General features: G+C 32.2%; 107 protein-coding genes and 1 tRNA gene (2 of these 108 cut by a window edge). 25 read left to right on the top strand and 83 right to left on the bottom strand.

Annotation, left to right across the window (positions count from 1 at the left end; genetic code table 11):
• The 7 genes from VP395_RS09050 to trhO form a co-directional block, all read right to left on the bottom strand.
• Window positions 1-403, bottom strand: partial view of a 3-oxoacid CoA-transferase subunit B gene (locus VP395_RS09050; RefSeq protein WP_346241664.1) — the 5' portion only. It extends 251 nt beyond the left edge of the window; 403 of the gene's 654 nt are visible here — the first part of the coding sequence; the start codon lies at window positions 401-403; its stop codon lies beyond the left edge, outside the window.
• Between the two features lie 3 nt (window positions 404-406).
• Window positions 407-1,108, bottom strand: coding sequence for a CoA transferase subunit A (locus VP395_RS09045; RefSeq protein WP_346241663.1), 702 nt, complete (start codon window positions 1,106-1,108; stop codon window positions 407-409).
• A gap of 85 nt (window positions 1,109-1,193) precedes the next feature.
• Window positions 1,194-3,521, bottom strand: a complete 2,328-nt coding sequence (locus VP395_RS09040; RefSeq protein WP_346241662.1) for a penicillin-binding protein 1A — start codon at window positions 3,519-3,521, stop codon at window positions 1,194-1,196.
• Window positions 3,522-3,570: 49 nt separating this feature from the next.
• Window positions 3,571-4,065 (bottom strand): gliding motility lipoprotein GldH, encoded by a 495-nt coding sequence (locus VP395_RS09035; RefSeq protein ID WP_346241661.1) that lies wholly within the window; start codon window positions 4,063-4,065, stop codon window positions 3,571-3,573.
• Window positions 4,052-5,317 (bottom strand): PSP1 domain-containing protein, encoded by a 1,266-nt coding sequence (locus VP395_RS09030; RefSeq protein WP_346241660.1) that lies wholly within the window; start codon window positions 5,315-5,317, stop codon window positions 4,052-4,054. The genes VP395_RS09035 and VP395_RS09030 overlap by 14 nt, the downstream gene beginning before the upstream one ends.
• Before the next feature lie 137 nt (window positions 5,318-5,454).
• Window positions 5,455-5,775: a DUF6984 family protein gene (locus VP395_RS09025; protein ID WP_346241659.1), complete on the bottom strand. Its 321-nt coding sequence runs from the start codon at window positions 5,773-5,775 to the stop codon at window positions 5,455-5,457.
• A 17-nt stretch (window positions 5,776-5,792) separates the two neighbouring features.
• Window positions 5,793-6,863 (bottom strand): oxygen-dependent tRNA uridine(34) hydroxylase TrhO, encoded by a 1,071-nt coding sequence (trhO, locus tag VP395_RS09020; protein ID WP_346241658.1) that lies wholly within the window; start codon window positions 6,861-6,863, stop codon window positions 5,793-5,795.
• Window positions 6,864-7,153: 290 nt separating this feature from the next.
• On the opposite strand from trhO, the gene recA reads away from it, so the two are divergent.
• The 4 genes from recA to VP395_RS09000 all read left to right on the top strand — a co-directional run bounded on the left by recA (window position 7,154) and on the right by VP395_RS09000 (window position 10,721).
• Window positions 7,154-8,167 carry a recombinase RecA gene (gene recA, locus VP395_RS09015; RefSeq protein WP_346241657.1) on the top strand — a complete coding sequence of 338 codons (1,014 nt, stop codon included), beginning with the start codon at window positions 7,154-7,156 and terminating at the stop codon, window positions 8,165-8,167.
• Between the two features lie 89 nt (window positions 8,168-8,256).
• Window positions 8,257-8,670, top strand: a complete 414-nt coding sequence (locus tag VP395_RS09010) for a hypothetical protein (RefSeq protein ID WP_346241655.1) — start codon at window positions 8,257-8,259, stop codon at window positions 8,668-8,670.
• A 29-nt stretch (window positions 8,671-8,699) separates the two neighbouring features.
• Window positions 8,700-9,242: an RNA polymerase sigma factor gene (locus tag VP395_RS09005; RefSeq protein ID WP_346241653.1), complete on the top strand. Its 543-nt coding sequence runs from the start codon at window positions 8,700-8,702 to the stop codon at window positions 9,240-9,242.
• Window positions 9,243-10,721: a hypothetical protein gene (locus VP395_RS09000; RefSeq protein ID WP_346241651.1), complete on the top strand. Its 1,479-nt coding sequence runs from the start codon at window positions 9,243-9,245 to the stop codon at window positions 10,719-10,721. It abuts the gene before it with no gap.
• Between the two features lie 85 nt (window positions 10,722-10,806).
• Here the strand turns inward: VP395_RS09000 and VP395_RS08995 are convergent, their stop codons facing one another.
• Window positions 10,807-11,544, bottom strand: a complete 738-nt coding sequence (locus tag VP395_RS08995; protein WP_346241649.1) for a lysophospholipid acyltransferase family protein — start codon at window positions 11,542-11,544, stop codon at window positions 10,807-10,809.
• A 119-nt stretch (window positions 11,545-11,663) separates the two neighbouring features.
• Here VP395_RS08995 and trpS point away from each other — a divergent pair, with 119 nt between their 5' ends.
• Window positions 11,664-12,632, top strand: a complete 969-nt coding sequence (gene trpS, locus VP395_RS08990) for a tryptophan--tRNA ligase (RefSeq protein ID WP_346241647.1) — start codon at window positions 11,664-11,666, stop codon at window positions 12,630-12,632.
• A gap of 2 nt (window positions 12,633-12,634) precedes the next feature.
• Window positions 12,635-13,258 (top strand): hypothetical protein, encoded by a 624-nt coding sequence (locus tag VP395_RS08985; RefSeq protein ID WP_346241645.1) that lies wholly within the window; start codon window positions 12,635-12,637, stop codon window positions 13,256-13,258.
• 47 nt (window positions 13,259-13,305) lie between these two features.
• Here the strand turns inward: VP395_RS08985 and dprA are convergent, their stop codons facing one another.
• Window positions 13,306-14,409 (bottom strand): DNA-processing protein DprA, encoded by a 1,104-nt coding sequence (gene dprA, locus VP395_RS08980; protein ID WP_346241643.1) that lies wholly within the window; start codon window positions 14,407-14,409, stop codon window positions 13,306-13,308.
• Between the two features lie 104 nt (window positions 14,410-14,513).
• Between dprA and VP395_RS08975 the strand changes: the two genes are divergently transcribed.
• The gene (locus VP395_RS08975) at window positions 14,514-15,461 is read left to right on the top strand and encodes an HU domain-containing protein (protein WP_346241641.1); all 948 of its coding nucleotides are present in this window, start codon (window positions 14,514-14,516) and stop codon (window positions 15,459-15,461) included.
• A gap of 69 nt (window positions 15,462-15,530) precedes the next feature.
• Entirely contained in the window at window positions 15,531-16,040 is a 510-nt protein-coding gene (locus tag VP395_RS08970; RefSeq protein WP_346241639.1) for an acyl-CoA thioesterase, read from the top strand.
• 93 nt (window positions 16,041-16,133) lie between these two features.
• Here VP395_RS08970 and VP395_RS08965 read toward each other — a convergent pair whose 3' ends face one another.
• From VP395_RS08965 to VP395_RS08875, 19 genes are all read right to left on the bottom strand, one after another.
• Window positions 16,134-17,372 (bottom strand): murein hydrolase activator EnvC family protein, encoded by a 1,239-nt coding sequence (locus tag VP395_RS08965; RefSeq protein WP_346241637.1) that lies wholly within the window; start codon window positions 17,370-17,372, stop codon window positions 16,134-16,136.
• Window positions 17,372-18,139, bottom strand: a complete 768-nt coding sequence (gene lolB1, locus VP395_RS08960; protein ID WP_346241635.1) for a lipoprotein insertase outer membrane protein LolB1 — start codon at window positions 18,137-18,139, stop codon at window positions 17,372-17,374. The genes VP395_RS08965 and lolB1 overlap by 1 nt, the downstream gene beginning before the upstream one ends.
• Window positions 18,139-19,500, bottom strand: coding sequence for a tetratricopeptide repeat protein (locus tag VP395_RS08955; RefSeq protein ID WP_346241633.1), 1,362 nt, complete (start codon window positions 19,498-19,500; stop codon window positions 18,139-18,141). Before VP395_RS08955 ends, lolB1 begins: the two co-directional genes overlap by 1 nt.
• Window positions 19,501-19,694: 194 nt before the next feature.
• Entirely contained in the window at window positions 19,695-20,714 is a 1,020-nt protein-coding gene (locus VP395_RS08950) for a sugar phosphate nucleotidyltransferase (RefSeq protein WP_346241631.1), read from the bottom strand.
• 96 nt (window positions 20,715-20,810) lie between these two features.
• On the bottom strand, window positions 20,811-21,245 hold the full coding sequence (dut, locus tag VP395_RS08945; protein ID WP_346241629.1) for a dUTP diphosphatase: 435 nt from the start codon (window positions 21,243-21,245) through the stop codon (window positions 20,811-20,813).
• The gene (locus tag VP395_RS08940; protein ID WP_346241793.1) at window positions 21,245-22,705 is read right to left on the bottom strand and encodes an oligosaccharide flippase family protein; all 1,461 of its coding nucleotides are present in this window, start codon (window positions 22,703-22,705) and stop codon (window positions 21,245-21,247) included. Before VP395_RS08940 ends, dut begins: the two co-directional genes overlap by 1 nt.
• Before the next feature lie 134 nt (window positions 22,706-22,839).
• On the bottom strand, window positions 22,840-23,700 hold the full coding sequence (atpG, locus tag VP395_RS08935; RefSeq protein WP_346241627.1) for an ATP synthase F1 subunit gamma: 861 nt from the start codon (window positions 23,698-23,700) through the stop codon (window positions 22,840-22,842).
• A 69-nt stretch (window positions 23,701-23,769) separates the two neighbouring features.
• Complete coding sequence (atpA, locus tag VP395_RS08930; protein WP_346241625.1) at window positions 23,770-25,350, bottom strand: F0F1 ATP synthase subunit alpha; 1,581 nt, start codon at window positions 25,348-25,350, stop codon at window positions 23,770-23,772.
• 27 nt (window positions 25,351-25,377) lie between these two features.
• On the bottom strand, window positions 25,378-25,914 hold the full coding sequence (atpH, locus tag VP395_RS08925; RefSeq protein WP_346241623.1) for an ATP synthase F1 subunit delta: 537 nt from the start codon (window positions 25,912-25,914) through the stop codon (window positions 25,378-25,380).
• A gap of 4 nt (window positions 25,915-25,918) precedes the next feature.
• Window positions 25,919-26,419 (bottom strand): F0F1 ATP synthase subunit B, encoded by a 501-nt coding sequence (locus VP395_RS08920; RefSeq protein WP_346241621.1) that lies wholly within the window; start codon window positions 26,417-26,419, stop codon window positions 25,919-25,921.
• Between the two features lie 79 nt (window positions 26,420-26,498).
• Window positions 26,499-26,690 (bottom strand): ATP synthase F0 subunit C, encoded by a 192-nt coding sequence (gene atpE / locus VP395_RS08915; RefSeq protein ID WP_162880152.1) that lies wholly within the window; start codon window positions 26,688-26,690, stop codon window positions 26,499-26,501.
• 33 nt (window positions 26,691-26,723) lie between these two features.
• On the bottom strand, window positions 26,724-27,836 hold the full coding sequence (atpB, locus tag VP395_RS08910) for a F0F1 ATP synthase subunit A (RefSeq protein ID WP_379884284.1): 1,113 nt from the start codon (window positions 27,834-27,836) through the stop codon (window positions 26,724-26,726).
• Between the two features lie 103 nt (window positions 27,837-27,939).
• Complete coding sequence (locus tag VP395_RS08905) at window positions 27,940-28,332, bottom strand: hypothetical protein (RefSeq protein ID WP_346241618.1); 393 nt, start codon at window positions 28,330-28,332, stop codon at window positions 27,940-27,942.
• Window positions 28,332-28,562, bottom strand: coding sequence for an AtpZ/AtpI family protein (locus VP395_RS08900; protein ID WP_346241616.1), 231 nt, complete (start codon window positions 28,560-28,562; stop codon window positions 28,332-28,334). Before VP395_RS08900 ends, VP395_RS08905 begins: the two co-directional genes overlap by 1 nt.
• Entirely contained in the window at window positions 28,522-28,941 is a 420-nt protein-coding gene (locus VP395_RS08895) for a bactofilin family protein (RefSeq protein WP_346241614.1), read from the bottom strand. The genes VP395_RS08900 and VP395_RS08895 overlap by 41 nt, the downstream gene beginning before the upstream one ends.
• An 8-nt stretch (window positions 28,942-28,949) precedes the next feature.
• Entirely contained in the window at window positions 28,950-31,517 is a 2,568-nt protein-coding gene (gene porW / locus VP395_RS08890) for a type IX secretion system periplasmic lipoprotein PorW/SprE (protein ID WP_346241612.1), read from the bottom strand.
• Window positions 31,518-31,699: 182 nt separating this feature from the next.
• Window positions 31,700-32,407 carry an ABC transporter ATP-binding protein gene (locus VP395_RS08885; protein ID WP_346241610.1) on the bottom strand — a complete coding sequence of 236 codons (708 nt, stop codon included), beginning with the start codon at window positions 32,405-32,407 and terminating at the stop codon, window positions 31,700-31,702.
• Window positions 32,408-32,418: 11 nt separating this feature from the next.
• Complete coding sequence (locus VP395_RS08880; RefSeq protein ID WP_346241608.1) at window positions 32,419-33,897, bottom strand: DUF5687 family protein; 1,479 nt, start codon at window positions 33,895-33,897, stop codon at window positions 32,419-32,421.
• 3 nt (window positions 33,898-33,900) lie between these two features.
• A complete protein-coding gene (locus tag VP395_RS08875; RefSeq protein WP_346241606.1) occupies window positions 33,901-34,305 on the bottom strand; it encodes a DUF2059 domain-containing protein in 405 nt (134 codons plus the stop codon).
• A gap of 118 nt (window positions 34,306-34,423) precedes the next feature.
• Here VP395_RS08875 and VP395_RS08870 point away from each other — a divergent pair, with 118 nt between their 5' ends.
• On the top strand, window positions 34,424-35,479 hold the full coding sequence (locus VP395_RS08870) for a 2Fe-2S iron-sulfur cluster-binding protein (RefSeq protein ID WP_346241604.1): 1,056 nt from the start codon (window positions 34,424-34,426) through the stop codon (window positions 35,477-35,479).
• A 16-nt stretch (window positions 35,480-35,495) separates the two neighbouring features.
• Here VP395_RS08870 and VP395_RS08865 read toward each other — a convergent pair whose 3' ends face one another.
• Together VP395_RS08865 and VP395_RS08860 are read right to left on the bottom strand one after the other, a co-directional pair.
• Window positions 35,496-36,515, bottom strand: coding sequence for a glycosyltransferase family 9 protein (locus VP395_RS08865; RefSeq protein ID WP_346241602.1), 1,020 nt, complete (start codon window positions 36,513-36,515; stop codon window positions 35,496-35,498).
• A 29-nt stretch (window positions 36,516-36,544) separates the two neighbouring features.
• Entirely contained in the window at window positions 36,545-37,150 is a 606-nt protein-coding gene (locus VP395_RS08860; protein ID WP_346241600.1) for a DUF4254 domain-containing protein, read from the bottom strand.
• 75 nt (window positions 37,151-37,225) lie between these two features.
• Between VP395_RS08860 and upp the strand changes: the two genes are divergently transcribed.
• On the top strand, window positions 37,226-37,885 hold the full coding sequence (gene upp / locus VP395_RS08855) for a uracil phosphoribosyltransferase (protein ID WP_346241791.1): 660 nt from the start codon (window positions 37,226-37,228) through the stop codon (window positions 37,883-37,885).
• Here the strand turns inward: upp and VP395_RS08850 are convergent.
• Window positions 37,874-38,797: a DUF6427 family protein gene (locus tag VP395_RS08850; RefSeq protein WP_346241598.1), complete on the bottom strand. Its 924-nt coding sequence runs from the start codon at window positions 38,795-38,797 to the stop codon at window positions 37,874-37,876. The two genes, upp and VP395_RS08850, sit on opposite strands and share 12 nt — an antisense overlap.
• A gap of 71 nt (window positions 38,798-38,868) precedes the next feature.
• Here VP395_RS08850 and VP395_RS08845 point away from each other — a divergent pair, with 71 nt between their 5' ends.
• A complete protein-coding gene (locus tag VP395_RS08845) occupies window positions 38,869-39,096 on the top strand; it encodes a DUF6341 family protein (protein ID WP_346241596.1) in 228 nt (75 codons plus the stop codon).
• Here VP395_RS08845 and purD read toward each other — a convergent pair.
• Window positions 39,091-40,362 (bottom strand): phosphoribosylamine--glycine ligase, encoded by a 1,272-nt coding sequence (gene purD / locus VP395_RS08840; RefSeq protein ID WP_346241594.1) that lies wholly within the window; start codon window positions 40,360-40,362, stop codon window positions 39,091-39,093. The two genes, VP395_RS08845 and purD, sit on opposite strands and share 6 nt — an antisense overlap.
• Before the next feature lie 92 nt (window positions 40,363-40,454).
• Between purD and VP395_RS08835 the strand changes: the two genes are divergently transcribed.
• Complete coding sequence (locus VP395_RS08835) at window positions 40,455-41,762, top strand: phenylacetate--CoA ligase family protein (RefSeq protein ID WP_346241790.1); 1,308 nt, start codon at window positions 40,455-40,457, stop codon at window positions 41,760-41,762.
• Between the two features lie 81 nt (window positions 41,763-41,843).
• On the opposite strand, the gene VP395_RS08830 is transcribed toward VP395_RS08835, so the two are convergent.
• The 7 genes from VP395_RS08830 to VP395_RS08800 form a co-directional block, all read right to left on the bottom strand.
• Complete coding sequence (locus VP395_RS08830) at window positions 41,844-42,614, bottom strand: glycosyltransferase family 2 protein (RefSeq protein WP_346241592.1); 771 nt, start codon at window positions 42,612-42,614, stop codon at window positions 41,844-41,846.
• 6 nt (window positions 42,615-42,620) lie between these two features.
• Window positions 42,621-44,030 (bottom strand): exopolysaccharide biosynthesis polyprenyl glycosylphosphotransferase, encoded by a 1,410-nt coding sequence (locus VP395_RS08825; protein WP_346241590.1) that lies wholly within the window; start codon window positions 44,028-44,030, stop codon window positions 42,621-42,623.
• 7 nt (window positions 44,031-44,037) lie between these two features.
• On the bottom strand, window positions 44,038-45,024 hold the full coding sequence (locus VP395_RS08820) for a UDP-glucuronic acid decarboxylase family protein (RefSeq protein WP_346241588.1): 987 nt from the start codon (window positions 45,022-45,024) through the stop codon (window positions 44,038-44,040).
• Complete coding sequence (locus tag VP395_RS08815; protein ID WP_346241586.1) at window positions 45,021-46,334, bottom strand: UDP-glucose dehydrogenase family protein; 1,314 nt, start codon at window positions 46,332-46,334, stop codon at window positions 45,021-45,023. The genes VP395_RS08820 and VP395_RS08815 overlap by 4 nt, the downstream gene beginning before the upstream one ends.
• A gap of 15 nt (window positions 46,335-46,349) precedes the next feature.
• Complete coding sequence (locus tag VP395_RS08810; protein ID WP_346241584.1) at window positions 46,350-47,705, bottom strand: undecaprenyl-phosphate glucose phosphotransferase; 1,356 nt, start codon at window positions 47,703-47,705, stop codon at window positions 46,350-46,352.
• A 268-nt stretch (window positions 47,706-47,973) separates the two neighbouring features.
• Window positions 47,974-49,203: an O-antigen ligase family protein gene (locus tag VP395_RS08805; protein ID WP_346241582.1), complete on the bottom strand. Its 1,230-nt coding sequence runs from the start codon at window positions 49,201-49,203 to the stop codon at window positions 47,974-47,976.
• Window positions 49,184-50,278, bottom strand: coding sequence for a DUF1972 domain-containing protein (locus tag VP395_RS08800; protein WP_346241580.1), 1,095 nt, complete (start codon window positions 50,276-50,278; stop codon window positions 49,184-49,186). Before VP395_RS08800 ends, VP395_RS08805 begins: the two co-directional genes overlap by 20 nt.
• A 126-nt stretch (window positions 50,279-50,404) precedes the next feature.
• On the opposite strand from VP395_RS08800, the gene VP395_RS08795 reads away from it, so the two are divergent.
• A complete protein-coding gene (locus VP395_RS08795) occupies window positions 50,405-51,181 on the top strand; it encodes a 2OG-Fe(II) oxygenase (protein WP_346241578.1) in 777 nt (258 codons plus the stop codon).
• A gap of 89 nt (window positions 51,182-51,270) precedes the next feature.
• On the opposite strand, the gene VP395_RS08790 is transcribed toward VP395_RS08795, so the two are convergent.
• The 16 genes from VP395_RS08790 to VP395_RS08715 all read right to left on the bottom strand — a co-directional run bounded on the left by VP395_RS08790 (window position 51,271) and on the right by VP395_RS08715 (window position 68,975).
• The gene (locus VP395_RS08790; RefSeq protein WP_346241576.1) at window positions 51,271-52,161 is read right to left on the bottom strand and encodes a GDP-mannose 4,6-dehydratase; all 891 of its coding nucleotides are present in this window, start codon (window positions 52,159-52,161) and stop codon (window positions 51,271-51,273) included.
• The gene (gene gmd / locus VP395_RS08785; protein WP_346241574.1) at window positions 52,145-53,179 is read right to left on the bottom strand and encodes a GDP-mannose 4,6-dehydratase; all 1,035 of its coding nucleotides are present in this window, start codon (window positions 53,177-53,179) and stop codon (window positions 52,145-52,147) included. The genes VP395_RS08790 and gmd overlap by 17 nt, the downstream gene beginning before the upstream one ends.
• On the bottom strand, window positions 53,176-54,294 hold the full coding sequence (locus VP395_RS08780) for a glycosyltransferase family 4 protein (RefSeq protein ID WP_346241572.1): 1,119 nt from the start codon (window positions 54,292-54,294) through the stop codon (window positions 53,176-53,178). Before VP395_RS08780 ends, gmd begins: the two co-directional genes overlap by 4 nt.
• 5 nt (window positions 54,295-54,299) lie before the next feature.
• On the bottom strand, window positions 54,300-54,938 hold the full coding sequence (locus tag VP395_RS08775) for a hypothetical protein (RefSeq protein WP_346241570.1): 639 nt from the start codon (window positions 54,936-54,938) through the stop codon (window positions 54,300-54,302).
• Window positions 54,939-55,548: 610 nt separating this feature from the next.
• On the bottom strand, window positions 55,549-56,466 hold the full coding sequence (locus VP395_RS08770) for a hypothetical protein (RefSeq protein WP_346241568.1): 918 nt from the start codon (window positions 56,464-56,466) through the stop codon (window positions 55,549-55,551).
• A 12-nt stretch (window positions 56,467-56,478) separates the two neighbouring features.
• Window positions 56,479-57,741 (bottom strand): oligosaccharide flippase family protein, encoded by a 1,263-nt coding sequence (locus tag VP395_RS08765; RefSeq protein ID WP_346241566.1) that lies wholly within the window; start codon window positions 57,739-57,741, stop codon window positions 56,479-56,481.
• A complete protein-coding gene (locus tag VP395_RS08760) occupies window positions 57,741-59,603 on the bottom strand; it encodes a glycosyltransferase family 39 protein (RefSeq protein ID WP_346241564.1) in 1,863 nt (620 codons plus the stop codon). The genes VP395_RS08765 and VP395_RS08760 overlap by 1 nt, the downstream gene beginning before the upstream one ends.
• 4 nt (window positions 59,604-59,607) lie before the next feature.
• Window positions 59,608-60,561, bottom strand: coding sequence for a glycosyltransferase (locus VP395_RS08755; protein ID WP_346241562.1), 954 nt, complete (start codon window positions 60,559-60,561; stop codon window positions 59,608-59,610).
• Window positions 60,562-61,434 carry a dTDP-4-dehydrorhamnose reductase gene (gene rfbD, locus VP395_RS08750; RefSeq protein ID WP_346241560.1) on the bottom strand — a complete coding sequence of 291 codons (873 nt, stop codon included), beginning with the start codon at window positions 61,432-61,434 and terminating at the stop codon, window positions 60,562-60,564.
• On the bottom strand, window positions 61,431-61,976 hold the full coding sequence (rfbC, locus tag VP395_RS08745; protein WP_346241558.1) for a dTDP-4-dehydrorhamnose 3,5-epimerase: 546 nt from the start codon (window positions 61,974-61,976) through the stop codon (window positions 61,431-61,433). The genes rfbD and rfbC overlap by 4 nt, the downstream gene beginning before the upstream one ends.
• Entirely contained in the window at window positions 61,973-62,842 is an 870-nt protein-coding gene (gene rfbA, locus VP395_RS08740; protein WP_346241556.1) for a glucose-1-phosphate thymidylyltransferase RfbA, read from the bottom strand. Before rfbA ends, rfbC begins: the two co-directional genes overlap by 4 nt.
• On the bottom strand, window positions 62,843-63,889 hold the full coding sequence (gene rfbB, locus VP395_RS08735; RefSeq protein WP_346241554.1) for a dTDP-glucose 4,6-dehydratase: 1,047 nt from the start codon (window positions 63,887-63,889) through the stop codon (window positions 62,843-62,845).
• A gap of 3 nt (window positions 63,890-63,892) precedes the next feature.
• Window positions 63,893-64,876, bottom strand: a complete 984-nt coding sequence (locus tag VP395_RS08730; protein WP_346241552.1) for a hypothetical protein — start codon at window positions 64,874-64,876, stop codon at window positions 63,893-63,895.
• Between the two features lie 6 nt (window positions 64,877-64,882).
• Window positions 64,883-66,574, bottom strand: coding sequence for a DUF6909 family protein (locus VP395_RS08725; protein ID WP_346241550.1), 1,692 nt, complete (start codon window positions 66,572-66,574; stop codon window positions 64,883-64,885).
• Between the two features lie 37 nt (window positions 66,575-66,611).
• Window positions 66,612-68,105, bottom strand: a complete 1,494-nt coding sequence (locus tag VP395_RS08720) for a GH3 auxin-responsive promoter family protein (protein ID WP_346241548.1) — start codon at window positions 68,103-68,105, stop codon at window positions 66,612-66,614.
• A complete protein-coding gene (locus tag VP395_RS08715; RefSeq protein ID WP_346241546.1) occupies window positions 68,106-68,975 on the bottom strand; it encodes a M23 family metallopeptidase in 870 nt (289 codons plus the stop codon). It abuts the gene before it with no gap.
• 115 nt (window positions 68,976-69,090) lie between these two features.
• Here VP395_RS08715 and VP395_RS08710 point away from each other — a divergent pair, with 115 nt between their 5' ends.
• Complete coding sequence (locus tag VP395_RS08710) at window positions 69,091-69,270, top strand: Sec-independent protein translocase subunit TatA/TatB (protein WP_346241544.1); 180 nt, start codon at window positions 69,091-69,093, stop codon at window positions 69,268-69,270.
• Between the two features lie 70 nt (window positions 69,271-69,340).
• Here the strand turns inward: VP395_RS08710 and VP395_RS08705 are convergent, their stop codons facing one another.
• The 3 genes from VP395_RS08705 to VP395_RS08695 all read right to left on the bottom strand — a co-directional run bounded on the left by VP395_RS08705 (window position 69,341) and on the right by VP395_RS08695 (window position 73,315).
• On the bottom strand, window positions 69,341-70,348 hold the full coding sequence (locus VP395_RS08705; protein WP_346241542.1) for a DUF4837 family protein: 1,008 nt from the start codon (window positions 70,346-70,348) through the stop codon (window positions 69,341-69,343).
• Window positions 70,349-70,372: 24 nt separating this feature from the next.
• Window positions 70,373-71,896: a lytic transglycosylase domain-containing protein gene (locus tag VP395_RS08700; protein WP_346241540.1), complete on the bottom strand. Its 1,524-nt coding sequence runs from the start codon at window positions 71,894-71,896 to the stop codon at window positions 70,373-70,375.
• 231 nt (window positions 71,897-72,127) lie between these two features.
• Window positions 72,128-73,315, bottom strand: coding sequence for a phosphoglycerate kinase (locus VP395_RS08695; protein ID WP_346241538.1), 1,188 nt, complete (start codon window positions 73,313-73,315; stop codon window positions 72,128-72,130).
• A gap of 264 nt (window positions 73,316-73,579) precedes the next feature.
• On the opposite strand from VP395_RS08695, the gene VP395_RS08690 reads away from it, so the two are divergent.
• Complete coding sequence (locus tag VP395_RS08690; protein WP_346241536.1) at window positions 73,580-74,734, top strand: DNA polymerase III subunit; 1,155 nt, start codon at window positions 73,580-73,582, stop codon at window positions 74,732-74,734.
• A 65-nt stretch (window positions 74,735-74,799) separates the two neighbouring features.
• Here the strand turns inward: VP395_RS08690 and VP395_RS08685 are convergent, their stop codons facing one another.
• From VP395_RS08685 to VP395_RS08665, 5 genes are all read right to left on the bottom strand, one after another.
• On the bottom strand, window positions 74,800-75,315 hold the full coding sequence (locus VP395_RS08685) for an OmpH/Skp family outer membrane protein (protein WP_346241534.1): 516 nt from the start codon (window positions 75,313-75,315) through the stop codon (window positions 74,800-74,802).
• A 228-nt stretch (window positions 75,316-75,543) separates the two neighbouring features.
• The gene (locus VP395_RS08680) at window positions 75,544-76,404 is read right to left on the bottom strand and encodes a class I SAM-dependent methyltransferase (RefSeq protein WP_346241532.1); all 861 of its coding nucleotides are present in this window, start codon (window positions 76,402-76,404) and stop codon (window positions 75,544-75,546) included.
• A gap of 77 nt (window positions 76,405-76,481) precedes the next feature.
• Complete coding sequence (gene mnmG / locus VP395_RS08675; protein WP_346241530.1) at window positions 76,482-78,353, bottom strand: tRNA uridine-5-carboxymethylaminomethyl(34) synthesis enzyme MnmG; 1,872 nt, start codon at window positions 78,351-78,353, stop codon at window positions 76,482-76,484.
• Window positions 78,354-78,437: 84 nt separating this feature from the next.
• Window positions 78,438-78,848 (bottom strand): rRNA maturation RNase YbeY, encoded by a 411-nt coding sequence (gene ybeY, locus VP395_RS08670; protein WP_346241528.1) that lies wholly within the window; start codon window positions 78,846-78,848, stop codon window positions 78,438-78,440.
• Window positions 78,841-82,224, bottom strand: coding sequence for a coiled-coil domain-containing protein (locus VP395_RS08665; RefSeq protein ID WP_346241526.1), 3,384 nt, complete (start codon window positions 82,222-82,224; stop codon window positions 78,841-78,843). Before VP395_RS08665 ends, ybeY begins: the two co-directional genes overlap by 8 nt.
• Window positions 82,225-82,315: 91 nt before the next feature.
• Here VP395_RS08665 and gltX point away from each other — a divergent pair, with 91 nt between their 5' ends.
• Entirely contained in the window at window positions 82,316-83,848 is a 1,533-nt protein-coding gene (gene gltX, locus VP395_RS08660; RefSeq protein ID WP_346241524.1) for a glutamate--tRNA ligase, read from the top strand.
• Between the two features lie 74 nt (window positions 83,849-83,922).
• Here gltX and VP395_RS08655 read toward each other — a convergent pair whose 3' ends face one another.
• A complete protein-coding gene (locus VP395_RS08655) occupies window positions 83,923-84,606 on the bottom strand; it encodes a hypothetical protein (protein WP_346241522.1) in 684 nt (227 codons plus the stop codon).
• Window positions 84,607-84,686: 80 nt separating this feature from the next.
• Here VP395_RS08655 and VP395_RS08650 point away from each other — a divergent pair, with 80 nt between their 5' ends.
• A complete protein-coding gene (locus VP395_RS08650) occupies window positions 84,687-85,613 on the top strand; it encodes an SPFH domain-containing protein (RefSeq protein WP_346241520.1) in 927 nt (308 codons plus the stop codon).
• A 54-nt stretch (window positions 85,614-85,667) separates the two neighbouring features.
• On the opposite strand, the gene VP395_RS08645 is transcribed toward VP395_RS08650, so the two are convergent.
• From VP395_RS08645 to VP395_RS08630, 4 genes are all read right to left on the bottom strand, one after another.
• A complete protein-coding gene (locus tag VP395_RS08645) occupies window positions 85,668-85,868 on the bottom strand; it encodes a hypothetical protein (RefSeq protein WP_346241518.1) in 201 nt (66 codons plus the stop codon).
• Window positions 85,869-85,950: 82 nt separating this feature from the next.
• Complete coding sequence (locus tag VP395_RS08640; RefSeq protein ID WP_346241516.1) at window positions 85,951-87,108, bottom strand: GNAT family N-acetyltransferase; 1,158 nt, start codon at window positions 87,106-87,108, stop codon at window positions 85,951-85,953.
• Between the two features lie 67 nt (window positions 87,109-87,175).
• Window positions 87,176-87,661: a DUF1761 domain-containing protein gene (locus VP395_RS08635; RefSeq protein ID WP_346241514.1), complete on the bottom strand. Its 486-nt coding sequence runs from the start codon at window positions 87,659-87,661 to the stop codon at window positions 87,176-87,178.
• A gap of 70 nt (window positions 87,662-87,731) precedes the next feature.
• Window positions 87,732-89,738, bottom strand: coding sequence for a glutamine--tRNA ligase/YqeY domain fusion protein (locus tag VP395_RS08630; protein WP_346241512.1), 2,007 nt, complete (start codon window positions 89,736-89,738; stop codon window positions 87,732-87,734).
• Between the two features lie 102 nt (window positions 89,739-89,840).
• Between VP395_RS08630 and folB the strand changes: the two genes are divergently transcribed.
• Together folB and VP395_RS08620 are read left to right on the top strand one after the other, a co-directional pair.
• Complete coding sequence (gene folB / locus VP395_RS08625; protein ID WP_346241510.1) at window positions 89,841-90,203, top strand: dihydroneopterin aldolase; 363 nt, start codon at window positions 89,841-89,843, stop codon at window positions 90,201-90,203.
• 51 nt (window positions 90,204-90,254) lie between these two features.
• A tRNA-Cys gene (locus tag VP395_RS08620) sits at window positions 90,255-90,325 on the top strand.
• A 35-nt stretch (window positions 90,326-90,360) separates the two neighbouring features.
• On the opposite strand, the gene VP395_RS08615 is transcribed toward VP395_RS08620, so the two are convergent.
• The 3 genes from VP395_RS08615 to VP395_RS08605 all read right to left on the bottom strand — a co-directional run bounded on the left by VP395_RS08615 (window position 90,361) and on the right by VP395_RS08605 (window position 94,188).
• Window positions 90,361-91,041 carry a LysE family translocator gene (locus VP395_RS08615; RefSeq protein WP_346241508.1) on the bottom strand — a complete coding sequence of 227 codons (681 nt, stop codon included), beginning with the start codon at window positions 91,039-91,041 and terminating at the stop codon, window positions 90,361-90,363.
• 126 nt (window positions 91,042-91,167) lie between these two features.
• Window positions 91,168-91,842, bottom strand: a complete 675-nt coding sequence (locus VP395_RS08610) for a head GIN domain-containing protein (protein WP_346241506.1) — start codon at window positions 91,840-91,842, stop codon at window positions 91,168-91,170.
• 120 nt (window positions 91,843-91,962) lie between these two features.
• Entirely contained in the window at window positions 91,963-94,188 is a 2,226-nt protein-coding gene (locus VP395_RS08605) for a ribonuclease R family protein (protein ID WP_346241504.1), read from the bottom strand.
• Between the two features lie 624 nt (window positions 94,189-94,812).
• On the opposite strand from VP395_RS08605, the gene rpiB reads away from it, so the two are divergent.
• Genes rpiB through VP395_RS08590 form a run of 3 tightly spaced genes read left to right on the top strand, consistent with a single transcriptional unit; the run spans window position 94,813 to window position 96,619 of the window.
• On the top strand, window positions 94,813-95,247 hold the full coding sequence (gene rpiB / locus VP395_RS08600) for a ribose 5-phosphate isomerase B (protein WP_346241502.1): 435 nt from the start codon (window positions 94,813-94,815) through the stop codon (window positions 95,245-95,247).
• Complete coding sequence (locus VP395_RS08595) at window positions 95,248-96,159, top strand: cation diffusion facilitator family transporter (protein ID WP_346241500.1); 912 nt, start codon at window positions 95,248-95,250, stop codon at window positions 96,157-96,159.
• Window positions 96,160-96,175: 16 nt separating this feature from the next.
• Window positions 96,176-96,619, top strand: coding sequence for a GNAT family N-acetyltransferase (locus tag VP395_RS08590; protein ID WP_346241498.1), 444 nt, complete (start codon window positions 96,176-96,178; stop codon window positions 96,617-96,619).
• A 43-nt stretch (window positions 96,620-96,662) separates the two neighbouring features.
• Here the strand turns inward: VP395_RS08590 and VP395_RS08585 are convergent, their stop codons facing one another.
• The 10 genes from VP395_RS08585 to VP395_RS08540 all read right to left on the bottom strand — a co-directional run bounded on the left by VP395_RS08585 (window position 96,663) and on the right by VP395_RS08540 (window position 108,001).
• Window positions 96,663-98,033: a T9SS type B sorting domain-containing protein gene (locus tag VP395_RS08585; protein WP_346241496.1), complete on the bottom strand. Its 1,371-nt coding sequence runs from the start codon at window positions 98,031-98,033 to the stop codon at window positions 96,663-96,665.
• A gap of 25 nt (window positions 98,034-98,058) precedes the next feature.
• Complete coding sequence (locus VP395_RS08580) at window positions 98,059-98,910, bottom strand: OmpA family protein (RefSeq protein ID WP_346241494.1); 852 nt, start codon at window positions 98,908-98,910, stop codon at window positions 98,059-98,061.
• 111 nt (window positions 98,911-99,021) lie between these two features.
• Window positions 99,022-100,656 carry a S41 family peptidase gene (locus tag VP395_RS08575; protein WP_346241492.1) on the bottom strand — a complete coding sequence of 545 codons (1,635 nt, stop codon included), beginning with the start codon at window positions 100,654-100,656 and terminating at the stop codon, window positions 99,022-99,024.
• A gap of 42 nt (window positions 100,657-100,698) precedes the next feature.
• Window positions 100,699-101,103, bottom strand: coding sequence for a ribonuclease P protein component (rnpA, locus tag VP395_RS08570; RefSeq protein WP_346241490.1), 405 nt, complete (start codon window positions 101,101-101,103; stop codon window positions 100,699-100,701).
• Between the two features lie 43 nt (window positions 101,104-101,146).
• A complete protein-coding gene (locus tag VP395_RS08565) occupies window positions 101,147-101,947 on the bottom strand; it encodes a 3-keto-disaccharide hydrolase (protein WP_346241488.1) in 801 nt (266 codons plus the stop codon).
• 338 nt (window positions 101,948-102,285) lie between these two features.
• Window positions 102,286-102,783: a DUF922 domain-containing protein gene (locus tag VP395_RS08560; RefSeq protein ID WP_346241486.1), complete on the bottom strand. Its 498-nt coding sequence runs from the start codon at window positions 102,781-102,783 to the stop codon at window positions 102,286-102,288.
• A 99-nt stretch (window positions 102,784-102,882) separates the two neighbouring features.
• Window positions 102,883-103,533 carry a DUF3826 domain-containing protein gene (locus VP395_RS08555; RefSeq protein WP_346241484.1) on the bottom strand — a complete coding sequence of 217 codons (651 nt, stop codon included), beginning with the start codon at window positions 103,531-103,533 and terminating at the stop codon, window positions 102,883-102,885.
• A gap of 18 nt (window positions 103,534-103,551) precedes the next feature.
• Complete coding sequence (locus VP395_RS08550) at window positions 103,552-105,384, bottom strand: M1 family metallopeptidase (RefSeq protein ID WP_346241482.1); 1,833 nt, start codon at window positions 105,382-105,384, stop codon at window positions 103,552-103,554.
• A 120-nt stretch (window positions 105,385-105,504) separates the two neighbouring features.
• Window positions 105,505-107,112 carry a S8 family peptidase gene (locus tag VP395_RS08545; RefSeq protein ID WP_346241480.1) on the bottom strand — a complete coding sequence of 536 codons (1,608 nt, stop codon included), beginning with the start codon at window positions 107,110-107,112 and terminating at the stop codon, window positions 105,505-105,507.
• 28 nt (window positions 107,113-107,140) lie between these two features.
• Window positions 107,141-108,001, bottom strand: a complete 861-nt coding sequence (locus VP395_RS08540) for an MBL fold metallo-hydrolase (RefSeq protein ID WP_346241478.1) — start codon at window positions 107,999-108,001, stop codon at window positions 107,141-107,143.
• Between the two features lie 171 nt (window positions 108,002-108,172).
• Between VP395_RS08540 and VP395_RS08535 the strand changes: the two genes are divergently transcribed.
• Entirely contained in the window at window positions 108,173-108,532 is a 360-nt protein-coding gene (locus VP395_RS08535) for a DUF202 domain-containing protein (RefSeq protein ID WP_346241476.1), read from the top strand.
• A gap of 18 nt (window positions 108,533-108,550) precedes the next feature.
• The gene (locus VP395_RS08530) at window positions 108,551-110,326 is read left to right on the top strand and encodes an SLC13 family permease (RefSeq protein ID WP_346241474.1); all 1,776 of its coding nucleotides are present in this window, start codon (window positions 108,551-108,553) and stop codon (window positions 110,324-110,326) included.
• Window positions 110,327-110,362: 36 nt separating this feature from the next.
• Here the strand turns inward: VP395_RS08530 and VP395_RS08525 are convergent, their stop codons facing one another.
• Window positions 110,363-112,567 carry a SulP family inorganic anion transporter gene (locus VP395_RS08525; protein ID WP_346241472.1) on the bottom strand — a complete coding sequence of 735 codons (2,205 nt, stop codon included), beginning with the start codon at window positions 112,565-112,567 and terminating at the stop codon, window positions 110,363-110,365.
• Window positions 112,564-113,412, bottom strand: a complete 849-nt coding sequence (locus tag VP395_RS08520) for a universal stress protein (RefSeq protein WP_346241470.1) — start codon at window positions 113,410-113,412, stop codon at window positions 112,564-112,566. Before VP395_RS08520 ends, VP395_RS08525 begins: the two co-directional genes overlap by 4 nt.
• A gap of 195 nt (window positions 113,413-113,607) precedes the next feature.
• Between VP395_RS08520 and VP395_RS08515 the strand changes: the two genes are divergently transcribed.
• Window positions 113,608-115,343: the 5' portion of a cation:proton antiporter gene (locus VP395_RS08515; protein ID WP_346241468.1), read on the top strand. 106 nt of this gene lie beyond the right edge of the window; only the first 1,736 of its 1,842 coding nucleotides appear in the window; its start codon is at window positions 113,608-113,610; its stop codon lies off the right edge, out of view.

The raw sequence follows: 115,343 nt of genomic DNA, 5'->3' as shown, positions 1-115,343 counted from the left end.
CACTGGCTACTAAATCCATAGCACCACCCATGCCTTTAACCATGCGTCCCGGTATCTTCCAATTGGCTATATCACCATTTTGGGCAACCTCCATCGCGCCTAAAATGGTTAAATCTACATGCTTGCCTCGAATCATAGAAAAACTCAGGGCGGAGTCGAAAAAACTGGCACCGGGTAATGTTGTAATGGTTTGCTTACCTGCATTAATAATATCGGCATCTTCTTCTCCTTCAAAAGGAAATGGTCCCATTCCTAAAACGCCATTTTCACTTTGGAACTCAACTTCAATATCATTGCGCACATAATTAGCTACTAAAGTTGGGATTCCTATGCCTAAATTTACATAATAACCGTTTTTTACCTCTTTGGCTATTCGCTTTGCTATACCTGTTTTATCTAACATGCTTCAATCTTTTTTTCTAACAGTTCGTTGCTCAATACGCTTTTCATAATTCTCACCTTGGAAAATACGTTGTACAAAAATACCTGGAATATGAATTTGGTTGGGGTCTAAATTTCCTAGAGGCACCAATTCTTCAACTTCAGCAACCGTAATTTTAGCAGCGCCACACATAACGGGGTTGAAATTTCTAGCAGTTCCTTTAAATATTAAATTGCCTGCCGCATCCCCTTTCCATGCTTTAACAAAAGAGAAATCGGCTTTAAAAGCAAGCTCCAATACGTACATTTTACCATCAAACTCGCGAGTTTCTTTACCTTCTGCAACTTCAGTTCCATATCCCGCAGGCGTATAAATGGCTGGAAAACCTGCTTGAGCTGCTCGACAACGTTCGGCTAAAGTACCTTGTGGGATGAGTTCAACATCTAATTCCCCAGAAAGCATTTGGCGCTCAAATTCATCATTTTCGCCTACATATGACGATATCATTTTTTTTATTTGATGCTTTTGAAGCAGTAAACCCAAACCAAAGTCATCTACACCAGCATTGTTAGAAATACATGTTAACCCTTTTACACCTAGTTTTACTAATTGAGCAATGGCATTTTCTGGAATACCACTAAGCCCAAAACCACCTAGCATAAAGGTCATATTATCTAATACTCCCTGAAGAGCTTCTTCAACATTGGCAACTTTTTTATTAATCATTCTTAAATCATTTTTTGCTTTTTAAAAATACGAAATAAAAAAGCCATTCTAAAAAGAATGGCTTTTCATTTTTATTAAGAAAAATTTAAAAATTTAAATCGTCTGGTGTACCGCCAGAGCCGGCACCATTTGGGGTTTCAGACACTCTTGAACAATCTACATTAATGGACAGATTTGAAGGCACTTCAAAATTACCTGTAGAAACATCTAATGTCTTATCGTCATAACAATTTTTCATAAATAGTCCCCAAATTGGTAATGCCATAGAAGCTCCCTGTCCGTATAAAATAGACCTAAAATGAGCGGCTCTATCTTCGGCACCTACCCAAACACCTGTAACTAAATTTGGTACCATACCCATAAACCATCCATCACTCTGGTTTTGTGTGGTTCCAGTTTTTCCTGCAATAGGATTAGTAAATCCATACGGATACCCTGTAATAACTTCTTTGTAAAATTGGTCGGGCGCACCTGTTCTTCTCAATCTGGCACCAGAACCAAATTGGGTAACACCCTCTAAAAGTTTAACGGTTACATACGCCTCTTCATCCCCTAAAACATCGCGCGTTTCTGGTTTAAATTGATACAGAATAGTTCCGTTTTTATCTTCAATAGTGGTAACCATTACCGGTTTTGTGTAAACACCTTTGTTCGCAAATGATGCATAAGCACCTACCATTTCGTAAATACTTAAATCTGCCGTTCCTAAAGCGATAGATGGTACCGCAGGAATATTAGATTCTATACCTAATTTCTTAACTAAATCTATTACTGGTCGTGGTCCAACTTTATCCATTAATCTGGCCGTAATAGTGTTTACAGAGTTTGCCAACGCATCTTTTAAAGTTCTTGAGCCACCATAATCGCCGCCAGAATTTTTAGGGCACCAATCTTCTATATTTCCATATTTTCCCTTTTCTATGCAGAAAGGCGTGTCTGGAAATACATCGCAAGGGGAATAATGCAATTGGTCTATAGCTGTGGCATAAACAAATGGTTTGAAGGTAGAACCTACTTGTCTCTTTCCTTGTTTAACCATATCGTATTGAAAATGTCTGTAATTAATCCCGCCAACCCAAGCTTTTACATACCCAGTTTGTGGATCCATAGCCATCATACCTGTTCTTAAAAACGATTTATAGTAACGTATAGAATCGATGGGTTTCATAAGTGTATCTATCTCTGTAGCTTTTCCCTTTCTCCAAGCAAAAACAGCCATTTCGGTAGGTTTGTAAAACGATGCTTCAATTTCTTTATCAGATTTACCTAAATCATATTTCATTTTTCTCCAACGCTCTGATTGCTTCATAGCATTTCTTAACAATACATCTATTTCATCTTTTGATAAATCTATAAATGGTGCTGTGGGATTTCTTTGAGGTGTGTTTTGGCTAAAAAATGCAGCTTGCAACCTAGACATGTGCTGTACTACTGCATCTTCAGCATATGTTTGCATACGAGAATCAATAGTAGTATAAACTTTTAATCCGTCGTTGTATAAATTATATTTAGTCCCATCTGGTTTTGGATTGTTTTTTATCCAATCTTTCATAAAGCCATCTAAATAAGTTCTAAAATAAGTGGCAATACCTTCGCGATGCGATTCTGGAGAATAGTTTAAATCTAAATCTGTTTTTTGAAGGGAGTCTTTAACTTTGTTATCTATAAAATCATATTTTTCCATTTGCGCCAACACCACATTTCTTCTTTCTCTTGTTAGCTCTGGACGCTTTCTAGGGTTGAATAATGATGAATTCTTAAACATCCCTACCAACATGGCTGATTCTTTTAAATCTAAATCTTTGGGTTCTTTACCAAAATAAATTCTGGCGGCACTTCTAATACCATCGGCGTTATTTAAAAAATCATAAATATTAAAATACTGGGCAATAATTTCTTCTTTGGTGTATTGACGTTCTAAACGAGTGGCAATAATCCACTCTTTAATTTTTTGGGTCATCCTGCCCAACTTGTTTTTAGAACCTTCACCATGAAACAACTGTTTAGCCAATTGCTGTGATATGGTACTGGCTCCACCACCACTACCCAGTTTGACAATAGCCCTTAACGTACCAAAGGCATCAATACCAGAATGCTCGTGAAAACGCGCATCTTCAGTAGCTAATAAAGCTTCTACTAAATGCTGTGGTAACTCTTCATACTCAACGGGTGTTCTATTATCGTTTAAATAAAACTTGCCTAAAGTTTTTCCGTCAGAAGAAATAATTTCAGTTGCTAAATTTGTTTTCGGATTTTCTAAAACCGTATGGTCTGGCATTTCGCCAAAAAGACCCCAAGAAGCAAATAAAAACATGAGTATTGCAAATAGAATCCCTCCTGCAAATAGCATCCAAAACCAACGGATATATTTTGAAAAGTCTTGATTTTTTGGGGTTTGCTTTTTTGTTGCCATAGTTTAAGTGTCTTAAGTTGTAAGCGTCTTAAGTATTTAAAATTGGGTGTTATTTTTTAATAGGTTTTTCAATTCTAAAACCCACATCGGTAATCCCTTCAAGCTCAACAACACCATTTACTTTTCCGTTTTCTCTCATGGCCTGTTGAATATTAACTACATACTCTCCTTTTTCTTTAAAAACCACCTGCTCTTTATACCAAAGTTTATTCTCTTTAATATCGGTTAGCCCAATGCCTAAAAGTTTGCCAGATGGGTCGGCCATTTTATATTCTAAGGTGTCTTTTACTGTTTTCCCATGTGGAAAAACCATTTCAACAATTAGAAATATATTATTGTACTTATAGACATTTGTATTTCTTAAATTAATGAACAAATTGTAAGCGTTTGTAGAGTCTGGCACTTTAATATTAAAAGTAACAACAGAGTCTTTATGCCATTTGTTTGGTATGGGCTGATACACATCGAAAACTCGATTAGGGTCACAAGATGTAAACACAAAAGAAATTATTAATAAAAATAATAGCAAACTATTTCTCAACATTTTTGGTGTTTTGAGGTTTTTTTCGATTGTTTTTGCTTCTATTATTACTCTTTTTAGCACCTTTACCTTGGTTTGTATTGTTTTCTGGTATAGTTGTAGTGCTTTTATTATTTCCTTGATTAGCTTTTCGCTTATTGTTTCTACGTTTTTTATTAGGTTTTGGACTATCAAAACGTGTTAAACTATCTTGACCTACAACGTTTTCAAATTCGGTTTTAGTATCTTCGGTTACTTCTAAAGCATACTCCTCTAAACTTACAACCTTTTGGTTTTTCTTGTTTAACGCAATAATTTCGTTTGCTTGTACTGTAGTTATTTTATGCCAATTTGCCCATTCGCCTTCATATGCATACCACATATGACCTTTGAAAATATCTGTTTTTTGGCACACGGCTGCACCTTTTTCGGTTTGAAGTTTTATTTCCGTTTTAGGAAATCCTTTTAACGCATCTAAATAGCTATCCAATTCATAATTTAAACAACATTTTAGCTTACCACATTGTCCTGCTAATTTTAACGGATTTAATGATAGTTGCTGATAACGGGCAGCCGATGTGCTTACAGAACGGAAATCTGTTAACCATGTAGAGCAACATAACTCGCGCCCACATGAGCCAATACCACCAAGTCTTGAAGCTTCTTGACGAAACCCAACTTGTTTCATCTCAATACGGGTTCTAAACTCACGTGCAAACACCTTGATAAGTTCTCTAAAATCGACACGTTCTTCGGCTGTATAATAAAAAGTGGCTTTACTGGCATCGCCTTGAAATTCGATGTCGGAAATTTTCATTTGCAACTTTAAGTCAATCGCAAATTGACGTGCACGCACCTTCATGGGTTCTTCTTTTTCGCGGGCGTCTTTCCAAATATCAATGTCTTTTTGACTTGCTTTTCGGTAAATTTTTAAAATTTCTTCGGGAGTTTCTGAAATGTTTTTGCGCTTCATTTGAACGCGCACCAATTCCCCCGCAAGGGTAACCATACCTATATCATGACCAGATTGTGCTTGTGTAGCTACTACATCACCAATACTTAATGTTAAATTTTCGGTATTGTGATAGTATTCTTTTCTACCATTTTTAAAACGGACTTCAACCCAATTAAACGGCTTTTCTCCGTTAGGAAGCGACATATTGGCAAGCCAATCGAACACGGTTAGCTTATTACAACTATCCGTTCCGCAAGTGCCATTATTTTTGCATCCTTTAGGTTGACCGTCTTTACCAGTTGAACAACTGTTACAAGCCATAAGTTTTTATATATTGATTCCGATTAAAGCCAAAGCTTTAACGGAAGAAGGTTCATAATTCTTTTAAAATGTAAAGATAAGATTATTCTAAAGACTTGTAGCAAAGAATTTTTAAGATAAAAGAAAGAAAAGAATCATTATTTAGTGGTTTGTATTTTCCTTTTTACTTTTTCAATATTTGGAAAAGAAACCAGAGAACTAAAATCTACTTTCCAAAAATCCAATTCAAATAAACCCCCATTTATATTGCTTGTTAATTCAACATCAACCAATATTCCATCTTCATCTATAAATTGAGCTGCAGCAATTTGATCACACCTAGACCACTTATCTTCAATATCAAAAGAAATAGAACCCATTTTTCCATCATTCAAATCACGAACGATATGAGGTATTTCGAATTTACTATCAGTTAAAAATTCGATTAATTCTATTTCTTTATCTTTTAAAATTCTCATTTAATCTCTTTAAGATATCATTTAGACTTCTGAAAATGGTCGAAAATATTTCTTAAATCCTTTTTATGCGGCAGATGATCTGCGCGTCCTTTTTTAAAGATATCGTTGCTATTGCCCTGTCCTTTACGCAGTTCCTTCTGCTCTTCGTATGGTAATCGGTTTATTTCCATACACGTTGTAGAACAGCAATTTTCCATTTCTTCTTTGCATTTTGGGCATTGAATAAATAATAAATGGCAAGCTTCGTTGGCGCAATTGGTATGCACATCAAAAGGTTCTCCGCATTGGTGGCAACTAGCAATAATATCATCACTAATTTTTTCAGCGCGTCTATCATCAAACACAAAGTTTTTTCCTAAAAACTTATTTTCTATATTTTGTTCGTTTACTTGTCTTGTATATTCAATAATGCCGCCTTCAAGTTGATAGACATTTTTAAAACCTTTGTGCTTAAAGTAGGCACTGGCTTTTTCACAACGTATTCCACCTGTGCAGTACATTACCAAATTTTTATCTTCTTTATGGTCTTTTAAATCTTCTTCAATAATATCTAAAGAATCTCTAAACGTATCAACATCGGGTGTAATGGCGTTTTTAAAATGGCCTATTTCACTTTCGTAATGGTTCCGCATGTCAACCAAAACCGTGTTTTCATCTTCAATAAATTTGTTGAAATCTTCCGCTGCCAAATGAATGCCTTTGTTGGTAACATCAAACGTATCATCATCTAATCCATCGGATACAATTTTATTTCGCACTTTTACCTTCAACTTTAAAAACGATTTATTGTATTGCTCTACGGCAATATTTAATCGGATATCTTTTAAAAAATCAATCGTATCTAAATGCGCTTTAAACTCGTTAAAGCGGTCCGCTGGTAATGAAAGTTGCCCGTTAATGCCTTCTGTGGCTACGTAAATTCTACCCAATACCTCTAAGGCATCCCAAGTTAAAAATAAATGGTCTCTAAAAATTTGTGGATTTTCAATTTTAGCGTACTGGTAAAAAGAAAGCGTCAAGCGTTTTTTTCCTGCTTGGTCGATTAATTCGGCTCTTTCTTTTGCGCTTAATTTATTGTACAGTTGCATGCTATACTAATGTTTTAAGGTTAAAGATTATTTTATTGGGCAAAAGTACAATTTTTAAAAAAACTAGCACAATAATCACAAAAAAAGCACCCATTTATTAAACAGGTGCTTCCTAAGAATAGTTTGAGTTAGTCTGCGTTTATAGCATTCTTAATATTCGTTTCATAGCAATATCTTTCCAACTATTTATTTGTAGATGCAAAATGTTCATAAAGGTTGCGTTATAAAATTGTATGATGACGAAACTTATACTATTTTAGCATCCATTACTTCAGAAAATAAAAATAAAAATGAGCAGCGAAAAAGAAGCTAAATTAAAAGCACTAAAACTTACGTTAGATAAATTAGACAAGGCCTATGGAAAAGGTACTGTAATGAAAATGAGCGACCAAGCGGTTGTGGATGTTGATGCTATTTCATCGGGGTCTCTTGGTTTGGATATTGCCTTGGGCGTTGGTGGTTACCCACGCGGACGTGTTATTGAAATTTACGGACCGGAATCTTCTGGAAAAACAACTCTTACTTTACACGCTATTGCCGAAGCACAAAAAGCTGGAGGTATTGCCGCTTTTATTGATGCTGAACATGCTTTTGACAGATTTTATGCTGAAAAATTAGGTGTAGATTTAGAAAATTTAATCATCTCGCAACCAGATAACGGTGAACAAGCTTTAGAAATTGCCGATAATTTAATTCGCTCGGGTGCTATTGATATTGTAGTTATAGATTCGGTTGCTGCATTAACACCAAAAAGTGAAATTGAAGGCGAAATGGGCGATTCTAAAATGGGCTTACATGCACGTTTAATGTCGCAAGCCTTAAGAAAGTTAACAGCTTCTATTAGCAAAACAAATTGTACCGTAATTTTCATTAACCAATTACGTGAAAAAATTGGGGTAATGTTCGGTAACCCAGAAACTACGACGGGTGGTAATGCTTTAAAGTTTTACGCTTCTGTGCGTTTAGACATCCGTCGATCTACGCAAATAAAAGAAACCGATGGCAATGTTACCGGTAATAAAACCCGTGTAAAAGTGGTTAAAAACAAAGTAGCACCACCATTTAAAACGGCTGAATTCGATATTATGTACGGAGAAGGCATTAGTAAAGTGGGCGAAGTTTTAGACATTGCTGTTGAAAATGAAATCATTAAAAAAAGCGGCTCTTGGTTTAGTTATGATGAAACAAAACTAGGGCAAGGTAGAGATGCCGTTAAAGCACTTATAAAAGACAATCCAGAACTCATGGACGAACTCGAAGGCAAGGTTAGAAAAATAGCCAAAGCAGCTTCAGAAGCAGAATAGTTTAAAAATCCCGAATTATCGGGATTTTTTTGTTTTAATACGCAACCTTTTTGGTATCAATGCATCTATGTATAAAAAGAAAATAATCAATGAAAAAGTTAATCGCCCTAAGTTTAGCTTTAGTTTTACTTGTTTCTTGTAGTATAGATAATGATAACAGAAGTAACTATAGCTTTGAAATTTTACCGGTAGAGAGTGTTGATATTCCTAGTGAATTTGTATTGGGAGAAACATACCCTATAACGGTTACGTTTTTAAAACCCACAGCGTGTCATGTTTTTAAAGAGTTTTATTACTCTAAAAACCTAAATGAGCGTACTGTAGCACCCATAACATTGGTTTATGGAAATGATACTTGCGAAACTTTGGATAATGTTTCAGAAGAAGCTACTTTTAACTTTATAGTTACAAGTAACGGTTCTTACATTTTTAAGTTTTGGCAAGGTGAAGACGATAATGGAGAAGATCAATACTTAACTATTGAAGTACCAGTAACAGAATAAGTTTAAGTATTAACCAATCCTTGTTTAATTTGAGTTTAGATCAACTCATAGAAAGTTGTAAAATTAATGATACTAAAGCACAGAGTGAATTGTATAAACTCTTTTCGAGTAAACTTTTCTCTGTGTGCTTAAAGTATTCACGTAATTATGCCGAAGCGGAAGATAATCTGCAAGACGCTTTTTTAACAATTTTCAAAAAAATTGAACAGTATAAGAACAAAGGCTCGTTTGAAGGTTGGCTTAAACGAGTTACTATAAATACCGTTTTACAACAGTACAGAAAGGAAAAGGTTTTTGATATTATAAATGAAAATGTAATTGATGATGTTGAAATAGAAGTTGATGAAGATGTGATATCTATCGACTATCTTTTACGAATCATTCAAGAATTGCCAGACAGGTACCGATTGGTTTTTAACCTCTATGTGCTGGATGGTTATTCACATAAAGACATAGCAAGTATGCTAGACATTAACATAGGCACTTCAAAATCTAATTTAGCACGCGCTAGACAAATTTTGAAGCAAACTATTGAAGATCACAAAACAACACAAAGTTTACAATCATTATAAATGAGTGATAAAAAACATATAGATAGGTTATTTCAAGAGCATTTCAAGGATTTTGAAGCGACTCCTAGCGATGCTGTTTGGAAAAACATTGAAACAGAGCTTATCCAAGATAAGAAAAAGCGTCGCATTATTCCAATTTGGTGGCGCTATGCAGGTGTTGCTGCATTACTAGCATTACTATTAACCATTGGTGGCACTTATTTTTTTAATGAAGAAAACACAACCCCAACAAAAGTTGTAGATACTGAAGACTCCCAAACTCGAAGTTCAAACCCTTCTAACGATACTAAAGTTGCTGTTGAAAATGATAATGCTGCACAAAAAAGTTTAGAAGCTGATTTTCAAAACACCACCAAAGTTACATCAAACACAACTGAAGCGTATCAAGAATCATCAAAAGCAAACGCTTCATATTCATCCAATAAAAATGAAAGTAACCAGCAAACAGTTTTAGCTACAAATAAAAAATCGAGTTTAAAAAACAGTTTAACATCTTCCAAAAATGATGCTGTTGCTTCAAATTCCGAAGAAAAAAACAATACAAATAACATTGCTAAAATTTTGAATAATTCTCAAAACAAAGAAGATGTTATTCAAAATAATAAACCTTTAATTACTACAGAAAAAGCCAAAAAATTAATCAGCAACACTTCAAAAGAAAAGAGCACTATTGCTAAAGCTGAAAACAAAGAAAAAAATTCATTGACTATAGAAGAAGCCTTAGACAGCAATAAAGACGTAATTGAAAATAAGAACAACTCAAACAAATGGCGCATTACCCCAAATGCAGCACCTGTTTATTTTAATAGTTTAGGCGAAGGCTCATCTATAGACCCCCAATTTAACAGCAACTCTAAAACGGGTGAAGTTAACATGAGTTATGGTATTAGTGCTAGTTATGTTATAAACGACAAAATAAAAGTGCGTTCGGGCGTTAACAAGGTAAATTTAGGCTATAACACCAACAATGTGATTATTTATCAATCTGTTGGAATAAGTTCAAGCTCACGCGCATTAGAAAATATTAATGCCAGTGCAAATAGTACTGCAACGGATAATATTTCGATTATTAGTGGTGAAAATTTAAGTGCTGCGCCAGGTGGCTTTGAAACAACAAATACTTCAATCAATCAAGCCTTAGGCTATATTGAAGTGCCTTTAGAAATTCAATACGCTCTTGTTAACAGTAAATTAGGCATTAACGTTATTGGCGGTTTCAGTTCGTTCTTTTTGAGTAATAATAAAATATATTCTGAAGCCGAAACTGGCACAAGAACCTTTCTGGGTGAAGCAAACAATATAAATAAAGTAAGCTATAGTGCTAATTTCGGTGTAGGCTTTAATTACCAAGTCTCTAAAAAAATAGATTTTAATTTAGAACCTATGTTTAAATATCAAATTAACACGTTTAATAATACTTCTGGTAATTTTACACCGTTTTTTATAGGTGTTTATACTGGATTTGCCATTAAATTCTAGGTTTTTGGTTAGATCTAGATATTGATTTTCATTAAACTATAAAATCAATATCAGAAAAAGACTGCTCTCCCCAGAGTAGTCTTTTTTATGGATTAAAAGCTTGTAATTGTTTTAAAATAACGTTCCTCGCATTTTCATTTAAAGCTTTTGTATCTTGAACCGTTAAGTTTTTAGTTGTTAAAAATTGATGGATTTTTACACGCATTTTTCCCGGTCCTCCACTAAAAAACGTATATGATAACCGTTTTTTGTTATCTCCAAAAGTTATTGGCACAACAGGAATATGATGATTGATAGCCAACCTAAAAGCACCATCTTTAAATTCGTCTAAGATAATATGTTCTTCTGGCACACCTCCTTCGGGAAAAATACAAATACTCACACCTGTTTTCAAACGTTTTTGAGCTCTTAAAAAAACGGCTTTCCTACTTTTTTCAGAACTTCTATCAACCAAAATACAAGTGCGTTTATAGAAAAAACCAAATAAGGGGATTTTTGTCAACTCTTTTTTTCCAACAAAAACAAACGGATTTTTAAGTGAGACCAACATCAGCATAACATCAGCCATAGATGTGTGGTTGGCAATAAACAAATAACTTTTGCTTTTATCGGGTGTTTGTTCGTTTTCAATTGCCCAGCGAAAACCCATACCTATTAAAATTATTTTAGCCCAAAAACGAGCCAATTTAAAAAAATACGGATACCACGATTCCTTTAAAATAGAAATTAAAAGTATGGGAAACATGATAAGTATAGGCAGTGCTACAAGTACATAGAACCAAATGCGGTACAAAATCCAGAATAGATATTTAAATAACTTCATCGAACCCAAAAATACATAATTGTATTGAGCAATTCTATTAAAAAAATTACCTTTGTGACTGTTGAAATTTTACCGATTATTAATTAAAAAAAGATTCCCGTTTTCATGGGAATGAAAAAATGGCAAGAATACTTACAGGCATACAAAGTACAGGAACACCACATTTAGGAAACATTCTAGGGGCATTGATGCCAGCAATAAAAATGGCTAACAGTCCTGAAAACGAATCGTTTTTATTTATTGCCAATTTACATACGTTAACCCAAATTAAAGATGCCGAAACGTTAAGACAAAACACCTATTCGGTAGCTGCTACTTGGTTGGCATTTGGCTTGGATATTGAAAAAACGGTGTTTTACAGACAGAGTGATATTGCGCAAGTAACAGAGTTGTCCTGGTATTTAAGTTGCTTTTTTCCTTACCAACGGTTAACATTGGCACATAGTTTTAAAGACAAAGCTGATAGATTGGAAGATGTAAATGCAGGTTTATTTTTCTACCCCATGCTTATGGCTGCCGATATTTTGTTGTATGATGCCGAAATAATTCCCGTAGGGAAAGACCAATTACAACATATAGAAATGACACGTGATGTGGCGGCTCGCTTTCATGCGAAAATGGGCGACGTTTTTGTATTGCCTGAAGGGAAAGTTGAAGAAAACATCATGCTTATTCCAGGTACCGATGGTGAAAAGATGAGTAAAAGTAGAGACAACACCATCAATATTTTTTTAGATGATAAAAAACTGCGCAAGCAAATCATGACCATCCAAACCGATAGCACCCCGCTTGAAGAACCTAAAGATTGGAGTACTTGTAACTGTTTTGCTATTTATAATTTGTTGGCAAGTGACGAGCAAATAAAAACTATGAAAGCCAACTATGAAAACGGTAATTATGGTTACGGGCACGCTAAACAGGCCTTGTTTGAATTAATAGTTGAAACCTTTTCCACTCAACGCGAGCGTTATAATTATTACATGGATAACCTAAACGAAATTGATAAAGCATTGGCTTTAGGTGCTGAAAAAGCTAGATTGGTTGCAAATGATGTTTTGAAACGTGTTCGTGAAAAGGTTGGGTATTAATTATGGCGGATAAAGAAAAAGATTTAATTGGGACAATTCTAAATAAAGTTAAAAACCACCGTCTAATATGGCCAATAATTGTATTTGGATTAATAATTATAGGGGTTTCTAAATTTACTAATGCTTTACAAGATATAAATAGCTTTATATTTCCTTCAAATAAAACAAAGCCTGAAATCCAAAATCAAGTAAAAAAACAAACAGAAAAAAAACTAATAGAAATAATAAATCAAAGTGAATCTTATCAAATTTTTGAAAAATCAAATCCTTATCCCATAAAATATAATAAAGTTAAAATTGGCACTAAATTATCAATGATAAAAAATTATTATTCGGATACAGAAGGAAGTTTAAGTGAAGATGGAAACCGTTATTTTTTAGATACTAAAGATAATATGTTTAAATGGATTGTTTATTTTTTTGAACAAAACCAAGAAGACCCAAAAGTCAATCTTATAACCTTTTATGCGGAAGATAATTATATGGCTAAAATAAAAAACCAAGCACTTGTTGCATTTGACACAATTAATCTCAAATCTTTTAATCTTGGAAAGATTCTTGAGTGGTCAAATATTGAAGGCACAAAAGTTAGAATAGAAAATAGTGCTTACAGTATTTCTGAATAATTCTATTTCTAATTGGAGTACATAAAACTCCTGCTTTCGCAGGAATTTTAAACAACCTCAAACAACTTCCCTGGCAACGGCCTAACAACTCCTTTTAATTCCATATTCAACAACACACTAGCTATTTTAAAAATTGGTAGGTTACAATTTATAGCTATAATATCTAATTGTTGCTTATCGTTCTCTTTAAGGTATTTGTAAATTATTTTTTCGGTAGCATCCAACTCAATAAACAACTGTTTTTGAATGGCTGGTTTTTTATCTTCTTCTAACTTCCAGTTTAAAATATAAGGTACATCTAAAGGTGTTGTTAATATATGTGCTTTTTGGTATTTTATTAAATTGTTGCAACCCGAACTTTGTGAATCAGTTGGTCTTCCTGGTACGGCAAATACATCGCGATTATACGAGTTGGCAATATCGGCAGTGACCAAGCTTCCACCTTTTTCTGCAGACTCTATAACAATAGTAGCTTCGCTCACCCCTGCAATAACACGGTTTCTTTTTAAAAAATTGTTTCTATCGAATGTATCGCTACTCCAAAAATCAGTAAAAAAACCACCGTTCCTTTCCACTTCAACCATATACTTTTTGTGTACAGCCGGATAAATTTGATTAAGCCCGTGCGCTAAACAACCTATAGTCTGTAAATTGTGTTTTAAGGCTGCTCTATGTGCTGTAATATCGGTTCCATACGCAAATCCAGAAACAATAAGTGGGTTATAAATAGCCAGTTTTTCTACCAATTCTTCACAAAAAGTGATGCCATTAGTGGTGATTTTTCTAGCCCCTACAATGCTAATAATACGTTGCTCCTTTAAATTAATATTTCCTGTTTGGAACAACAAAATAGGTCCATCAATACAATGCTTCAGTTTTTCGGGATAATTACTTGCTTCAAAATATAAAACCTTAATATTATTTTCTTTTATAAAAGAAATTTCCTTTTCAGCTTCTTTTAAATGATGCGGTTTAAATAAATCTCCTAAAATAACACTGCCAATGCCATCAACTTTTAGCAAGTTTTGTTTCTTTTCTTTCAAAACAGCCTCGGCAGTTCCGCAGTGAGAAATAAGTCGTTTAGCCATAATATCACCAATATTTGGTACATGTTGCAAGGCTAATGTGTAAAGCAAATCCGTTTCGCTCATTCTATACTATTGATTTTGAAGCTGCAATAAAAGAATTTTTACACTGTTAATAAATAATTGAGTCTAAATTTTATCGATATCTATAATTTTTTAACTTTGTTTCTATGCAATTAGAAACTTACATAAGCGATTTACTCTACAGATATGAGTGTGTTACCATACCAGAGTTTGGTGCATTTTTAACACAACGTGCATCTGCAGCTATTGATGATGCTACCAATACCTTTTATCCGCCAAAAAAAACAGTATCTTTTAATGAGCAAATTCATAATAACGATGGCTTATTGGCACATTATATTGCCGATGTAGAAAAAATCCCTTTTGAGGTAGCTAATGAAAAAATTGCAAAACGTGTTAGTACAATAAAATCGTATTTAACTCAAGGTGAATCCATCACTTTTAAAAATATTGGAGACATAACCTTTAATAATGAAGGCAAAATTTTATTTGAACCTATTTACCAGCTAAACTATTTAACCAATTCTTTTGGATTATCGCAATTGGTATCTCCAAGAGTTTCTCGAGAGGTTTACAAAACAGAGGTTGAAGCCATTGAAAAAGTAATTCCGTTAACAATTACTCAAGAAAAACGCAAATCTAAACCGTATTTTAAATACGCTGCCGTAGCTTTTATAGCCTTAACTTTAGGCGGATTGGTGTCTTCTAAATATTATATTGACCAAATTGAGCAACACAATCAAATAGCTCAAGAAAAAGCATTCCAACAATTAGATGCTAAAATAGAACAAGCTACTTTTAATTTGAATCCGCTTCCGGCTATTACTTTAAATGTTACCAAACAATCTGGCAACTACCATGTTATAGCTGGTGCTTTTAGAGTTGAAGATAACTGCGAATTAATTATCAGTCAATTAAAAGAACAAGGTTTTAATGCCAGAACTATTGGCGTAAACAAATACGGTTTACACGAAGTTGTTTATGGAAGTTATGAAACTGCCGAGGAAGCTTTAAGTGTTTTACGTGATGTTAGAAAAAATCAAAACGAAGATGCTTGGTTATTGGTTAAAGAGCTGGATGTAACTGCTGAGTAATTATATCTTAAATTCCCATACTAAATCCCGAAATCATTTTACCTTTGCAGCATAATTAAACATGTTGTGATGCAAGCTAAAACACCCGAACAATCTAAAACGATTCTTACCGATATGGTTTTACCTGGTGAAACCAACCCACTAAACAACCTTTTTGGGGGTGAATTATTGGCACGAATGGATAGAGCCGCAAGTATTTCGGCACGACGCCATTGCAGACATATTGTAGTAACTGCCTCGGTAAATCATGTAGCTTTTAGTAAAGCGGTGCCGTTAGGTAGTGTTGTAACTGTTGAAGCTAAAGTATCCAGAGCTTTTAAAACATCTATGGAAGTTTTTATTGATGTTTGGATTGAAGATCGCATCTCTGGCGAACGCACCAAAGCCAATGAAGGCATTTACACTTTTGTAGCGGTTGATGATACTGGAAAGCCTGTATTAGTACCTGAAGTACTTCCTGAAACCGATTTAGAAAAACAACGTTTTGAAGCTGCTTTACGCCGAAAACAATTAAGTTTACTACTATCTGGAAAAATAAAACCTAGTGAAGCGACTGAGTTGAAAGCTTTGTTTGAGTAGATTTTTAAAATTCAAAACAAACCGCCAATTCACAAATTATTTTTACAAAAAATCCTAAATTAAAAGGTTTAGACCCTCTCTTTCGCAGGAATTTTACATTTTAAAAACCCACGATGCTGGATTTTCGGTAGCTGTTCCTTTAGAAATTGAAAAACTTAAAATGGTTTCTCCGTTTGAAGGGTTGGTAAATACCTCGCCTATGGCTTGTTTCGTGCTTACTTTATCGCCTTCTTTTACATAAACGGTTGAGAGGTTTTTGTAAAGGGTTAGGTAATCACCATGGCGAACCATAACAATCGGGTTTACGTTTTTCATTTTAAGTACGGCACTTACCTCGCCATTAAAAACGGCAAATACTTTGGCTCCTTTTTCAGTGGCAATTCGGACGCCATTACTTTTAATAGTCAACGAATGGTCAATAGGATGCGGCTGTGTGCCATAACCAAGCGTTACATAGCCTTTTTCAACCGGCCAAGGTAGTTTTCCTTTGTTTGCCACAAAATTAGCTGCTAAAACCTTTTCTTCTGGAGTTAACGCAAATCCTGAAGAGCTTTTTGTAATTGTAGCACCTGATTTTAAGTTGGATTTTGCTATAGCTTCTTTAATAATACGGTCTATTTCAGCATCAATTCTATCGGCTTCTTGTTGCTTTTGCTTTATTTGAGCCGCATAAACAGATATATTCTTTTTAATGGACTTCATTAATTCTTCATGCTGTTTGCGCTCTCCTTCTAAAGTTTTTTGAACTTCTCTATTTTCAGCAATCAGTTTTTTCTTGGTTTCTTGTTGTTTAAGTAATTCTAAATTTATGGCTTGCAATTCTGCGGTTTTTGCTTTTATGGTTTCGCCTTGTTCCTTTTGGTGGTCGGTATATTGCTTCATATACTGTAAACGCTTGTAGGCTTGTTTAAAATCGTTTGCAGACAGCAAAAACATGATTCTGCTTTGTTGATTTCGACTTTTATAAGACTTCACCATCATAGCAGCGTAATCTTCTTTTAAAACCTTTAATTCGTCTCTTAAACTCGTTATCTTTCTTTGGTTGTAATTAATATCTCGCGTTATTAAATTGGCTTGTTGGTTGGTCACTTTAATCAAATTATCCAACACCTTTATTTTATGCTTGAAATCTTGAATTAAGGTTAATTGCGATTTTTCCTTACTTTGGTTTTCGGCACGTAATTGGGCTATTTTCTGAATTTCTAAACGAAGTTCTTGCCTGCGCGCTTCCAATTCTTGTTGTTTGGCGCTTTGCGAAAACACAAAAACACTACAAAACATAAAGCTAAGTAGTAAGACTATTCTAATTGATTGGTTGTTCTTTTGTAACATTAAAGTTTTATTTCTTTAAAACCTGAGGGTATTTTATACGGAAAGCTTAAATCTTCATTTAAAGTAACGCTTTTAAATTCTAAATCGATAATGGTTTCTTTATTCGCCTCTACTGCAATCACTTTAATACGTTCTGGTAATGTTTGTTTCTCTACTTCTTGGTGTGATAAATAGTCTATTTGCAAATGCCTCAACTCTACTGGTTGCGATACTTGTTGTGATTTTATTTTAAAATGAACGGGGTCTAACAAAAAGAAAATTTCAAACAGTTCGTGTTGTTGTTTAGGCTGAAAAATGTATCCATTATTAATAACCGAAACTTCGTAAGTACTTGCATTCAAATTAAAAATAGCTTCGCCTAATAGCAAATTCTCAACCTTTTGGAAATCTAAATCAGTACCCAATAAATTACTTAAATATTTGTAATCGCCTTCAAAGTAGGTATTATCTAATTTATTATAGAAACTCACTTTTTCAGGAGTAATTAACGCTTTTACTACCGAAAATGCAGCACTTATCCATAGCACTTCGTCTTTTTTTGCTCTAAAATTGACCGTATAAGACTGTTCTTTACCGTCTTGACTATACGTTATTTTAAGTTTCGATTGTAACGTTTTAAAGTCTGGTTTTTTTTTGCCATTTTCTTTTAAAAGCTGTTTGGCATTTAAATTAAAATTTGCTTCGCCTCCTCCAATGGTTTTAGAGGCTTTACAGTTACATATCAATAAAACTAAAAGGAATAAAAAGGCGTGCTTAAGTAGGTTCATTAATTTGAAGTTTCTAATTGTTTTGCTTTATCAATAAACGTCTTTGCCTTTACTGTATTGTTTAATAAACCGTATGCTGTACTTAATTGATTATAAAAATCGATTTCCATTTTGTTATCATCAATTATAAAATCCAATCCTGTTTCTAAAACATCAACCGCTTTCTGTGGCTGATTTAATTGGTTTAATGCCACCCCATTAATTAAATAAAACAGCGGTTGTGCCGGATATTTTTGAAGCACCTCATTACTCTTTTTCTCTGCTACATTAAACTTTTGCAAATCTATGTAAAGTAACAATACGTTTCGAAGTACATTAAAGTTTTCTGCATCAATTTTTAATGCCGCTTCAAAATACTCTAGAGCCTTTGGTTTGTTGCTTTTTGATAAATAATATTGCCCAAGTTCTATTAGGGTTTTGCTGTTGCTACTATCGCCCACTAAAGTTGTTGCCTCTACTAAATCGGCTTCATATTGCGGATTATTGCCAACAAACTGAACAAAATCGGTAAGCACTTTAAGTTTTGCTTCCGGTTTTATTTCTGGGCTTTTAACCACAATTTTCATAGATTCAATGGCCTTTTCTGCATTATTATCATCTAAATAAAACTTATACAACGCTAAATGGACAATTTGCGAATTAGGGCTAATTTTCAACAACTCTTTAGCTGTTTCAAATGCTTTTTCCTTTTCGTTGTTTTCGCTGTACCGGAAAATCAGTTGTAAGTAATTGGATTCTTTATCCGGATTGTCTTCAACACGTGCTTCTAAGTTTTTTATTTGATCCTTTTTGCGTCCCGTAGCCTCATATATTTGATTACGCATCATATCTCTCGCTACCGAAATACCAAATTCAGTATCTAATTCATCCAAAATCTTCAACGCATCATTGTACTCTTTGGTTTTTACATACAACGCCGCTAAATTCTCTTTATAATCGGGGTGAAATTTCACCAATTGCTTCACGGTTTTAATGGCCTTATCAAATTCATTTTGTTCCATATAAAACACATATAGTGCATCTAAAAACCATTCGTTTTCAGGTGCTTTACTAACGGCTTTTTTTAAGGCATCTTCAGCAGCTCCAAAATTTTTAAGCTGGTAGTAGTTTTTTCCTAATTCAAAATATAGAACAGGAACCGAATTATCTAATTCAATACATTTCAAAAGCGCATCTACAGAACGGTCGTAATTTTCAATGCCCCTTTGTTTTAAAGCTTCGTAAAAAAGTTCCTGAAATCTATCTTCAACATCACCCAAATCATCATCAGGTTTTTTGTTAAAATCTACTTGGGCATAATTTATCTGCGGAAGCAAAAAAGTTCCGATGATAAAAAATAGTATGTAAATTTTATATTTCATGCAATTTATTTGGGCGTTACCACAAGGGTCGGGCTTTTCGCTATATCTTTTTTTCGTCCCTTAAAAAAGGATGCCGCTTCAATCCCTAACGCGTGTGTTTGCTATTAATTAGCCTAAACAAAAGTTATTCCAAACCAGTTATTTTGAGATTCCTGCCTATACTTCGACTGTGCGCATTATAAACTACAGAATTTTTATTCTAAAACAGAATAATCACCAATACTCACACTAGTAAACTTACCATTAAACTTTACATGGTTCCCAACCATAGCTTCATCTAAATTAGCATTTTTGATGGTGGTATGGTTTTGTATTAAGCTATTTTTAACGGTTGAATTTTCAATTACTGTGTTATTCCCAATAGACACATTAGGACCAACAGTACTATTTTTTATAACCACATTTTCGCCAATAAAACAAGGTTCAATAATATTAGAATCTTGCAATTTCGCCGAAGTTGCTACCAATTGCTCTTCACCATCTGCTTTTAAAAAGCCTAACATTCTGGTATTGGTTTCAACGGTTATGGCTTTGTTTCCACAATCCATCCACTCATCAACCGTTCCTGTTTTAAAAACTCTGCCATCTGCCATCATGCGTTTTATACCATCATTAATTTGGTATTCACCTCCATTGGTAACGTTTTCATCTAAAATTTGTTGTAGTTTTTCTTTTAAAACCGCTACATCTTTAAAGTAATAAATACCAATTACAGCTTGATCGCTCACAAACGTTTCTGGTTTTTCAACTAGCTCAACAATCTCTTGGTTTGCGTTAAGTTTTACAACACCGTAAGCTTCTGGATTTTCTACTTGTTTCGTCCAAATAACGCTATCTGCTGTAGGGTCTAAATCAAATTCTGCACGTATCAAAGTATCAGCGTAAGCAATCACTGCAGGTCCTGATAAAGATGGTTTTGCACACATAATAGCATGACCTGTACCTAAGGGTAAATCTTGACGGTAAATGGATGCTTTCGCACCTAAATCGGTTGCCAGTTTTTCTAAACTTTCAACAACATCATCACCAAAAAAAGCAGGATCGCCCAAAACAAAAGCGATTTCATCAATAGGTTGCTTTAAAACTTTGGCAATATCCTTTACCAAACGATGCACGATGGGTTGACCTGCAACTGGTATTAAAGGTTTTGGTACGGTTAAACTGTGTGGACGCAAACGAGAACCTCGTCCTGCCATTGGTACTATTATTTTCATTCCTCTCCCTAGCCCTCTCCTTTGGAGAGGGGATTTTTAGTTAAACTTTATTTTTAATTTATTTCGACCCAAATTCCCCCTTTGGGGTTTAGGGGATTATTTTACTCCAGTACTCCCAAAACCACCTTCGCCTCTAGCGGTTTCTGAAAGTTCTTCAACAGCAATCCATTCTGCACGGTCATGTTTTGCAATTACCAACTGAGCTACACGTTCTCCGTTTTGAATTACAAAATCTTCATTAGAAAGGTTTACTAAAATCACTCCTATTTCACCTCTATAATCAGCATCAATGGTTCCTGGTGCGTTTAAAACAGTAATGCCTTTTTTAGCAGCTAAACCACTTCGTGGGCGCACTTGTGCTTCGTAGCCTATTGGTAATTCTATAAATAAACCCGTACCTACAATGCTTCGCTCTAAAGGTTTTAATGTTCTCGATTCTGATAAATTGGCTCGTAAATCCATACCAGCAGATGCCACTGTTTCATAATGTGGTAAAGCATGATTGGATTTGTTTATTATTTTAATGTTCATTATTTATTAAATATCTTTTTTAATTCGTTTTTCTCTGAAATAACCACAATGCCCAAAAATACGATTAACATAGAAATTCCAACAACATAATTAGTTCTAAATTCATAAAATGATACGATAGATAACCCTATGGAAAGCAGTAAATACATGCTTATTTTCTTTAAATTATAAGGTATGGGGTAATACTTTCTTCCATAATAATAAGATAAAACCATCATTATTGAATAGGCTGCTAAAGTAGCCACGGCTGAAGCTTTGTAACTGTAAGCTTCAATAAAAACAAAGTTAATTATTAGGGTTACAATGGCACCCACAATAGAAATATATGCACCAAATTTTGTTTTATCGGTGATTTTATACCAAACCGACAAATTATGGTAAATGCCCAAGCAAAAGTTGGCAATTAGTATAATTGGCACCACCCACATGGCTTCCCAATAGGCTTCACTTCTAACAATAATGGGTTTTAGAATATCGGCAAAAACCACAACAAAAAGTAATATTACCGAACCTAGAGCCACAAAAAATTCTAATATTTTTGCGTAATTCTTTTGAGGGTTTACACTTTTTGCATGACTAAAAAAGAAAGGTTCTATACCCAAACGATATGCCGTTGCAAACAGTGTCATAAACAGCGAAATTTTATAACAGGCCGAATACATACCAATATCGGTTTCGGCGACATTTGCTGGCAATAGTTCCTTTAATAAAATTCTATCAAACGTTTCATTTATAGAAAATGCTATACCTGCAATTAAAACTGGAAATGCGTAACGCATCATGGTTTTCCATAAATCGGCATTAAAAATATATTTTATTTTAGCATAAAAAGGCGTCATTAAAAGCAATGTAAGGCCACTTGCTATTAGGTTTGCGATAAATATATAACTGATTTCAAAATTTGGTTTGTATATGCTATCAAAAAAAGAATTGCTTACAGCCATTTTTTTTAGCGCTAACAGGAAAAACAAATTCAACCCTAAATTAAGAACCACATTAAGGATTTTAATAACGGCATATCGCATGGGGCGTTGTGTGGCTCTTAACCACGCAAAGGGAATAATAACCAAGGCGTCAAAAAGTAAAATCCAGATAACTAGATTGATGTATTTAACATCGATATCTATATAATATGCGATTTGATTTTGAAATATTAAGGCTATTACAAAAAATAGAAAGGAAGAAACAATAAGAGAAATTGCGGAAGTACCTATAACGGTATCTTTATCTTCGTCTTTATTGAAAAATCTAAAAAAAGCGGTTTCCAAACCATAAGCCAAAACCACATTGAATAATACAAAATAGGAGAAAATAACAGATACTTCGCCATACTCCGCTACGGATGACAAAACCCCTTTAGTGGTATAAAGTGGCACTAAAATGAAGCTAAGCATTCTAGGAAGCACCGTAGCTAATCCGTAAATAAAAGTCTGCTTAAATAATGTTTTGAGTCCGCTCAATGTGATGTGCAATAAGTTGTGTTAAAAGTAGATAATTCAACACAGCAATAAAAATAATCATTAAATAAAAAGCCCCACTATAAATAGTGAGGCTAGACATTTTGTTATGCTGAAACAAGTTCAGCATAACAATATTAGTTATTTAAAGCTTCAGCACCACCAACAATCTCAAGGATTTCATTAGTAATAGAAGCTTGACGTGCTTTATTATATGTTAATTTAAGCTGGTCTCTTAGCTCTTTTGCGTTATCTGTTGCTTTGTGCATCGCAGTCATACGTGCACCATGTTCGCTCGCGAAAGAGTCTCTAATGCCTTTGTACAATTGTGTTTTTAACGACTTAGGAATTAATTGCTCAACGATTTCAATTTTTGAAGGCTCAAAAATGTAATCTAAATTTACATTAGAATCACTCTTTACTGGAATTATAGGTAAAAACTGTTCAGTTATCACTTCTTGAGTCGCTGCATTTTTAAACTTGTTGTAAACGATTTCAATTTTATCGAATTCACCAGCAACATATTTAGCCATTAACATCTCAGCAATTTCTGCTACATTATCAAAAGTTAAATCATCATAAATAGTGCTTTTATTTGAAATAACTTTGTTAGTCTTTTTAAAAGCATCATTTGCCTTTTTCCCAATAGCTAAATACGAAACTTCTTGGTTGGCATAGGTTTTAGATGTTAATCTATTAACTTCTTTAATAATGTTTGAATTAAAAGCTCCTGCTAAACCTCTATTAGAAGTAACAGCAACAATTAAAACTTTTTTTACTTCACGTTGCTCAGAATATTTACTTCCAGAATCTGCATCTAAAGTAGCGCTTAAACTTTGTAAAAGTTCGGTTAACTTATCTGCATAAGGACGCATAGCTGTAATAGCATCTTGTGCTTTCTTTAACTTTGCAGCCGATACCATTTTCATGGCACTGGTAATCTGCATGGTTGAAGATACCGATGATATTCTATTACGTATTTCTTTTAAATTTGCCATGTTTAAAGTTATGAGTTATGAGTTTAAAGTTATGGGATTATGACCCATAACTTTAAACGCTGAACTTTGTTAAGCTCTATATTTTCCTGATAAATCTTTAGCTACAGCAGTTAATGTATCGGTAACTTCATCAGTTAATTTTCCTGCTTTTAAGTCTGCTAATACATTGGCATGTTTCGCTTTTAAGAATTCAATATAATCTCTTTCAAATTCTTTTACTTTTTCAACAGGCACATCTCTTAATAAGTTTTTAGAACCGGCATAGATAATTGCTACTTGGTCTTCCACTTTAAATGGATCGTTTTGTGCTTGTTTTAAAATCTCAACGTTACGCTTACCTTTATTAATTACGTTTAAGGTAACGGCATCTAAATCTGAACCAAACTTAGCAAATGCTTCTAATTCGCGGAATTGCGCTTGATCTAATTTTAAAGTACCTGCTACTTTTTTCATAGATTTAATCTGAGCATTACCACCAACACGAGATACCGAAATACCTACGTTAATTGCTGGACGAACCCCCGAGTTAAATAAATCTCCATCTAAGAAAATCTGCCCATCTGTAATAGAAATTACGTTAGTTGGGATATATGCAGAAACGTCTCCCGCTTGTGTTTCAATAATTGGTAACGCTGTTAATGAACCACCACCTTTTACGATTCCTTTAAGAGACTCTGGAAGGTCGTTCATGTTTTTAGCAATCTCGTCATTATTAATAACTTTTGCAGAACGCTCTAATAAACGTGAATGTAAGTAGAAAACGTCACCTGGATACGCCTCACGTCCCGGTGGACGACGTAATAATAAAGACACCTCACGGTAAGCTACTGCTTGTTTAGATAAATCATCAAACACGATTAATGCTGGACGACCCGTATCTCTAAAATACTCTCCAATAGAAGCTCCTGTAAACGGCGCATATACTTGCATTGCTGCAGGATCTGATGCGTTTGCAGCTACGATAGTAGTATAGGCTAAAGCACCTTTTTCTTCTAAAGTTTTAGCAATTAAAGCTACTGTTGATGCTTTTTGACCAACGGCAACATATATACAATATACAGGCTCACCTGCATCGTAAAATTCTTTTTGATTTAAGATGGTATCAATACAAACAGCTGTTTTACCAGTTTGACGGTCACCAATAACCAACTCACGCTGACCACGACCTACAGGAATCATCGCGTCGATAGATTTGATACCTGTTTGTAACGGCTCAGTAACTGGCTCACGGAAAATAACCCCAGGCGCTTTACGCTCTAAAGGCATCTCGTAAGTTTTACCAGAAATAGGACCTTTACCATCTATTGGGTTACCTAAAGTGTCTACCACACGTCCAACAATACCTTCACCTACATTAATAGATGCGATACGACCTGTACGTTTTACTGTAGAACCTTCTTTAACGCCTTTAGAAACTCCTAATAATACAATACCTACGTTATCCTCTTCAAGATTAAGTACGATACCTTCTAAACCTGCTTCGAATTCTACTAACTCACCATATTGAGCGTTAGCTAATCCGTAAGCACGTACAATACCATCACCTACAGTTAATACAGTTCCAACTTCGTCTAAAGAAGCACTTGCTTCGAAACCTGCTAGTTGTTGCTTTAAGATTGCTGATATTTCAGCTGGTTTTACTTCTGCCATCTTATTATTTATTTAGATATAAATATCTTAGTTTAATGTGAATTCTCTTTTTAATTTACTTAATTGATTTGCTATACTTGCGTTGTATTGGATATCGCCAACTCTTAAGATGAAGCCTCCTAAAATGCTTTCGTCTACAATGCTTTGTACTTCAATGTCTTTTCCTGTAAGTTCCTTTGCTTTAGCTAACACTTTTTGTTTTAAAGCGTCGGTTAAAGGAATTGCGGTTGTAACAGTTGCCACTTCAATACCTTTAGATTGATCGAATAACTGGTTATATTTAGCAGCAACATCTGCTAAAATATCAATTCTATTATTTGATACTAATGTATCAATTAAGCCTAAAGTTGTTTTATCAGCCCTTTTGAAAACTTCTAATAACACAGATTTTTTTACTGAAGCACTTAGTACAGGACTTTGTAGCGCATCGCTTAAGTCTTTACTTTGTGCAATAGTATTGGCAATTAGCTTCATCTCTTCGTTTACAGCATCGGCTGTTTTTCTGTCTGATGCTAAACTTAATACGGCCTTTGCGTAACGTATTGCTGCTCTTGCTCCTGCCATATTTTTAGTTTAATTTAGCTTCACTTAACATAGACTCAACTAACTGTTCTTGTTTGTCTTTGTTAGATAACTCACCACGTACTACTTTTTCAGCTATTTCTAAAGATAGATCTGCTACTTGACTTTTAAGTTCAGCCATGGCTGCTTTCTTTTCACTTTCAATAGCAGCAGTTGCTTGCTCAATCATTTTATTAGCTTGAGATTGCGCTTCCCCTTTAGCATCTTCAATCATTTTATTTTTGATATCTCTTGCTTCTTTTAGCATTTCCTCACGCTCTGCTCTTGCTTCTTTTAATAACTTTTGGTTATCAGCTTGAAGGTTTTGCATTTCTAGTTTCGCTTTTTCAGCAGATTCTAATGCACCTTTTATACCATCTTCTCTTTTCTCTACAGCATCAAGAATTGGTTTCCAAGCAAACTTTTTTAATAAAAGTACTAATCCAACAAATAATAATAATTGCCAGAAGAATAATCCGAATGAAAATTGTTCAATTAATTTTTCCATTTATATGTCTTGTTATACTAGTTAATTTTTAATTTAAAAAAAACAGCTATAACCAACCGTTATAGCTGTTTTAGTTTTTTTAAGCTGCAAATAAAGCAGCAAATCCAATACCTTCAATAAGTGCAGCTGCAATAAGCATAGCTGTTTGGATTTTTCCTGAGGCTTCTGGTTGGCGAGCAATAGCTTCCATAGCTTGTCCACCAATTCTACCAATACCAATACCGGCACCGATAACGATTAAACCAGCTCCTACAATGTTTGGAATAGTCATAATATATATATTAAAAATTAAACACTCAATTTATTAATGGTCGTCGTGGTGATGCTCTTCTACAGCCGAACCAAAGTACAATGCCGATAACATTGTAAAGATGTACGCTTGTAAAGCAGCCACTAAAAGTTCTAACAAAGCTAACACGAATGCCAAACCAAATGATAATGAACTTCCTAACCAGTTTTTAAATATAAACATTAAACCAATAATACTCATTAATACAATGTGTCCTGCAGTAATATTTGCGTACAAACGAATTAATAATGAGAAAGGTTTAATGAATGTTCCTAATAATTCTATTGGCGCTAAAATAATTTTCATTGGCCATGGCACCCCAGGCATCCAGAAAATATGACCCCAATAATTTTTGTTTGCTGTAAATGTGGTTATTAAATAGGTTAATAACGCTAATGCAAATGTTACAGCAATATTGTTTGTTACGTTAACCCCAAGTGGCGTTAACCCTAATAAATTGATAATCCAGATAAAGAAAAACACGGTTAATAAGAAACTCATGTAACGTTTGTAGTGTTTTTTTCCAATGTTTGGAATGGCGATATCATCACGAATGTATAGTACAATAGGTTCCAACAAACGACCCATGCCTTTTGGTAAAGCTCCTTTTTGATAAGATTTAGCCATTCTTCTGAACATAAAGAATATCAATAATCCTACTAAGAAAATGGTAAATACGTTTTTAGTAATTGAAAAATCTAAAGGCTTAACGTTTGTTGCATGATGATGCTCGTCGTAATTGATAGTTCCTTCTGCATCTGTTTTGTAAATTTTACCGTGGTATAATTTGTAGTAGTTCCCATTAACTTCAGCAACAGATTCTCCGTGGTGCAATTTTGATGAAGAAAAAACTTGCAACCCATTATCCCATAAAATTACAGGAAGTGGAAAGCCAATATACTTATGTTCACCTGCATCATTTACATATGAATACAGACCAAAATCATGCGAATCTAGCAAGTGATGATTGATGTATTCTTTAATTTCTTCTTTTAAACCTTGTTTACCTTCTACTTCGGACGCAATTTCTTCTAAATGCATCTTTTCTTCCTCATGTTGAGCAAAAGAAAAACTTGATACGAATAAAAATAATAAACAAATTGTTTTTAATGAAAATATATTTTGCATATCACTTAATTAATAGTGGGCTAAAAATCGGTGCAAAGGTATGTTTTTATCTTAAAATAAAAAATCAAAATTTCACATTATTTACAAAGACTATTTTTGGGTACTATTTTGCATCTAATTTGTTGAGAATCCGTATGGTGGTTACGGTTTCAGACACTAGGCAAATAGCATAGGGAATGAAGAATGAAAAAAACTCAATGCGTGTTACGTTTCCATCTGAATTAAACACAGGATAAAAGAAGATAAAAAAGCAGCCAAATTTTATAAAGCTGCCTAACATAAAAATAAATGCTAATTGATCTTTAAAACGTTTTTTTAACAAAAACATACACAACATAATACCCATTGCCAATGTGGTATTAATAACATAGGCCAAAACAATTTGATTTTGAAGTACGGTAGATTGCGTATAGTTTAAAATCCAAACATATATAAAATAGGTAATAATGGAAACAACACCTATTATTATAACATTTTCTGCTAATAATTTTCTCATTAACTATTGAACTTCTTTAATTGCTGTAAAACAACATATAGGGAAATGGCAACACCTAGCAGTGTTCCTATAATTAGGAATAATTTTCCGCCATCGGAATATTTTAAATCTAACCACTTGCCTAACATAATAAAAAGGTAAATAGTTATACCCATTTGAAATGCTATTCCTGTTAGAATGACGGCGTTTTTAAGCGGTTTTTTCGGATCCTGTTCCTTGTTGTTGTCCACCTTTATTCATTTCTTTTACCGTCCCTTTCATAATACAGGTTACATTAAATGTAGCCCCTGGTTCAACCGCTAGTTTTCCTGCAACTACTTCGCCATCAATTTCTGCTGATGATTTTAGGGTTAGCGTACCAGACAATGTTAATTTACCAGAAAATTTACCTTCAAAATAAGCCTCGGTTCCTTGTAACGTACCTTTTATTAATCCTGATTTCCCTACAACCACTTTACCAGAGGTTTTTATATTGCCTTCTAAAATTCCATCTATTCTAAAATCGCCTTCACTATTAAAATCGCCAACTATTTTAGTGCCCTGCGAAATAATATTTTGGCTAGATAAGCCTTCTGTAGATTGTTTGTCTTTTTTGTTATCAGAGAACATAATGCTATTTATTTAGTGTTATTACCTGTATTTAAATAGGCATCCAAATTTTTATGTATTTGAATGATTTGATAATTTGCAGATGTGATTACAAAGTAGGGTTCTTTAATTTTTTTCTTATCTTCTTTCGTTAATAGTTGGTTGAATGTTTTTGCCACTTGCGCATTTCTTAAACCATGTACAATTACAAATTTTATGTTGGGATTATATACATCAACCGATGATTTTAACGAATAATATTTTACGTTTTTTAATACCTCATCCAATGCTTTTTGAAAACTAGCAACTTGTTCTGGTTTTGGGTTTTCAAACTTAAAAACTACTTTATAGTTATCTGTTATACTATCGTTTTCTTGAAAAAATTCTGAGTTTGTTAATTTTGGTAACACGTTAGCTTCAATATCTTGTGCTTGTTTGCCTTCGGGCGTGTTGGCATACGTAATGGCGATGTAATTTATAGCTTTACCGTAGGCTTCCAACCCGTATAAACGTCCTGTAGCAGTAGCTTTTAGAAGTTCTAATTTAGATACAATGGGTTCGCCATCAAACGTGTTTATATATTCTTCACTTTTTGAAACAACCTCAACATATTCCTGATTTTCAAATTTTTGATAAAGTGCTTCGTATAAACTTTCAGGGCTATTTTCGTCTTTATCTGATGCCGAATCGGGGTTGTTTAAAATAGTAGCATATCTAGATTCTGGGTAATTTGAAATAATATCGGTTTTTGCAATAGCAGCTTCATCGTTATTACCTAAAAGCTCATAAATTTTATACAAATTATATTTTGAAGGAAGGATTAATCGTTCTTCCGGATTGCTATTAAGTAAGTTTTGAAATTTACTTTTTGCTAATTCGTATTCTTTGAATTTTTCTTTATAAATCAACCCCAATTGGTAATAAGCATAGTTTCTTTCTTTAGAAATACTATCAATTTCTTTTGCTTCGGAAGGTATTTTAGAAATATAAAATTGTGGATCGTACATTTCATCTTCTGAAGCATTCACTAAAAGATTGTTAGTTGATACATTGTTTACAGTTCCTAAATTTCCTTTGTTAGACCACCTCCAATTATCTTCCAAAGTACGGTCGCCCCAAATCTTTACAAACTCATTTTTACCATACGCCACGGTAGTTGGGTTGTAAAAATAAAACATAGCTGCTTGTGATGGGGTTCCAGTTCGTACAGGTTGATTTCCTGCTAAGTTATCGTTAACAGTTACCAAACCTGTATTGCGTTCGGCAGCTTCTGCTTTTTCTTTTTCCTTCTCTGCTTTTATTTTTAGTTTTTCAATAAATTCATCAAAATAAGCAACACGTTCACCTTCTGATAAATTGATTAAATTTAAAACACTATCATTTACTTTGGCGATGGCTTCGTAATAAATAACATCTTCTAAATTATCTCGTTTACGCTTGATAATACGGTATGGTTTCGAATTTATAACCAAATTGGTCATGGTACTATCGTAATAGTTTCCTGCTTCTTGATAAAGAGATTTATCAAAATTCATATCACCAAGAATTTCGTAATTTTTAGCTTTTAAAATTTTGTCTTGCGAGTTTGTTCGTAACGACTTGTTAAAGTAAGTAATAGCTAAAGAATCCGATTTATTATGCAAATAATAAGCTGCTTTTTGATGATAAATTTTATCTAAAAACGGACGGTTTTCTCTGTTTTCTTCAAGTTCTGTGATTAATTCTAACAACTCAAACTTGTTACTTTTTTCATAATCGAAATTTTTAATTTTTTCGATATAGGCACTTATCATATAAATTCGGGGCGTTTTACGATTAAGTTCAATAACCTTATCAAAAGCGAAATTTGCGCTGTCTTTTTTGCCCAATTCATTATATAATTGCCCTTGAATGAATCTGTAACGTCCGCGTTCGTCATCATTTTTTGTTGCGTTTGAAGCTATTTCTAATTGTGTAATGGCACTATCAACCGATTTAGTGTTTAAATGTGCTTGAGCTAATGTAGAGGAGGCATCTGCCAAATCTTGTCCTTCTACCTCTTCTTGCTTAAATAAACGTTTTAGGTTTTTAATGGCAAGTTCATCGTTATCTAAACGCATATTGGTTTTTTCACGCCAAATTTTCGCTTGAATTATCTTATCGCTTGCTGGATATTTGTAAAGAATGTAATTGAAAGCTTCTAGCGCCGGTACAAAACGCTGGTCGAAATATCTTGATTTTCCCAATAGCAAATAGGCTTCATCTATTTGTGGGTTTTTCTCTTTCCCTTCAATAGTGATGCTATGCTTTTGAATGGCTTTAACTGCTTTCTCTTCGGCAGTATTGAAATTTTCGTTTTTAGATTGCCCTGGCAGCATCACTTCTTCAGAAATTTGCATGCGTTCAATGGGTAAAACATCCCAATAATTATCAGAATACCCATCATTTAAACTACTTCTACCAGCTTCCAAGGCATTATAACCATTATAAAGCGCATTAAATTCTGCTGTAACAGCATGGAAATTTCGGCTAATGAATTTGTCCTTTTTTCTTGAACAACTTACTAACAATAAAATAGAACACGCAAAAACTAAGATTGCTTTAAAGGGTATTTTCAATGCTGGTATTTTTAGTCTAAATAAATAACTATAAACTCATGCTTATATTATGTAAGCAGGTAAAAATAAGCATCTTTTTCGATTAACCCATAAAATGAAAGGACTTTTGGATGAAATGTGGTTGTTAGTTAGAGCGTACTAAATAGGCTATTTAGCAAATAAACACATAAACAACAAAACATTTAAACCATTTCTGTACCAGAAAAATGAGTTTCTAACTCCTTTAAGGTAGTGGCATTGGTTGCCAAATCTTTTACAATTTCACCTTTTTCTAACACAACAATACGCTCACAAACATCGGTAACGTGCATTAAGTCGTGACTAGAAATCAACACCGTAACACCTTGTTTTTCGGCTAAATTTTTAATAATGCCTTTTAAACGAATTTGAGTTGTAGGGTCTAAATTAGCAAAAGGCTCATCTAGAATAATAACTTCAGGATTTCCAATTAAAGCAGCTACAATACCAACTTTTTTTTGGTTTCCTTTGCTTAAATCGCGTAAATATTTTTTCTGATTTAGTATTTCACCATGGAAAAAATCTTCAAACTGTGCTATTAATTTATCTACGTCTGCCCTGTTTTGGTTACGCAATTCACCAATAAAATAGAAGTATTCTTCCGCAGTTAAATAACCTATTAGAAAACTTTCATCAATGAAGGCAGATGTAAAAGGTTTCCAGTCTTCACTTTTATTTACTTGTATGTCGTTTGTTTTTATAAAGCCCGTAGTGGGTTGAATTAAATCTAAAAGTAAACTGAAATAAGTGGTTTTACCCGCACCGTTATTACCAACTAAACCAAAACTTTGACCTTTTGGAATGGTTAAAGATTCAATATTTAAAACTAAATTACCACTATATTTTTTTGATACGTTTGAAGTTACTATCATCGTGTTATTTGTTAATTATTTTGATTGAAAGCATCAATCATTTTATATTTTGATTGTACATATTTGGCTGTAATACCTTTCATTAGTTTTTGATGAAACACTATACCTAAAATGCCTAGTATTGCTAGTACTAAACAAGCTAATTCAAACCCAATAAGAAAATAAAACAAGGCAAATATTCCCATAGGAATAAGCAATAATGGAATACCAATAAGCCATTGTACCGCCCCGGTACCTTGGTAGTTAAAAGCTGCTTTTTGGCTTAAATCTATCTTTTTTCTATTAAAAGAACCGCCGTATAAAATAACATGGGTATTAACCCCAACATTGTAAATGGCAGCGACAAAATGTGCCAGTAAAATTTTCCAACCAAAAAACACATACGGAATCCCCAAAACAAATAGGATAACAACACTTAATGCCATTAATGTGAATTTAGATTGCAGGTATTGTTCGTATTTAATATTCTGGCTCATGAGCAATTTATAGTAACCACTGTCCCAAGCAGGTATAAATTGTCCAAAATTGATTAAAAAAATACCTGTAGAAAAAATACCGATAAATGTAAAAAACCAAGGCATACCTTGATAAGTAGGCTGCGGGTAGAAAAACAAGCCGTAAAGCAAGCCAATTAATACCATCCAAACCGACGATTTGGTTCGTTTATTACGCCAAATAAGTTTTAAATCTAACTGCATAAAGGGTGCAATAGTTCCAAAGTTCTTTGTCCAATCTAAATTTGAAGTCTGTATTTCCTTGATTTTTTCTTTTAAACCACTATCTAGAAACAGCTTTTTTCTTAATAATTTAAAGTTTACAATGTAAAGCCCTATTAAAATTAAAACGGGGGTTATAATAAATACCGGCGCATTATAAATGACATTAAATCCATTAGAAAAAATTTGAGAAAACGAAATAACATTAAAATAATTAAGAGCGAACAAGCCTCCGGCAATACTTATAATTGGCAAAAAGGATAGTTCTATTTCAGTTGAAAAACTTTCAATAATAAAATTTAGAAAATTAATAATGAGAACTACCAGCATTAAAGTAAGCATCCAAGTTAAAACCGAAACCGGTGGATAGCCTTGTACTATTAACGTAATACCAAATGGAATAATGGCAAAAAGAGGCAAAAAATTAAAAAAAGAAGTTACCGATTTTCCTAAAACATAGTTTACAATTTTTTTTCTTTTAACAGGTAGTATTAGTAAAGGTTTTACAGCCATTACAGGTAGCTTTTGAAAGAAAAACCTAAAAACCAAATCGCCAATAATCCAATAAAACAAGACACTGTTTACAATGGTTAGTGGGTCTTGACCTGGAAATCCTTTTTTAAGTGCTGGGTACAATATAATTCCCAACCCTAAAAAAATGCTTATAAAATACAGTGCTAAAAAGACCATAAGTATTTTTATAGCCACCCCTTTACCAAAACTAGCCGACCTAAAAAAAGACTTCCATTCTAAACTTAAAAAGTTTTTAATCATTATCTACTCGTTGTATTTTTGAGCAATTTGACTCACTTCCATACCCCAAGACTGTCCAAACATCATAGCCTTTTGGGTTAACCCTAATTGTTTTATGGCCAATTTTTTTCCTAAATCGGTATGATAAAAAGCTATTAATTCTTTAATCTCACTTTGAGTAAATTCCTTCATATATAAATCGGCTATTTTATCGTATAATCCATCTAATGTAGCATTAGCTTCTTTAGTGTAAGCTTCTTTATTCGCTTCAGAAACCTGAAAACCTATTTGAGAAATAGCATTATCAAACGCAGCACCAGCACCTGTTAATTTAACAAATTCAATCGTTTCTGTTTTAAAATCAGAAGTTTCTTGGGATTGAGTTACTATGGCAACTAAAAACATACACGCTAATAATAATTTTTTCATTTGAAGGTTTTATTAATATTTATTAAATTCTAATTGGTTAGTAAGACTTTTACATTAATTGTTACAAGTAAATTTAAATTTACAACTCAACTTTAGTATTTTTGTCAAAAATTTACACATGTCATCATTCCATAAACTTTCAATTAAAAATATAAAAAAAGAAGCTAATAAAGCCATAAGCATTGCTTTTAATGTGCCCGAAAACCTAAAATCTGTCTTTTCATTTAAGGCAGGGCAGTACATTACCTTAAAAGCAACTGTTAATGATAATGAGGTACGACGCGATTATTCTATTTGTGCATCACCAAAAAGCGGCGAACTTCAAGTAGCCGTAAAAGAGGTAAAGGACGGTACTTTTTCTGCCTATGCGAATAATGAGCTGAAAGTTGGAGATGAATTGGAAGTAGCGCCACCAAAAGGGCGTTTTATTTTTGAACCTAACGATTCTAAAACAAAAAATATAGCAGCATTTGCAGCAGGAAGTGGTATTACACCTATTTTAAGTATTATTAAATGTGCTTTAGAAGAAGAAATTCTTAGCAAAGTTATTTTGGTTTACGGGAACAAATCGACCGAAGACACCATGTTTTTAAATGAACTTTTAGAGCTTCAACATGAGTACAAAGACCGCTTTTCCATTCAGTTCGTATTTAGTAAACAAGATAAAGACGATTCTATTTTTGGTCGTATTGAAAAAAGCACGGTTAATTATGTGATGCTAAACAAGCACAAACATATTGAAGTGGATGCTTTTTATCTTTGCGGACCTGAAGCTATGATTCATGTTGTAAAAGATGTTTTAACTGGTAATGGTATTGAAACTGACCGCATTCATTTTGAACTTTTTAAAGCAGCAAAACCTGTTGAAATTGAAGAGAAAGCAGCTCCTTCAGGAAAAACAACAGTAACCGTTACCGTTGATGATGACACTACAACTTTTGAGATGTCTCAAAAACAAACGGTTCTTGAAGCGGCTTTAGACGAAGATATTGATGCACCTTATTCTTGCCAAGGTGGTATTTGCAGTAGTTGTTTAGCACGTTTAAAAGAAGGTGAAGTAACCATGCGCCAAAACAATATTCTAACGGAAAGTGAAGTTGCAGAAGGTTTGATTCTTACCTGTCAAGCACATCCTACTACACCAACTATTGTGGTAGATTATGATGATGTTTAGGAACAGACGTTAGGTTTTAGACTAAAGACTTTATTTTATTTATTACAGTTTTTGGTGAAATACTTCGGGAAGCTTCTTTGTAGTTTTCTGGGTATTTGTTACCGTAAACAGAGGTTGGTATTTGAGGAAATTGATTTCGATCGGATAACAAAGCATAACCTTCGGGTTGATTAAACGGTGCAAATCCCGCATACGGATGTGTTACACCCCAAATAGTCGCCACTTTTACGCCTAACATCGCTGCTAAATGGGCATTTCCAGAATCCATGGAAAGCATAATTTCTAAATTAGAAATGACATCTAATTCTTCATCCAGCGATAATTTTCCTGCAACATTAACAACATTTTCAAAACTGGCTTCAATCCCGTTTAAAATCTCTATTTCCTTTTGTCCACCTCCAAATAAAATCACTTTGTAATCTTTTGAAAGCGTTTTAATAACAACTTTCATAAAATCCAACGGATACATTTTACCCTCGTGGGCTGCAAAAGGCGCAATTCCTATTTGTTTTATTGAATTATCAACTAATAAAGATATCACTTTATCGTTTAAATTCCGTTTTTTAGGAAAGGTAGGATTCATTAAGTCTAGTTTAAAACCTAAAGCTTCAAAAACATCGGCATAACGTTGATGCGTTGTTTTAAGTTGTTGGAAATTTTCACCAGAAATTAATGCTTTTTTTTCAGCTCGACCTTTATCAATCTGAACCGTTTTTATTCCGAATAAAAAAGATTTTAAAATCTTAGTTCGTAATACATTGTGTAAATCGGCAACAGCATCAATTCCTAAATTCCTTAATTCTTTTGAAAGTTTATACAGTCCCAAAACTCCTTTATGTTCCGCTTTTAGATTAGCCGAATACACTGAGACATTTGGTAAATCTCTAAAAAAAGGAGCAAAAAAAACTCTAGTTAAAACGGTTAGTTTAACTTCAGAATATTGTTGGGAAAAGGCTCTTAATACAGGAACCGTCATAGCCACATCGCCCATGGCGGATAGACGAATAACGAGGATGTGTTTTGGTTGCTTAAACATATTTGATGAGATTCCTGCCTGCGCAGGAATTATTTCTGCCCTCTTAAAACAGGATTAAGCTCATCATCGTTATACATTTTCATTTGCTTGTACACTTTCATGTATTTATCGCCTTTTTCAATGTCGCTTAAAAGTGTATCAATGGCTGTACTTAAATCGATACGTTGTTCTAATAAAATATTCAATTTTTTTTGACATGCTTCACGGTGTGAATCGGTAGCATCTACACGAGTTGCTTCTTCATTCATATGATAGATTTTCAATGCTAAAATAGACAATCTATCTACGCCCCAAGCAGGACTTTCAGTGTTAATTGTTGCATCCTTTTTTGAAACTACATGCTTGTACTTTTCCAAAAAATAGCTGTCAATGTACTCAACCATATCAGTTCTATCTTGGTTAGAAGCATCTATTTGTCGTTTTAAAGTTAAAGCAGCTACAGGATCTATTTGCGGGTCACGAATAATATCTTCGTAATGCCATTGTACCGTATCTATCCAACACTTTCTGTATAATAAATGCTCTATTAAACTGCTTTCCGTATATGGATTTTCAAATGGTTGATCTACGGTATTAATAACGTGGTATTTTTCAATAACGTCTTGAAATATTTTGTTGGCTTTACTTGTAAACATGATGTATTAATTTTAAAAGTGTAAATATAAGTCTAAATAATTAACTTTATCATTCAAAAAGAAAGATTGAAACTTATGTACATTCATGATTTATCAAAACAAAACTCTGTATTGAATACCTTTATTTCTGAAATAAGAAGCGTTTCTATACAAAAAGACCGCATGCGTTTTAGAAGGAATATTGAGCGTATCGGTGAAATTTTAGGTTATGAAATGAGTCAGGTTTTTAACTACACTCCCTCAACCATTGCGACACCTTTAGGCGCTTGCTCTATTAGTGAATTAGAAAACGACATTGTTTTGTGCTCCATTTTAAGGGCAGGTGTTCCGCTACATAACGGCTTACTTAATTATTTTGACAAAGTTGAAAATGCGTTTATTTCTGCCTATAGACACCACAAAGATAGCACTGAAAATTTTGAGATTATTGTTGAATATTTAGCCTGCCCTAATTTAGAAGGAAAAACGCTTATTTTGGCAGATCCTATGCTGGCCACAGGGCAATCGATGGTAGCCACTTTTGAAGCTCTAAAACCTTACGGAACCCCAAAAGAAATTCATTTAGTTAGCGTTATTGGTGCACAGGAAGGTGTCAATTTTGTTGAAAAACACTTTAATGCTTCTGCGCATTTATGGATTGCAACTATAGATGAGACTTTAAATGACAAAGGTTATATTGTTCCTGGCTTGGGAGATGCAGGCGATTTGGCTTTTGGAGAAAAACTACAGCATTAACAATAAAAAGGGTATAAGAATTAAAACCGAAAGAAATATTTCTTTAAACCATTTATCTTCAACAATTTCAATGTAATTTGTAATAATAATTGCTAAAGGCGCAAATAAAAACAAAAACTCACTACCATTTTTTTGTGGTGCAAGCAACACTAAAACAAACGCTATAATAGCCGCAATAATAACAATTTTAAATGATGCTCTTAGTCCTTTTTTCTTCCTTTTAATATTCTGTAAATAAAATATGGAAGACCATAAACCAAAAGAAAATAACATAGTAATACCCACTAAAAATTTAGTAGAATTATACGGACTAAAGTCATAACTAAAACTACGCGATGATTTAAAAATTTCATAAAAATCATCATAAGCAACCACCGAAACACCTACAGCAATACTAAAAACAGTTGCTACACCTATAAATGGGATTATCCAATGCCTGATGTTATTATCAGAATAAAAAATCAAACTAAAAGGTATGGCAATAAAAAAAAGAATAGCCCAAAAATAAAGTAACGAGGCAATTGCAATACATAAAGCCGCATCAAAAAATTTACTTTTAATATTCTTTTGTGAACGCAAGCTCATAATTTTCCTAAGCCCCAACAGCACAAAAAGGTTTGATATAAGAATGTTAGTATTGATTGTAGTTTGTTCCAACGTTAATAAAAACAAACTGAATAATAAAATTTCGTAACTATTGCTTTGGGTTAAACTGTTCTTGCTGATGATAAAATGAAACACCAAAATGGTAAGAACGCAAATAAGAAATACAATAATTTGTTTAAAAACAAAAGTGCCTGTAACTGGTTCAATTATTAAATCTGTTCTGGCTGTTAAAAAAGCCAAAACCGTAATAAAAAGAACAATGATAAAATTTATTGGCTTAGATTTATTAAAAATGCTTGTTATCATTAACTGTTTTTGTATTTTTGCTTCGTAAATATACTAACTAAAGCCGGTTAGAAAACTATAAATAATACCACATGAAAGATTTATTTAACGCTATACAAGATTTATTTGTAAACGTACTTTTTAAGCCGTTAGATGCCATAAGAGCATTAGAGCTTGAAAATTGGTTTGCTGCAAATACCATTTCTTGGATTTTCCTTATCATTGGTTTTGCTGCCATGGTATATTGGATGAAACAACTTAAAATATTTAATGATAATAACGAAGAAGACAAAAGTATTTCTTCGCACTCATTTTTATAAATCGAATCCAATATCTTTACGATAATACATCTTATCAAAATGTAGTTTTTCTATACTTTGATAAGATTTTTTTATGGCCTCTTGGTACGTATTCCCATAAGAAGTTATTGCCAAAACACGACCTCCAGAAGTTACTACGTTGCCATCTTTTAATTGTGCCCCAGCATGAAATGGTATAGAATCTTCAATAGCGTTAATTCCTGTAATTTCTTTTCCTTTTTCATAATCTTCAGGATAACCACCAGACACCAACACGATGGTTGTTGCGGCACGTTCATCAATTTCAATATTAATTTTATCTAAAGTCCCGTTTGCCATAGCCAGTAGAATTTCAACAAAATCGTTTTTCAATCTTGGCAACACCACCTCCGTTTCTGGATCGCCCATGCGTACATTATATTCTATAACCTTTGGGTCATTCCCTACTTTTATAAGTCCGATAAACACAAACCCAACATAAGGTAAATTGTCTTTTTTAAACCCGTTAATGGTTGGTTTAACAATACGTTCTTCAATTTTATTTAGAAACTCATCGGTTGCAAATGGCACCGGAGATACGGCTCCCATGCCTCCTGTATTCAAACCTGTATCACCTTCCCCAATACGCTTATAATCTTTAGCGGTTGGTAATATTTTGTAATTTTTTCCATCGGTAAGCACAAAGCAACTTAACTCGATACCATCCAAAAACTCTTCAATAACCACTTTGGTACTTGCCTGACCGAATTTAGCATCTACTAACATGCTTTTTAATTCGGCTTTAGCTTCATTTAAATCTTTCAAAATAACAACACCTTTACCTGCTGCCAACCCATCTGCTTTTAAAACATACGGCGGATTCAATGTTTCTAAAAATGCATAGCCTTTTTCAACTGTTTCTTTTGTAAAACTTTCGTAAGCTGCCGTTGGAATGTCATGACGGTACAAAAACTCTTTAGCAAACTCTTTACTGCCTTCTAATTCTGCAGCTACTTTTTGTGGTCCTATAACCGATACATGTTTGATGGCATCGTCATTTAAAAAATAATCGTGTACACCATTTACTAATGGGTCTTCTGGTCCTACCACAACCAAATCAATGCGTTCTTTTAAAACCAGTTCTTTTATAGCTTCAAAATCATTCACACCTATGTTAACATTAGTAGCTACGTTTGCAGTTCCGGAGTTTCCTGGAGCTACAAATAAGTTGTTACATAAGGGACTTTGAGCAATTTTCCAAGCAAAAGTATGTTCCCTTCCGCCAGAACCTAGAATTAAAATATTCATTGAATTGTTTTTAAATGAACTGCAAAAATAAAATTAATGCTACTAAATTCACGACTATTTTTTATTTACTTTACCAAAAATTATACTTTAACTTGAATTTGTTCAATCTTTCATTAAAATTTAATGGCTTTCCTATTGAAAAAGCTAAAAAACTTTTGGATTCTATTCAGAAGAATGATGAAAATGAACTTTTAAATTATATTGAAACTAGAAAACAAGACATTGTTGCGTTTCATTTAGAACACAATCCGTTTTATAAAAGTTTTGCAAAAAATGCAAAACCACAACACTGGGAAAGCATTCCTATAATGACCAAAAGGCAATTGCAACAACCTTTATATGAGCGACTTTCGGAAGGTTTTACAACTAAAAATGTTTACATCAATAAAACCTCTGGTTCTTCAGGCGACCCGTTTATTTTTGCCAAAGATAAATTTTGTCATGCCTTAACTTGGGCTGGTTTTATAGATAGATATAATTGGTTTGATTTGGATTTTAACACCTCAAAACAAGCCCGTTTTTATGGGATTCCTTTAAACAAATTAGGATATTACAAAGAGCATTTTAAAGATTTCTTGAGCAAACGTTATCGGTTTTCTGTGTTTGATTTAAGCGATTCTCAACTTGAAAAAAACCTCTACACATTTAAAAACACAAAATTCGATTACATTAATGGGTATACGAGTTCCATTGTTCAATTAGCTAAATTTCTACAAAGAAAAAACAAGATTTTAAAAACCATTTGCCCCACTTTAAAAGCATGTATTGTAACTTCTGAAATTCTTTTTAAAGAAGATAAAATACTTTTAGAAACGTATTTAGGCATCCCAATTATAAACGAATATGGTGCTGCCGAATTGGGTTTAATAGCATTTCAAAACACAAAAAACGAGTGGATTGTAAATACCCAAGATTTGTATGTTGAAATTTTAGACGATAACAATCGGGTTTTACCTTATGGCGAAGAAGGTCGAGTTATAATTACTTCACTTTACAACAAGGCGCATCCTTTTATCCGCTATGATTTGGGCGATATTGGCAAGCTTTCAAAAGAAAGTACGCCAAACAAACCCATTTTGGAAACTTTAGTTGGAAGAACTAACGATATTGTTATTTTACCAAGCGGTAAGAAAGCGGCTGGTTTAACCTTTTATTACATTACAAAAACCGTGATTGAAGACGATGGTAACGTAAAGGAGTTTATTATTGAACAGTTGAAATTGGATACGTTTAAAATAAGCTATACAAGTGCTTATGAACTTTCTGAAGAAAAATTAATCACCATTAAAAATGCGATTACCAAATATTTAGAGCCTAACTTAACGGTCCTTTTTGAAAGAAAAACTTCTTTAGACCGTTCAAACAGAGGAAAATTAAAGCAATTTAAATCGTATTTATAGAAACTGTTGTCTGGTCGAGCGAAGTCGAGACCTTTGTAATTTCAGATAATTATCAACCTCTCGACTGTGCTCTAGAAGACTTTATACTTTTATAACAAGTTTCGATTTTACAAAAAAGTGTTCGTATAAAAACCCAAGCATGTAGAAAACAGATTTTAAAGTTGAAAAACCCAAGCCTTTTCTATACACCCAATAATTATATTTTATAAGATTAATTTTGTTTGAAGACATCGAATCTTTTCTAACCCTATAAACCGCTAAAGACTCTTGAATGCCTTTAGCCGGTTTACCAGATTTTTTAATAGCCATCAACCACATTGCCCAATCTTGACGTTTGCGTAGATTAGGCACCATTATTTTGCCCAAAACCTCAACATTATACATGCCTGTTAAGTTGCCTATGTAATTGCTTTTTAAATATTTTTGATAAGTAAGCTCTCTTAATGCTTTTATTAATTTGTTAAGCGGTTTGCCTGTTTCATTCATTTGTTCATAACTACTAAAAGAAACATCACAATTTTGGGTTTCCATAAAGGCTATTTGATGTTGAAGTTTTTGTGGTTTCCATAAATCATCAGCATCTAAAAAAGCAATATATTTACCTTGCGACACTTCAATACCTTTATTTCTTGTAATAGCTGCTCCTAAATTGGTATCGTTTTTAAGAAGTTTTATATTGGGGTATTGAGAAACGAATTGATTTACTATTTGTAATGTTTTGTCTGTGGAACAATCGTCTATTAAAAATAATTCCCAATTTGTATAAGTTTGACTAATAACACTGTTTATGGTTTCTGAAATAAAGTCTTCAGAATTGAACATGGGTGTTATTATGGAAACTAAAGGTTTCAACGATTTCTAATATGCTTTTTCTTCGCCTTTGAATATATTAAACGATGTTTGAATGATGATTTTTATATCTAATAACAACGACCAGTTTTCAATATAAAAAATATCATATTTTACTCTATTGATAATATCTTTGTCGGTTTCTACTTCGCCCCTAAACCCTTTTATTTGAGCTAGACCAGTAATTCCGGGTTTTACATGATGCCTGTATATGAAATTGTACTTGTCAATTACTTTAGAATAGTCGTCGGTATAAGAAAGCATGTGAGGTCTAGGACCTACCACACTCATATCTCCCTTTAAAACGTTAATAAACTGAGGCAACTCGTCTATACTTGTTCTTCTCAAAAATTTACCAATGCGGGTAACTCTGCTATCATCTTGTTTAACATAGGTGCCTTGAACTTCTTTTGTGGTTGTTAATGATCTAAATTTATAACAATAAAACTCTTTATAGTTAATTCCGTTTCTTTTGTGCCTGTAAAACAAAGGGCCTTTAGATTCTAACTTGATTAAAATGAACAAGATTATTGAAAGCCATGATAAAACAAAAATAAGTATGGCTAATGAAAATAGTATATCGAAACTTCGTTTAACAATTTTATTAAAATCATTATTCAGTATACCTTCTTGAATAGATAGTACTGGAATATAAGTATAATAATCTGTACGTAGCCGTTTTGTGAAAAGTTTGGAAGTATTAGGCACAAACTTAATATTACAATGATGTATGTTGGCATACTTTACATATTCATTTACTTCTTTTTCTGAAAGCTCATCAATGGCACAATATATCTCATCAATATTTTGATTAATTTCTAAAAAATTAAAACTATCAGATATTGTTCCTGTAACGTTTTTAAATTCAGAATTACTAAATACGCCTTTTACATTGTAACCTAGTTCATTTCGTTTTACAAAAAATGCTTTAAGTTCTTCTATACTTTCGCCACTACCAACAATTATAATATTTCTTAAATTACCTTTTAAATATGTGCGAAAGGTTTTTAATGCAAAAAAACTAACTAATTTAATTAATGCTATTGCAGCAAATACATAAAGTAAATAGTGTAATGTAACAAATGCTGGTATTTTTACACTTCTAAAAATCCCCAAAAAAGCATAAACAATTACGGCATATGCCAAAAATTGTTTAACCAATAGAGATAAAATATTTAATGCAGAAGTATATCTGTAAACTTTATAGAAATTTAATATAAAACTGGAAGACAACCACAAAATGGTAGAATATAGTGCGTATAATAAATTTTTATTGTTAAGTATGCTTGATGAAAAAAAGTACAAATTTTCATCATTTAAGTTTAAAAAATAAAACGCAAAAATATTTATAACTAAAAGATCATATAGAATTAGCACAGGTCTTAATAGCCATGAATATCTTCCGCGTTTATACTCCATAAACCAACTATTTACTTATGAAGCTTGTGAAATCTTTATGCTCGCTTTTATAAAGCTCTTCTTCGGTTAAACTCTTAAAATAATCGAAAGTGATTTTCATCCCTTCTGCTCTGTCCACCTTTGGCTCCCATCCTAATAATTTTTTTGCCAACGTTATATCCGGCTGTCTTTGCATGGGGTCGTTCACTGGTAAATCTTTATAAATTATTTTTTGAGTTGTCCCTGTTAACTTTATAATCTCTTCTGCAAAATCCTTAATTGTTATTTCATGGGGATTTCCAATGTTTACAGGTTCAGCATAATCACTTAAAAGTAATCTATATATTCCTTCAACTTCATCATCCACATAACAGAATGATCGTGTTTGAGAACCATCACCAAAAACAGTTAAATCTTCTCCTCTTAGCGCTTGCCCCATAAAAGCAGGTATAACACGACCGTCGTTTAGTCTCATTCTTGGTCCATAGGTATTAAAAATACGCACTATTCGTGTTTCAACACCATGAAACCTATGGTAAGCCATCGTGATAGATTCTTGAAAACGTTTGGCCTCATCGTATACTCCTCTTGGCCCAATAGTATTTACATTTCCATAATAATCTTCTGTTTGCGGATGTACTAACGGGTCTCCATATATTTCGGAAGTAGATGCAATAAGTATTCTTGCATTTTTGGCTTTGGCTAGTCCTAGCAAATTATGTGTGCCCAATGAACCAACTTTTAAAGTTTGGATTGGAATTTTTAAATAATCTATCGGGCTTGCTGGAGATGCGAAATGTAAAATATAATCTAAATCTCCATCAATTTGAATGTATTCTGTTACATCATGTTCTATAAACTCAAAACTTGAATTGTTTAATAAATGTTCAATGTTTTTTTTATCTCCGGTTATAAAATTATCCATCCCAATAACTTTATATCCTTCTTTGATAAAGCGGTCGCTTAAGTGAGAACCTAAGAAGCCCGCTGCTCCTGTAATTAATACTTTCTTCATAGCTCTACTGTTTTTCTTCCTATTGAACTATAATAAAAACCTTCGCTCTTTATTTCTTCTAAATCATATAAATTACGACCATCAAAAATTACAGGGTGTTTTAAGTTTGATCTTAATTTTTCAAAATTAGGCGTTCTAAACATGCTCCACTCGGTACAAATAATTAATGCATCAGCACTTATTGTTGCGTCATCTTTATTTAAAGTATATTCTACTTTATCTCCAAACTCCTTTTTTACATTTGGCATCGCTTCAGGATCAAAAGCTTTTATACTTGCCCCTAGCTGTAATAATTCATTTATGATATATAGTGCGGGTGCTTCTCTAATATCATCCGTTTCAGGTTTAAATGCCAGTCCCCATATAGCAAAGGTTTTTCCTTTCAAATCATTATTGAAAAATGCCTTTATTCTAGGTATTAATATTTTCTTTTGAAAATCGTTTACTTTAATAACCGCATTTAAAATACCAAAATCATAATTTGAATCTTTACCTGATTTGTAAAGTGCCTTAACATCTTTTGGGAAACATGACCCGCCATAACCAATACCCGGAAATAAAAATCGTTTTCCTATTCTAGAATCGGTTCCCATACCTGCCCTAACCTTATCTACATCTGCACCAACAATTTCGCAAAAATTAGCAATTTCATTCATAAATGTAATTTTGGTCGCTAAAAACGCGTTTGCAGCATATTTTGTTAATTCGGCAGATTTTTCGTCCATCACTATAATGGGATTTCCTGAACGCACAAATGGTTTGTAAAGCTTCATCATTAATTCTGTAGCTCTTTCAGAGCTAGAACCTATTACAATACGTTCAGGTTTTAAAAAATCGTCAACAGCAAAACCTTCTCTTAAAAACTCAGGATTGGAGACTATATCAAAATCTACTTTAGCATTTTTTGAAATCACCTCCTTTACCTTATCGGCAGTACCAACTGGCACAGTGCTTTTATCAACAATTACTTTATAACTTTCAATAAGTTTCCCGATATCATCTGAAACACCTAAAACATATTTTAAATCGGCAGAACCATCTTCATCTTCAGGTGTTGGCAAAGCTAGAAAAATAATATCGCCATGTTCCAACCCTTCTTTAAGAGATGTTGTAAAGTTTAATCTGTTTGCTTTAATATTTCTTTCAAATAATACATCTAAATGCGGTTCATAGATTGGCACCTCTCCTTTTTGCAGTTTTTTTACTTTGTTTTCATCTATGTCTACACAAAGTACTTCATTGCCTGTCTCGGCTAAACATGTCCCTGTTACTAAACCTACATAGCCTGTTCCTATTACTGATATTTTCATTTAATTTTTATATAATTAATATGCCTTTTCTTCTCCTTTAAATACATTTAAAATGGTTTGAATTGTAATTTTTAAATCTAATAATATAGACCAGTTTTCAATATAAAAAATATCAAACTTCACTCGGTTTATAATATCTTTATCATTCTCAACTTCACCTCTAAAACCACTAACCTGTGCTAACCCCGTTATACCTGGTTTAACAAAATGCCGTACCATGAATTTGTCAATTCTTTCGGCATACATATTAGTGTGACTAACCATATGTGGTCTTGGACCAACAACCGACATATCTCCAAATAAAACATTAAAAAATTGTGGAAGTTCGTCTATACTAGTTTTCCGAATAAATTTACCTATTTTAGTTATACGTAGATCACCTTTTTTGGCTTGCTCTAAATGAGCTTTCTTGTTTGGTGTCATGGATCGAAATTTATAACAATCAAATTCTTCATAATTAAACCCATTCCTTGTTTGCTTAAAAAACACAGGGCCTTTTGATTCAAGTTTTATTAAAATTGCCAATATCGGTGTAAGCCATGATAAAACAAACACAATAATGAATGATGACACTAAAATATCAAATAATCTTTTTGTGACCTTGTTTAAAGAATCTTGCATTGGAATATTTCTCAAAGACAGGATAGGAATGTAATCATAATACTCATATTTAAGCTTTTTTGTGTATATATCCTTATTGTCTGGTATAAACTTCAATTCTCTTAAATTGTTATCGGCAAAATCTATTAACAAATTAATCTGTTTGTTTGATAGTTCAGATACCGATGCATATATTTCATTAATATCATTTTGTATAATAAACGAAAAACAACTTTCTAAGGAGTAACCGGGTTCTTTTGTGAAAAATTGTTTTTTAAACTTATATCCAAATTCGTGTCTAGTGTTAAAAATATTTATAAGCTGCCTTGTTTTATCTGTGTTTCCAATTACAACTACATTTCTAAAATTACCGCCCAACACAGCTCTATATTTATTCAACAAAAAATGAGATAAAAACTTAAAAAAAGTTATCAATAAAAAGACAGCTAATAAATAATACCCTAGAGACAATCGGCTAATATTAGGCTGCTTAAAAAAGCCAATAAAAGCATATAAAATTAAAGTAAAGAATACTAGTTGTATTATTATGAGGGTAATAATTTGAACCATTTTGGTATATCTTCTAACTTCATAAAACTTATTTTTAAAAGATATTACCATCCAAAAAAAAGACATGTAAACAATAATTGAAAATCTATTCGTCAAGTTTACTTCAAATAAAAAAATTGAACCGATTATGATTGCTAAATCAATTAAATATGATATTGGTTTTAAATACCCAGAATATCTACCTTGCTTAAACGAATTCAAATTACCTTTTTAGATGGTTTAAATATATAATAACTCAAAAATTTCCATAAAACAGACTTAATGAGCTTTATTGCCTTACTCTATATTCATTTATATTAATAATAGCTGCTCAATAAAATGTATTACAATAATAGCAATTCCAAAACACAATAACCTATTCAAGTTACCTTTTAATAAAAAATACATTTGCCTAACATGCAAAAATACTTTAATATCAGATAAAAGCAAAACAGAAAAGTTTGCAAAAATTAACCGTACAGAAATAACCTTAACTAGTATGTGTTTTCTCAAACGATGTTCTTGTTGTCAAACAATATAGAATTACAAATAAAAATAAACCCTGTTGTCTCCATAATAAAGATTCGGTAAAAAAAACAGAGCCTACTAAAATATAAAACATGGTAAATAAAAAATTCTTTGATTTTAGTACTTTATATAACGGAATTAATAACATCATAATTAATAAGCATATTCCAAAAATACCGGTTTCAGAAAAAATTTGAGCATATTGATTGTGATAATTATAATCATGAAAAGTAGGGTAAGTATCAAATTTTATATGCCTTTTTTTTAAATTGTCTCTAGATGCAAATAGCCCAAATCCTTTCCAAAAAATGGATTCTTCTTCAAGTTGCTCCTTTAAGATTCTTAATTGCAACAGCCTAATAGAGCTCCCTGTCCAAGGGTAAATTTGACCAAATTGCTCTTTCTCTAATATTTCGCTCAAGTTAGTGTCTTTTTCGAATAGTACCCTCTGCTTTAAATTAATAGAACCAATGCCTATTAAAAGACCCAAACCAATTAAGCCCAATAATGTCTTGGTTTTACTAATCTTAGTACCATAACAAAATAAATAAATAAATATCCCAATGAACAGAACAAACATTACCGTTTTGGAAGATAGCAAAAGTAGAAGAATCAAAAAAAAGACAATCATCCATAGATCCCATTTGGTTTTTCTTGTTTTTGTTAATAGATAAAATAAACTAATGGAAAAAATAACAGAAACATATATAGCATTAAGATCAAGCAAACTAACTAATTCATGATATGTAAAGACACTTATAGAATTAGTTCTATGAAAAGTATCGAATGCATTTATTAAAAACACTAATCCAAACAAAAGGTTTGAAAATGTGAAAACATTTAAAATACGTTTATAATTTTCAAAAGAAACTTTTGGTATTACATTAAAAGCCAATGGAACAACCAAAAGAGCTATTGTTCTTTCCAAGCCTGTTTTAGTTTGACCTTGGTTAACAGACCATATAAAAGTTAACACAAACAATACGTAAAGAAGCATTGGTAAAAGTAAATATAAGTCTGTTTTTAGTTTCTTCTTTTGAAGAAAAGAATATCGAAAAGAAAAAAAAAGAAAAAACCCTAACGCAATACTACTTGGTGCATAGCCAATTAAAAGTGTTGATAATACCAACCCAATTAGATAAGCTAAAAACTCTTGAGAGTTAAGCAAATCTTTAATTTTTATAACATTCATTTAAAAAATCTAAATACTTTTTATTTATTACATCCCATTTAAATTTTACTTCAATTTTAGAGTAACAATTTCTAATTTTATCTGTGTGTCTGTCTTTATGGATGCTATCAATATATTGTTGAATATCCTCTTTTGTGCTAAAATAAAAAGCATCATCACCTAAAATTGATTTTGCAAATTCATTACTGTGAGCAATTATTAATGCTTTTGACGCCATGGCCTCTAATAATGAGGGATTTGTGCCCCCAACAGAATGCCCGTGAAAATATAAATTTGAATGATACCTCAAATTGTTTAAATGCTCTAAGTCATATATTCCTCCTACAAATCTAATATGGGCTGAATATCTAAATTTTTTCTTTAAATATTCTCCAAATTTGTTTGCATCATGTTTTCCAACAACTAAAAATGGCGTTTTATTATTAGCCAAAGCTACACCATCCAATATCATCTCTAAATTGTTTTCTGGTTCAAATCTTGCAATTAACATATTATAATTAATCGCAGTTACATTATAATGCTTTAATATATTAAGATCTGGAGAGTCAAATAATTCTGCTCCATATGCTATATATTCAGACTTGGCATTATACTCCTTTAAAAGATAGTTTTGAATCCCAATCGAATCAGAAATTAAATAGTCACTGGATTTGATTGCTAGTTTTTCAGCATATTTCAAGAATTTTCTCTCCGTTGGAGAATACTTAGAACGTTTCCACTCTAACCCATCCATATTACTAACAATTATTGTGTTTTTTGGCAATAATTTATGCCATATAGTATTGCTCGTATAACCCAACTGAAGCAAAACATCAAAATTTCTTTTTCTAGAATCTATTATACAATTAAAATCATATATGAACTGACCAAATGTTCCCATTCTATTTTCAGGATCATAACAATGAATAATTTTAACTCCCTTAAATATTTTCTCTTTATAGGAATGATTACTTGAGCTATACACATATACCTCATGATTATTTTGGGCTAAATACACAGAAAAAAATTCTGCAAACTGCTCAAATCCACCATAATGATTTGGTATTCCTCGAGTTCCTAAAATGGCTATTTTCATTTTATTATTTTATTAAAAAGTACAAAAGTAGCTTTTTTAATTTTAGCCATAAATTAATAATTAAATTATGTAATTTGATTAACATTATTCATATTTTTGCTATTGATAATAACTTTAAATTTGATTATGGTTAATTTTGAATATCTAGAGAATAATTTAGAAAAATTAAGAATCAATTATTTAACTGCTCAACCTTTTCCGCACTTAATTATAGACGCTTTTTGTAATGAAGAAAAATTATCCAAAGCCTACGAAAATGTTCCTGAATTGAACAATAAGAGTAGAGATTATAATTTTGCGAACAATAAATTTGAAAAATCAAATTATAAAGAAATTTGTCCAGAATTTTTAGAATTATACAACGATCTGTCTTCTGAGCGATTTAATGATATTCTAACTTATATAACTGCTAAAAAAATATTTGTAGATCCTAAAAACTTCGGAGGAGGACTTCATCAGGGTAAAAAAAATAGTTTTCTTGATATGCATTTAGATTTTAATTATCATCCATTAAATAAAAATTGGTACAGAGAATTAAATTTGCTGCTTTATTTAAATAAAGATTGGAAGCCAGAATACAAAGGCGGTTTAAAAATTAAAGATTTGAGAACAAATAATGAAGCAGAAATAGAAGTGCCTTTTAATAGAATGGTTTTGCAACAATGTGCCCCATATACTCTACATGGTTATGATATGACAAACTTTCCTGATGGAAGGTTTAGAACATCTATAGCAACATATGCATACCAAGTTCATGAAAAATTAATAGAAACACCCAGAACTACTGATTGGTTTCCTAAAGAGGACGCATCAGCATTTAAAAAACTACTTGCAAAAAATTACAATGTTTTAGTTAAAACAAAAAATAAATTTTTTGGAAGTGGAACAGCTAAAAATCAATAGCTAGGTTCCAATCCTGAGTTTAAAAATATTTTGGTTTTAGTGTTTTTCTTATTTATATAATATTTAGTTTTTAACTCCTCTTGTTAATTTTATAGAAATGATTTAATTACATCATCAATAGAACTATTTGATGGTGTTTGAATAAGTTGAAGCAACTTTTTGGTATCGCCAGCTAATTTTTTTATTTCATTTTTTCTAACAAAACTTTGATTTATTTTTATGTTTATTTTGTGGTTTGTTTCCTTTTCAAAAAGCGAAATAACCTCATTAAGCGAATGCGTTTTGCCAGATGCAATATTTACTATTTCTGATTTTGAATTCGATTCCATGAGTTTAAAATAAATATCACACACAAAATAAATAGAATTGTATTCTCTGTAAACATCTAGGTTACCCAATTCTAAACATTCCTCTTTATTTATAAATGCCTTTGCTATTTTAGGAATTACAAATTGTTCACCATGCCCGGGAGCCGTGTAATTAAATGGTCTTGTTATAATTAAAGGTAATTTTTCAAAATACGTTTTGGTAATAAACTCCATTGAAAGTTTACTTATCCCATAATGATTTACAGGGTTTGGGCAAAGGCCTTCATTGAGAACCGAGTGGTTTTGATTTCCGTAAACTGCTGCGCTACTTGCAATGATAATTTTTTTTACTTTTTTTTCAATTTCAAGAGAAGCTTCTAATAAATTTTGAGTGCCTATTACATTTACTTTATAAATTTCTTCGATATCTAAATGCTGAACAAAGGAAATAGCGGCTAAATGTATTATATAATTAGGCTGTATTTTTTTAAAAATGGAAACTAATTGCTCCTTATTTGTAATATCACACTGATATACATTTATCTCGTTTTCATTTACTTGGTTTGAAACTCCATGAACTGTATAATTCTTTTGCTCCAAATATTGTTTTAAATATTTGCCTGTAAATCCATTAATGCCAGTAATTAATACTTTATTAGAATGAAGTTCCATTTTTGTTTCTTATTAAATCCATTTCAACCATATTTGAACATAAATCATTTAGGCTTGTTTTAGGTTCCCAATTTAAAAGAGTTTTAGCTCTACTATTGTCTCCTATAAGCATATCCACTTCTGCTGGACGATAAAATTGAGGGTTTACATTTACAAGTAATTTTCCTGTTTTTGAACAATACCCCTTTTCGTTTTCACCTTTCCCTTTCCAATCTATTTGGATGTCAATATTTCCAAATGATAATTCAACAAATTTTCTAACCGTGTTTGTTACATTGGTTGATAAAACAAATGTTTCTGCCTCCTTATATTGTAGCATTTTATACATACCTTCAACATATTCTTTTGCAAAACCCCAATCTCTTTCTGCATCAAGATTGCCTAATTCAATTTTATCTAATTTACCTAAATGTATTTTAGCTACAGAATCTGTTATTTTTCTTGTTACAAATTCTCTTCCCCTTAAAGGTGATTCATGATTAAATAATATCCCACTAACGGCAAAAATATCGTAACTTTCTCTGTAATTTATAGTTGCCCAATGCGCAAATAATTTTGAAAAACCATAAGGGCTTCTCGGATAAAAAGGTGTTTTCTCAGTTTGTGGTATTTCTTGCACTTTCCCAAACATTTCTGAAGTAGAAGCTTGATAAAATTTTATTTTGGAATTTACTATCCGAATGGCCTCTAGCAAATGTAATGCGCCAATTCCCGTAGTTTGAGCCGTATAAATTGGTTGATCAAAAGAAACACCTACAAAACTTTGTGCAGCAAGATTATAAACCTCATCGGGTTCAATATTTTGCAATAATCTAATATTGCTAGTTTGATCGTTTAAATCGTATTCTACTAGATGTAAATTTGGGTTATTGGAAATACCTAACTCTTCAATTCTCCAAAAATTCATCGAACTGGAGCGCCTAAAAGTTCCATATACTTTATATCCTTTTTGTAAAAGTAATTCTGCCAAATAAGCACCATCTTGACCAGTTATCCCGGTTATAATTGCCTTTTTCATTGTTGATTATCTTGGTTTAAAATTTTTATAAATGTTGCCGCAGAAGCATTCCAATTGTATTTTTGTTTGATGGATACCGCTAATTCTTTTAATCTTTTTTTGTCTTGGTTTTCGAGTTTCTTTAAAACTTTAGTTTTAATATCTTCAATATCATAAGGATCGATAAATTCCTCATTGAAAAAATCAAATTCGGCCATTGAAGTTGCATTAGAACAAATAGTTGGTACTTGAGCTGCAGCCGATTCTAAAGGTGGTAACCCAAACCCTTCAGCTATTGATGGGTATATAGCTATATCTGCCCCCCGTAATAGTAGGATCATTTCTTTAAATTCTACCTTATTTAAAAGCTTAATTTTATTTTTTATTTTAGTTTCTAGGCTTCCCATCAACTCATCAAACTTCGGGTCTCTAAATGTAATATCGCCAATAAAAACTAGATCATGGTTTTCATATAATTTTAAATCAATAAATGATTTTAATAATAGAAAATGATTTTTTCTTGGTTCATGCCTAGAAATATAAATTAAGTAGTTATTCACACCGTACCTATGCGCCACTTCCTGTTTAATTTCATCTTTATTGTAGGCTTCAAAAAAAACATCTTCAACACCATAAACCTGAACATGTACATTTTTTATTCTAAAATGATTTTCAAGCCTTTCTTTAGAATAATTTGATCCTGTAAGAACAATTTCAGACTTATTTGCACTGTATTTATATGATATTTTATTTATTAAACTATTAACCTTGGGGAAATATTCTGGATAATCTAGAAATAAAACATCATGAATAGACACTATATACTTGCAAAATTTAAATGGCGGCACTCTATATTGAAAATGTGCATAATCAATTTTATTTGCTTTAATTAATCGTGGCGCATCAATTAGCAATCGATAATACTTTTTATGTGATTTATACTTTAAATATGTTACATTATCTTGCTCTCCAAAAACTGACTTTAAGTTTTCAACATCATTACAGGCTAAGTATATGTGATATTTATTTAGCTTGATTAATTCTAAATATAGACCTTGAATATATGTTCTTGTCCCTTGGAACCCGCCATCAAAAACATGACAATCTACAAATATTTTTATTTTTTTTTGATTCATTAAATCTAACTTAGTTTGAGTTTTTCCTTAATTATTAATTCTTTATAGCATAATAAAAACCCAAGAAATATAGATTTATTGTCCAATTTGAGATATAATCCCATAAAAACCCAATTAGATAAAATCAAAAACACAGCACTTCCAATTAATAGATAATTGATGCTATTTATCACTAAATGTTCTGATTTCTTTTGCCTAAAAAGTAAGTATATAAAAGCAAAAGTTAAAAAAACACCGATCAAGCCTGATTTCAAAAATATTGTCATATATGAGTTATGCAATATGGGGGCATACCTTACCAATGAACCATCATTGGTCCATACTTCTCGTCCAATATCAATGGTGGAACCAATACCTTCTCCAAAAAGAATTGTTAGATAGCCTTTTGAAGTTACCTGCCTTACGGTAAGAATGTTTTCAAATGAACGATAATTGTCGTTGAAATCTTTCCAGTCATCTTTATTTATTTTTGTCTTAAATGCTTCAATTGGAGCCATTTTTATTTTATACAAAAACCCTTCAATTCCTTTTCCTTGCCTAACAGGATTTGAATGATAAATTGCAGCATATCCCAACAAACCTAAAACCAAAAAAAATGAAATAACTTTAATGCTTTTTATGTTTAGTTCGAAATACCCTTTCATTGCAAAAAATAAAATAAAAAACTGCAAAATATTGGTTCTGGCAAAATACAAAATCGTTGAAGCACTTAATATTAATATAAATAATTTACTTCGATTATTTGAGATTTCAATATCAAATTTCCCTTTGAACAATAATAGGATTAATATGTATACTTCGTAGTCGTTAAAATAACCCCCAATATGTCTTAATTCATTTAAATTTTTAATTCCAAAAAAAAGAAAAGCTCCTAAAAGTACAACAAGATGTATTGTAGCAATTAACACACCTATATTAATTATTGAATATATTAATTCTTTGCCTACAATTTTACAAATATTATATCCAATCAACAATCCAAGTATTGGCTTTAGAAGGTAGGTAAGGTCTCTTATAGAATTGTATAAATTGAAATCAGAAAAAAATGTACTTAAGAGTGCTACAAGTATAACTAGCAACAACAGAAGAATGTATTTGGAAAAAATAACCGAATATTTGCTTCTTAATGAAATTAAAGTTGTGATTAGCCAAATGAAAAAGGTCAATTCATAGTTATTGACCAATATTAAAACCAATAAACATATGGCTAGCAAATATTTAAAAATGTATTTATTAAAAACAACTACCATTTTATTAGTTTGCGTACAATTTTTTTATGAATTCTGTTTTATTACTTGCTACATCAACTAACTTCAATTCTTTAATTTCATTGAGCCTGTCATTGTGCCTCAGAAAAGTTAAATTGCCTTTTGCATCCTTAGAATCTCTATTATCAGATTCATTAAAACCGTTTATAGAATCAAACTTTCTAAATGGAGAAGATAAATCTTTTCTAACAAAGTAGGCATTTACACCAGCTTTTGTGGTGCCAATAAAATCATATCCTTTTTTTTCTGCCAAATAGCAAAACGCGTTTAGTGAGGCTCCAAAATAAAGTTCAGAATAATGTGCTTTAGATCTTACAAAATCTTCTTTGTATGGAACTGATACTTTTTTTTCTGGTCCAAAAACAGAGTTGTATTCACAAATAATTACCCTTGGCTTGATACAGTCTATCGCTTCAAAAACAAAATAATCATTCCCGTCTATATCAATACTAAGTAAGCCTACATCTTCAATATTTGTATAGTTTGAAATTAATTGATTAATGTTGTCTTTGGTAATGAAATTATGTTGGGCCGTTAAATCATATTTCCAATATATAAAATCGTTTTTAATAAACTTAATGTTCTCCTTGCTGCCGTCTAAAACAAGTCCCGACCAATTATTATTAATAAGCAAAAACCTTGTGTTAGATTCGGTATATGTTTCTACCCCAAACTCAATAAATATTTTATTGGGTATGTCAATTTTGTTTATAATATATTGAATTACGCCATCTTCACCTCTTTGTGAAAACACTTGAAATTCAACCTCATCCAATGAAGCGATATTTTCCTTTTTATTGTTAATTTCAGATAAAATTTTAGCGTTTAATAATAATGCTTTATGTACTTCATAATTAAACTTTTGATAAATTTTTTTATATATGATTTTAATAAGTTGGTTCATTTTATATATAAGCTATATTTTTTTGAAAGTTGGTTTTAATATTATACTATAAATAAATATCAATAATGATTCAATAAATAACAAAAACAAAAACACTTCCTTTAAATTATAAAAAGCACAAAAAACTGCAATCCCTACAACATTTAGTATGGTGATAAAAATAGTGCTTTTTATATATACTTTGTTTTTATTTAAACTAAAAAGAAGTTGTTCAATTGCCAAGGAAACTCCAATTAAAAGAGGAAGTATTAATGCTATTTGCAAATAATTTTGTAATTGAATGAAAATATCTTTGTCCACTTTAAAAAAAGTTAAAACTTCTTTAGAAAACAAATAAGTTAAAACTAACAGCAAAAAAACAAAAAACAAATTTAAAAGATTGATTTTTTTCCAAATACCCAATCCTCTTTTTAAATTTTTATCAATTTCAAAACAGACAAAGCTGTAAGAAAACTTAAAAAACATTTGTAAGTACGTTCGAAATAAATTCACAATCTGTTCGATAACTTTAAATTGTCCTGCTATATAATTTCCAGAAAAGTAGCTTATCAATATTACTGACGAGTAATTTCTAATTGAAAAGAATAATTGAGAAATTGTAAATGAAAGGTCCTTTTTTAATAATTCTTTTACGGCTGCAATATCAAGCCTCTTCAATGAAAAATTATACTTGTTTATGATTTTTAACAATCCAATTGAATTGGCAATTATCGCACCTAAACCTAAAAATAAATTAGCTAAAATAAAATCGCTTTTTTCTCTTACAAAAATAAAAATACATGCTATAAATATAACTTTAGATAAAATATTCATAAAAGAAATCCATTTGAAATTTTCAACACCTTGAAAAAACCAAGTTGGGTTAATAAATTGAGCAATAATAATTGAGGAACTATATAATAAAACCAGTGCGTTATTATTAAAATATGGAATAAAAATGATTAACAATAAAATAAATAAATAGACAAATGTGAGTAATACCACTTTTGAGTAATAATTTGTTGTAAAAATATGCTCTAAGCTACTGTTATCATCTCTGTTTAACGATATGTTTTTAACTCCTAATATATAAGAACTATAGTCTATAATAACATTCAAAATATAAGCAAATGATTGTCCAATGGCAATTACCCCAAGGTTTTCAATTCCACAAACGTATATAAGGTAAGGAGTAATTAATAATGGACTGGCAATATTAATAACCTGTCCAAATCCGTAAATAATAAAATCTTTTAATTTATTAGATTTGAGATAAGATTTTATTTTATTTAACATTAGTTTTTTGTAAACGTGTTATTGGTTAAAACTAATCCCTCTTTTTTAGTTATATTATTGGTTACAATAATACCAAGCTTATATGTTCCTGGTTGTAATTTATTTAAAAAAACTTTAGATAAAATCCCAGAATTATCTAACAAATATTTTCCACCACTGGACTTGGTTATGTCATCACGAGACACGTTTTGAACTAACAATTTTATCGCTTTCCCTTCTTTAATTAAAATAGGCTGGATAACTGAGTTTGTAGCGTCTTGCCCATCTAAGTAAGCCCACCCAATAATTGAGATATATTCTGGATTTTCTATAAACTCGTCAATCCAAAAATTGATTTTATCTCCATTTATATCATTTAAGGGCAGGTATTTTGAAATATCTATTTCTATTAATCTACTTGATATGTTACTATAATGCCTCGCCCAAGTATCGTATAAATCTATCTTATTATCCAAAAAGAAATTACTGTCTAAATATTTTTGTGTGCTTTCTTCAATTTTAAAAGGTCTGTTATGGGCATCAACATACCAAAAAGATTTTGCTTTAGTTGAGTCTTGAACCATCTCATTAACATAATTGTCTAAAGAACCATCGATTAAATTGGTTTTTATTTTATCATTGTTTAAAAAATAAGGGAAATACCAACTTAAACTCGAAACCACTGGATCATTATTAGAATTATTGTCTATTATGAATTCTGATACTTCTCTAAATTGAGTTTTGAAAACGGAATGATAGTTTTTTTTAACTATAAAAATATCAACTATAAAAAATAATACGTAGAGGATTATAAAAACGGTTTTTATATATTTTGATCTTATACTTGTTAATCCTATAGCTAATAAAATTATTATAGCTGGTAAAATTGATATTAAATATCTGTCAAGTACAATTGGAACAGATGTATAGGTTCTAATTATTAATATTAAAAGCGTTAAAGAAATCCATGATACTAATATTATAATATTCCAGTCCTTAAGTTTTTGGTCATTATTTTCTTCTATTTGAGAAGTATCACGTTTTACAAGCCAATAAATAAATCCAACAAAAAGAATAAAGTTTAAAAAATTAATTATTTCAGAGTTCCCAAAAAAATTATTGTAAATTGATTCTAAAGCACCTTTTTCTGGCATTGGGATCCAAAAACTTTTTATTTTAAAAATTCCTAACAAGGCATCTATAGCTGGAATATAAAAAATTACCAATATTAAAGAAGCTAATAGGCAACCTTTAAAAAATTTAGCCTTATTTAATCCTTCTTTGAAAATCAAATAAGCTAATAATACTATGCATTGAGCAAATAATGTGAATAATCCTATAAAATGAGCATGAATCATTAAGCAAGCTGCTAAACCGTACCAAAAAGCATTTTTTGTATTGGGATTTTTTATAAAAAGAATCATTCTGTAATATGAAAACAAGACAAAAAGAGTAAAAAACATATAAGGCCTAGCTTCTTGGGAATAATAAATCATAAAATAGTTCATGCATAAAAGCAATGCCGCAACTATTCCTGTTTTTTTATTAATAAGCTCTTTTGTCAAAAGAAAAATTGTATAAACAGCCATTACTCCTAAAAGAGCTGAAAAGGCCCTAGCCACAACTATTGAATATCCAAATAATTTGAATAAAAAATATACAATGTAAAAGTATAAAGGTGGTAATTGCTCTACAGACAAAATTTGTCCATATAAATCAAAAATTGATGCTCTTGGGTTAGATTCATTTAAAGTATGTACTTCATCAAGCCATGGGCTTTGAAACCCTAAATTATAAAACCTTAAGATAGCTGAAGAAATTAGAATTATTAATAAAACTAATTTATAATTTATGTTTATGTCTTTAATACGCTTGTTTAGCATAATACTATTTTTTATCAATAAACTTTAAATAAAGAGTGTCATCAGGTGGACTAATTTCCTTCCTAGATCTTAATTGCATTAAAAGAATAATAAATGTTACCGAGAACAACTGGATTACAATAGATAATACAATTAAAATTAAACTTGAAGCCCAACCTGGTATAGCATTATCTGTAAATAATTTTTGAAATAATACATATAATATACCTATTGAACATAAAAGAATAGAAATGAATGAAAATTTTAAAACCCTAAAACAAAGTATATCAAAATAAATAGATATTGAACTAAATCCATGTATTATCAGGCTTGTTACGTTCATTTTGGATTTTCCTGCATAGCGATACCCTCTTTCTGTTGGATAAGCCTTTTGAGCTATCTTTGATTCGGCTATACTGCTTGCGTAATGATTCCATAAATTCGGTAAAATTGCTACTTGATTTAATAAAGAAAATGGAATAGCACTAAAATTTCCAAAATTTATATTTTTTCCTGTTAGCAATCGAAAAATACGCTTATACAAGAAATAACCTGTTTTAAAACCAGTTCCTTCACTTCTCTTCACACGCTTTGCAAACACAATCATATCTTTAGCTTCAGTAACCATATGTATTATGTCCGACGGTTTGTCTTCTCCATCTCCATCCAAAACAACAACATGCCCATTAGTTTCAAATTCTTGAAAAGATTTAATATATTCACTAAAAATGAATTGAATACCAACCGCAATAGCTCTTTGATGACCAATGTTTAACTTTAGGTTAACAATTTCAATTTTAATACTCTTACTATCAATTCTTCTTTTTTGAAGCTGAGTGGAGCCATCATTAATTACGATTAAGCTAAAACAATAATCCTTGTTTTTTAAGGCCTCTTTTTCTATTTCAGAAATTAAAAAAGATAGACTTTCCCAATCGTTAAAAACAGGCGTTAAACAAATTATATTGTTTTTAATCATCTAATTTTTTGATTTAAAAGTTAATTTATCCCAATTATTTATACTAAAATCAAACGTTCTTTTGAATTTTGTTTTATCCAAAACGCTATACATTGGTCTTTTTGCAGGGGTAGGATAACCTGAGGTTGGTATTGGCCGTAAATCTATATTAATTTTATTGATATCAAATATTTTTTTGGCAAAATCATACCAACTACACGCACCTTCGTTGCTAAAGTGATAGGTCCCATAAAACTGTATTGCTTCACTATTTTTCTCTAATTGAACATGTTTCACAATTACTTGCATAATGCCTCCAGCCAAATCGTAAGCATTGGTTGGAGTTCCTATTTGGTCATTAATAACATTCAGTACAGATTTAGTTTCTGCCAAACGCAACATCGTTTTTACAAAATTGCTTCCAAAAGGTGAATACAACCAAGACGTTCTAATAATAATATGTTTTTGTAAAATAGCTTCAATATACCTTTCCCCTTGTAATTTAGACGCACCATAAACACTTATTGGGTTAGGTAAATCAGTTTCATTATATGGTATGGTTTTGGTACCATCAAAAACAAAATCTGTAGAGATATGAATTAAAACTGTGTTATGCATCAGACAAGACTCAGCTAAATTTTTTGCGCCATTTGCATTGACATCAAATGCCTTTCGACTATCTTCTTCAGCTTTGTCAACCGCAGTGTATGCCGCCGTATTGATGCAAAAATCTGGTTTATAATTGTCGAAAAATAGTTGAACTTGTTCCTTATTACAAATATCTAGTTCATCGACATCGACAAATTTATATTCAAAATCAGGGTATTGGTCTGTTATATCTTGAATGCATCTCCCTAATTGACCTAATGAACCAGTTACTAATATTTTTATCATAATTGAGTTTGGCTTAATGGCTTTAGTAACATATCTTTTTCAGAAACTATAAATTCATCTTCCTGCAAAACCCAATCAATATTTAAGTCTTTATCGTTATAAATAATACCTCCCTCTGACTCCTTATTATAAAAGTTATCACATTTATATGAAAAAATGGCCGTGTCACTTAAAACAATAAACCCATGAGCAAACCCACGTGGTATAAATAGCTGCATTTTGTTTTCCTCTGATAGCTCTAATGATACATGCTTACCGAAAGTAGGTGAATCTTTTCTAATATCTACAGCAATATCTAACACACATCCCTTTATAACCCTTACCAATTTTGCTTGAGCATGTTCCCCTCTTTGGTAGTGCAATCCCCTAAGCGCCCCTTTTGTAGAAAATGATTCGTTATCTTGTATGAAATTGATGTCTTGTTCAATTAATTTATTGAAAGTGTTTTGATTAAAACTCTCAAAAAAATAGCCTCTATTATCTTGAAAAATTATGGGTTCTAGTACAAAACATCCCTTTAATTTGGTTTCTTTTACTATCATTCTTTATTATTAAGTAAGCCTAATAAGTTTTTACCATAACCACTTTTTAATAATGGTTGTGCCAACTCTTTAAACTGTTCTTTACTGATATAGCCCATTTCAAATGCTGCAGCTTCAATTGCTCCAATTTTTAAACCTTGTCGCTCTTCAATAACTTCAACAAATTGTGAAGCCTGCATTAATGACTGGAAAGTACCTGTATCCAACCAGGCTGTTCCTCTATCTAAAATGCTTACATTAAGTTTTCCTTGCTCAAGATATTTTCTATTTACATCTGTGATTTCGAGTTCTCCTCTATGACTTGGTTTTATATTCTTAGCAATTTCTACGACAGAATTATCATAAAAATAGATGCCTGGGACTGCAAAATTAGATTTAGGTTGTTCGGGTTTTTCTTCAATGGAAATGGCCTGACCATCACCATTAAACTCTACTACACCATAACGCTCTGGATCGTGCACTCTATAAGCATAAATAATACCACCATTAGGATTGTTGTTTGCTTGTAATAATTTTGATAACCCTGTACCATAAAAAATATTATCTCCTAATATTAATGCTACTTTGTCTTTTCCTATAAAATCTTCTCCTATAATAAATGCTTCCGCTAATCCGTTAGGTGCTTCTTGTACTGCATATTCAAACCTACATCCATATTTTTTTCCATCACCTAATAAATCTTGAAATAAAGGCAAATCTTTAGGCGTAGAAATTATTAACACCTCATTAATTCCTGCGTACATTAATGTTGAAAGTGGATAGTAAATCATGGGCTTATCATAAATAGGCATTAATTGCTTGCTTATTGATAAGGTTAAAGGGTGCAATCTTGTTCCAGACCCACCGGCAAGTATAATTCCCTTCATTTAATTACTATATTGTTTTTCATAATACAATTTATAATCGCCACTGGTAACGTTGTTCAACCACTCTTGATTGCTTAAATACCAGTCAATTGTTTTCTCCAAGCCCTCCTCAAAGGTTACCGATGGTTTCCAACCCAATTCCTTGTTTATTTTTGATGCATCAATGGCGTATCTTAAATCATGCCCTGGGCGATCTTTAACGTAGGTTATCAATTTTTCAGAGCTTCCTATTGGTCTTTGTAATTTTTTATCCATTATTTTACATAGCAACTTAACCAAGTCTATGTTTTTCCATTCATTAAAGCCTCCAATATTATAAGTTTCATGGTTTTCTCCATTATGAAAAACTAAATCAATAGCTACTGCATGGTCTTTTACATACAACCAATCCCTAGTGTAATTCCCATCGCCATAAACAGGTAAGGATTTATTGTTTATGATGTTATTTATAAAAAGTGGAATTAATTTTTCAGGAAATTGATTTTGCCCATAATTATTAGAACAGTTTGAAATTACATAAGGCATACCATAAGTTTCTCCGTAAGCCCTTACAAAATGGTCTGAACTTGCTTTAGACGCAGAATAAGGTGAGTTAGGGTCGTATGCCGTTGTTTCTGTAAATAGCCCTGTTTCTCCTAATGTACCATAAACCTCATCTGTACTTATATGGTAAAATAATTTATTGTTATAGTTATCTTTCCAAGTATTTTTAAACGCATTTAAAAGAATCATGGTACCCATAACATTTGTTTTAACAAACGCTAATGGATCTTTAATTGACCTATCAACATGTGATTCTGCTGCTAAATGAACAACACATTCAAACTTATGTTTTTCAAATAAAGCATTTATAAAAGCTTCGCTTGTTATGTCTCCTTTTAAAAAAGTGTAATTGGGTTTGTTTTCAATATCCTTAAGATTCTCAAGATTACCAGCATAAGTAAGCATATCTAAATTAAAAATATTGTAATTCGAATACTTTTCTACAAACAACCTTACCACGTGAGATCCTATAAACCCTGCTCCTCCTGTAATTAAAATATTCATAGATTATTTTTTGCTTTTTTCTAATTGCTTTTTATAAAAGGAATTGAAATACCCAATAAACAAAAATATTACTATAAACAAAAATGGCAATATAAGCTTCATTTTTCCATTAATAGATTTAGTATTCTTTATATTCATTGTTATACTACTATCCTTAATAACTTTATCAAAATTCACTAATTCAATTCTAAGAGAACCTTGTTCATTTATTAATTCATTTTTTGTTTTAATAACATCATTTAGCTGCGTGTTCTCATTGTAATAAACAAGCTTATCATTACGTTGCGAACCATTAACAGCACCTGAAAAACTATTTAAAACACCATTTATTTGCGAAATAACAGTATCGTTTGCAATCATTTTTAATTTAATATTATTTAAATACTCTTTTTTAATTACTTCATAGTAATCTGTTTTATTTAAATATTCTAAAATAGGTTGTACCGTATTTTCTTGGCTTGTTAACTTAGATGTTGAAAAATAAATTAAGTGATATGGGTAATTTTTGCTTGTAGTATTTCCGTCAATGACTTTGTCAATATCACCATCTTCTGCCATTAATTTAATTAAATCGAAATTTTCAGGATTATTTTCTATAAACTTATAAACATCTGTAATTGGTTCAATTGTAATTTTTTTCAGTTGCTTTGGTTTCTTTATACCTACTGTTTCTTCTAAAAAAACAGTGTCGTTCTCTTTTATTTTAGAATTTATCAAATCAATTTCAGAGTATAAATAATCGACTGAACCAAAGTTTGGTGTTATAATAATCCTATTATCATATTCTTTTACAGATTTATCAAAAAAATAGCCTAACGCTACACCAACAAGAATTAAAACACCAAATATTATCTTGTTTTTTTTAATATAAAGAATCCCTTTAAAAATTTTACCTGAAATAGTTTCAAAAAAGGCACTTATTGTTTTTGAAATTTGAGTTAAATCAATTTCTTGATTTTCAGTATTATTTTGAGAATTTGAACTCATGTTTTATTAGTTTATGTTAAATATTTGTTCTATTATTTTTCTAGTAATTAAATAGGTTGGCTTTACACCTGTGGTACCTAAACCACCCGAAGCTAATGTGGCTCCTGTTTCTAAAGGATTATCACTGGCGTAATAAGCATACCTTACTTTAACATCAGGTCTTATACTACCCCTTACTTTTGATGCTGCTTGAATGGCTTTTTGATAATGTGCCCCTTCCATTTCCAAACCAATAACGTGCCATGTAGAGTTATAAAAGAATTTTAAAATATCCTTATTTTGTAGCGATGTTCCCAAAACGGTAATCATAGTGCCTTCGTACACATCAACCCCATGACCTTCCAATCCTTGTTTTGAAAGTTCGTTGGTAAATGGATAATTATCGGCGGTTCCTTCAAAAATATGGGCAGTAGGTATCATAATATCACCTTTCCCTCCTTCTAAAATTCCAGCTTTCCCCATAATAGATATAGATTCTATATTCAAATGAATTTTATTACCTTTTACTTTATATGGTTTTAATAATTCATCAATGGTCTCATAAGCTTGCTCGCCAAAAGCGTAATCCATGACCAAAATAACTGGTTTTTCAGATGTTATTATGGCTTCATTTACTTGAATATCTAACTTTGATACATCTATTTTGCTTGTATCAAAAATTTGAACATCTATTTTTGTGCCCGAAGTATCTTCAATATAAATCATGCCATTTTGTAACGCTTCTTTGGTTACTTTATTACGTAATTCGTCATTCTCCTTCTTACTTAAAGACTCATAAACACCATAAACATCTTTTGATGGTGAAGCTTTTAAAGCAGATGGCGCAAAAAGCGTGTTCATAACACTATGCATATTGGCACTAATAATATGTATTGGTCTTTCTAATAAATTGTTTTTATAAAGATTATCCTTAATAGTATCTGCCCAAATTTCACCATGAATATGATGCCCTAATCGTTCTCTTAAAACAGGACTAAAAGTAACAGTGCGCTTGTTGTTACTTATTTGTTCCTCAATGGCTAATTTTCCTAACCAATACACAATGTGCAACAACCGTTCTGGTTGCAATGGTGTAGCAAAATCCGAATATACAGCTCTTAGTTCATTAAACGTTCTCCCTAAAATATTGGCGGTATGGGTAATGGCAATTTCACGCTCGTTTTGCGAAAGCTTTCCTTTGGATAAAACGGCTGTTTCAAGTTTCGTCCAGTCTCTTGTGGTTGAACCGCTTTCATCAATTAAAACTCGATTACTAATTTTGTGCGATTCAATAAAAATAAAAGTAATATGTGTTAAAATATCATAGATTTCAGAGCGTCCGCGCGTAATCTCAATATTCATTTGCTCTGCGTCTATCCTATAGCAATTTCGTCTTCTTTTCTCTGGGATTATTGGCTTAAAATGAGAGTTTGAATACCCCTCATCACTTGTTAAATTAATAAACGAACACTCTTCAATACCTACAGGAAGCCTATCAATTACATAAAGCAAGCCTTCTAATTCGGCTTTTTCTTCACCTATAGAACCGTAAATTTCTGGTCGTAAAAGCAATAAGGATTGACGTAGTGTTTCACCCGAAATACCCATAGGTTTATAAAACCCTCTATTAAATAAATGACGCATAGTAATGTACATCCGTTCTATGGCATTCGAGCTTTCTTGGGCCCTCGTTCTTTCGTGATGTTTTTTGTTGTTCATGCTCATTTTTAACATGCCAAATATACTACTATTTGGTTTAAATTGTGTGCGGAAATCCCTCAACTATTTTCCTGTCATTAGATAGTCTTGGGAGTTTATTTTGACCTCCTAATTTCCCAACAGATTTCATGTATTCTTGAAAACCGCCCTTTTTTACCTTGGTTATTTTTAAAGGTTGTAGCACGTTCCCTGAAATTAAATCGAAATAATAACTGTTTTGCTTTTGAAGCGATTGGTCTATTTTTTTAGCTAGCGCTGAAACATCATCTGGTTCGTTTTCAAATTCTATAAACCATTCGTGATAGGGCAACCCTTCTAACGGATTAATTTGTGGAGCCACAGTAAATTCGGTAACCCTTATATTTGAATTTAATGTGGCTTCTTGCATTGCTTGTTCAACTTCTTTGCCAATAACATGCTCGCCAAAAGCCGATATAAAATGTTTTATACGACCTGAAACTATTACCCTGTATGGTTTTATTGAAGTAAATTCTACCGTATCACCAATATTGTATCCCCAAAGTCCGGCGTTGGTTGAAATAATCATCACGTAATTTACACCAACTTCAACATCTTTAATGGTGATTCGTTTGGGGTTTTCGTTAAAAAACTCATCTGCTTTTATAAATTCATAAAAAATACCAGAGTTAAGCTGAAGCAACATGCCTTTTTCATTCTGCTTATCTTGAAACGCAAAAAAACCTTCACTTGCCGGATATAGTTCTATACTATCTACTTTTCTGCCAATAAGATTTTCAAATTTAGCTCGGTATGGTTCATAATTTACGCCACCAAAAATAAACAGGTTAAAATTTTTAAAAACATCGCCTACTTTTTTTCCTGTTTTTTGCTGAATCTTTTCAAAATACATTTGTACCCAAGATGGAATACCAGAAATAATGGTCATGTTCTGTGGAAGTGTTTCATCAACAATAGCATCTACTTTCGTTTCCCAATCTTCTATACAATTGGTTTCCCAAGAAGGCAGTCTGTTTTTTTGAAGATATTTGGGCACATAATGCGCTACAATACCTGAAAGTCGCCCTAACTGAACACCATTTTGTTCTTTAAGAATGGGGCTTCCTTGAAGAAAAATCATTTTACCATCAACAAACTTGCTGTTTCCAGTTTCGTTAATGTACATTAAAATGGCATTTCTAGCCGCTTCTACATGGTACGGCATACTTTCTTTGGTAATTGGAATGTATTTAGAACCCGAGGTAGTACCCGAAGTTTTAGCAAAATAAATAGGTTTTCCTTTCCAAAGAATATCGGATTCACCCGCAACAACACGTTCAACATAAGGTTTTAAATCTTCATAATCTCGTATGGGAACCCGTTTTACAAAATCTTCATAACAATTGATACTAATAAAATCGTGGTCTTTACCATATTGTGTGCTGGTAGCTTCTGAAATTAGATTTTGAAATACCTTTTCTTGGGTTTCAAAAGGCTTTTTAGCCCACTTTTGAATGTTGTAATGTACCCGTTTTGCAAAAGGTTTTGCTAAAGCCGATTTTATTGATATCATTTATTTAAAATCTATAAAGTTTGTTGGATTTATGGGGTAACCGTCGTTCCAAAGTTCAAAATGCAAATGCGGACCGGTAGAAAGTTCTCCTGCGTTTCCTGCAGTTGCTATAACTTCGCCCGCTTTAACTAAATCGCCTTGATTTTTTGTTAAAGCGGAATTATGTTTATACACTGAAATTAACCCATAACTGTGTTCAAGAATTACAACGTAACCTGTATTGGCCGTCCATTCAGCAAAAACAACAATACCGTCTGCAGTTGCTTTTATGGGCGTACCCTTAGCAACTACAATATCTACCGCAAAATGTTTGTTCTTTACATTGTATAATTCGCTTATGGTGCCATTTACAGGTGGAAATAATATAAAATTAGATGCAGATGTTGCCGACTCAAACAAATTATATTTATCTTCTTTATCAACTTTTTGCCTTAAAAGCGAATCTTCTGCTGTTGGTTTAAAGTTTACTTCACTGGCTTCTATTTTTACTGCTTGAATAATGGAATCTCTTGAAAAGTCTATAGTGCTAACTTCGCCTTGCAAAACCTTCTTTATAGATGCGTAATAGCGGTCATTTAGCATTATTACCTGTTGTAATGAATCGGTTTTATAATTTAATTCGGTTGCTTTTTTCTTTAATGAGGCAGAAGAATAGCCAGGTATATATTCTTTTAAAGATGTAAACGCAATAAGCATGGTTGTGCCTGCAATTAAAATAATTGCAGATAGAGAAGCCAAAACAAATACATTTAGACGCGTTAACTTAATTGACAAGCGTTCCTCAAACGTATGCTCGTTAAGTATAACCAATCGGTACTTATCGAGTAATTTTCGTTTTATCTTTCTTTTTTCTGGTTTCTTCGTATTCATATTAAAACAAAATTAAATAAAAATATGGCAAGACCGGTTGCTTTATACTAAAGTTATACCCAAAACGATTTTATTAAACTTTAATTATTAACTTTGCATTATAAAATTAATAATTATGATTTCATTAGGTATATTTCTAGCTATTGGTCCAATGCAAATTGTACTAATTGTCGTGGTTGTTTTATTATTATTTGGAGGAAAGAAAATCCCTGAATTAATGAGAGGACTGGGAAGTGGTATTAAAGAATTTAAAGACGCCAGTAAAGACGATGATAAAAAAGAGGATAAAAAGTAATTGATCTTCTTTTACATAAAACAAAAAAGACCAACATTTAGTTGGTCTTTTTTGTTTTTATGACATTGAATTAATTTATTTTAACCGATTTAATTATAGCCTCTAGCTCCAACATATAATCACGTTTTTCTACCGATGGTGCAAAGGCAAAACCTTCAACAAATACCCATCTTTTGTTAATTTTATCTTCAATAACGTAATTTATAAATGGCCCGCCCATAAAATCTTCTTTTAAATCCCACAATCCTTTGGTTTCAATAGCAGGCTTATTGTCTACAATTGTTTCAGATATATAAGGCGCATAAGAGCCTTCAGTAGTCATATACGATTCTATTTTATCACCATTCGATTTTATCTCTCCATCTTGCCTTCCTTTAATATAAGTTTTACCAATAGAATCTCTCAATTTAACTATTTGGCTTACTAAACTATCATTTCGCTTAAGGGCGGTATAGGGCACTTCAAAAATCATTAAATTAGTGGTTCCTGTGGTAATATCCTTCCTAATCCAAAAGAAATTATCGGTTTCTTTAGCTATTCTATATACAGAAGGAAATTGAATATTTAACCCAAGTTTTTTCTCGATGGATTTAAAGTTATGTGGTGATTTAGACATTTGTCTCTGTCTCTCGGCCATTTCTTCACTTCTAAAGGTTTTGACTATTTTTGATGCATTATCGTTAATAATACTAATAAGCACTTCTCTAGATTTTCCTTTAACTACAATAACTTTTTGGGGTTGTGCATACACGTTGTTTAAAATTTCTATGTCTGCTTCCTTATTCACTTCTATTTTTAAAACGGTTCTGTTTTTGGTTGCGAAGCCCGAAAAAACAGATGGAGGAATTTGGCTAATAGTAAACATGGGTTCGTCTTGTGGTAATCCATAAATGGGAGCCGTAAGCACATTTCTTATAGCATCGCCTACACTACCATCCCATAATTCGTTATCTATAACTACCGACACATTGTTAATGCTCCCTGATGAGTCTAAAAGCATCTTTTCTTTTGATGATTTTTTATCTCCACAAGAAACAAATAGGGTTAATAAAACTGCTGAAAAAAGAATATTTCGCATAATTTAAATTAGGTTTAAGGAACTTTAGCTTTTAGATACTTTAAGTTTCATTCCTGGTTTTAATTTACTACCACTAATACCGTTCCAATCTTTAATATTTTGAACAGAAACACCAGGAAATTTTTGTGAGATACTCCATAACGAGTCGCCACTTCTCACCGTATATATTTTTGAACCACCAGAAACAGCTTTAGAAGTTGTAGATTTACTTGTTGAAGACGTGGCAGATGCTGTTGAATTTCGCGGATAAATGGTTAGGCGTTGACCAATTTTTAAATTATTGCTTCTTAAACCATTCCATTTTTTTATGTCGCTTACTCGTACACTATACTTTCTGGCAATTAATCCTAAAAACTCACCAGACCTGACACGATGTATCGTTTTTGTATCTGCTTCAAAAAATTGAGGCATGGGTTTTTCTCGCTTATCAAATTCTGCTTTAGCAAACTCATAAATTTGATCTTCGTTGGTTACAAAATCGCCAATAACCGTTCTAGGTAAACGTAGTGTGTAATTTTCTCCTTTTACAAAAGGGATAATATCTAATTTATAAGAAGGGTTTAAAAACTGAAGTTCTTCTATTTCTACACCCGTAGCTTCAGATATTTGGTCGAGTGTAATCATTTGTTTTACATGAATGGTATCGGTTTCAAAATAGGCAACTTCTGGTTTTGGTTTTGTAAACCCGTGTTCTTCAGCATACTCAAAAATATACATAGTTGCTAAAAAAGCTGGTAAATATCCTGCAGTTTCACGTGGTAAATTATGCCTTATATTCCAATAGTTTTGGTAGCCACCAGAGCGACGAATTGCTTTGGTTACGTTACCTGGGCCTGAATTGTAGGCCGCAAGTGCTAAATCCCAATCACCAAAAATTTCATATAATTTTGAAAGGTATTTTGCTGCAGCTTCGGTGGATTTTATTGGGTCGCTGCGCTCATCAACATAACTGCTAACATCTAGCCCATACATTTTGCCAGTGCTGTACATAAACTGCCATAAACCTGTAGCTCCTACCCTGGATTTTGCTCTTGGTTTTAACGCCGATTCTACTATGGCTAAATACTTAATTTCCAGAGGTAAGTCATAGTTGTCTAATTCACGCTCGAACATTGGGAAGTAAAACGCACTTAAATTGATGAGTTTTTGCATACTTCCTTTTCTGTGTTTTAAGTAGGATTTAATAACGCTTTCTAAACCTGGATTATACTCTACATTAAAAGGTGTTTTAGAGCTTAAATCTAATAATCTCGATTTTAACAATTCTGTAGAAAGCTCAGGATAGTCAACTTCTTCAAAAGCAAGTTCTGAGATAGAGTTATAGATGGTATCGTAAAGTGAATTGCTATATAATTCTTCTAGCCATTTTTGATCAAAATCAGCAACGATTAAATCATCTTCAACTTTTTCAACTAAAAGACTGTCTTTTTGGGTTTTAATTTGTTTTAAATCGTTCTTATTCCCCGTTACAGAAACAGATTTTTGCGTTTGTGAAAAACACATAACAAAATTGAAAAGTACTCCTAATACAAAAAATCTAAACGTCATAAATCTATTCATTTGGTTATATTGAACGATATTAGGGCTAAAATCGTATTTTTTAAGTTAAAATAAAAACTTAATTTAGTTTATGTGATTTAAACCCTACAATAATAGTAATTAATGCTTTATTTTGTCTGAATTATATATTCTTACTAAACTAAAAAAGCCACAAATACACGAATATATAAAAATACTCATATACCTGTGGCTAAATGTATTAGCTATATTCTAAAACGTTTATTCTAAAATTGCAGCAATTCCTGGCAATACAATACCTTCTAAGCTTTCAAGCATAGCGCCACCACCAGTACTTACATAACTTACTTTATCTTCAAAACCAAACTGTTTTACAGCAGCCACAGAATCGCCTCCACCAACTAGTGAAAATGCCCCGTTTTTAGTCGCTTCAGCAATAGAGTTTCCTAATTCAATAGTGCCTTTTGCAAAGCTTTCCATTTCAAAAACACCAAGTGGTCCATTCCAAAGGATGGTTTTACATTGCATTGCAACATCATGAAATTGTTTTATAGATTTTGGTCCCGCATCTACACCTTCCCAACCGTCTGGAATAGCAGTAATATCAACTACTTGTGTATTCGCATCGTTACTAAATGCATCGGCAGCAATTACATCAACAGGAATATGTACTTGTACATTTTTAGCTTTTGCTTTTCTCAAAATTTCTAAAGCTAATTCTTGCTTATCATCTTCACAAATAGAATTTCCAATTTTTCCTCCTTGAGCTTTAATAAACGTGAATGCCATACCACCACCAATAATTAAGTGATCAACCGCATCTAAAATATTCTCTATAATGGTAATTTTTGAAGACACTTTTGCTCCGCCAAGTACTGCCAGCACTGGTTTTTCACCTGTTTTTAATACTTTATCAATACTTTCAATTTCCTGAGCTAATAAATAGCCGAAACATTTACTTTTTGGAAAAAACTCTGCAACAATTGTTGTAGAAGCATGTGCGCGGTGCGCGGTGCCAAAAGCATCGTTAACATAAATATCTCCTAATTTTGATAGTTGTTCTGCAAATGCCTTATCACCAGCTTCCTCCTCTTTATGAAAACGTAGATTTTCAAGTAATAAAATTTGTCCTGGTTGTAAACTAGCTGCAGCAGCTTCTGCCTTTTCACCAATACATTCGTTTACAAACTTTACTTCAACCCCTAAAATGCTTTCTACTTCTTTTACAATATGGCTCAAAGAAAACTCATCTTGAACCCCTTTTGGGCGTCCTAAATGCGACATTAAAATACAGCTTCCTCCGTCTTCTAAAATTTTAATAATGGTTGGTTTTGCTGATACTATTCTTGTATCATCTGTTACTTCAAATTTATCGTTTAAAGGCACATTAAAATCTACGCGGATTAATGCTTTTTTGTTTTCGAAGTTAAAATCGTTAAGCGTTTTCATATATAATTATAATAATTTTTAAGTATTTGATTTACAAATGTAACTAATTAAAAACAGCTACAAAACCCGTTTTTAAACGAAAACGATATAGCTTGTAAAATAATTTTAATTGAACACGCCTTTTGCGTTAGGGTTAGTACATAACTTTTGACGAGTATGCGGAGTGAGCCAAAACTAGCAACGTATAGCCCAACCCTTGGGTAACGCCCAAATAGCTTTTATTTTGCGTTTTACCATCTAACAAAAATTGTGTAGGTTTGCTCGATGCTATTCTCGGAAATTTTAGGACAAGACCATATTAAAAACCATTTAACGCAAAGTGTTGACAATGGCAGGGTTCCGCATGCACAATTGTTTGTGGGTCCAGAGGGTTGTGGCACACTGCCTATTGCTATTGCTTACGCGCAATATTTGTTATGTAGCAACACCAATGGGGAAAATAATACGGGTAATGAAGCTTGCAACTTGAAATTTAACAATGTTTCTCACCCTGATTTGCATTTTGCTTTTCCGGTTACCACAAGTGATAAAGCTAAAAGTCACCCTGTTTCTAGTCATTATTTGGAAGAATGGCGCCAACTTTTGAAAGAACAACCTTATGGAAATTTGTTTGATTGGTACAAGTTGCTTGGTGTTGATAACAAACAAGGGCAAATTGGTGTTGATGAAGCACAGGACATTGTGAAAGCACTATCGTTAAAAGCCTATGAAGGTGGTTATAAAGTGATGCTTATTTGGATGGCTGAAAAAATGAACACTGCTGCTGCCAACAAGCTTTTAAAGCTTATTGAAGAACCGCCTAACAAAACCGTTTTTATTTTAATTGCTGAAGAAGAAGAACAGATAATTAACACCATACGTTCGCGTTGCCAAGTGTTACATCTTCCGCCGTTAGCTGAAGAGGTTATAAAAAACGGCTTAATAAAACAGTATGGTTTAGAGGCTTCGGTTGCTACAAAAATTGCGCATCAAGCCAATGGAAATTACAATAAAGCTTGTGATTTGGTGTATCAAGATTCTGAAGATATTCAGTTTGAAACTTGGTTTATTTTCTGGATTCGGAGTGCTTTTAAAGCTAAAGGAAATAAAGCGGCTATACACGATTTAATTTCTTGGAGTGAAGACATCTCTAAAACGGGCAGAGAAACCCAAAAACAATTTCTTAATTTCTGTTTAGACTTTTTTAGGCAAGCTCTTTTACTTAACTATAATGCCACTAATTTGGTGTATTTAGAGACTAAAACTGAAAAATTTAAACTTGAAAACTTCGCACCATTTGTACATGGTAACAACATTATGGAAATAAGCGACGAGCTACAAGATGCTATTTACCATATTGAACGCAATGGAAATTCTAAAATTATTTTGACCGATTTGTCTATTAAACTAACTCGGTTGTTGCATAAAAAAGCGGAGTAATTTAAAATAAAAAGCCCTGAAAAATAGACTTACAGGGCTTTAAAATACTGTGTAACAAATTATTACTACTTTTTATACTCTTTATTTAAAGCTTCTAAAATGGTTTTTGTTAAATCTTTATCATCAGCGCCATACATAACCGTAGCTGCTGCATCACTAGTACCTAAAATATAGGTATAGCCATTCTTTTTTCCGTAATCTTTAACGTGTTTTTTTACTTTACTAATTACAGAATCAATTTCGGTTTGAAACTCTTGTTGTAATTGTTGTTGCTCCATTTGCATTCTTTGTTGCAACATTTGTTGTTTTTGTTGTAAACCACCCATTAACTCTTGTTGTTTGGCTTGCGATGATTTTTGAGCTGTTAATTGCGTTTCTTGAACTTCTAATTGAAATGCTTGACCAACACTATCAGCCTTTTTTCTAAAAGCTTCTTCTTTAGTTTGAAACTTAGCTTCAATATCTTTTTTCTCTTGGTAATCATTTATAACCGTTCCGTTATTTACAAATCCAATTTTTGCTTGTTCTTGGCAAGAAGTAAATGCCAACACCACCGCTACTGCGTAAACTATTTTTTTCATTTGTTTAATTTTATAAGACGAACAAAAGTAGTAAAGTAAACTATATTTAAAGTAGAAATTTGTTTGATTTTAATAAATAGTTAAAATCTATACTAAACATTTATAACGATAGTCCAATCTTATTAAAAACAGGCTCATTATAAGGTCGCAGAAACACTTTTGCAAATCCGACTAGTACTTGGATGTTTAAACACACAAAAAACGCTTAAAACGGCTTGAAATTAAATTTTATTGGTTTTTAATGGCGTAAATTAACGAGGAAGCTTCTTTTGACTGAATTGCTCTTAAATTTGAAACCATACCTGTCCAAATTCCATTAAAAAAATTCATTTTCCCGTTTTTATACTTTTCAGAAAGAAGACTTACATAAAACGCATCAAAATACATGGGTTTTGTTTTTACTACTTTCATAGAAACTTTTGAAACCAATTTTGAAATAGACAATTGATTAAAATGCCAAAGATGTCTGGGCACATCAAAAGCTGCCCAAAATTCTTTATAATAAGTTGCATCGTAACTTTTATAGTTTGGGACTGCTATTATTAAAGTGCCGTTTGGTTTTAAAAGTTTTTTAAATGTTTGAACCTGCTCGTCTAAATTTGGCAAATGTTCCAACACATGCCAAAGGGTAATAACATCAAAACTATTTGGTTCAAATTTTAAAAGTTGCTCCGTTTCAAAAACGGCATCATTCGTTTTTTTGTTCGCTATAGTTCTCGCTTCTTGGTTAGGTTCAATTCCAGAAACTACCCAATTGTTTTGTTGCGCTGTTTGTAAAAAATCGCCCGTACCACAACCTATATCTAGGAGCATTTTTTTAGTTGATGAAAAACTATTGATTAGTTTAAGCTTTTGTTTCAAAGACACTTTTCTTACTAAATGGTAAAGGTTTTCGAAAAGATTTCTTCTAGAATCTGTATGAGAAATATAATCTTCACTCTTATAATAATCGGGCAAAGTTTCTGAAGATGGTTGTGGCAAAGTTTCTAAAAAACCGTATTCTGAATTTTCAACCAAATCAAATAATTCACCTGAAACAGAGTGATCTTTAACTTTTAGAAATGGAAGTTTTAAATTTTCTTTTGCCACGAATTCATGAATAATTATTCAAAATTTACAACGTTCCACGTGGAACGTTGTAAATTTAATTAGAATTTAAATTATGCTTATCTGCCCATATAAACTAACAAAACAGAAATGTCATTTGGAGAAACACCACTTATTCTTGAAGCCTGAGATACGGTGGTTGGTTGTATTTTTTTAAGCTTTTCTCGTGCTTCAAAACTCATAGACTTGATTTGAGAATAATCAAAATCGGCTGGTATTTTAACGTACTCTAACCTAGTTAATTTATCAGCATTATTCTTTTCTTTAGATATGTATCCAGAATACTTAATTTGAATTTCTGCTTGTTCTATAACTTCGTTATCCAAATTGTTTTCGTTGATATACATCTCAACAGAATCAAATTGACGCATATCATCAATAGTAATATTAGGTCTGGAAAAAATCTTAAACATCTTATCCGATTGCCTAATAGGAGATGACTCTTTAGCTTCTAAAACAGGATTTGCATCTTCTGGTTTTACACTATTTTCAGCAAAAAAGTTAACAAACTTTTCAGCTTGCTCATGTTTTTGTTCCATTCTGCGTAAACGTTTTTCACTTGCTAAACCAATATCAAAACCTTTTGGCGTTAGTCGAATATCTGCATTATCTTGGCGCAACAAGGTTCTGTACTCTGCCCTAGAAGTAAACATCCTATATGGCTCTTCTGTGCCTTTAGTAATTAAATCATCAATTAAAACACCTATATAAGCTTCATCTCTTTTTAATGTAAAAGCGTCTTTTTCTTGAACCTTTAAACTTGCATTTATACCTGCCATCAAACCCTGAGAAGCTGCTTCTTCGTATCCAGTGGTTCCGTTAATTTGGCCAGCAAAATATAAGCCTTCAACAAGCTTTGTTTCTAATGTGTGTTTTAATTGTGTTGGTGGAAAATAATCATATTCTATAGCGTATCCAGGTCTAAAAAACTTTACTTTTTCAAAACCTACTACAGAACGCAATGCTTTAAATTGCACATCTTCAGGAAGCGATGTTGAAAATCCATTTACATAAACTTCACACGTATTCCAACCTTCTGGCTCAACAAACAATTGATGCCTGTCTTTATCTGCAAATCGATTAATTTTATCTTCAATAGATGGACAATACCGCGGTCCTAAACTTTTAATTCTACCATTAAACATGGGCGACCTATCAAACCCTTCACGAAGTAAATCGTGCACCAATTCACTGGTATAAGTCATATGACACGAACGTTGGTTCTGTAATGGTTTTGTAACATCTAAATACGAAAATTTTTCAGGGTTTTCATCACCTGGTTGTTCAACCATTTTAGAATAATCTAACGAACGCCCATCAACACGCGGAGGCGTTCCCGTTTTCATTCTGCCTGATTCAAAACCTAAATTTACTAATTGTTCTGTAATACCAGTAGCAGCTTTTTCTCCTGCTCTTCCTCCACCAAAATTCTTATCACCAATATGGATTAATCCATTCAAAAAAGTTCCGTTAGTTAAAACAACAGATTTACCTTTTATCTCTACTCCCAACGATGTTTTCACACCAACAACTTTGTTTTTTTCTACCAACAAACCAGAAACCATTTCTTGATAAAAATCAAGATTAGGAGTCCCTTCTAACATCAATCTCCAATCTTCAGCAAAACGCATACGGTCACTTTGAACTCTAGGACTCCACATAGCAGGTCCTTTAGATTTGTTAAGCATTTTAAATTGAATAGCAGACGTATCAGACACAATCCCACTGTAACCTCCAAGAGCATCAATTTCACGCACAATTTGTCCTTTAGCAATACCCCCCATAGCAGGGTTGCAAGACATCTGTGCGATGTTTTGAAGATTCATTGTAATAAGCAATGTTTTACTTCCCATGTTGGCAGCAGCAGCAGCAGCTTCACTTCCAGCATGTCCTGCACCAACAACTATAACATCATAGACTTCATTAAACATAACTTCATTTGTTAAATTGTTCCACGTGGAACATTAATCTAATTTAATTTTTGAGTTTGCAAATATACGTCGATTTACTGAATATTAAGCAAGCTGACTTAAGTAGTGATTTTCCTTTTCTCGCATTAACTTTGCATCCTTATCTGTTTTGTCTTTGTACCCACAATAATGTAGTACTCCGTGAACCATCACACGTTGTAGCTCGTCTTGTAGAGTAACATTAAAATCTTTAGCATTATCTGCAACGCGTTCAATAGAAATGAATATATCACCTTGTATCCTTTTTCCGACTGAATAATCAAAACTAATAATGTCGGTAAGCGTATCATGATTGAGGAATTCTACATTCAATTTATGTAAATAGGCATCATCACAAAAGATATAATTCACCTCTTCAAGTTGGTACTTTTCTTCAGAAATAACACCCAAAATCCATTCTGATAATTGCTCCTCATTGTTTAACGAGAATGCTGTTTCATAATTAAAATTAATCATTGTTGTGCTTGAAATACTCTTGAACTTTAATTTTATAAACTGGCTGCAAAGGTAGTGTTTGTTTGTTCAATATTTCAGTGGTATTGAAATATTGCTTAGCTGTTGGAATTTGATTGTTAGGATTATTGTTGTATTCATCCTTACTGGTTTTAGATTCACGCTTATTATCTTCACCTTGCTGAAAAGAAGCATTTTCCATTTTTAATAATTGATGTTTTAAATCTAACATTTTTTGAAGCGTTTGGTTGGTAAACCCTTTGTTTAATAAATCCATTTCTACCTCTTCCATTTTTCTAAGTAATGATGTAGCATTACCAGATTTACCTTCTTTTGCAAGTTTATCTTCTAAAGCATTTCTCAACTCTTGTTGCTGTTGATAAATTTGATATAGTAAACCATTCAGTTCTTCACTATTGCCTTCGCCTGTACCCCCAGTTTTATTGCCGTTTTTATCATTACCTTGCTTATCTCCGTTCTTACCATTTTTGCCTTCTTTTCCTTTATCTCCTTGCTTTTTGCCTTCACCTTCGTCTTTAGGTTTTCCTTCGTTTCCCTTTTTCATTCCTTCTTCCATCATCTTATTAAGCTGTTCTTGACTCATAATAATATCTGGAAGTTGCATATCACCTTGACCACCTTGACCCATAGACATACTTAAGTTTTCTTGCATATTATCTAAAACATCACTTAAGAAATTTGCTAAATTATTAGCTGCCGTAATAGTGAACTGTTGATTAGAAATACCTTGATATTTTTGATTTTCAGCAAACAAACCTAATGCTTTATCTATGTTATAATACACATCTGTAATTTGTTTATTAACCTCTTCAGATAACTTAGGTTGACGAAGTGATAAAGAAAACAAACTATCATCAACATGTTCAAAATGTTCTCTTAAACTGTTTTGCTTTTTTAGAAATGTAGCGTACTGATTATGGTTTTCTTCAATAGTTTGAAAACGTTTCATTAGCTTTTCTTGATCAAAAGAAAAAAGTAATAAATTATCTAAAATTTGTCTCAACATTTCTACATCTTCTTGCATTTGTTCACCACCACCCGCTTGCATGGCGCCTTGCATTTGTTGGCTTAACTTCTTCATTTTTTGAGCCGCTTTCTTCTGACTACTTTGAGCGTTTTTCTGATTTTGATTTTTATCTGAAGCCTTCTCCTTTTTTTCTAATTCATCTGACGCTTTTTGTTGTTCTTTTTTTATTTCATTTTCTTCTAACTTATCTTGAGGAACTTCAATGGGCTTTTTTAATTCCTTGCCTTCTTTCTTTAAATCTTCTAACTGCTTTTGAAATTCTTCAAATATTTTATTTAAGTCGTCTTGTTTTTCTTTAGTGTTTTTTTCTTCTGGTTGATTGGATAGTTTCTCTTGTTCGTTAGCTAATTTAGCTAAGTCGTCTTTAAGCTTATCCAGCTTCTTTTCAACATAAAAGCGCTTTGTTAATTCTAACAATTGTTCTAAACTACGCTTCTTGTTTTTGTTTTGTTTAGCTAATTCATCTAACTTTTGAGTAAGTTCTTCTTTGTTTATTTTATCTTGAAGTTTTTGTAACTCTTCTAGAAGCTTTTCGTCTTGTTTTAATTGTTCTTCATTTTCATTTAAACGCTTTTTTAAATCGTCTTTAAAAACATCTTTTTCTTTGTTTTCCTTTTGAAATTCTTCTAAATTATCTTTAAGCTTTTTATTGAAATTTTTCATCATTTCATCTTGTTGCTTTTGGCGCTTTAAAAAAGATTCAAGTTTCTTTTTATCATTAAAATTAAGATTCGATTTTTCCTTTTGAGTCTTAGCTAATTGTTCTAATTGCTTCTCTTGTTCATCAAATTTCTTTAAAGATTTATTCAAATCTTTAATCGATTCGCTTTGGGCATTTAACTGTTTAGTGACTTCTTCTTCTTTTGTGCGCTTTCTATAAGAAAAAACATTGCTTTTTGAGCTTTTATACTTATTAACTTCATCATTATCAAACACTTGAAAGAATAATTCATAAGAAACACCATCTTGAATACTTAAGTTATTAGGAAATGCTGTAATGAACTCTGCTATGTTAGAATTTGCAATAGAAATAGTTTCAACTTTTCTTTTTGATTCGTCTTCTGAAGGATAATATACTAACTGTAGTTTACTAAAACCATAATCGTCGCTTATCTGTCCGTGGAAATAAAGCGTTTGCAAATCCAAACTATCTGTTTTTACTTTTAGGATAATGTTTGGAAATTCATCTTTAACAACATTTAAACTAAATGCTAATGTTTCGTAATCTTTAAGGTTCTTGTTGCTTGTACTTAAACTATAAGCTAGATTACTATAAACACGTTTAGTTGTTTCAAAAAGTCCATTTTTAACAAACGAAAATTCAATGGTGTCTTTAGCAAATAACTGAACATTATCGGTAGATTTTGTTTTGAGTCTCCAAGTAATATTTGTGCCTTCTGGTACCACTGCATTACCTGTGCTTTTTAAAATTTCATCTTTCTTTTTGGTGTAATTTGGATAATCTAACACCATTTCAAAACTTAATAATGATGGCACTTCAACAATATTAATTACATAAGGTTTTGAAGTAACGTTATTGGATGTCAATTGAAATTCAACAGAACTTTTTAATTGCGAAAACACATATTCAAACTCACCTATTCCTGTTTGCTTTAAAAAATAGGTTTCGTTGTTATAAACTATTTCTGCATTTTCTGGAATAACATCACCTGCTGTTTTAACTATCAATTTAAAACCCTTATTCTCTATGGCGTTTAAATTTTCATTCACCACAAAAAACTGAAACGGTGCTGGCGCTTCGTAAGCTGTTTTATAGTGCACTACCCTATCTAAACTATTACTAAACCAATTAGTTTTACCAAATAAAAAAGTCAAAAAAATAATTAAAACAGGAATAGCAGCATACTTTAAATATGGAATATTCTTTTTAAAATTTACAGCAAGTTTAAAAGGTATCGGACTTAATTCTAACGATTTTTGTTCGATGCTTGCAACTAGTAATTCCGATTGTTCTGTACTTTGGTGCAGTTGCAAAACATTAAGTAACTTATCACTTACTTCAGGAAAATGTTTACCAATAATTCTTGAAGCATCTTCATAATTAATACCTTTTTGAAGTTTAAAAAGTTTAGCTAAAGGAATAAAAATGAATTTAATAAACAAGCCAAATTCAACAGCAATAAATAACCAAAACAATATAGCGCGTGCCGTAGTATTAAGCCACAAAATATGTTCTAAAAACAACGTAAATAAAAAATACAGTAAACCAATAGCAAAAAACAAAATTGTGCCTTTAAGCAACTCGTTTGTGTAGTATCGCCTAATAAAAGCTTCTAACTTGGTTTGTATTTTTTTAAAATTATGCAACATCACTTGTATTTAACCAACTAAACTACAATTTTATTTTTTACAGTGATTATAATAATGTGTTAATTGTATCTTTGCAGCAAAATTACAAAACATGACCAAAAAAGTTCGTGTGCGTTTTGCACCCAGCCCAACAGGACCACTTCATATTGGAGGTGTTCGTACGGCGTTATTCAACTATTTATTTGCTAAAAAACACCATGGTACTTTTATTTTAAGGATAGAAGATACCGACCAAAACCGATACGTTGAAGGTGCCGAACAATACATTATTGATGCTTTAAATTGGTGTGGAATACCGTTTGATGAAGGCCCTTCGACTGCGCTCAGGACAGGCTCTAATAAAAACGAATTTGGTCCATACCGTCAAAGCGAACGCAAACATTTATACAAACAATATGCTGATGAATTAATTGCATTAGGCAACGCCTATTACGCTTTTGATACTGCTGAAGATTTAGATTTTTATAGAACAGACCACGAAGCAAAAGGCAAAACCTTTATTTACAACTGGCACAACCGCTTAAAATTAAGCAATTCGTTATCGCTTAGCGCGGAAGAAGTACAAGCAAAGTTAGATGCTGGACACGAGTATGTCATTCGTTTTAAAAGTCCGCAAGACGAAACTTTGCTCTTAACGGATATTATTCGCGGTGATATTAAAATTGATACCAACATTTTAGATGATAAAGTATTGTTTAAAAGCGACGGCATGCCAACCTATCATTTGGCTAATATTGTAGATGACCATTTAATGGAAATTAGCCATGTAATTCGTGGTGAAGAATGGTTGCCTTCTTTAGCGTTACACTATCAATTGTACGATGCTTTTGGTTGGGAAAAACCAGAATTTGCACATTTACCATTAATTTTAAAACCAACAGGAAAAGGGAAATTAAGTAAACGAGATGGTGATAAATTAGGCTTTCCAGTGTTTCCTTTACAATGGATAGACCCCGTTACTGATGAAGTTTCAAGAGGTTATAAAGAAGATGGGTATTTCACTGATGCGATGATTAACTTTTTAGCTTTTTTAGGCTGGAACCCAGGAACCGAACAAGAGATTTTTAGTTTAGAAGAATTGATTCATACTTTTGAATTAGAACGCGTAAACAAATCGGGGGCGCGCTTTGACCCAGATAAAATTAAATGGTTTAACCATCATTACATGCAAGAACAAAATGATGATGAGTTGGCTGAAACTTTCAAAAATAAACATTCAGAATTAGCAGAAATTGACGTAAACTATATATCTCTTGTAGTTGGATTGATTAAAGAACGTGCTACATTTATTTCCGATTTTTGGGAGTTGAGCTCATTCTTTTTTGAAACACCAAAAACTTATGATGAAAAATCATTTGCAAAAATAATGACTAACGATGCTCGGGAGTTAATGAGCGAGTTAAAGCAAATTATCAATGCTGTTTTTGATTTTACAGCTGAAAATGTGCAAACCGAAGTTAAAACTTGGATAGGTAAAAAAGAAGTTGGCTTTGGAAAAGTAATGCAACCTTTGCGTTTAGCTTTAGTTGGCGAAATGAAAGGTCCAGATGTATTTGATATTATATATATGATTGGAAAAGCTGAAACGATTAAGCGAATAGAAAATGTAGTTTCATCTCTTTAATTGCCACAAATTCACAAAAGAAATATTAGTATAACTCAATCCTGTTGGTTTTAAAGCCCAACAGGATTATTCCACTAAAACGACGCTATTGCACCTAAAACCAACATGTTTTGATTGCCTTTAAAACGGGCGTTGCCACCAGAGGTATTAAGACTTTGGTTTTCCAACTTATTTAAAATATTGGTAAAGCCATATATATATTGTGCTTTTAGTTTAAAAAACTTAAAACCAACCGAAGCACCAATAGCGCCATTAAAATTAAATTGAGAAATATCGGTAATATCTTCTGCAGATAAATTAGCATAATTATCTACAAAGTAACTTTCTTTGCTTTTATCTTTTAATTCTAGCTTGCTATTATATTGTAGCATGGGACCTAAATCAATCGTAAAATAATCTGGAATTACCTTGATTTGTACCAACATCACTACTTGAGCAGCAAATATTTTATAATCTATAAATTCGCTATTGGCAACAACTTGTAGTGGTCTTGCCGAAATACCAATAGCACTTTCAGATAGTTGCATACCAAAACTTACATTGTACCATTTGTGAGGAATATCAACCGTAGCATTAAATCCGCCCAAAAATCCATCCCCTTGATTCGTAGTGAAATTATCGGTCGCAATATTAAACTTGGTAATAGCGCCTGTTACGCTTATGCCATTAGTAATTCTATAATTTCCTTTTTGTGCAAAATTTTTTGTAACAAAGCATAGTAATATAGCTACTAATAAGATAAGTTGTATGTTTTTCATTGTATCTTTAGGATTAATAATAAACAAATATAACTTAATTTAGTAATTAGCATTTTTCTAACAATTTTAAATAAAATATTATGAATTTTTATTCAATCCCCTTCATTGTACTCGCTGTTCTTTTATTTTTATCTTTCGTTTTTACCGTCAAGCAGCAAACTGCTGCTATTATTGAACGTTTTGGTAAATTTCAAAGTATTCGCCATTCTGGATTCCAACTAAAAATTCCTTTGGTTGACCGAATTGCTGGTCGCTTAAGTTTAAAAATCCAACAATTGGACGTTATTATCGAAACCAAAACTTTAGATGATGTATTTGTGCGCCTTAAAGTATCTGTTCAATATCGTGTTTTAACCCAAAAAGTATATGATGCTTTTTATAAATTAGACTATCCGCACGATCAAATAACCAGTTATGTATTTGACGTAGTGCGTGCAGAAGTGCCAAAAATGAAACTGGATGATGTTTTTGTGAAAAAAGACGATATCGCTTTAGCAGTAAAGGCAGAATTGAATGATGCCATGTTAGATTATGGTTTTGACATTATCAAAACCCTTGTAACCGATATAGATCCAGATGCACAAGTAAAAGCAGCCATGAACCGTATTAATGCTTCAGATAGAGAAAAAACCGCAGCGCAATACGAAGGTGATGCAGCACGTATTTTAATTGTTGAAAAAGCGAAAGCAGAAGCCGAAAGTAAACGTTTACAAGGACAAGGTATTGCCGACCAACGTCGTGAAATTGCACGTGGTTTGGAAGAATCTGTTTTAGTGCTGAACAAAGTTGGAATAAACTCCCAAGAAGCATCTGCTTTAATAGTAGTAACACAACATTACGATACACTTCAATCTATTGGACAAAGTACCAACAGCAACTTAATTTTAATGCCCAATTCGCCACAGGCAGGGAGCAATATGCTAAACGAAATGCTTGCTAGTTTTACCGCTAGTAACCAAATTGGTGAAGCTATGAAAGAAGCTAAAGAAAAAAAGAAAAAAGAATAACTTTATATACAAACAACAAAAAAGCCTTATAAACTAAATATTTATAAGGCTTTTTTATTGATGTCCTTCTTTATGTTTTTTAAGCATGGTTTTTAAAGTTTCTAAATAATTCTTTAACGATTTATCATCAACATTTAAATTATCTTCATTAGGAATGGTTATTGGATTTTCATCTAAATATTGATACAATTCAGGATAATCTGTTTCAATTTCCTGAGTAATATTCGATATCTCCAAAAGCAATTTAGCCTTCATTTTTTTCCTTTTTGTTAAACTGAGCATTTAAATTACTAAAATAAAACGAGTTGTGAAAATTATTCACTTTTTTATAAAAGCTTTAACTTTTAAACGGATGGCGTTCCTCCCACTCTTGTTTAGGATTCATCAATGCAAAAATCTGTTTTAAAGTGGCATTTATAAATCCATTGGTATGTTTTATATAAACAACCATGGGTTCTGCTTTAGCACCTACAGAACTTTTTATTTCCATAGCGGTTCTAGCATAAACCACTGTTTTAAAATTATTGCTAATACCAAAGTCTAACATGCTATAAAGCATATTTAAATACAACTGGTTTTTGTATTGATGCGCTTCATCATACCCTAAAAAATAAGTTTCAAGGTGTTTTTCATTTTCTATTAAAGTGAAAAAACCAATAAGTTCTTCATCCAAATAATATCCAAAAACTCTAAAACGATTTTCTAACTGTAGTTTTAAGCTATAAAAATGATTTTCTGGTAATATAAACGTATTAAACTTCGCATTGCTAGAAACATTTAAATACAAGGCGTGTAACCTGCTAGAATTGGCTTTAACAGCTTCTAAATCTAGTTCTGAGCACATAATGCCATTTAATTTAGTTCTTGCCGTTTTATAGCGCCGTTTGTATTTTTTATTAAGATCATTAATATAATCGTTAAAACTTAACCAATTTGGTTGAAGTTTCAAAATCATATTAGGCTGTACTTTAACTTTATGTAATTCATGATTATTGAAAAAATCGATTTCTAAATGAATGGTGTTATCAAGAAAATAATCTTTAAACATGACCGCACGTATAGTCTTATTTTGGCTTGTTTTTATATGATTTTTAATCCCATCTAAAGCTTCATAAACCAAATTCAAATAGGCAGTTTGGGATATGTTTTCCTTTTGAAAAAAAACCCCATGCTGTCCAGTATGTGTTAAGTTGCCCACCACCAAAATATTTCCTTTTAATACTTTTGAAACTACATCGCGAAAAAACTCTTTTACACAAGATACATTTATGGTTCTGAACATATCTTTTAAATATAACTGAACCCGTTGAATAATGGCAATACCAACTAAATCTTCTTCATTAAAAATTCCAACATAAAAAAATTGAATATTATTGGACGACGCTTCTTCTAAGGCTTTTAAATACGAAGATTGTAAAAAAATATCATGAGCAACAATACCATCCCATGAATGGGGAAGGTTTGCAACTGCATGATAAATTTTAAATGATTTCAAATTTGAGAATAAAAAAGACCGAAGTTAAAACACTTCAGTCTTTAATTATATTAAAAGTTTACAAAAATTATTTCCAAGCGCCAATAATACCGCCCATTAAACCAAGCGTTACTATCCAGTAACCCGCATTTATAAGGATGTATTTGGCACTTTTACGTTCAAATAAAGCATTGGTGCCTAAAATAGGCAAAGCAATAAAAACACCTGTTAAAACACCATGGAAAAGTCCGTGCCTAAAAGTTCTAAAAGACTCGGAATAATCTAACATAAAAGCTTCGTAAGAAGGCAGTGCACTCGCTGAGTTGCCACCTACTAAACTTAATGCCCCCATTTGGTGAACAACTATTCCTGGTAGTGCTGTAGCTAATAAAAAGGCAAAAAACAAAGCTAAACCAAAAATTTTAGCCATGTTAGCACCTTTCATTTTTTCTTCGGTCATTTCGGCAGCTTGCATCCAAGCATTACCAAACACTTTTGGGTGATACCAAATAAATCCAACAACCAGTGCCGAAACTGCGGCAACTAGAATTGCGCCAAGGTTTAAAAAATCCATAATAATTTTAGTTAAAGTTAGATGATAAATATAGTTAAAATAGTTTGTTTTTAGTTATTTGAAAAACATGCTACACAAGTGCATTTGCTTCTTCAACTAAAAGAGTATTAGAATCTTCTAGCGCTTTATTAATAAAATCATTTACTTCTAAATTCTTTTCCTGTCCTTTCTTAATTAAAACACCCAAAGCAATCATTGTTGCTATACGTGTTCCAACTTTTTTAGCAGCCGTATTAAAAAGTGGTTGCAACTCATCGTAACTAACATCTTTGGCAAGTTCTTGAATTTCTTCTTTTGCTTTAAGTTGTTTTTCTTCTGGAAGGTTGGTGTATTTTTTTCCTAATTGCTGGATAACATCAATAGCCTTACGTTGTGGTTGCGATGCTTTGTTTTGTGGTTTATTTTGGTTCTTGTTAGTGTTTTCAACAGGTTTTTGTTTCTCCCAAGAATCTCTTAATCCAACGGTTTTGTTAAATATTAATTTATTTGAAGATGAATCGTTATCCACATTAAAATAACCCAAACGTTGAAACTGGAACCGCTCTCCTGTTTTGGCTTCTAACAAACTTGGCTCTACATAAGCTTCAATTAATTTTAAAGACTCTGGGTTTAAAAATTCCATAAAATCTTTGTCTTGGTGACTATCGGGAGCTTCGTCCATAAACAATCTATCGTATTCCCTAACTTCAGCTTTTACAGCATGTTTTATAGATACCCAATGCAATGTGCCTTTTACTTTTTTGGAAATATCTTCAGAATATGTACAGTATATTTCTGTAACAGTTCCTTTTTCATCTTTTTTAACAGATTCGGCTTTAATGATATAGGCGTTTTTTAAACGTACTTCACCGCCTAATTTCAATCTAAAAAACTTATTGCCAGCTTGTTCTCTAAAATCTTCTTTTTCAATATAAAGCTCGCGTGAAAATGGTACTTTCCTAAATCCTGCACTTTCATCTTCTTGGTTATTTTCAGCTTCAAACCATTCTTCTTTTCCTTTAGGATAATTAGTAATAACCAATTTAACAGGGTCTAAAACCACCATAACACGTGGTGCCGTTTTATTTAAATCTTCACGAATACAGAACTCTAAAAGTGATACATCAATAATATTATCACGTTTGGCAACACCAACAGTTTCAACAAATTTTCTTAAAGCTGCAGGTGTGTAACCTCTGCGACGCAAACCAGAAATGGTAGGCATACGTGGGTCGTCCCAACCCTTTACAATGCCATCTTCAACCAATTTAAGCAACTTACGCTTACTCATAATGGTATAACTTAAATTTAAACGCGCAAATTCACGTTGTTTTGGTCTAACTAAATTGGGATCTACTAATTGGTCTAAAAACCAATCATAAAGCTCTCTATGAGGTTTAAATTCTAATGAACATAAAGAATGTGATACTTGTTCTATATAATCACTTTCGCCATGTGTCCAATCGTACATTGGGTATATACACCAATCATTTCCTGTTCTATGGTGATGTTTCTTTAAAATACGATACATAATAGGATCGCGCAATAGCATATTCGGGTGTTGCATATCTATTTTAGCACGCAAAATATGTTCGCCTTCTTCAAATTCGCCTGCTTTCATACATTCAAACAAATTTAAATTTTCTGCTACGGTTCTATTTCTAAAAGGGCCATCAACACCGGGTTGTGTGGGTGTTCCTTTTTGTTCAGCCATCACTTCGCTAGATTGCGAATCTACATAGGCTTTTCCTTCTTTAATAAACAAAATTGCCCAATCGTAAAGCTGTTGAAAGTAATCTGAAGAAAATAATTCTTTATCCCATTTATAACCTAACCAAGCCACATCTTCCTTAATAGCATCTACATATTCTTGCTCTTCTTTTGCTGGATTTGTATCATCAAAACGAAGGTTTACAGGTGCGTTATACTTTTCACCCAAACCAAAACTAATACCAATAGCCTTTGTATGCCCAATATGTAAATATCCGTTAGGTTCTGGTGGAAAACGAAAACGCAATTTATTTTGCGGCATCCCATTAGCCAAATCTTCTTCTATGATTTGCTCTAAAAAATTGAGCGGTTTTCTTTCTTCAGACATAAAATATATCGAAATGCTTTACTAGTTGTAAGAAACATTAAATTAATTAAACAAAAATATTGCGTAAAATTAGGTAATTTTGCCGACTTAAAACCACCTAACATGGGAATTATAAAAGTTGAAAATATTCGTGTATTTGCTTATCATGGATGCTTACAAGAAGAAACAAAAATAGGTAGCGATTACCGTGTAGACTTACAAGTTGAAGCTAATTTACAAACCGCTGCAAAAACAGATAAACTTTCTGATACTGTAGATTATGTGTTTTTAAATCGAATTATAAAAGAAGAAATGCTAATAGCTTCTCACCTACTTGAAACCGTTGCAAAACGTATTTTAAATCGAATTTTTAATGAAGATAAATTAGTAAAAAAAGCAACTGTTTGGATTAGCAAATTAAACCCCCCAATAGGTGGTGATGTAGAAAAAGTTACTATAAAAATGAAAGATAAGCGTAAAAATTAATTTTAACAGTTGAAAATTGACAATTTTTTTTACATTTGCACACGTAAATAAGGTGTCGTGGCCGAGTGGCTAGGCTCAGCTCTGCAAAAGCTGCTACAGCGGTTCGAATCCGCTCGACACCTCAAAAAAAAAGCTTCTGAATTTATCAGAAGCTTTTTTACTTTAATGGACTTATATTTTCTAATTTTTCTTTTATAAGTTCTTTTTCTTTTGGAAAAAATCCTTGAACTAAAAGTAAAACACCAAAACCTAATATTACTAAAGCTATTATTTTTTTTGTTTTAAAAATAATACGCGGTGTTAATCTGTTTTTTAATTTTTTTGCAATAACTATTTTAACTAAATCTACTAAAAAATAAACTATTAAAATGGTACTTAAAAAAACCACTACCCCATCATTTGAACTTGTTATTGAGTTTGCAATTACTATAAATGCCACCCAACCCAATAACACACCAATATTAATAAAATTTAGCAAAAAACCTTTTAAAAACAGTTTTCCATAGCCTCTTTTAATTTCAATTTTATGATATTCTCTAACAATTTCTCTAAATGATTTTGATGTTTTAATGAATGAAATAAACCCATAGGTTACTAATAAAACACCTCCAAAAATTAAAAAACTAGGATCGTCTTTTATGGTCTCCAATAGTTTGCTAGTACTAAAAAAAGCCACTATAATAAATATAATATCTGCCAACATTACACCACAATCAAATATTAAAGCGCTTTTAAAACCTTTGGTTGCACTAGTTTCAAGAAGCACAAAAAACACTGGGCCTATTGTAAAAGCTAGAATGATTCCAAAGGGAATTGCCGCTAAAATGTCGTCAAGCATAATTATATGTAAGGGTTTAATACAAAGTAAAGAAATATTTTAAAACTTATAGGTTTCTTTTAAAAGTGAATTAAAAACAAAACCCATTGCAAGCAATGGGTTTTAGTAAATTTATTATTTTAATTTTTATTCCATTCGTTTTATACGGCCTCCTAAAACAGTGCTTTCATTAACAGTTTCAGGGTTTCCATAAATATAAACATCGCCTCCTGCCCTAATTTTTACATCTACCAATTTTGTTGCTTTTACATAGGCTTCACCAGCTGCATTAATAGACACTTCGGTTTTATTGGTTTCAAGGTTTTCAGCATTATAAATACCTCCGGTTAATAACGATATTTTTTGCGATTTTGCATTACCTGTAGCTTTAATTTTTCCACCAGTAACCGATTTAATAATAGCATAATTAACATCTAAAGGAATTTCTATACTACCGCCTTCTTGTGCTCTTAAATCTATTTCGAACTGTTTAATACTATCTTTTCCAGATACTTTTGCGCCTTCGTTAACATCTATAATATCTAAAGACGTATAATGCAAAATAACTTTGGTATTGTTGCCATCAAAAATTTTTCCAATGTTCATTTTTATTTTAAGTGTACCATTCTTATTGTTTATTACCACTTCTTGTGTATTACTTCCTGTAATAATGGCTTTGTTTTCGTTGGATTTTACCAATTCAACTTCTATTAAATCGTAAACTTTTAGTTCTTTAAACTCACCAATATTTTTTTCTATTGATTTTTGAGCAATAGCGGCTCCAGATATTAAAATAGTTGCTAATAAAATTAAACGTTTCATATTATTTTAAATGATTTTTTATAAAAACGTGAATAATCAACAATTATTCCGCAATTCATATATTTTAAGAAAAAATTATAACAAGATTCTTTTCTTTAGAAACTTCATATAAATGATATTCTATTCATTTTTTCCTATTAAATTGAAATCAAGATGCTTTTTTACTAGATCGGTATTTTTAACTTTTACAACAACTTCATCACCCAATTGGTACATGATTTTATTATTTCTGCCTATCATGGCATATTGTTCTTGATCGAATGCATAATGATCGTCTTTCATATCTCGAACACTTACCATACCTTCACATTTATTGGAAATTATTTCTACATAAATCCCCCAATCGGTAACCCCAGAAATAACACCTACAAAATCTTCATCCTTATGATCTTGCATAAATTTAATTTGCATGTATTTAATGGAATCACGTTCAGCTTTGGTTGCCAAATTTTCCATATTACTGGAATGGTTGCATTTTTCTTCGTAAATATCTTCATTGGCCGATTTTCCACCATCTAAATAATGTTGAAGCAAGCGATGTGCCATCACATCTGGATAACGACGAATAGGCGATGTAAAATGGCTGTAGTAATCGAAAGCCAACCCGTAATGACCAATGTTGTGCGTAGAATATTCGGCTTTACTCATACTTCTAATTGCAAGCGTATCTACTAAATTTTGTTCCTTTTTACCATTAACTTCTTTTAGTAAAAAGTTAAGAGATGCCGACGTTGTTTTACGGTCTTTAAAATTTAATTTATAACCAAACTTTGATACAATACCTTGTAAATTAGCCAATTTACTATCGTCTGGTTCATCATGTACACGATAAACAAAGGTTTTTTTAGGGTCTTTTTTACCAACAAATTCCGATACTTTTCGGTTTGCCAATAACATAAATTCTTCAATTAATTTATTAGCATCTTTGCTAGTTTTAAAAAATACACCCACAGGGTTTGCATGTTCATCTAAATCAAACTTTACTTCTACTTTATCAAATGAAATAGCTCCAGAAATCATACGTTTTGCTCGCATTTTTTTAGCAAGTTCATCCATTTTTAATATGGCTTGAGCAATTTCTATAGATGTATTGTATTCGGTTCCAGTTAAAGAAACTTCACTTGGAATTGTTGTATTAATTTGAGAGGTTTCGACTGCACTCAACCTTACATTATTTTCGATAACAGCCTGTGCTTCTTCGTATGCAAAACGCGCATCGCTATACGTTACTGTTCTACCGTACCATTCATTTTTAATCTCACATTTTTCATTCATTTGAAAGACTGCAGAAAATGTTAATTTTTCTTCGAAAGGTCTTAATGAACACGCATTATTTGATAATACTTCAGGAAGCATAGGTACTACGCGATCTACCAAATAAATAGACGTTGCACGCTCATAAGCTTCATCATCTAAAACGGTACCTTCTTGTAAATAATGCGATACATCGGCAATATGAATACCTATTTCATATAAACCATCTTTCAAAACTTTAAAAGATAAAGCATCATCAAAATCTTTAGCATCTTTTGGGTCGATGGTAAAGGTTAAATCTTGACGCATATCGCGACGTTTTGAAATCTCCTCAGCAGTAATTGACGTATCTAATTTATTGGCAAATTCTTCAACTTCATGTGGAAATTCATAGGGCAAACCATATTCAGCTAAAATAGAATGGATTTCGGTATTATGATCTCCTGGTTTTCCTAGAACTTGAATTACTTTTCCATAAGGAGAATCGGCATTCTCTGGCCAATCTTCAAGTTTTACCAAAACTTTATCGCCATCTTCGGCTTTATTAATCTTATTAATTGGTACAAAAATATCTTTGTACATTTTATTACTATCCGCTACTACAAAGGCAAAATTCTTTTTCTCATGAATTTGAATGGTACCAACATATTCGCTTTTTTCTCGCTTTAAAACTTGGGTAATTTCGCCTTCCATTTTACCTCGATGGCGACGTTTGTAAACATAAAACTCAACTTCATCACCATTTAAGGCTTTATTTATATTGTTTGATGCTATAAAAATATCATCATCAAAATCTTCGGAAATAATATATCCATTTCCTTTTGCTGCTAAATCTAAAATACCTTTGTGGTATTCTGCATTAAATACTGCTTTAAACTTACCACGTTCTACTTCTTCAATTTCTTTTTGAACAGCAAGTTCTGCTAATTTTTTTATAATTTGATTTCTGCTACTTGCATCATTTACATTAAGTTTTGAAGCTATTTGTTTATAGTTAAAACTTTGATTTTTATCTTTTTTTATAATACTTAAAATAGTATTTGTAAGGTTGGAAATACCTTTTTTGGACTTTCCTTTTTTCTTTCTTGTCATTTAATTTTTGTAATCATTTTCTATTTCCTAAGATACAGGAAATTGTTTTATTAAATAGCACTGTTAAGGAGAAGTATTTGCTATTTCTTTTAGCAAAGTTACAATTAAAATATTAAAGACTATTTTTTTAATGTTAAACTATCTTAAAATCAACTTATCCACATTATATATTATATTATTATTTTCTTTTTAAAATTTAAAAAATTAAGTGATGATTATAATAGTGTGTTAATAGCGGTATAACTTTTTTAACTTTTATTATGATTACAATTAATTTACATTCTATTAATAGTTAATTAACATGTTATATTAATTTAATAGGTTCATTTTTAAGTCATTTAATTTTTATATAAACAGTTGTTAACAACTTAAAAACACTGTTAATTATTGAAAAATATTTTAAAATGGATGTTTATATATATCCTTTTAAAAGCTTAAAACTTAGCTAAAAAAAGTGAGTTAAATTTTTGGATATATACTTCTTGTTTTTGATTAGAAAAATAAATGGATTATCAATTTTTTTCTTTTAAAAAACTATAAACACTTATTAACAAGTAATGAATATATTAATGCACATTGTTTATAATTACTACCTTTGTATAAGGATACATTAATATATATAAAATGAAAATTTCTATAGGAAACGACCACGCAGGAACTGATTATAAACTTGCTATTGTAAAGTATTTAGAATCAAAATGTTATACTATTAAAAATTATGGTACTGATAGTATAGATAGTGTAGATTATGCTGATTTTGTACACCCAGTTGCTACCGATGTTGAAACTAATAAAGCTGATTTTGGTATTTTAATTTGTGGTAGTGCTAATGGTGTGGCAATGACTGCGAATAAGCACCAAAAAATACGTGCTGGTTTATGCTGGAATAAGGAAATTGTACATCTTATTCGCAGTCATAATAATGCTAATATTTTATGTATTCCAGCAAGGTTTACAGCTATCCAGCAAGCCATTGAAATGGTGGATGTATTTTTAAATACAGAATTTGAAGGTGGTCGCCATCAAACACGTATTGATAAAATACCGGTGTCTTGTTAAATGAGTCATTCTCATAATCATACACACTCACATAATGAGTTAAAAGGTCGTAATCTTTTAATATCTATTTTATTAAATATTCTTATTACGGCTGCTCAAGTTGTTGGTGGATTAATATCTGGTAGTTTATCACTATTAAGCGATGCACTTCATAATTTTAGTGATGTATTGTCTTTAGTTGTAAGCTATGTAGCTAATAAATTAGCAAAAAAAGAAGCTTCTATACAAAGAACATTTGGTTATAAACGTGCAGAAATTTTAGCGGCATTTGTAAATGCTTCTACCTTAATAATTATTGCTATTTTATTAATTATTGAAGCCGTTAAACGTTTTCAAAATCCTGAAGATATTAAATCTGGTTTAGTTATTTGGTTATCACTTTTAGGAATTATTGCTAACGGATTAAGTGTACTTTTACTTAAAAAAGATGCCAATAATAATATAAATATGCGTAGTGCTTATTTACATTTATTAACCGATATGTTAGCAAGTATAGCTGTGCTTATTGGAGGTTTATTAATGAAATTTTACCAACTTTTTTGGGTGGATAGTTTACTTACTTTTTTAATTGCCCTATATTTAATTTGGGTGGGTTATGATTTGTTAAAAACATCAACTAAAATGCTTATGCTATTCACTCCAGAACATATTAGCATTAAAGAGGTGGTTATATTGGTAAATGAATTACCTAAAGTAAAAAAATTGCACCACGTACATATTTGGAATTTAAGTGATAACGAGTTGCATTTAGAAGCACATTTAGATTTAAATGAAGATGTGTCTATTACTGAATTTGATAGTTTATTACAAGATATTGAATCTATTTTGCATAAACAATTTAATATAAACCATGTAACAATTCAACCAGAATTTAATAAAAACGATCCTAAAGAAGTTATTGTTCAAGATTAGAAAATCATAATATTATATGCTTAAAACTGAAGTTAAAACCTTTTCAGAATTAACACTTCAAGAACTTTATAGAATTTTACAATTACGAAGTGAAGTTTTTGTGGTTGAGCAAGATTGTGTTTATCAAGATATTGATGGAAAGGATGATAAGGCACTTCATGTTTTGGGAATAAAAGACCAGCAAATAATAGCTTATACCCGACTTTTTAAATCTGGAGATTATTTTGAATACGCTAGCATTGGTCGTGTTGTAATTGAAAAAAACCAACGCACTTTTAAATATGGTTATGATATGATGAAGGCTTCTATTAAAGCAATTGAAACTTATTTTAAAGAGAAAACAATAAAAATTTCAGCGCAAGCGCATTTAAAATATTTTTATAATAATTGTGGTTTTGTTGTATTTGGTGAAGAATATTTAGAAGATGATATTCCGCATATTGCGATGATAAAGGAATAAGTATTGTCATTCTAAAACAAGTTCAGTGTAACGAAAGTAATTATTAACGTTTCAAAGTAAAATGACCTTTAATAGATTCGCCAGTATTTAAGGTAATTATATACCAATAATCGTTTGAAGCTAATTGTTGCCCTTTAAAACTTCCGTTCCAACCAGGTGCATTAGCAGGTAAGTATTTTAAAAGTTTCCCATAACGGTCAAAAATAGCGATGGTTTTAATGGTGTTGTTAAAATCCTGAACTTTCCAAACATCGTGTGCTCCATCGTTATTTGGGGTGAAATATTTTGGAATATAATAATCTTCTGAAGTAATTAAAACACTAAAACGGCTTTCATTATTAGCACAAACCGATTCATTATAAATATAAATACTTTGTGAAGATGTTATAACATCACCAGCAAATAAAGGAATTCCATTACCTCCAGACTGTGTAAAATAGTTACCAAAAGTTAGCGTAGGTAATGTGTAAGAGGTATTTGTAACCACACTATTTAAAGTATCTACATTTACAAAATTATTGCATTGGTTTTGGTTAGTTACATAATTTGAAAAACCAGTTGGCTGCCAATTATTAGGTGTGCTTGTTGGTTTATCAACCACCACACAATTTAAGTTTAAATTAGCACTAAAATTTACAGTGGCGTTACTGTTGTTACCATTTTTAATATTTAATTTACACAATTGATTATTACTACAATCTAAAGTAGTTAAGTTGGAATTTTTAGATAAATCAAGTTCAGCTAAATCATTAAAACTACAATTTAAAGTTCCTAAAGCAGTATTGGTTTTTGTATCTAAATTGGCAAGTTTATTTTGTTCACACAACAAAAAAACAAGGCTTGTATTTTGAGATATATTCAAATTTGAAAGCAAATTATTTCCACATTGAAACCTGCTTAATTTGGTGTTTTTAGTTATATCTATACTTGTTAATTGGTTGCTTTCGCAAACAAAAACATTCAGGTTTATATTTTTTGAAACATCTAAAAAGGCTAACTGATTTGTATCGCAAACCAGTGAAATTAATTTGGTGTTTTGTGTAACATTTAAGTTAGTCAACCAATTATTGGCACACCAAAAAATGTTTAAATTGGTTAGCTTGGTAACATCTAAACTTGTTAGCTGGTTATTACTGCAAAATAGTTGTAATAAACTAATGTTTTGAGATACATTTAAGTTTGAAAGTGAGTTGTTAGAACAGTCTAAAACAGTTAGTGCTATAAAATCTTCAATACCTGTTAGATTCGTTATGTTTTTTACCGAAACATCTAAATTGGTAATATTACTAATGTTGGCGGTTGGCACAAAACCATTTATAGGTGCAGAATCAAAACCTAAATCTATTAAAGCTTGTTCAAAATTAGTATCTGGAATGGCTGTGTTTTGTGCAATACCAACCATACTGTATAGCATTAAAAAAAAACTATATATGCATATTTTATTTACCCACATAGGTAATAACTATTTCTACACGCCTATCAAATTTTGGGTCGCCACCAAGTGGAAACTTTCTTCGTAAACCCAAATGGCGCATACGTTTTTTATCAACTCCTTTTTTTATAAAATAGTTATAAATGTATTCGGCGCGGGCTTCAGAAAGGTTGCGAAGTTTGGTTTTTCTATCAACAGCATCCCTACTGTTTTGGGTGCAGCATACATGCCCTTGAATGGTAAAGTAAATATCTTTACGTTCCACTAAAACATCTGCAATAGATTCTAAGTTTTTTTTAGATTCAGGAATAACTTGACTGTAACCTGTTTTAAATAAAATATTTTCAAATACTATTTTATCGCCAACTTTAAGTTCTCCTTTTAGAAGTTCTGGGGCATCTTTCTTTTTAGGGACTTCAATTTTTTTCGGTTTTTCTTCAATAATTTTAAGCGGTTTGGACTTTACAATAATTTCCACTTTTCGGTTTAAACCCCTAATTTTTACAACATTTTTTTCTTCAACTATTTTTAATAAAATTTTTCCTTTACCATCTACATTGCTTATTAAATCTTCGCTAATTTCATTATTAGAAAATACGGTTTTAATGGCATCGGCACGTTGTTGCGAAAGTTTTAGGTTATACGAAACGGCACCTACATCATCACAAAAACCGAAAATGGAAATGGATTCAATATCGGTATCTGACAAGCTTGAAATAAAAAGAAGTAGCCTACTTTCTTCGGTTGGAATAATATCGTATTTGTCGGTATCAAAATAAACTTCGTGTGTTAGTTCTTTTTGAGAAAAAACAAGTACACTTTGAAGTGCTATTAATAATAAAACCAACGGTTTGTTCATAAAGTAGGCAATTGAACTGAATATAAATATACTGTTTTTAATGAATTTTGATTAATACCTATACTTTTTTAAGTTTAAAGACGATTACAAGAGGTTAAAAAACAACAAATTTTACTTTAAGTAGCTTAAATATGCTGTTTGATTACCAAGTATGTCCGTTGCTTTTTTAATTTCGGCATCGTGTAGTTTATAATAATCATACAAACCTTCTCTGTACACATAGCGTTTTACAATGTCTTCGGTTAACAACTCAAGCAAATAGGCTTTATTTTCGTCTATTACACTAATTTTCGACTTGTTTAAGTTAGAAATAAGCGTATTAAAGTCGTTTTTAATGTTATCGTCCAAATCGTCGTTTTTGGCGGCCTCATAAGCTTTGTTTAGTGCTTTTTCAGTTTCAGTTTCAAAAGAGAAATTATTAGCCTTTAAAAAACTTTTAAAGTTTAAAAAATCGGTATCGTTAAGCTGTAAGATATTAACGTCTTTTATATCGTGATTGTAATAATAATTGGTAGCATAATTAAAAATTAAATCGTTGTTAACAATCGCGTTTATTATAGAAGAATTTTTTGAACCATTAAAACTTACATCTGGAAGTACACCGCCTCCATCAAACACTTTTCTGCCGTTTTTGGTTTTAAACTCGTTATAGTTTTCCTGTTTTACACGAACAGCTTCACCTTTGTCATTTCTATGCCAATAATCTAAGGCTTGAATGCATCTGCCAGAAGGTGTGTAATATCTAGAAATGGTAATTTTTACCTGTGTACCGTAAACCAGTTCTTTTGGGCGTTGTACCAAACCTTTCCCAAAACTTCTAGAACCAATAATTACAGCGCGGTCTAAATCTTGCAAAGCGCCAGAAACAATTTCGCTTGCCGAAGCACTACCTTCATCAATTAAAATAACCAACGGTATTTGGGTATCGATAGGGTCGTTTTGGGTATAATAGGTTTTGTTGTATTTTTTAACTTTAGACTTTGTTGTAACCACCAACTGCCCTTTGGATACAAATAAGTTTACAATATTAATAGCCTCGTTAAGCAAGCCACCAGGGTTACCACGTAAATCTAAAATAATACGTTCAGCTCCTTGTGCTTTTAAATCGCGCAGAGCGTAGTTGGTTTCGGCAGATGCTTTGTCGTTAAAACGACTTAATACTATAAATCCCGTTTTGTTATTAACCATCGAGAAATACGGAACCGCCTTAATTTCAACTTCAGCGCGTTTTATGGTAGCTGTTTGGGTTTTTCCTTGGCGTTTGTAGGTTACTTCTACCGGTGTATCGGTAGCGCCTTTAAGTAATTCACCTGCGTCTTCTTTGTAGGTTTCAATAAGGGTGTTCCCTACTTTTATAATTTCGTCGCCCGCTTTTAAACCCGCTTTATCTGCCGGATAATTTTTATAAGGCTCTACAATAACTAATTTGTCTTTTAAGGTTTTTACTTTTGCTCCAATGCCTGTATAATCGCCGGTATTATTAATTCTAGCAGACTCTACATCCTGTTCGTTCATAAAATTGGTGTATGGATCTAAATTTTCCAACATGCTTTTTATAGCAGTGTCCATCAGGTCGCCCGGGTTGGTATCGTCTACATAATTCATGTTGAGCTCTTTAAAAAGCGTGGTGAATATTTCTATTTGCTTGGCTATTTCAAAAAAATCGTTTTTAAAAGCTGTGGTTGATAGAAATAGTACACAGGCTATTACAGGAATTAGTATTCTTTTTTTAAGTAATTTTTTCATCTGTTAAGATTTATTGTTTTGTTTGACAACCAAAATGTTCTTTTATGGCATGTCATCATTATTTGATTTTTCAGTTTCTGAAACCTTTTTTAAAAACTTATCAAAAAGGTGGCTCATGCGGGCTTCTACTTGGGCTAAAGTGGGTTTTTCTTTGCCAATGTACAAAATCATAAACGCATATTGTGTTGTAATGTTGTTAAAATAGTTGGCTTTGTTTAGTCGGTAAACCTCTCGAATTAAACGTTTTATACGGTTTCTGGCTACGGCAGTTTTAAATTGTCGTTTACTAACAGAAACCCCTGTTTTTGCCAAAATAGCGTCATCAAAAGTGGTTGGTAAATACACCAAACGCAACGGAAATGCTGAAACCGATTGCCCACTGGCAAACAATTGCTCGATAAGCTTTTTGCTTTTAAGTTTTTCTTTTTTATTGAATGTGAATTTCAACTTTGTAGGTTTAAAAGCCAAAGGTAATGAAATAAAAAAATGATTACTTTTTTAGTACCTTAATTTGAATGTTTTTAAACCAGATGGGTTGCCCTTCGGCCTGCAATGCAATAAACCCATGGTCAACATATTTGTCTGCTCCTAATTCAAGTAATTTTTTAGCATCTTTATCTGTATCATCGAGCTGCGGATGGTTAAATTGAATTACTTCTTCTCCATTTATTCGATATATAATTTTTTCATTCCCGTGTACTTCAGCCTCAAAAGTTACCCATGTGTTTACTGGGAAAAGTTTTGAATTTGAATTAACAATATGTTCTTTAGTAAGTTTCCCGCCTATTTCAATATGTGTACCAGGTGTTACCGCATTACCAGTTTGTGTTCCGGCCGTAGCGCCTTCTGCCAGAAATTGTCCTTCAAGGCTTACAGGAAAAGCTTGGTCAATACGCATGCTTTGAGGTGATTGTGCATGCAACATAGCTCCACTATTTAGGTTTGTCCAGTGAGGTGCATCCGGCATTCCAGAACCAAAAATTTTATATTCAACTTTAAAGATATAGTGTGAATAAGCAATATTTGTAAAAAGGTGACCAAATTGCATGTCAAATTTTTCATATTTTTCATAGGAAACTTTGAGGATACCCTCTTCTGCGTAAAAGGTATTGTGTATATTTTCATTTAATGGTTGACCATTAATCTTAACAGTCCAGCCATCTAAGTTTTCACCGTTGAATAATGAAATCCAGTTTGAAGTTTCTATATTTTCAATTTGACCATAGGATGAAGAAAAATAAATGAAAATTAAAATTTGGAAAAACCGTTGAAATAGAAAAGAGATTTGCATGTAATTTGTGCTTTGTGGGTTGTTGTGTGAAAACGAAGTTAGCATTTTTCTTTCATAAATCAAGTATAAGAAATCCCACTTTAATTTGTGTAAAGAGGGGTTAAAAGCTAATGAAATTAAAAAATGGTAGTGCTTTATGATACTATTTTAGTGTTTGGGCGTTCAAGCTATATCTTTTAAAACCTCATAGCGTCGAGTGAACATAAAAGTTCTTATAAACGTAGTACCGAGGATTGCAATGTACTTGGTTATTGCGGTTTTTTCATATACTTCAGGAAAATTGCAAAGGACATCTTCATTTTCATTAAAAGTAATTTTTATAAAATCTGCAACCCTAACTAAAGTTCTTCGTTAATCTTTGCAATCCATTGGTCGTTTTCTGCCTTTTTTTCACCATGATTTGTTTCTAAATCATATTGCTTTTGTAGCTGCCTACAAGCTTTCCATAAGATGCTATATTCGTCCCAATAAACAGAAAATCGTTTTTCCTTTGCCGCCTTTAATTCTGAAAAACGGGTTCTTATTTTTTTTGCGAACAACTCTGCGATATCAAAATGTAAGCGCTCATGGTTTAATAAATCCACATCTGTGGAAATAGCCCAAGAATGGTTTTTATAAAAATTGGCAAGCACTGTTAAATCTTGATAATTCAAAATATTATCTTGTGCATCTACTTTAACATTTTCTGGGATGATATCTATTTTATAACTGGTAACGGCATAAGCAAAAATATCGGGGTTCATCTTTCCAGTATAATCTTGCCATTCCAATTTATAGGTTTTACTCCAAGTAATAATACTATCATTACTTGATGAATTATTTTCTTGGGAAAACAAAGTGTTGTTTAAAACCAATAGTGTAAAAATTGACACAAAAACTTTCAAATGCTACTTTTTATTATGCTTCTTGTAAATATCTATTTACTAATAATTTTACTATTTGTTTTTTTCTTTTTCAGTTTTTAAGCGTTTAACATAATCGCTATACAGTTGTCTCCAGCTACGTCCATTTGAGTTTAAGTATTGTTCGTTTTTGGTTTTATAAATTTCGAAAATAGCTGAGATTTGTTTCATGCTTTTAAAATCTATTGCTATTTCACGAGCGAATTTAAGGTTTTTTAAAAGTTCGGCATCCTCTTCGGCGGTCAAATCGGTTACAATTTCTCGATATGCTTTCATAGTAAAGGCTACTTTTCCTATGGTATATTTATCTAGGATGGCCTCAACTTGATTGTCTGTAAGGTTTGTTTTAAGTCCGGTTATAAGTGCTTCATGTACGGAACTAGGCATGGCAGAATCGGCGATAATGGAGCGATCTAAATCTGATAATTTTTCTCCTGTTATTGGATTAATTCCCGCAGGGACACCATCAAACGGATGGCTATTGTGCCAATTACGTACCGTTATTAAATGTGTTGATATCACTTTGGTTACTTGGCTTTCTTTTTCTTTATTATCCAGTTTCAATTCTGTAACCCAGTTACCAGCTTTTTCTTTTAAATCTGCGTCATTATTTTCTTGACCAGAACAAACACTTGGCGTTAATAGAAATATTATAAATAGGATTCCTAGACTCTTGATATTCATAAACAATTTTGCTTTAAGTTACTTTTTATTATTCTCTTTATTAATATCTGCCATTAAATTTTTTGGATCTATTTCTACACTTTTTACTGTGTTTTTTGTTGTAAAGGTATAGGTAGGATATGCCCAAGCCCAATCTTTTATAAGGGTGGCTTTGGTTGGTTTTTCACCACGCATCATTTGTAACGGAATGTAAAAATCTTCGGTTTTGCCATCGGTGTAAGTAACGGTAACATCTATAGGCATGGGCATTAAGCCAATACGCTCTAAACAAACACTGTTGCCTTCAATGGATTTTACGCCATAATCAATTGTGTTGGTGGTTTGTGCAAAATCGGTTAAATACCAATCAAGTTCTAAACCAGAAATATTTTCGGCAGTACGGATAATGTCTAGCGGTTTTGGGTGCTTAAATACAAAGTCGTTAAAATATTTTTTGATGGTAAGGTTTAAATTTTCTTGCCCCATAATATAGCCTAATTGCGCTAAAAACACGGCGCCTTTGTAGTACGATGCTAAACTGTAGGCACGGTTAAATACATAGCGGTCTCCTTGTGTTGTTAAGGGCTGTTCTTTTCCTGATTTAGCTAAGGAAATATAGGCATTATAAACTTCTTCCAAGGCGTTTTCTTTGCCTTCATTAAATAGACTGTTAACAGCATTATATTCTATATAAGTAGAAAAACCTTCATCCATCCACGGGTGTTTAGATTCGTTGCTTGCCAATAAAAATTGAAACCAAGTATGTGCCATTTCATGTGATATGGTGCCTTTTAGCATGCCTTCATAAGTGCCTTCACCTAATAAAAGTGTACACATACCATATTCCATACCGCCATCGCCACCTTGAATGATGGAATACTGTTTGTATGGATATTTTCCTACAAGGTTGCTATAATACTGCATGAATTCAATGGCTTTAGGTTGAATGCGTCTCCAGTTGTCCTTTTGTTCATCAGACATGGTATTTTTATAGAAAAAGTGCAGCATCGGGCCATTAGGCACTTGTGCTTTATCGTGAATATAATTGGGGTCGGCAGCCCACGTAAAATCGTGTACTTTAGGTGCTAGAAAATGCCAAGTTAGTTTATTTGTATTTGGACGGTTTACGGTTTCAGTTTCGTAACCATAACCAATGTTGTTTGGGTTTTGTAAGTAGCCAGTGCCACCAATAATGTAGTTTTTATCAATAGTTATTTTCACATCAAAATCGCCCCAAACACCAAAAAATTCGCGACCTATATACGGGTCGGCATGCCAACCTTCAAAATCGTATTCTGCCATTTTTGGGTACCATTGCGCCATAGATAACGCTACACCTTCTTTGTTGTTTCTACCAGAACGACGTATTTGTACAGGCACTTGTCCATCAAAATCCATATCAAAAGTGACGCTTTCACCTGGTTGGATGGGTTTTGCTAAATCGACTTCTAAAACAGTACCAACGGTTTCATGCTTTATAGTTGTGCCGTTTTGTTTTAAGGAATTGACTTTTATATATCCAACTTCGTTAGGTTGTAGTTTGCCTATACGGTCTTTAACTCTGCGGTCTGGGTCGGCAATGGTTTGTGAACGTACATCCATTTCGCTACCCGGTTGAAAGGCATTAAAGAACAAGTGATAATACACACGGTTTAAAACATCGGGTGAATTATTGGTGTATACCAAAGTTTGTTTGCCTTTATATTGATAGGTATTTACATCCATATCAATAGCCATTTTATAATCGACGTGTTGTTGCCAATAACAAGAAGTTGGCGTGTTTTGATGTGTTGTAGCTGTTGTAACAGGTTGTGCACTATTACATGAACAGAATGCCAAAACGCAAAGTGCAGAAATAACTAATTGTTTCATTTTTTTTTTTGTTTTATATGCGGTTTCAAAATAATAAAAAAATAGATTCTGAAATTATTTCAAAATCTATTTTAAATACCTTAATAGTTTTAAGAAACTAAAATATTTATAGCTTTCAGTTTATATAGACATTTTAGCTGCCATAATTAAGGCATTATAAGCATTTACAATTTTTCCAGATTTTACAATCTCTGTAAATGGTTTTACATTACTTGTATCACCGCCAACAACAACTTTTGTTTTAATAGCTAAACCAGAATCCATTATAATTTGTTTTACTTGAGCCGCCGATAATTTTGGATAATACGAACGAATTAATGCCGCAACACCAGCAACCGCAGGTGCAGCCATAGATGTGCCACCCTTGGTGTCGTATTCGTTTTGTGGTGTTGTCGAGTATATTTTAGCACCCGGAGCAAAAACATCGACGTTTTGTTTTCCGTAGTTAGAAAAACCAGCAACAATGTTAGAACCATATTTTGGTTCTAAAGCACCCACCCGAATGTAGGTATTAGAGATTTCTTGACCGTTGATATTATCGTCTGGGAAATTAGGTTCTACATCAACATTTTCACTGTCGTTTCCGGCGGCATGTACAAAAACCACATCTTTATCGCTTGCATATTTAATTGCATCACGTACCCAATCGCTATGCGGCGAAAAACTTTTTCCGAAGCTACCATTAATTACGGTTGCACCGTTATCAACAGCGTAACGAATAGATAAAGCAACATCTTTATCATACTCATCGCCATTTGGCACGGTTCTAACACTCATAATTTTCACATTGTTAGCAACGCCATTGGCACCTTTGCCGTTGTTACGTTCTGCAGCAATAATACCCGCTACATGCGTACCATGACTTTCGGTTTTCTTAACAGGTTTTACATTACCGTTGCCGTAAAACTTAGAGTTAAAATTATTTGGGTCATCACCATTTACGCGTCCATTAAAAGTTTTGTTAAAGTGGTAGTTTAAGCGGTCGTTAAAACTTTCTAAACCGTCGTTTAATTCTTTTTTGGCATCGGCTAAAGAATCCATACCATTACCATACATGTATTTTGCAATTTGAACAGCTTTGTTTAAGTCGGCATCTTCGGTTTTTATCGCATTAACTTCTTCTTTGGTATAATCTTTTTTTCCTAAATGTTTGGTTAAAGTTTTGTCCGCATCAATAATTTGCTGTAAAACTTGTTCGTAATTGGTTTTAAGCCCTAAATATTTTTGATATTCTTTATCGTACAGTGCTTGAGCTTTCGCATAATCGGGGTTTGTAGTATCGCCACTAGCTAGTATGCGTACGTATTCTAATTGTTCGTTATAGCCATCACCTAAAAAATTCCAACCGTGTACATCGTCTATATAACCATTGTTATCGTCATCTTTTCCGTTATTTGGAATTTCACCTTTGTTGGTCCAAATCACATCGTTTAAATCTTCATGGTCTATGTCTATGCCCGAATCTATTACTGCAACAATAACGGTATTTCCCTTTTTGTTTTTAATAAGTTCTGTGTAGGCTTTATCGACACTCATACCAGGAATGGTATCTTTTACCAAGTCTAAATGGCCCCAGTTTTGTTTTTCTTTTTCAGTTAATTCTGAAACTTTTAGAGGAGAACTGTCTATGTTTTCAATAGGTGTAGACAGAATATTGGCTGTTCCTCCACAGCCAGAAAAAAATACGGCTGCTAGTGCCGAAAGCATTATTGTTTTAATTGTTTTCATTTGTTTGTTTTTGAATTAGTCACTTTTTTTATTGAAATATGTCTTGTGAAGTATAGGTGTCTTTTAATCGGACTCCTTTTTCGGTATTAGTCACAGTAATAATTTCATTATGGGCATCGTGTTCTAAAAATAAATAATAATTGTTAGTAGCAGCCATATTAAGAAATTTTTCTTTTTCATCTAGGGTTAAAAGCGGTCTGGTATCGTAGCCCATAACGTAGGGAAGTGGTAAATGTCCAACGGTTGGCAGCAAATCGGCCATAAAGGCGATGGTTTTTTCTTTGTATTTTATGATTGGGATCATTTGTTTATCGGTATGCCCGTTTGCAAAAAAGATATCGAAACCAAGTTCCGAATTTTTAAGGGTATTACTTGTTGGAATAGATGTGAACTTAAGCTGTCCGCTTTCTTGCATCGGGATTATATTTTCTTTTAAAAACGATGCTTTTTCGCGTTTATTGGGTTGGATTGCCCACAGCCAATGATCTTCATTACTCCAAAAATGGGCGTTTTTAAACGCAGGTTCGAAACCTGTTTTATCTTTGTTCCATTGAATACTGCCGCCACAGTGGTCGAAATGCAAATGGGTCATAAAAACATCGGTAACATCATCTCTATGAAAACCGTACTTTTTAAGGGATTTATCTATTGAATGATTGCCCCAAAGGTGGTAGTAGCCATAAAATTTGCTAGATTGTTTAGTACCCATACCCGTATCGATTAAGATAAGCCGATTTCCATCTTCAATAAGCAAACAACGTGCTGCAAGGTCAATCATGTTATTGGTGTCGGCAGGGTTTGTATTTTGCCATAACGATTTTGGCACAACACCAAACATGGCGCCACCATCAAGTTTAAAGCATCCAGATTCTATTGGGTATAATTGCATTAGGGGCTTTTTATATAAAAAATGTCTTGCAAATTACTAAAAACGTAATTGATAAGTTGAAAATCGTTAAATTTATTAGATTTTTTTAACATTTGATTAGAATAATTTAAATTAAGGCATTCTTTTGAATCCTTTAAAATTTAAATTAGATTTATAGAAATAATTTTTAAAATGCCAATAAAACACATTATAGAGACGCCATTAAAAATAAAAAAGATGAATCTATTAAGGTTTGGGCGTGACTTTAAACCTGACGAAGAGGTTATTTTAAGAGACTACCTCGCTATTGAGCGTACACGATTGGCAAATGAACGTACCTTGCTATCATATATTCGTTCTTCGCTTTATTTGTTACTTGGAGGTATTGCTTTTTTTCAATTGGAAATTTTACCAAATTTTAAATATTTGGCATTTGTTTCCCTTTTTTTTAGTGCTCTTTTTTTTGTGATAGGCATTTATAGATTTACACTTCTTAAAAAAAGTTTAAAAAGACTTTACTATTTGTCTGAGTCTAAAGACGGGGATAAATAATTTAATGTTAAGCAGGTTATGAGCATCGATTTAATTATCACATTTTGCATTATTGGTATTGGTATTTTTCTTTTTGTAAGGGATTTTTTTTCAATTGATACAACCTCTATTCTTATTATGGCCATGTTTATTGTGGCTGGGGTACTAAATCCTGTAGAGGGTTTTTCCGGGTTTAACCATCCAGCTACTTTAACTTTGGGTTGTATTTTTGTTGTTAGTGGAGGTGTTTTCAATTCTGGTATTTTAAATGGGTTAAGCGATCATATAATTAAACTTGCCAGAATTCACTATATGGTAGCTCTTGTTGTATTCTGTATTATTACTGCTTTATTTTCAGCTTTTATTAATGACACAGCGGTAGTAGCCTTAATGCTACCAATAGCTTTAACGGTTTGTAGGGAAACCAATATTAGCCCTGGAAAATTATTAATGCCCATATCTTTTGCAGCACTTTTTGGAGGAACCTGTACACTTATTGGAACATCCACCAATATTTTGGTTAGTAGTTATGCAAATCAATATGGACTTGCAGAATTTGGTATGTTTGAATTTAGTGCGGCGGCGGCTTGTTTGTTGCTTGTTGGATTTTTATATGTGTTTTTCATAGCTCCTTTTTTGCTTCCTAAGCGTAAAGACGAAGATGACGAACTGAGTAAAGAGGTTGAAAAATACATTACAGAAATAGTTATAGATGAAGGTTGTGCAGACATTAATAAAGCAATTGTTAATTCAAAATTGGTTTTAGAATATAACATAAACATTTTGTCTATAATGAGAGCGGGGAGTTTAAGGTATGATTTAGGCCCTGAAACCGTTATTCTTAAAGATGATATATTGAAAGTGGTGTTACCGCCGCAAATGGTTCATAAACTGTTAGAAACTAAGGGATATAAGGTGAAGGGGAGTAAGTTAATCAACAATTCATATAAAAAATCGGACGATTATAATATTTATGAAGTCATTATTCCCTTTGGGTCTAGTTTAGCAGAAGGCTCTTTAAAATCTATGCGCTTTAATAGGCGCTATAATATGTCTGTATTGGCAATTCGCCAGCGGGGAGAGATTTTATTCGATAAATTATCCTCGGTAAATTTAATGCAAGGCGATATGTTGTTGGTTTTAGGGCAAAAAGAAGAAATAAAACATTTAGAAAACAAAAGGCTAGTTGTAACACTTTCAGAATATCAAAAAAGAAATACAGATTTAAGAAAAGCCATACCTGCTGCATTAATTGGAATAGGAGTGGTTTTGGCTGCGTCATTAAACCTTACCTCTATACTAATTAGTGCCATGGTTGGTGCGCTACTGATGGTTTTAACAAAAATATTAAAGCCTATAGAAGCTTATAATGCAGTGGAATGGAAAGTGATTTTTATGATGGCAGGTGTATTGTCTATGGGAACAGCATTGGAAAAAACGGGCGGAGCAAAGCTTATCGCCGATTTTATACAGAACACCTTAGGACAATATAGTCCACAAATCACTTTAAGTTTATTATATTTAATAACGTTTATTTCAACAAACCTCATTTCCAGTAAGGCTACGGCAGCCTTACTAACCCCGGTTGTTATAACCTTAGCATCCATTATGGAAGTGAGTGAACGCCCATTTTTGGTTGCAGTAATGTTTGCTTGTTCATTAACGTTTATGACCCCCATGAGCTATCCAACCAACACGATGGTTTATGCTCCTGGAAATTATAAATTCAACGATTTTTTACGAGTAGGTACCCCGCTAAATTTAATTATTTGGGCAGCCGCCTCTTTTATTATTCCTTATTTTTTTCCTTTTTAGCTGTCGTAATTTAGCAGAAGTTTTTTTTGTTAAAAATTATTTTTCTGTTGATACAACTTCTTTTAACCGTTTGCCAAAATCAAAAAGTGCTTTTATTTCTTTCACACTGGCCAAACGCTCTTTTCCAAAAACAAGGAGTCCTTCACCATTAGATTCGACGTGGTAATAAGGATTGCTTTCAAAAAAGCGGGTTATTCCATCATTAAAAAAGCGGGTTATTTCTGTTTCATTATCGCCTAACAAATAAAATCTTTTGGAAAAGTCGGTATGGTTTTGAATGGGAATGTCCTTAAAACCAGCAAAGGCGTACACTTTTTCTAAAAATCCTTCTCTATCTAAAGTAAACTCAGGAATCGATTTTTTTAAATTAATATGAAGCATGGTGGTTCTAATAACCTCTTTTGCAATAAATTCACCTTCAGAAAATTCGATATCAAAAAGGGTTATGGTGTTGTTTTTATATTTTAAAACATTATATATATGATCGATGTTTTTGGTATTGAAAAATAGAAAATTATTTAAAAAATCGATATCTTTTTGATTTTTAGGATGGTAGGTAAGTGAGTAGTCATTTGCTAAACTCTCCATACTTGTTTGGCGACGCGTTAAATTGTTTTTAATAATCTTTGGAACAGGTAGCAATCGCCTTAGGGCAAAGGGGTGTTCAGAATCAGTATCGTGCATATCCAAACCAATCACATCAAAATGACCACCACGTTTTTTAAACAGTTCCTGATAGCGACTTATGTTTTCCATAACGGTATCATCAACAAAACTGCACAATGAAAAATCGACTATAACATCTTGATTTTCCGGTACGGCATCCAGTTTATCTTTCAGTTTATAATAATTTAAAAAACTACAAAAATGCTTGACACTAACGTAAAAGTTGTTTTGCCCTTCGCTTTCTCGATACATCAAAACATTTGGTTTTAGTACGTTTCTAGCAAACAACGATACGGTTTTGTTAAGCACAATATGAATAATTAATGTGGTTGCAACACCTGCTAAAATACCTGTTATTAAACCCACTTTTAGTGTAACCAAAAGCGTTACAAAAAAGATGATGAGTTGTTCTTTTCCTACAAAAAATATTTTTCTTATCACATTGGGTGACGCCAATTTATACCCGGTATAAACCAGTATTGCCATTAGCGCAGGCAACGGTATTCGGGTTAATTGGGTGCTAAACAGTACAATAAACAATACTAAAAACGTAGCATGAAAAAAGTTTGACGACCGGTTGCTGGCGCCATTATTCACATTAACCGAGCTACGTGCAATAACGGTAACCACATTAAGCCCTCCCAAAAAACCACTTACTATGGTGGCTAGACCTAAGGCTTTAAGGTCTTTATTTACATTCGATCTTCTTTTTTCGGTATCAAGTTTATCAACAGCTTTAATGCTTAAAAGAGATTCTATACTGGCTATAAGGGTTATTGCGAATACGCTACCCCAAAATGGGAGACTACCAATACGCGTAAAATGAGGTAAATGGATATCGTCCACAATGTCTTGAAAAGATGGGATGCCCGAAATCATATATTGTTTAGCAATTGGGTTATTTTGATGGAGTACCAATTCAAAATAATAACTAAACCCAATGGATAGAATGACTATCCACATAGGAGCAGGAATAAGTTGTAAATACTTGTTTCTTATTTTAGAATAAAACACCATGATAACGAATCCTAACACTCCTGCTAAAGCTGCATAGATAAGACCTTCATTTTTATAATGTAATACATCATTTATAGTGATGGGTGTTTCAAAAAGATAGTCAAGGGTGTCTTCCCGTTTAATTTTATGCGCCAACATAATATGAAACTGCTTTCCAAGAATGATAAGTCCAATGGCAGCAAGCATCCCTTGTATGGCAGAAGAAGGAAAAAAATCTGATAACTTACCCATTCTTAAAAACCCAAGGAGCAATATTAGCAAACCAGAACATATAATGGCAGCATAGGCACTTTCAATACCTAGTGTTGTAATAGCTACTAAAAGCACACCTACCATACCGTTACCTGGCCCTGTAATGGTTACGTGGCTTCCGCCAAAAATAGCCACCACTATACCACCAACTACAGCTGCAATAATACCCGAAATTGGCGGTGCGTCACTTGCCATTGCCAACCCTAGTCCTAACGGTAATGCGATAAGACTTACCACAAAACCAGAAAATATATTTCTTGGTATTGATCTAAAAAAATCTTTTAAGTTATTTTTTTTAGGACTCATTGTAGTATTAATACATCGGTTGGTAATTCGGTTAAAATATGTTCTATGTCATGCGGAAATAAACGATCCCAAAAAGTCATTTTGGTTGGTGCATTCATAACCAATAAATCGGCACGCGAAATTTCTGCATAATGCCCAATTGAATAGCCTTGTTGACCAAAAATGGGCTGTGTTTTTACAACTATATTTTCAACATATTCTTTAGGGATATGTGTTATAATATCTTTTATTCTAGAGTTTTCTCTTAGTTTTATGCGTTCCTTTATGATATTTGAACGTCGCAGAGATACATCATCGTCCACTTTTATTTTAATTTCCTCCTGTTTAATTTCTTCTACCACTGTAATTTTTTCAGCTTGTAGTTGTTTTGCAACATAAAATGCCGAAGTAATTGTTTGCTCTGTTTTAGGGTCTTTTAAGCCATTAACAACAATATGCTGGCAACGTACACGTTCCACCGAAGGTTTTATCAATAATAAAATAGAACACTTCGCTTTTCGCGTTATTTTCCTAGCAATAGAGCCTACATAATATTTTAAAAAACGTTCGCGTTGAACAGCTCCTAGAATTAATAAATCTATTTTGTGTTCTTCAGTAGCGTTCAAAATAACATCTACAGGGTTTCCAGGTTTAAAAATAACCTCAAAGTTTAGTTGGTTCTTTTTAAAAGGGGCTAAAATAATTTTAAGGGCTTTTATTTTGTCATCAGAAGGGTTTCCAACATGAATTAAAAATAATTTTGAATCAAAAAAAAGTGCAAGTCTAGCTGCTTCAAACAAATTTGCTTTTAAGTTGGGTGAAAACGCCACACCTATTCCAATACTTTTAAAGGGTTTTAAGGACACTCTTTTTTCTAATTTACTTTCTAAAGCTCGAAAGATAACATTTTTTAAAAATATGCAACAGTTATATAAAAAAATAGGAAAATGAAGGTTTTTTAATGCGTGTTTCATGCAATTTTTTAAAGAACAATTAGATATAAACACAGGAGTTATTCCGTTTTTATTTAAATTAGGCTTTTTTAAAAGAGAATTGTACTTATGATAGAACTTGCAGGCATCATCATTTTAGGCATTTTGGCACAATGGGTTGCCTGGAAATTTAAAATACCCGCTATTTTACCCTTAATTTTAATTGGTTTGTTGGTAGGTCCTGTCTCAGAATTCATCTCAGAAGACGGTACCAAGTGGATAGAGCCTATTTGGAACGGAAATGAAGGCCTTTTTCCTGGAGAAAGCTTGTTTTATTTTGTGTCGTTAGCCATTGGTGTTATTTTATTTGAAGGAGGTTTAACCTTAAGGTTGAGTGAGATTAAAAATGTAGGACCTATAATTTATAAATTAATTACATTAGGTTCTTTGGCTACATTTTTTGGGGCCGCAATTTCCGCACACTATATTTTTTATTTAAGTTGGGAAATATCTTTTTTGTTTTCTGCTTTAATAATTGTAACGGGGCCAACAGTAATTACACCAATTTTAAGAAATATTCCCCTGAAAAAGGACGTATCGGCAGTATTAAAGTGGGAGGGCATTTTAATTGATCCCATTGGCGCTTTAGTGGCAGTACTTGTGTTTGAATTTATTAGTGTTGAAGGGGGAGGTGAGTTTACAAAAACCGCCTTAATTGAATTTGGTAAGATTATATTATTTGGTTCAACTTTCGGATTTGCCTTTGCTCATGCATTAAATTTTTCCATAAATAAAAGTCTCATACCCCACTATTTATTAAATGTGGTTGCTTTAGCAACTGTTTTAGGTGTTTTTGTTTTGTCTGATGTTTTTGCACATGAGTCGGGCTTATTGGCAGTAGTAGTTATGGGAATGGTACTAGGAAACTCGAAGTCGCCTTATTTAAAAGAACTGCTTTATTTTAAGGAATCGCTTAGTGTTTTATTAATATCTATTTTATTTATTCTATTGGCGGCAAATATTAATATTGAAGACCTGTTATTGGTTTATAATTGGAATGCGGTAATGTTGTTTGCCTTAGTTGTTTTTTTAATACGCCCCATAGGGGTTTTTATTAGCACATATAGATCTACATTAAAATTTAATGAAAAACTTTTTATTAGCTGGGTTGGTCCACGAGGAATCGTTGCAGCCGGTATAGCATCTTTATTTGGGCTAACACTTGCTAAAAAAGGCACAGTTGATGCTGAATATATTACCCCATTGGTATTTATGATTGTGTTAGGTACCGTATTATTAAACGCAACTACCGCAAGACCTTTTGCTAAATTAATAGGTGTTTTTTTAAAGCGTTCTGAGGGTATTTTAATTGTTGGTGCTGCACATTTTTCTAGACTTATTGCACAATATCTAGAAGAAAATGGTAGGCATGTGGTTTTAATTGATAGTAATCAAACCAATATTAAATTAGCACAAGAAGCAGGGCTTGAGGCTATGGGTACTGATATTTATTCGGAATCGTTAGAAGATAATATAGAACTAAATGATGTAGGGTTTTTAATGGCAATGACGGGTAGTGCAGATATTAACGAGTATGCTATTAATAAGTTTTCTAACCAGTTTGGTGAAAGTGGTACCTTTAGGTTGATCAATTTAGCAGAAATTCGTAATCCAGAAAGTAGCCCAAAAGAAGGTTTGTTTTCACATACCGATGATTATATTTCGTTAACGGAAGTAGCGAGAAAACATCCAAAAATACATGAAATTGAATTAAATGATCGATCACATTACGAGGAATTAATTGAAATTTCAAATAAAGATACAGATATTATTCCCTTGTTAGTAAAAGATAAACATGGTGTTTT

This window comes from Mariniflexile soesokkakense (genome assembly GCF_039650365.1).
Classification (GTDB): Bacteria; Bacteroidota; Bacteroidia; order Flavobacteriales; family Flavobacteriaceae; genus Mariniflexile; species Mariniflexile soesokkakense.
This window is presented reverse-complemented; position numbering and strand designations above follow the sequence as displayed.

Coding starts and splice junctions, on each gene's coding strand:
- VP395_RS09045 (WP_346241663.1), bottom strand. CDS start 1,108: ATGATTAATAAAAAAGTTGCCAATGTTGAAGAAGCTCTTCAGGGAGTA.
- VP395_RS09040 (WP_346241662.1), bottom strand. CDS start 3,521: ATGGCAACAAAAAAGCAAACCCCAAAAAATCAAGACTTTTCAAAATAT.
- VP395_RS09035 (WP_346241661.1), bottom strand. CDS start 4,065: ATGTTGAGAAATAGTTTGCTATTATTTTTATTAATAATTTCTTTTGTG.
- VP395_RS09030 (WP_346241660.1), bottom strand. CDS start 5,317: ATGGCTTGTAACAGTTGTTCAACTGGTAAAGACGGTCAACCTAAAGGA.
- VP395_RS09025 (WP_346241659.1), bottom strand. CDS start 5,775: ATGAGAATTTTAAAAGATAAAGAAATAGAATTAATCGAATTTTTAACT.
- trhO (WP_346241658.1), bottom strand. CDS start 6,863: ATGCAACTGTACAATAAATTAAGCGCAAAAGAAAGAGCCGAATTAATC.
- recA (WP_346241657.1), top strand. CDS start 7,154: ATGAGCAGCGAAAAAGAAGCTAAATTAAAAGCACTAAAACTTACGTTA.
- VP395_RS09010 (WP_346241655.1), top strand. CDS start 8,257: ATGAAAAAGTTAATCGCCCTAAGTTTAGCTTTAGTTTTACTTGTTTCT.
- VP395_RS09000 (WP_346241651.1), top strand. CDS start 9,243: ATGAGTGATAAAAAACATATAGATAGGTTATTTCAAGAGCATTTCAAG.
- VP395_RS08995 (WP_346241649.1), bottom strand. CDS start 11,544: ATGAAGTTATTTAAATATCTATTCTGGATTTTGTACCGCATTTGGTTC.
- trpS (WP_346241647.1), top strand. CDS start 11,664: ATGGCAAGAATACTTACAGGCATACAAAGTACAGGAACACCACATTTA.
- VP395_RS08985 (WP_346241645.1), top strand. CDS start 12,635: ATGGCGGATAAAGAAAAAGATTTAATTGGGACAATTCTAAATAAAGTT.
- dprA (WP_346241643.1), bottom strand. CDS start 14,409: ATGAGCGAAACGGATTTGCTTTACACATTAGCCTTGCAACATGTACCA.
- VP395_RS08975 (WP_346241641.1), top strand. CDS start 14,514: ATGCAATTAGAAACTTACATAAGCGATTTACTCTACAGATATGAGTGT.
- VP395_RS08970 (WP_346241639.1), top strand. CDS start 15,531: ATGCAAGCTAAAACACCCGAACAATCTAAAACGATTCTTACCGATATG.
- VP395_RS08965 (WP_346241637.1), bottom strand. CDS start 17,372: ATGTTACAAAAGAACAACCAATCAATTAGAATAGTCTTACTACTTAGC.
- lolB1 (WP_346241635.1), bottom strand. CDS start 18,139: ATGAACCTACTTAAGCACGCCTTTTTATTCCTTTTAGTTTTATTGATA.
- VP395_RS08955 (WP_346241633.1), bottom strand. CDS start 19,500: ATGAAATATAAAATTTACATACTATTTTTTATCATCGGAACTTTTTTG.
- VP395_RS08950 (WP_346241631.1), bottom strand. CDS start 20,714: ATGAAAATAATAGTACCAATGGCAGGACGAGGTTCTCGTTTGCGTCCA.
- dut (WP_346241629.1), bottom strand. CDS start 21,245: ATGAACATTAAAATAATAAACAAATCCAATCATGCTTTACCACATTAT.
- atpG (WP_346241627.1), bottom strand. CDS start 23,700: ATGGCAAATTTAAAAGAAATACGTAATAGAATATCATCGGTATCTTCA.
- atpA (WP_346241625.1), bottom strand. CDS start 25,350: ATGGCAGAAGTAAAACCAGCTGAAATATCAGCAATCTTAAAGCAACAA.
- atpH (WP_346241623.1), bottom strand. CDS start 25,914: ATGGCAGGAGCAAGAGCAGCAATACGTTACGCAAAGGCCGTATTAAGT.
- VP395_RS08920 (WP_346241621.1), bottom strand. CDS start 26,419: ATGGAAAAATTAATTGAACAATTTTCATTCGGATTATTCTTCTGGCAA.
- atpE (WP_162880152.1), bottom strand. CDS start 26,690: ATGACTATTCCAAACATTGTAGGAGCTGGTTTAATCGTTATCGGTGCC.
- atpB (WP_379884284.1), bottom strand. CDS start 27,836: ATGCAAAATATATTTTCATTAAAAACAATTTGTTTATTATTTTTATTC.
- VP395_RS08905 (WP_346241618.1), bottom strand. CDS start 28,332: ATGAGAAAATTATTAGCAGAAAATGTTATAATAATAGGTGTTGTTTCC.
- VP395_RS08895 (WP_346241614.1), bottom strand. CDS start 28,941: ATGTTCTCTGATAACAAAAAAGACAAACAATCTACAGAAGGCTTATCT.
- VP395_RS08885 (WP_346241610.1), bottom strand. CDS start 32,407: ATGATAGTAACTTCAAACGTATCAAAAAAATATAGTGGTAATTTAGTT.
- VP395_RS08880 (WP_346241608.1), bottom strand. CDS start 33,897: ATGATTAAAAACTTTTTAAGTTTAGAATGGAAGTCTTTTTTTAGGTCG.
- VP395_RS08875 (WP_346241606.1), bottom strand. CDS start 34,305: ATGAAAAAATTATTATTAGCGTGTATGTTTTTAGTTGCCATAGTAACT.
- VP395_RS08870 (WP_346241604.1), top strand. CDS start 34,424: ATGTCATCATTCCATAAACTTTCAATTAAAAATATAAAAAAAGAAGCT.
- VP395_RS08865 (WP_346241602.1), bottom strand. CDS start 36,515: ATGTTTAAGCAACCAAAACACATCCTCGTTATTCGTCTATCCGCCATG.
- VP395_RS08860 (WP_346241600.1), bottom strand. CDS start 37,150: ATGTTTACAAGTAAAGCCAACAAAATATTTCAAGACGTTATTGAAAAA.
- upp (WP_346241791.1), top strand. CDS start 37,226: ATGTACATTCATGATTTATCAAAACAAAACTCTGTATTGAATACCTTT.
- VP395_RS08850 (WP_346241598.1), bottom strand. CDS start 38,797: ATGATAACAAGCATTTTTAATAAATCTAAGCCAATAAATTTTATCATT.
- VP395_RS08845 (WP_346241596.1), top strand. CDS start 38,869: ATGAAAGATTTATTTAACGCTATACAAGATTTATTTGTAAACGTACTT.
- purD (WP_346241594.1), bottom strand. CDS start 40,362: ATGAATATTTTAATTCTAGGTTCTGGCGGAAGGGAACATACTTTTGCT.
- VP395_RS08825 (WP_346241590.1), bottom strand. CDS start 44,030: ATGGAGTATAAACGCGGAAGATATTCATGGCTATTAAGACCTGTGCTA.
- VP395_RS08820 (WP_346241588.1), bottom strand. CDS start 45,024: ATGAAGAAAGTATTAATTACAGGAGCAGCGGGCTTCTTAGGTTCTCAC.
- VP395_RS08815 (WP_346241586.1), bottom strand. CDS start 46,334: ATGAAAATATCAGTAATAGGAACAGGCTATGTAGGTTTAGTAACAGGG.
- VP395_RS08805 (WP_346241582.1), bottom strand. CDS start 49,203: ATGAATGTTATAAAAATTAAAGATTTGCTTAACTCTCAAGAGTTTTTA.
- VP395_RS08800 (WP_346241580.1), bottom strand. CDS start 50,278: ATGAAAATAGCCATTTTAGGAACTCGAGGAATACCAAATCATTATGGT.
- VP395_RS08795 (WP_346241578.1), top strand. CDS start 50,405: ATGGTTAATTTTGAATATCTAGAGAATAATTTAGAAAAATTAAGAATC.
- VP395_RS08790 (WP_346241576.1), bottom strand. CDS start 52,161: ATGGAACTTCATTCTAATAAAGTATTAATTACTGGCATTAATGGATTT.
- gmd (WP_346241574.1), bottom strand. CDS start 53,179: ATGAAAAAGGCAATTATAACCGGGATAACTGGTCAAGATGGTGCTTAT.
- VP395_RS08780 (WP_346241572.1), bottom strand. CDS start 54,294: ATGAATCAAAAAAAAATAAAAATATTTGTAGATTGTCATGTTTTTGAT.
- VP395_RS08775 (WP_346241570.1), bottom strand. CDS start 54,938: ATGAAAGGGTATTTCGAACTAAACATAAAAAGCATTAAAGTTATTTCA.
- VP395_RS08770 (WP_346241568.1), bottom strand. CDS start 56,466: ATGAACCAACTTATTAAAATCATATATAAAAAAATTTATCAAAAGTTT.
- VP395_RS08765 (WP_346241566.1), bottom strand. CDS start 57,741: ATGTTAAATAAAATAAAATCTTATCTCAAATCTAATAAATTAAAAGAT.
- VP395_RS08760 (WP_346241564.1), bottom strand. CDS start 59,603: ATGCTAAACAAGCGTATTAAAGACATAAACATAAATTATAAATTAGTT.
- VP395_RS08755 (WP_346241562.1), bottom strand. CDS start 60,561: ATGATTAAAAACAATATAATTTGTTTAACGCCTGTTTTTAACGATTGG.
- rfbD (WP_346241560.1), bottom strand. CDS start 61,434: ATGATAAAAATATTAGTAACTGGTTCATTAGGTCAATTAGGGAGATGC.
- rfbC (WP_346241558.1), bottom strand. CDS start 61,976: ATGATAGTAAAAGAAACCAAATTAAAGGGATGTTTTGTACTAGAACCC.
- rfbA (WP_346241556.1), bottom strand. CDS start 62,842: ATGAAGGGAATTATACTTGCCGGTGGGTCTGGAACAAGATTGCACCCT.
- rfbB (WP_346241554.1), bottom strand. CDS start 63,889: ATGAATATTTTAATTACAGGAGGAGCAGGGTTTATAGGATCTCACGTG.
- VP395_RS08730 (WP_346241552.1), bottom strand. CDS start 64,876: ATGAGTTCAAATTCTCAAAATAATACTGAAAATCAAGAAATTGATTTA.
- VP395_RS08725 (WP_346241550.1), bottom strand. CDS start 66,574: ATGAACAACAAAAAACATCACGAAAGAACGAGGGCCCAAGAAAGCTCG.
- VP395_RS08720 (WP_346241548.1), bottom strand. CDS start 68,105: ATGATATCAATAAAATCGGCTTTAGCAAAACCTTTTGCAAAACGGGTA.
- VP395_RS08715 (WP_346241546.1), bottom strand. CDS start 68,975: ATGAATACGAAGAAACCAGAAAAAAGAAAGATAAAACGAAAATTACTC.
- VP395_RS08710 (WP_346241544.1), top strand. CDS start 69,091: ATGATTTCATTAGGTATATTTCTAGCTATTGGTCCAATGCAAATTGTA.
- VP395_RS08705 (WP_346241542.1), bottom strand. CDS start 70,348: ATGCGAAATATTCTTTTTTCAGCAGTTTTATTAACCCTATTTGTTTCT.
- VP395_RS08700 (WP_346241540.1), bottom strand. CDS start 71,896: ATGACGTTTAGATTTTTTGTATTAGGAGTACTTTTCAATTTTGTTATG.
- VP395_RS08695 (WP_346241538.1), bottom strand. CDS start 73,315: ATGAAAACGCTTAACGATTTTAACTTCGAAAACAAAAAAGCATTAATC.
- VP395_RS08690 (WP_346241536.1), top strand. CDS start 73,580: ATGCTATTCTCGGAAATTTTAGGACAAGACCATATTAAAAACCATTTA.
- VP395_RS08685 (WP_346241534.1), bottom strand. CDS start 75,315: ATGAAAAAAATAGTTTACGCAGTAGCGGTGGTGTTGGCATTTACTTCT.
- mnmG (WP_346241530.1), bottom strand. CDS start 78,353: ATGTTTAATGAAGTCTATGATGTTATAGTTGTTGGTGCAGGACATGCT.
- ybeY (WP_346241528.1), bottom strand. CDS start 78,848: ATGATTAATTTTAATTATGAAACAGCATTCTCGTTAAACAATGAGGAG.
- VP395_RS08665 (WP_346241526.1), bottom strand. CDS start 82,224: ATGTTGCATAATTTTAAAAAAATACAAACCAAGTTAGAAGCTTTTATT.
- gltX (WP_346241524.1), top strand. CDS start 82,316: ATGACCAAAAAAGTTCGTGTGCGTTTTGCACCCAGCCCAACAGGACCA.
- VP395_RS08655 (WP_346241522.1), bottom strand. CDS start 84,606: ATGAAAAACATACAACTTATCTTATTAGTAGCTATATTACTATGCTTT.
- VP395_RS08650 (WP_346241520.1), top strand. CDS start 84,687: ATGAATTTTTATTCAATCCCCTTCATTGTACTCGCTGTTCTTTTATTT.
- VP395_RS08645 (WP_346241518.1), bottom strand. CDS start 85,868: ATGAAGGCTAAATTGCTTTTGGAGATATCGAATATTACTCAGGAAATT.
- VP395_RS08635 (WP_346241514.1), bottom strand. CDS start 87,661: ATGGATTTTTTAAACCTTGGCGCAATTCTAGTTGCCGCAGTTTCGGCA.
- VP395_RS08630 (WP_346241512.1), bottom strand. CDS start 89,738: ATGTCTGAAGAAAGAAAACCGCTCAATTTTTTAGAGCAAATCATAGAA.
- folB (WP_346241510.1), top strand. CDS start 89,841: ATGGGAATTATAAAAGTTGAAAATATTCGTGTATTTGCTTATCATGGA.
- VP395_RS08615 (WP_346241508.1), bottom strand. CDS start 91,041: ATGCTTGACGACATTTTAGCGGCAATTCCCTTTGGAATCATTCTAGCT.
- VP395_RS08610 (WP_346241506.1), bottom strand. CDS start 91,842: ATGAAACGTTTAATTTTATTAGCAACTATTTTAATATCTGGAGCCGCT.
- VP395_RS08605 (WP_346241504.1), bottom strand. CDS start 94,188: ATGACAAGAAAGAAAAAAGGAAAGTCCAAAAAAGGTATTTCCAACCTT.
- rpiB (WP_346241502.1), top strand. CDS start 94,813: ATGAAAATTTCTATAGGAAACGACCACGCAGGAACTGATTATAAACTT.
- VP395_RS08595 (WP_346241500.1), top strand. CDS start 95,248: ATGAGTCATTCTCATAATCATACACACTCACATAATGAGTTAAAAGGT.
- VP395_RS08590 (WP_346241498.1), top strand. CDS start 96,176: ATGCTTAAAACTGAAGTTAAAACCTTTTCAGAATTAACACTTCAAGAA.
- VP395_RS08585 (WP_346241496.1), bottom strand. CDS start 98,033: ATGCTATACAGTATGGTTGGTATTGCACAAAACACAGCCATTCCAGAT.
- VP395_RS08580 (WP_346241494.1), bottom strand. CDS start 98,910: ATGAACAAACCGTTGGTTTTATTATTAATAGCACTTCAAAGTGTACTT.
- VP395_RS08575 (WP_346241492.1), bottom strand. CDS start 100,656: ATGAAAAAATTACTTAAAAAAAGAATACTAATTCCTGTAATAGCCTGT.
- VP395_RS08565 (WP_346241488.1), bottom strand. CDS start 101,947: ATGCAAATCTCTTTTCTATTTCAACGGTTTTTCCAAATTTTAATTTTC.
- VP395_RS08555 (WP_346241484.1), bottom strand. CDS start 103,533: ATGAATATCAAGAGTCTAGGAATCCTATTTATAATATTTCTATTAACG.
- VP395_RS08550 (WP_346241482.1), bottom strand. CDS start 105,384: ATGAAACAATTAGTTATTTCTGCACTTTGCGTTTTGGCATTCTGTTCA.
- VP395_RS08545 (WP_346241480.1), bottom strand. CDS start 107,112: ATGAAAACAATTAAAACAATAATGCTTTCGGCACTAGCAGCCGTATTT.
- VP395_RS08540 (WP_346241478.1), bottom strand. CDS start 108,001: ATGCAATTATACCCAATAGAATCTGGATGCTTTAAACTTGATGGTGGC.
- VP395_RS08535 (WP_346241476.1), top strand. CDS start 108,173: ATGCCAATAAAACACATTATAGAGACGCCATTAAAAATAAAAAAGATG.
- VP395_RS08530 (WP_346241474.1), top strand. CDS start 108,551: ATGAGCATCGATTTAATTATCACATTTTGCATTATTGGTATTGGTATT.
- VP395_RS08525 (WP_346241472.1), bottom strand. CDS start 112,567: ATGAGTCCTAAAAAAAATAACTTAAAAGATTTTTTTAGATCAATACCA.